The sequence below is a fragment of the Paraburkholderia sp. RAU2J genome (assembly GCF_003634845.1).
GTDB lineage: Bacteria > Pseudomonadota > Gammaproteobacteria > Burkholderiales > Burkholderiaceae > Paraburkholderia > Paraburkholderia fynbosensis.
This window is the reverse complement of the sequence record NZ_RBXG01000002.1, coordinates 1,836,740-1,948,944: the sequence shown is the minus strand read 5'-3', so window position 1 is coordinate 1,948,944 and position 112,205 is coordinate 1,836,740. Positions and strand designations below refer to the sequence as shown.

Annotated in this window: 107 protein-coding genes and 1 pseudogene (1 of these 108 cut by a window edge); 43 read left to right on the top strand and 65 right to left on the bottom strand. The window is 65.5% G+C overall.

All coding sequences use genetic code 11. From position 1 onward, the window contains the following. Positions 1–88, top strand: the final stretch of a protein-coding gene (locus tag B0G69_RS26155; protein WP_121322367.1) for a PaaI family thioesterase. The gene continues 308 nt to the left of window position 1, outside the view; 88 of the gene's 396 nt are visible here — the last part of the coding sequence; the start codon falls outside the window, past its left edge; the stop codon is at positions 86–88. A 33-nt stretch (positions 89–121) separates the two neighbouring features. On the opposite strand, the pseudogene B0G69_RS26150 reads toward B0G69_RS26155, so the two are convergent. Further along, positions 122–409, bottom strand: a pseudogene (locus tag B0G69_RS26150) (GNAT family N-acetyltransferase); the annotation flags it as partial. A gap of 169 nt (positions 410–578) precedes the next feature. Between B0G69_RS26150 and B0G69_RS26145 the strand changes: the two are divergent. Continuing rightward, complete coding sequence (locus B0G69_RS26145; protein WP_121322365.1) at positions 579–1,271, top strand: YceH family protein; 693 nt, start codon at positions 579–581, stop codon at positions 1,269–1,271. 129 nt (positions 1,272–1,400) lie between these two features. Here B0G69_RS26145 and B0G69_RS26140 read toward each other — a convergent pair whose 3' ends face one another. The 5 genes from B0G69_RS26140 to B0G69_RS26120 form a co-directional block, all read right to left on the bottom strand. Continuing rightward, the gene (locus B0G69_RS26140; RefSeq protein ID WP_121322364.1) at positions 1,401–1,919 is read right to left on the bottom strand and encodes an SLATT domain-containing protein; all 519 of its coding nucleotides are present in this window, start codon (positions 1,917–1,919) and stop codon (positions 1,401–1,403) included. Positions 1,920–2,106: 187 nt separating this feature from the next. Then, positions 2,107–3,012 carry an ABC transporter permease gene (locus tag B0G69_RS26135; protein WP_121322362.1) on the bottom strand — a complete coding sequence of 302 codons (906 nt, stop codon included), beginning with the start codon at positions 3,010–3,012 and terminating at the stop codon, positions 2,107–2,109. Positions 3,013–3,014: 2 nt separating this feature from the next. Beyond that, a complete protein-coding gene (locus B0G69_RS26130) occupies positions 3,015–3,929 on the bottom strand; it encodes an ABC transporter permease (protein WP_121322360.1) in 915 nt (304 codons plus the stop codon). Between the two features lie 144 nt (positions 3,930–4,073). Continuing rightward, positions 4,074–5,378, bottom strand: a complete 1,305-nt coding sequence (locus B0G69_RS26125) for an extracellular solute-binding protein (protein WP_121322358.1) — start codon at positions 5,376–5,378, stop codon at positions 4,074–4,076. Between the two features lie 79 nt (positions 5,379–5,457). Further along, positions 5,458–6,516 (bottom strand): ABC transporter ATP-binding protein, encoded by a 1,059-nt coding sequence (locus B0G69_RS26120; protein ID WP_121322356.1) that lies wholly within the window; start codon positions 6,514–6,516, stop codon positions 5,458–5,460. Between the two features lie 317 nt (positions 6,517–6,833). Here B0G69_RS26120 and B0G69_RS26115 point away from each other — a divergent pair, with 317 nt between their 5' ends. From B0G69_RS26115 to B0G69_RS26105, 3 genes are read left to right on the top strand one after another with little or no spacing between them, the layout of a single operon-like run. Then, a complete protein-coding gene (locus B0G69_RS26115) occupies positions 6,834–7,799 on the top strand; it encodes a polysaccharide deacetylase family protein (RefSeq protein WP_121322354.1) in 966 nt (321 codons plus the stop codon). Beyond that, positions 7,796–8,551, top strand: coding sequence for a GntR family transcriptional regulator (locus tag B0G69_RS26110; RefSeq protein WP_121322352.1), 756 nt, complete (start codon positions 7,796–7,798; stop codon positions 8,549–8,551). Before B0G69_RS26115 ends, B0G69_RS26110 begins: the two co-directional genes overlap by 4 nt. Then, on the top strand, positions 8,541–9,131 hold the full coding sequence (locus B0G69_RS26105) for a flavin reductase family protein (protein WP_121322350.1): 591 nt from the start codon (positions 8,541–8,543) through the stop codon (positions 9,129–9,131). The genes B0G69_RS26110 and B0G69_RS26105 overlap by 11 nt, the downstream gene beginning before the upstream one ends. 43 nt (positions 9,132–9,174) lie before the next feature. Here B0G69_RS26105 and B0G69_RS26100 read toward each other — a convergent pair whose 3' ends face one another. The 13 genes from B0G69_RS26100 to B0G69_RS26045 all read right to left on the bottom strand — a co-directional run bounded on the left by B0G69_RS26100 (position 9,175) and on the right by B0G69_RS26045 (position 22,589). Next, positions 9,175–10,761, bottom strand: coding sequence for a gamma-glutamyltransferase family protein (locus B0G69_RS26100; RefSeq protein ID WP_121323889.1), 1,587 nt, complete (start codon positions 10,759–10,761; stop codon positions 9,175–9,177). Positions 10,762–10,940: 179 nt separating this feature from the next. Continuing rightward, a complete protein-coding gene (locus tag B0G69_RS26095; protein ID WP_121322348.1) occupies positions 10,941–11,984 on the bottom strand; it encodes a rod shape-determining protein in 1,044 nt (347 codons plus the stop codon). 150 nt (positions 11,985–12,134) lie between these two features. Then, complete coding sequence (locus tag B0G69_RS26090) at positions 12,135–12,392, bottom strand: hypothetical protein (RefSeq protein WP_147440773.1); 258 nt, start codon at positions 12,390–12,392, stop codon at positions 12,135–12,137. Between the two features lie 51 nt (positions 12,393–12,443). Then, the gene (locus B0G69_RS26085) at positions 12,444–13,241 is read right to left on the bottom strand and encodes a hypothetical protein (RefSeq protein ID WP_121322344.1); all 798 of its coding nucleotides are present in this window, start codon (positions 13,239–13,241) and stop codon (positions 12,444–12,446) included. A 73-nt stretch (positions 13,242–13,314) separates the two neighbouring features. Beyond that, a complete protein-coding gene (locus B0G69_RS26080) occupies positions 13,315–15,774 on the bottom strand; it encodes a TonB-dependent receptor (RefSeq protein ID WP_121322343.1) in 2,460 nt (819 codons plus the stop codon). Positions 15,775–15,919: 145 nt separating this feature from the next. Then, complete coding sequence (locus tag B0G69_RS26075) at positions 15,920–16,873, bottom strand: FecR domain-containing protein (protein ID WP_121323888.1); 954 nt, start codon at positions 16,871–16,873, stop codon at positions 15,920–15,922. 53 nt (positions 16,874–16,926) lie between these two features. Further along, positions 16,927–17,439 (bottom strand): sigma-70 family RNA polymerase sigma factor, encoded by a 513-nt coding sequence (locus tag B0G69_RS26070; RefSeq protein ID WP_121322341.1) that lies wholly within the window; start codon positions 17,437–17,439, stop codon positions 16,927–16,929. 316 nt (positions 17,440–17,755) lie between these two features. Beyond that, positions 17,756–17,926, bottom strand: coding sequence for a hypothetical protein (locus B0G69_RS41480; protein ID WP_199731337.1), 171 nt, complete (start codon positions 17,924–17,926; stop codon positions 17,756–17,758). A gap of 329 nt (positions 17,927–18,255) precedes the next feature. Beyond that, positions 18,256–19,113: an IclR family transcriptional regulator gene (locus B0G69_RS26065; RefSeq protein WP_121322339.1), complete on the bottom strand. Its 858-nt coding sequence runs from the start codon at positions 19,111–19,113 to the stop codon at positions 18,256–18,258. Positions 19,114–19,190: 77 nt separating this feature from the next. Further along, complete coding sequence (locus B0G69_RS26060) at positions 19,191–19,919, bottom strand: SDR family oxidoreductase (protein ID WP_121322338.1); 729 nt, start codon at positions 19,917–19,919, stop codon at positions 19,191–19,193. A gap of 19 nt (positions 19,920–19,938) precedes the next feature. Next, positions 19,939–21,240: an MFS transporter gene (locus tag B0G69_RS26055; RefSeq protein ID WP_121322335.1), complete on the bottom strand. Its 1,302-nt coding sequence runs from the start codon at positions 21,238–21,240 to the stop codon at positions 19,939–19,941. 81 nt (positions 21,241–21,321) lie between these two features. After that, positions 21,322–22,071 carry an SDR family NAD(P)-dependent oxidoreductase gene (locus B0G69_RS26050; RefSeq protein WP_121322333.1) on the bottom strand — a complete coding sequence of 250 codons (750 nt, stop codon included), beginning with the start codon at positions 22,069–22,071 and terminating at the stop codon, positions 21,322–21,324. After that, entirely contained in the window at positions 22,068–22,589 is a 522-nt protein-coding gene (locus B0G69_RS26045; protein WP_121322331.1) for a 2,4'-dihydroxyacetophenone dioxygenase family protein, read from the bottom strand. The genes B0G69_RS26050 and B0G69_RS26045 overlap by 4 nt, the downstream gene beginning before the upstream one ends. 332 nt (positions 22,590–22,921) lie before the next feature. On the opposite strand from B0G69_RS26045, the gene B0G69_RS26040 reads away from it, so the two are divergent. Continuing rightward, on the top strand, positions 22,922–24,343 hold the full coding sequence (locus tag B0G69_RS26040; RefSeq protein ID WP_121322329.1) for a trypsin-like peptidase domain-containing protein: 1,422 nt from the start codon (positions 22,922–22,924) through the stop codon (positions 24,341–24,343). An 87-nt stretch (positions 24,344–24,430) separates the two neighbouring features. Here the strand turns inward: B0G69_RS26040 and B0G69_RS26035 are convergent, their stop codons facing one another. The 8 genes from B0G69_RS26035 to B0G69_RS42820 form a co-directional block, all read right to left on the bottom strand. Next, positions 24,431–25,897: an efflux transporter outer membrane subunit gene (locus tag B0G69_RS26035; protein WP_121322328.1), complete on the bottom strand. Its 1,467-nt coding sequence runs from the start codon at positions 25,895–25,897 to the stop codon at positions 24,431–24,433. Next, positions 25,890–29,093, bottom strand: coding sequence for a multidrug efflux RND transporter permease subunit (locus tag B0G69_RS26030; RefSeq protein ID WP_121322326.1), 3,204 nt, complete (start codon positions 29,091–29,093; stop codon positions 25,890–25,892). Before B0G69_RS26030 ends, B0G69_RS26035 begins: the two co-directional genes overlap by 8 nt. A gap of 10 nt (positions 29,094–29,103) precedes the next feature. Further along, positions 29,104–30,294: an efflux RND transporter periplasmic adaptor subunit gene (locus B0G69_RS26025; protein WP_121322324.1), complete on the bottom strand. Its 1,191-nt coding sequence runs from the start codon at positions 30,292–30,294 to the stop codon at positions 29,104–29,106. A gap of 654 nt (positions 30,295–30,948) precedes the next feature. Then, a complete protein-coding gene (locus tag B0G69_RS26020) occupies positions 30,949–33,441 on the bottom strand; it encodes a penicillin acylase family protein (RefSeq protein WP_121322322.1) in 2,493 nt (830 codons plus the stop codon). A gap of 66 nt (positions 33,442–33,507) precedes the next feature. Further along, complete coding sequence (locus B0G69_RS42825; protein ID WP_199731333.1) at positions 33,508–33,648, bottom strand: hypothetical protein; 141 nt, start codon at positions 33,646–33,648, stop codon at positions 33,508–33,510. A 14-nt stretch (positions 33,649–33,662) separates the two neighbouring features. After that, positions 33,663–33,995, bottom strand: a complete 333-nt coding sequence (locus B0G69_RS26010; protein ID WP_121322320.1) for an ABC transporter permease subunit — start codon at positions 33,993–33,995, stop codon at positions 33,663–33,665. 230 nt (positions 33,996–34,225) lie between these two features. Further along, positions 34,226–35,686, bottom strand: coding sequence for an amino acid permease (locus B0G69_RS26000; protein WP_121322316.1), 1,461 nt, complete (start codon positions 35,684–35,686; stop codon positions 34,226–34,228). Positions 35,687–36,219: 533 nt separating this feature from the next. Further along, positions 36,220–36,345: a hypothetical protein gene (locus B0G69_RS42820; protein WP_277873563.1), complete on the bottom strand. Its 126-nt coding sequence runs from the start codon at positions 36,343–36,345 to the stop codon at positions 36,220–36,222. A 747-nt stretch (positions 36,346–37,092) separates the two neighbouring features. Between B0G69_RS42820 and B0G69_RS25990 the strand changes: the two genes are divergently transcribed. Both B0G69_RS25990 and B0G69_RS25985 read left to right on the top strand, forming a co-directional pair. Beyond that, complete coding sequence (locus tag B0G69_RS25990) at positions 37,093–38,499, top strand: selenium-binding protein SBP56-related protein (RefSeq protein WP_121322314.1); 1,407 nt, start codon at positions 37,093–37,095, stop codon at positions 38,497–38,499. After that, entirely contained in the window at positions 38,496–39,164 is a 669-nt protein-coding gene (locus B0G69_RS25985; protein ID WP_121322312.1) for a hypothetical protein, read from the top strand. The genes B0G69_RS25990 and B0G69_RS25985 overlap by 4 nt, the downstream gene beginning before the upstream one ends. 49 nt (positions 39,165–39,213) lie before the next feature. Here the strand turns inward: B0G69_RS25985 and B0G69_RS25980 are convergent, their stop codons facing one another. Then, positions 39,214–40,089: an endonuclease/exonuclease/phosphatase family protein gene (locus tag B0G69_RS25980; RefSeq protein WP_121322310.1), complete on the bottom strand. Its 876-nt coding sequence runs from the start codon at positions 40,087–40,089 to the stop codon at positions 39,214–39,216. A 458-nt stretch (positions 40,090–40,547) separates the two neighbouring features. Here B0G69_RS25980 and B0G69_RS25975 point away from each other — a divergent pair, with 458 nt between their 5' ends. The 3 genes from B0G69_RS25975 to B0G69_RS25965 are packed head-to-tail and all read left to right on the top strand — an operon-like array spanning position 40,548 to position 43,576. Continuing rightward, positions 40,548–42,281, top strand: a complete 1,734-nt coding sequence (locus tag B0G69_RS25975) for a PQQ-dependent dehydrogenase, methanol/ethanol family (protein ID WP_121322308.1) — start codon at positions 40,548–40,550, stop codon at positions 42,279–42,281. A gap of 8 nt (positions 42,282–42,289) precedes the next feature. Then, positions 42,290–42,898 carry a c-type cytochrome gene (locus B0G69_RS25970; RefSeq protein ID WP_241991470.1) on the top strand — a complete coding sequence of 203 codons (609 nt, stop codon included), beginning with the start codon at positions 42,290–42,292 and terminating at the stop codon, positions 42,896–42,898. Positions 42,899–42,913: 15 nt separating this feature from the next. Beyond that, a complete protein-coding gene (locus B0G69_RS25965; protein WP_121322304.1) occupies positions 42,914–43,576 on the top strand; it encodes an ankyrin repeat domain-containing protein in 663 nt (220 codons plus the stop codon). Between the two features lie 54 nt (positions 43,577–43,630). On the opposite strand, the gene gph is transcribed toward B0G69_RS25965, so the two are convergent. The 5 genes from gph to B0G69_RS25940 form a co-directional block, all read right to left on the bottom strand. Beyond that, positions 43,631–44,323, bottom strand: a complete 693-nt coding sequence (gph, locus tag B0G69_RS25960; RefSeq protein ID WP_121323887.1) for a phosphoglycolate phosphatase — start codon at positions 44,321–44,323, stop codon at positions 43,631–43,633. Then, positions 44,320–45,132, bottom strand: coding sequence for an HAD family hydrolase (locus B0G69_RS25955; RefSeq protein ID WP_121323886.1), 813 nt, complete (start codon positions 45,130–45,132; stop codon positions 44,320–44,322). Before B0G69_RS25955 ends, gph begins: the two co-directional genes overlap by 4 nt. Before the next feature lie 143 nt (positions 45,133–45,275). Beyond that, entirely contained in the window at positions 45,276–45,698 is a 423-nt protein-coding gene (locus B0G69_RS25950) for a biopolymer transporter ExbD (protein ID WP_121322302.1), read from the bottom strand. After that, the gene (locus B0G69_RS25945) at positions 45,689–46,450 is read right to left on the bottom strand and encodes a MotA/TolQ/ExbB proton channel family protein (RefSeq protein WP_121322300.1); all 762 of its coding nucleotides are present in this window, start codon (positions 46,448–46,450) and stop codon (positions 45,689–45,691) included. Before B0G69_RS25945 ends, B0G69_RS25950 begins: the two co-directional genes overlap by 10 nt. Before the next feature lie 60 nt (positions 46,451–46,510). After that, the gene (locus B0G69_RS25940; RefSeq protein ID WP_241991469.1) at positions 46,511–47,242 is read right to left on the bottom strand and encodes an energy transducer TonB; all 732 of its coding nucleotides are present in this window, start codon (positions 47,240–47,242) and stop codon (positions 46,511–46,513) included. 306 nt (positions 47,243–47,548) lie between these two features. Between B0G69_RS25940 and B0G69_RS25935 the strand changes: the two genes are divergently transcribed. Then, on the top strand, positions 47,549–48,655 hold the full coding sequence (locus B0G69_RS25935) for a beta-propeller fold lactonase family protein (RefSeq protein WP_121322298.1): 1,107 nt from the start codon (positions 47,549–47,551) through the stop codon (positions 48,653–48,655). Positions 48,656–48,937: 282 nt separating this feature from the next. Next, positions 48,938–49,999, top strand: a complete 1,062-nt coding sequence (locus B0G69_RS25930) for an ATP-binding protein (RefSeq protein ID WP_121322296.1) — start codon at positions 48,938–48,940, stop codon at positions 49,997–49,999. Here B0G69_RS25930 and B0G69_RS25925 read toward each other — a convergent pair. The 12 genes from B0G69_RS25925 to B0G69_RS25870 all read right to left on the bottom strand — a co-directional run bounded on the left by B0G69_RS25925 (position 49,969) and on the right by B0G69_RS25870 (position 61,598). Further along, on the bottom strand, positions 49,969–50,631 hold the full coding sequence (locus tag B0G69_RS25925) for a response regulator transcription factor (protein ID WP_121322294.1): 663 nt from the start codon (positions 50,629–50,631) through the stop codon (positions 49,969–49,971). The two genes, B0G69_RS25930 and B0G69_RS25925, sit on opposite strands and share 31 nt — an antisense overlap. Further along, positions 50,628–51,872, bottom strand: a complete 1,245-nt coding sequence (pqqE, locus tag B0G69_RS25920; RefSeq protein ID WP_121322292.1) for a pyrroloquinoline quinone biosynthesis protein PqqE — start codon at positions 51,870–51,872, stop codon at positions 50,628–50,630. The genes B0G69_RS25925 and pqqE overlap by 4 nt, the downstream gene beginning before the upstream one ends. 4 nt (positions 51,873–51,876) lie before the next feature. Next, positions 51,877–52,167, bottom strand: coding sequence for a pyrroloquinoline quinone biosynthesis peptide chaperone PqqD (pqqD, locus tag B0G69_RS25915; RefSeq protein ID WP_121323884.1), 291 nt, complete (start codon positions 52,165–52,167; stop codon positions 51,877–51,879). Between the two features lie 5 nt (positions 52,168–52,172). Next, on the bottom strand, positions 52,173–52,943 hold the full coding sequence (gene pqqC, locus B0G69_RS25910; protein WP_121322290.1) for a pyrroloquinoline-quinone synthase PqqC: 771 nt from the start codon (positions 52,941–52,943) through the stop codon (positions 52,173–52,175). Positions 52,944–53,007: 64 nt separating this feature from the next. After that, positions 53,008–53,946 (bottom strand): pyrroloquinoline quinone biosynthesis protein PqqB, encoded by a 939-nt coding sequence (gene pqqB, locus B0G69_RS25905; protein ID WP_121322288.1) that lies wholly within the window; start codon positions 53,944–53,946, stop codon positions 53,008–53,010. Further along, positions 53,943–54,959, bottom strand: a complete 1,017-nt coding sequence (locus tag B0G69_RS25900; protein WP_121322286.1) for an alpha/beta fold hydrolase — start codon at positions 54,957–54,959, stop codon at positions 53,943–53,945. The genes pqqB and B0G69_RS25900 overlap by 4 nt, the downstream gene beginning before the upstream one ends. After that, positions 54,956–55,534 carry a cytochrome b gene (locus B0G69_RS25895; protein ID WP_121322284.1) on the bottom strand — a complete coding sequence of 193 codons (579 nt, stop codon included), beginning with the start codon at positions 55,532–55,534 and terminating at the stop codon, positions 54,956–54,958. The genes B0G69_RS25900 and B0G69_RS25895 overlap by 4 nt, the downstream gene beginning before the upstream one ends. A gap of 76 nt (positions 55,535–55,610) precedes the next feature. After that, positions 55,611–56,435: a formylmethanofuran dehydrogenase subunit C gene (locus B0G69_RS25890; protein ID WP_121322282.1), complete on the bottom strand. Its 825-nt coding sequence runs from the start codon at positions 56,433–56,435 to the stop codon at positions 55,611–55,613. Next, complete coding sequence (fhcD, locus tag B0G69_RS25885; RefSeq protein WP_121322280.1) at positions 56,432–57,391, bottom strand: formylmethanofuran--tetrahydromethanopterin N-formyltransferase; 960 nt, start codon at positions 57,389–57,391, stop codon at positions 56,432–56,434. The genes B0G69_RS25890 and fhcD overlap by 4 nt, the downstream gene beginning before the upstream one ends. Positions 57,392–57,432: 41 nt before the next feature. Further along, positions 57,433–59,130, bottom strand: a complete 1,698-nt coding sequence (locus tag B0G69_RS25880; protein ID WP_121322278.1) for a formylmethanofuran dehydrogenase subunit A — start codon at positions 59,128–59,130, stop codon at positions 57,433–57,435. Next, positions 59,127–60,539, bottom strand: a complete 1,413-nt coding sequence (locus B0G69_RS25875) for a formylmethanofuran dehydrogenase (protein ID WP_121322276.1) — start codon at positions 60,537–60,539, stop codon at positions 59,127–59,129. The genes B0G69_RS25880 and B0G69_RS25875 overlap by 4 nt, the downstream gene beginning before the upstream one ends. Before the next feature lie 309 nt (positions 60,540–60,848). Beyond that, a complete protein-coding gene (locus B0G69_RS25870; protein ID WP_121322274.1) occupies positions 60,849–61,598 on the bottom strand; it encodes a HisA/HisF-related TIM barrel protein in 750 nt (249 codons plus the stop codon). 14 nt (positions 61,599–61,612) lie between these two features. On the opposite strand from B0G69_RS25870, the gene B0G69_RS25865 reads away from it, so the two are divergent. The 3 genes from B0G69_RS25865 (at position 61,613) to B0G69_RS25855 (ending at position 64,483) form a co-directional block, all read left to right on the top strand. After that, positions 61,613–62,662 carry an ATP-grasp domain-containing protein gene (locus B0G69_RS25865; RefSeq protein WP_121322272.1) on the top strand — a complete coding sequence of 350 codons (1,050 nt, stop codon included), beginning with the start codon at positions 61,613–61,615 and terminating at the stop codon, positions 62,660–62,662. Further along, positions 62,659–63,768 (top strand): hydantoinase/oxoprolinase family protein, encoded by a 1,110-nt coding sequence (locus tag B0G69_RS25860; protein WP_241991468.1) that lies wholly within the window; start codon positions 62,659–62,661, stop codon positions 63,766–63,768. Before B0G69_RS25865 ends, B0G69_RS25860 begins: the two co-directional genes overlap by 4 nt. 124 nt (positions 63,769–63,892) lie before the next feature. Further along, the gene (locus tag B0G69_RS25855) at positions 63,893–64,483 is read left to right on the top strand and encodes an aspartate kinase (protein ID WP_121322268.1); all 591 of its coding nucleotides are present in this window, start codon (positions 63,893–63,895) and stop codon (positions 64,481–64,483) included. A 126-nt stretch (positions 64,484–64,609) separates the two neighbouring features. On the opposite strand, the gene B0G69_RS25850 is transcribed toward B0G69_RS25855, so the two are convergent. The 3 genes from B0G69_RS25850 to pqqA all read right to left on the bottom strand — a co-directional run bounded on the left by B0G69_RS25850 (position 64,610) and on the right by pqqA (position 66,146). After that, the gene (locus B0G69_RS25850; protein ID WP_121322266.1) at positions 64,610–65,350 is read right to left on the bottom strand and encodes a (5-formylfuran-3-yl)methyl phosphate synthase; all 741 of its coding nucleotides are present in this window, start codon (positions 65,348–65,350) and stop codon (positions 64,610–64,612) included. 18 nt (positions 65,351–65,368) lie between these two features. After that, positions 65,369–65,971 carry a DUF447 domain-containing protein gene (locus B0G69_RS25845; RefSeq protein WP_121322264.1) on the bottom strand — a complete coding sequence of 201 codons (603 nt, stop codon included), beginning with the start codon at positions 65,969–65,971 and terminating at the stop codon, positions 65,369–65,371. A 100-nt stretch (positions 65,972–66,071) separates the two neighbouring features. Beyond that, entirely contained in the window at positions 66,072–66,146 is a 75-nt protein-coding gene (gene pqqA, locus B0G69_RS25840; protein ID WP_113062024.1) for a pyrroloquinoline quinone precursor peptide PqqA, read from the bottom strand. 469 nt (positions 66,147–66,615) lie between these two features. Here pqqA and B0G69_RS25835 point away from each other — a divergent pair, with 469 nt between their 5' ends. The 8 genes from B0G69_RS25835 to rpe all read left to right on the top strand — a co-directional run bounded on the left by B0G69_RS25835 (position 66,616) and on the right by rpe (position 75,788). After that, positions 66,616–68,109 (top strand): ribulose-bisphosphate carboxylase large subunit, encoded by a 1,494-nt coding sequence (locus B0G69_RS25835; protein WP_121322262.1) that lies wholly within the window; start codon positions 66,616–66,618, stop codon positions 68,107–68,109. Positions 68,110–68,256: 147 nt separating this feature from the next. Beyond that, complete coding sequence (locus B0G69_RS25830; RefSeq protein WP_121322260.1) at positions 68,257–68,691, top strand: ribulose bisphosphate carboxylase small subunit; 435 nt, start codon at positions 68,257–68,259, stop codon at positions 68,689–68,691. A 69-nt stretch (positions 68,692–68,760) separates the two neighbouring features. Further along, entirely contained in the window at positions 68,761–69,801 is a 1,041-nt protein-coding gene (gene cbbX, locus B0G69_RS25825; RefSeq protein ID WP_241991467.1) for a CbbX protein, read from the top strand. Between the two features lie 27 nt (positions 69,802–69,828). Continuing rightward, on the top strand, positions 69,829–70,932 hold the full coding sequence (locus tag B0G69_RS25820) for a class 1 fructose-bisphosphatase (RefSeq protein WP_121322258.1): 1,104 nt from the start codon (positions 69,829–69,831) through the stop codon (positions 70,930–70,932). A gap of 78 nt (positions 70,933–71,010) precedes the next feature. Then, positions 71,011–71,883, top strand: coding sequence for a phosphoribulokinase (locus B0G69_RS25815; RefSeq protein WP_121322256.1), 873 nt, complete (start codon positions 71,011–71,013; stop codon positions 71,881–71,883). A gap of 55 nt (positions 71,884–71,938) precedes the next feature. After that, positions 71,939–73,990, top strand: a complete 2,052-nt coding sequence (tkt, locus tag B0G69_RS25810; RefSeq protein WP_121322254.1) for a transketolase — start codon at positions 71,939–71,941, stop codon at positions 73,988–73,990. Between the two features lie 32 nt (positions 73,991–74,022). Further along, the gene (gene fba, locus B0G69_RS25805) at positions 74,023–75,060 is read left to right on the top strand and encodes a class II fructose-bisphosphate aldolase (protein WP_121322251.1); all 1,038 of its coding nucleotides are present in this window, start codon (positions 74,023–74,025) and stop codon (positions 75,058–75,060) included. A gap of 20 nt (positions 75,061–75,080) precedes the next feature. After that, a complete protein-coding gene (gene rpe / locus B0G69_RS25800) occupies positions 75,081–75,788 on the top strand; it encodes a ribulose-phosphate 3-epimerase (protein ID WP_121322249.1) in 708 nt (235 codons plus the stop codon). Between the two features lie 7 nt (positions 75,789–75,795). Here the strand turns inward: rpe and B0G69_RS25795 are convergent, their stop codons facing one another. Genes B0G69_RS25795 through B0G69_RS25785 form a run of 3 tightly spaced genes read right to left on the bottom strand, consistent with a single transcriptional unit; the run spans position 75,796 to position 79,801 of the window. Then, positions 75,796–77,178 carry a DUF6513 domain-containing protein gene (locus B0G69_RS25795; RefSeq protein WP_121322247.1) on the bottom strand — a complete coding sequence of 461 codons (1,383 nt, stop codon included), beginning with the start codon at positions 77,176–77,178 and terminating at the stop codon, positions 75,796–75,798. After that, entirely contained in the window at positions 77,157–77,753 is a 597-nt protein-coding gene (locus B0G69_RS25790; protein WP_121322245.1) for a flavoprotein, read from the bottom strand. The genes B0G69_RS25795 and B0G69_RS25790 overlap by 22 nt, the downstream gene beginning before the upstream one ends. Continuing rightward, a complete protein-coding gene (locus B0G69_RS25785) occupies positions 77,750–79,801 on the bottom strand; it encodes a sigma-54-dependent Fis family transcriptional regulator (protein ID WP_121322243.1) in 2,052 nt (683 codons plus the stop codon). Before B0G69_RS25785 ends, B0G69_RS25790 begins: the two co-directional genes overlap by 4 nt. A gap of 349 nt (positions 79,802–80,150) precedes the next feature. On the opposite strand from B0G69_RS25785, the gene B0G69_RS25780 reads away from it, so the two are divergent. Next, positions 80,151–80,642 (top strand): dihydroneopterin aldolase, encoded by a 492-nt coding sequence (locus B0G69_RS25780; RefSeq protein ID WP_121322241.1) that lies wholly within the window; start codon positions 80,151–80,153, stop codon positions 80,640–80,642. A gap of 79 nt (positions 80,643–80,721) precedes the next feature. Here B0G69_RS25780 and B0G69_RS25775 read toward each other — a convergent pair whose 3' ends face one another. The 9 genes from B0G69_RS25775 to B0G69_RS25735 form a co-directional block, all read right to left on the bottom strand. Further along, positions 80,722–81,132: a hypothetical protein gene (locus B0G69_RS25775; protein WP_121322239.1), complete on the bottom strand. Its 411-nt coding sequence runs from the start codon at positions 81,130–81,132 to the stop codon at positions 80,722–80,724. A 122-nt stretch (positions 81,133–81,254) separates the two neighbouring features. Next, entirely contained in the window at positions 81,255–81,764 is a 510-nt protein-coding gene (fae, locus tag B0G69_RS25770; protein ID WP_121322237.1) for a formaldehyde-activating enzyme, read from the bottom strand. A 153-nt stretch (positions 81,765–81,917) separates the two neighbouring features. Beyond that, complete coding sequence (locus B0G69_RS25765) at positions 81,918–82,790, bottom strand: triphosphoribosyl-dephospho-CoA synthase (protein WP_121322235.1); 873 nt, start codon at positions 82,788–82,790, stop codon at positions 81,918–81,920. Beyond that, positions 82,783–83,835, bottom strand: a complete 1,053-nt coding sequence (locus B0G69_RS25760; RefSeq protein WP_121322233.1) for a RimK family alpha-L-glutamate ligase — start codon at positions 83,833–83,835, stop codon at positions 82,783–82,785. The genes B0G69_RS25765 and B0G69_RS25760 overlap by 8 nt, the downstream gene beginning before the upstream one ends. Beyond that, positions 83,832–84,860 carry a methenyltetrahydromethanopterin cyclohydrolase gene (mch, locus tag B0G69_RS25755; protein ID WP_121323882.1) on the bottom strand — a complete coding sequence of 343 codons (1,029 nt, stop codon included), beginning with the start codon at positions 84,858–84,860 and terminating at the stop codon, positions 83,832–83,834. Before mch ends, B0G69_RS25760 begins: the two co-directional genes overlap by 4 nt. Further along, entirely contained in the window at positions 84,835–86,058 is a 1,224-nt protein-coding gene (locus B0G69_RS25750; RefSeq protein WP_121322231.1) for an ATP-grasp domain-containing protein, read from the bottom strand. The genes mch and B0G69_RS25750 overlap by 26 nt, the downstream gene beginning before the upstream one ends. A gap of 7 nt (positions 86,059–86,065) precedes the next feature. Continuing rightward, complete coding sequence (locus B0G69_RS25745) at positions 86,066–86,992, bottom strand: NAD(P)-dependent methylenetetrahydromethanopterin dehydrogenase (protein ID WP_121322229.1); 927 nt, start codon at positions 86,990–86,992, stop codon at positions 86,066–86,068. Positions 86,993–87,127: 135 nt separating this feature from the next. Continuing rightward, complete coding sequence (locus B0G69_RS25740) at positions 87,128–88,153, bottom strand: beta-ribofuranosylaminobenzene 5'-phosphate synthase family protein (protein WP_121322227.1); 1,026 nt, start codon at positions 88,151–88,153, stop codon at positions 87,128–87,130. A 354-nt stretch (positions 88,154–88,507) separates the two neighbouring features. After that, on the bottom strand, positions 88,508–88,906 hold the full coding sequence (locus tag B0G69_RS25735) for a 4a-hydroxytetrahydrobiopterin dehydratase (protein WP_121322225.1): 399 nt from the start codon (positions 88,904–88,906) through the stop codon (positions 88,508–88,510). 451 nt (positions 88,907–89,357) lie between these two features. Here B0G69_RS25735 and B0G69_RS25730 point away from each other — a divergent pair, with 451 nt between their 5' ends. The 14 genes from B0G69_RS25730 (at position 89,358) to B0G69_RS40725 (ending at position 101,550) form a co-directional block, all read left to right on the top strand. After that, positions 89,358–91,175, top strand: coding sequence for a methanol/ethanol family PQQ-dependent dehydrogenase (locus B0G69_RS25730; RefSeq protein ID WP_121322223.1), 1,818 nt, complete (start codon positions 89,358–89,360; stop codon positions 91,173–91,175). A gap of 168 nt (positions 91,176–91,343) precedes the next feature. Next, positions 91,344–91,763 (top strand): c-type cytochrome, encoded by a 420-nt coding sequence (locus B0G69_RS25725; RefSeq protein ID WP_042325673.1) that lies wholly within the window; start codon positions 91,344–91,346, stop codon positions 91,761–91,763. A 29-nt stretch (positions 91,764–91,792) separates the two neighbouring features. Continuing rightward, entirely contained in the window at positions 91,793–92,707 is a 915-nt protein-coding gene (locus tag B0G69_RS25720; protein WP_199731332.1) for a substrate-binding domain-containing protein, read from the top strand. Positions 92,708–92,763: 56 nt separating this feature from the next. After that, positions 92,764–93,459, top strand: a complete 696-nt coding sequence (locus B0G69_RS25715; protein ID WP_241991553.1) for a hypothetical protein — start codon at positions 92,764–92,766, stop codon at positions 93,457–93,459. Between the two features lie 111 nt (positions 93,460–93,570). Continuing rightward, positions 93,571–93,909 (top strand): carboxymuconolactone decarboxylase family protein, encoded by a 339-nt coding sequence (locus B0G69_RS25710; RefSeq protein WP_121323881.1) that lies wholly within the window; start codon positions 93,571–93,573, stop codon positions 93,907–93,909. Between the two features lie 5 nt (positions 93,910–93,914). Beyond that, the gene (locus B0G69_RS25705) at positions 93,915–94,931 is read left to right on the top strand and encodes a LysR family transcriptional regulator (protein ID WP_121322217.1); all 1,017 of its coding nucleotides are present in this window, start codon (positions 93,915–93,917) and stop codon (positions 94,929–94,931) included. A 128-nt stretch (positions 94,932–95,059) separates the two neighbouring features. Further along, positions 95,060–95,515: a DUF3280 domain-containing protein gene (locus tag B0G69_RS25700; RefSeq protein ID WP_241991466.1), complete on the top strand. Its 456-nt coding sequence runs from the start codon at positions 95,060–95,062 to the stop codon at positions 95,513–95,515. Between the two features lie 279 nt (positions 95,516–95,794). Beyond that, on the top strand, positions 95,795–96,814 hold the full coding sequence (locus B0G69_RS25695) for a MoxR family ATPase (RefSeq protein WP_121322213.1): 1,020 nt from the start codon (positions 95,795–95,797) through the stop codon (positions 96,812–96,814). Between the two features lie 13 nt (positions 96,815–96,827). Further along, positions 96,828–97,691 carry a VWA domain-containing protein gene (locus B0G69_RS25690; protein ID WP_121322211.1) on the top strand — a complete coding sequence of 288 codons (864 nt, stop codon included), beginning with the start codon at positions 96,828–96,830 and terminating at the stop codon, positions 97,689–97,691. A 50-nt stretch (positions 97,692–97,741) separates the two neighbouring features. Then, on the top strand, positions 97,742–98,626 hold the full coding sequence (locus B0G69_RS25685; RefSeq protein WP_121322209.1) for a calcium incorporation protein MxaA: 885 nt from the start codon (positions 97,742–97,744) through the stop codon (positions 98,624–98,626). Further along, positions 98,623–99,609: a vWA domain-containing protein gene (locus B0G69_RS25680; RefSeq protein WP_121322207.1), complete on the top strand. Its 987-nt coding sequence runs from the start codon at positions 98,623–98,625 to the stop codon at positions 99,607–99,609. The genes B0G69_RS25685 and B0G69_RS25680 overlap by 4 nt, the downstream gene beginning before the upstream one ends. Then, positions 99,606–100,175, top strand: coding sequence for a tetratricopeptide repeat protein (locus B0G69_RS25675; RefSeq protein ID WP_121322205.1), 570 nt, complete (start codon positions 99,606–99,608; stop codon positions 100,173–100,175). The genes B0G69_RS25680 and B0G69_RS25675 overlap by 4 nt, the downstream gene beginning before the upstream one ends. Continuing rightward, complete coding sequence (locus B0G69_RS25670; protein ID WP_241991465.1) at positions 100,172–101,218, top strand: MxaL protein; 1,047 nt, start codon at positions 100,172–100,174, stop codon at positions 101,216–101,218. The genes B0G69_RS25675 and B0G69_RS25670 overlap by 4 nt, the downstream gene beginning before the upstream one ends. Before the next feature lie 116 nt (positions 101,219–101,334). Then, positions 101,335–101,550 carry a hypothetical protein gene (locus B0G69_RS40725; RefSeq protein WP_147440772.1) on the top strand — a complete coding sequence of 72 codons (216 nt, stop codon included), beginning with the start codon at positions 101,335–101,337 and terminating at the stop codon, positions 101,548–101,550. Positions 101,551–101,652: 102 nt separating this feature from the next. Here the strand turns inward: B0G69_RS40725 and B0G69_RS25665 are convergent, their stop codons facing one another. Beyond that, the gene (locus B0G69_RS25665) at positions 101,653–102,036 is read right to left on the bottom strand and encodes a hypothetical protein (RefSeq protein WP_121322202.1); all 384 of its coding nucleotides are present in this window, start codon (positions 102,034–102,036) and stop codon (positions 101,653–101,655) included. A 254-nt stretch (positions 102,037–102,290) separates the two neighbouring features. Here B0G69_RS25665 and B0G69_RS25660 point away from each other — a divergent pair, with 254 nt between their 5' ends. Next, positions 102,291–102,494 (top strand): hypothetical protein, encoded by a 204-nt coding sequence (locus B0G69_RS25660; RefSeq protein WP_121323880.1) that lies wholly within the window; start codon positions 102,291–102,293, stop codon positions 102,492–102,494. 22 nt (positions 102,495–102,516) lie between these two features. Here B0G69_RS25660 and B0G69_RS25655 read toward each other — a convergent pair whose 3' ends face one another. After that, entirely contained in the window at positions 102,517–103,368 is an 852-nt protein-coding gene (locus B0G69_RS25655; RefSeq protein ID WP_121322200.1) for an alpha/beta hydrolase, read from the bottom strand. A gap of 100 nt (positions 103,369–103,468) precedes the next feature. Here B0G69_RS25655 and B0G69_RS25650 point away from each other — a divergent pair, with 100 nt between their 5' ends. Further along, a complete protein-coding gene (locus tag B0G69_RS25650) occupies positions 103,469–104,320 on the top strand; it encodes a LysR substrate-binding domain-containing protein (protein WP_199731330.1) in 852 nt (283 codons plus the stop codon). Positions 104,321–104,493: 173 nt separating this feature from the next. Here the strand turns inward: B0G69_RS25650 and B0G69_RS25645 are convergent, their stop codons facing one another. The 3 genes from B0G69_RS25645 to B0G69_RS25635 all read right to left on the bottom strand — a co-directional run bounded on the left by B0G69_RS25645 (position 104,494) and on the right by B0G69_RS25635 (position 108,372). Beyond that, a complete protein-coding gene (locus B0G69_RS25645) occupies positions 104,494–105,639 on the bottom strand; it encodes a substrate-binding domain-containing protein (RefSeq protein ID WP_121322198.1) in 1,146 nt (381 codons plus the stop codon). A 97-nt stretch (positions 105,640–105,736) separates the two neighbouring features. Further along, entirely contained in the window at positions 105,737–106,738 is a 1,002-nt protein-coding gene (locus B0G69_RS25640) for an ABC transporter permease (protein WP_121322196.1), read from the bottom strand. Next, on the bottom strand, positions 106,735–108,372 hold the full coding sequence (locus B0G69_RS25635) for a sugar ABC transporter ATP-binding protein (protein WP_121322194.1): 1,638 nt from the start codon (positions 108,370–108,372) through the stop codon (positions 106,735–106,737). Before B0G69_RS25635 ends, B0G69_RS25640 begins: the two co-directional genes overlap by 4 nt. Before the next feature lie 250 nt (positions 108,373–108,622). Here B0G69_RS25635 and deoC point away from each other — a divergent pair, with 250 nt between their 5' ends. Next, positions 108,623–109,633: a deoxyribose-phosphate aldolase gene (deoC, locus tag B0G69_RS25630; RefSeq protein WP_121322192.1), complete on the top strand. Its 1,011-nt coding sequence runs from the start codon at positions 108,623–108,625 to the stop codon at positions 109,631–109,633. 16 nt (positions 109,634–109,649) lie between these two features. Beyond that, on the top strand, positions 109,650–112,058 hold the full coding sequence (locus tag B0G69_RS25625) for an aldehyde dehydrogenase family protein (protein WP_121322190.1): 2,409 nt from the start codon (positions 109,650–109,652) through the stop codon (positions 112,056–112,058). Positions 112,059–112,205: the final 147 nt, after the last annotated feature.

Below are 112,205 nucleotides of genomic sequence, written 5' to 3'. Positions count from 1 at the left end.
TTTCTTTTCGCGCGGCGAAGCGTGGGTAGACGGCAAGCTGCTGATCGCGAGCGCGCAGGGCACCTTCAAATATTCGAAGACGGCCTGATGGCGATGCCTGCCGCAAGCGGCACGCACGCATTCACAGCGCCTTGTACATGACGGTGGTGGTGTCGAGCCGCCCTTCGTCGTGCGGGGCTTGGGCATAGCCTGGAATCACGCCGGCGGTTTGATAGCCAAGCGTGGCATAGAGCGGTTCGGCATGGTCGCCGGTGCGGGTGTCCAGCGTCAGCAGGCTACGCCGCAAGTGCCGCGCATGGCGCTCCAGCTCCGTCATCAACGCCCGTGCGATGCCCCGGCGGCGAAACGCGGGATGGACCAGCAGCTTGCGCACCTCCGCGCGGTGACGCTGATTCGGCATCGTGTCAAAATGGCTCGCGGGCGGCGCCGGGCGGCGCATCCGTCATCACGGAGATTGGTGCGCCTTCGCGATCGTGGGCGTTTATCATAGTGGCCACCAACCAGAACGCGCCGCCTCGCTACGCAACGGTAACGCGCATCATCCACGAGACCCGGCGACTCATGCCGCAACATCATCTATGAACACCACTCCCGACGCTTCCTCCCGCCCCCCGATTCGTGAACTGACGCTGCTCGAGGGGCGCGTGCTCGGCGTGCTCGTCGAAAAGCAGCACACTGTGCCGGACAGTTATCCGCTTTCGCTGAACGCGCTGACGCTGGGCTGCAACCAGAAAACCGGCCGCGCGCCGGTGATGAACGCGACCGAGGCCGAGGTGCTGACCGCCGTCGATGGCCTGAAACGCTTGAGCCTCGTGATGGAAGGCAGCAGCAGCCGCGTGCCGCGCTTCGAGCACAACATGAATCGCGTGCTCGGTTTGCCGAGCCAGTCGGCGGCCTTGCTGACCACCTTGCTGCTGCGCGGCCCGCAGACGGCAGCCGAATTGCGCCTGAACAGCGCGCGTTTCCATGGCTTTGCCGACATCTCGTCGGTCGAGGCGTTTCTCGATGAGCTGGCCGGCAACGAGCCGCCGCGCGTCGTGAAGCTGGCCCGCACGCCGGGAGAGCGCGAGCATCGCTGGATGCATCTGCTGTGCGGCGAGGTGAGCGCAAGCGAGATCGCGCAACCGGGCGGCGAGGACGACACGGTGCCGTTGTCCGCGTTCGAAGCGATCAAGGCCGAGCAGAAGCGCCTCGCCGATGAAGTGGGGCGGCTTCAGTCAGTTGTGCGCCGGATGGCGGCGGAGTTGGGGATCGGCGTCGACGATCTTTGAGCGAGTATTGGAGCGTGGCCGCGTGGTGGTCTTTCTGGAAAACCACCATCGCGCAGTAGGCCGTTCGACGCAAGCGATCGTCAGTACGGCATGCAGGCGCCGCAGTGGCGATGGCTGAAGACCGATGGCTCACGCATCACGGCTGCGCTGGGTGTTTGTCGACAGCATGCGTTGCGTGCGATAAAAGATGCGCGGCGGCACGTTCGGCGAATCCTGGGCAAGCCGGTCGAGCTCGTCGCGAATCGCGGTGAGGTAGTGGCCGTCGCGGGCGTCGGCGTCGCCGGCGAATACGGCTTCGAGCCTGCGACGCACGGCGCCATAGCGCGCGCCGGCCGCGCGGTGTTTCTCCGCGCGCTCCGCGTAACGCAGGAACAGTTTCAACGCGGCGGAGACGGCGGCCGCGACGCTCACGAGCCCAACGAAGAGCCGCTGTTCAATCGACACCGCCGTCAGCGTGAACGACGCGAACACGGCGGTCCCCACGAACGCGGTCAGGGCTGTCACCAGCCAGCCGACCTGGCGGTCGCGCGCCGATAGCAGATCGGCCATGTCGTAGTGGCTCATCTGGGATTCGCGCGCGCGGCGAATCCATTTCAGCAGAAGCTGGTTTTCGTCGACCGGGGGCTCGTAGGCGGGCAGTGTCGTCATGGTGCTTGTCGGGGCGGTTCGGCTGCGCAAGCACTACGCGTGCGCCAGACGATACTGTGCCACATCGAAGCATCAAGCCGGACATCGCGCGTAACCGTAGCGGCAGGTCAGCCGTTCAGCGAGTGAGGCGCCGCACGCGCGGCACTACTTCTTCCGCAAAGCGATCTCGCATGCACGGCCGCGCTGCTTATTTGAGCGCCGCCACCGTACGCCGGCGTGCCAGCAGCTTCACCGCAAGCAGACAGGTGCCCATCACCGTGAACGACAACACGGTCGTCATCGTGCCGAGCGCGTAGATGACCGGCGTCGTCACCGACGTCGTGAGCCCCTGCAGTTCGAGCGGCAGCGTGTTCTGGTCGCCGATTGCCTGCGAGGTGCGGGCGATCTCGTCCCATGACAGCGTGAAGCCGAACATCGCCACGCCGACCACCGAAGGCCCGATGATCGGCAGCACGACATGCCGGAAGCTCTGCCACGGTGTCGCGCCCAGATCGCGCGACGCTTCCTCGTAAGCCGGATTGAAGCGGTTGAACACCGCGAACATCACGAGCAAGCCGAACGGCAGCGTCCACGTCAGATGCGCGCCGAGCGCGGACGTGAAGAGGCCCATCGAGGTCGTATAGCCATCGGCAAACGACTGATAGCCCCATGCCGACGCGAGGTACTTCACGCCGTTATCCAGCAGCCGGAACGTCAGGCCGATACCGAGCGACACGATGATCGACGGCATGATCAGACTTGCCACCGATACATAGAACACCGCCGTATCGCCGCGAAATTTTCGACGGAACGCGAGGCCCGCGGCCACCGAGAACACCACCGTCAGCACCGTGACCACCAAAGCGAGTCGCACGGACCGGCCGAATGCGGCCCAGATGTCGATATCGGCGACGCCGTTGCGCAGCACCGCGAACCAGTGCAGCGAAACACCACGCATCGGGAACGTCAGGCCGCCCTCGGGGCCCTGGAATGACAGAATGAAAATCGTGATCACCGGTCCGTACAGGAACAGCACGAACAGGCCGAACAGCAGCGCAAGCCAGTAGAAACTGGCCGGACGGCGTTCACGATGTCTGACGCGAATGGTCTGCATTTTCACAGCTCCTTGCGAATATCGACGACGCGCGTCAAACCCCACACGATCATCAGCACGACGGCGAGCAGAATGATCGCGTTGGCCGCCGCGGCGGGAAATTGCAGGTAGCCGGTCTGCACCTGAATGATCTTGCCGACCGACGCGATCTGCTGCCCGCCCATCACGCCGACGGTCAGGAAGTCGCCCATCACGATCGTGATCACGAAGATCGAGCCGATCACGATGCCGGTCTTGGACAACGGCAGGACCACGTCGCGCACCACCTGCCAGCCGCTCGCGCCGGCATCGCGCGCGGCTTCGAGCAGCGACCGGTCGATACGCATCATCGCGTTGAAGATCGGCACGATCATGAAGAACGTGTACAGATGCACGAACGCGAGCACCACCGAAAAGTTCGAATACAGCAGCCATTCGAGCGGCTGATCGATCAGATGCGCGCCGAGCAGCGCCTGATTCACGAGGCCGTTGCGGCCGAGCAGCGGCATCCACGAAATCATCCGGATCACGTTGGAAGTCCAGAACGGAATCGTGCAGACGAGGAACAGTACCGTCTGCATGCTCGTCGTGCGGACATGGAACGCGAGAAAGTACGCGATCGAAAACCCCAGCAGCAAGGTCACGGCCCACACGATCGCGCAGAACTTGAGCGTCGACCAGTAGGTCTTGAAGGTCACGCAGACGTCGGTCATCGACGAACAGCCGTCGAAAATCGCCGCGTAGTTCTTCAGCGTGAACGCCGGAATGATCTGGTATTCGTTGAAGTCCCAGAAGCTGACGATCAGCGTGATCACCAGCGGCACGATGAAAAATAGCAGGAACGTCAGCGACAGCGGCGTCGCCTGCAACCACGCCGGTGCGCGGCGATGTTTGACGGGCGCGTCCTGCGTGAGCGAGGGAAGGTCGATCGTTGCCATGGGCGGATGTGTCTATCGATTGACGTGCGCGGCTGTAGTGCCTCGCGCGGGGAAATCTCTACGCGGCGAACCGGCGCCGTGTTTGCCGATGTGTTTGCCGGCGCGTCATGCACCGGCAAACACAACGCACGGCGTGACGCTCGATCACGCTGCGATGAACTCGTTCCACTTCTGCACCATGTAGATGTTCTCGTCCATCACCGCGTTCCAGCACGCAATCGCGCTCATGCGCTGCGTGTAAGAGCCGCCGTCGCGCACCGCGCCGGCCTTTTCGAGCAACTGGCCGTCCGGCGCCTTGATGTCCTGCGCGGCGGGCTTGCCCTCGATCCAGTAGTCCCATTCGTACGGCTGCATGTGCGTCTTCGCGGTTTCGATCACGCCGGGGTAATAGCCCTGGCGCATCAGGTAGGCGCCGGCCCAGCCGTCCTGGAACCAGTTGACGAACTCATAGGCGGCGTCGAGCTTCTTGCCTTGCAGCGAGCGCGGAAAGCCGAAGCCCGAGGCCCACGAACGATAGCCTTCCTTGAGCGGCTGGAACTTGCACGGGATGCCCATCGTGCGCACCTTCGTCACTGCGGGCGACCACATCGACTGGATCACGACTTCGCCCGACGCCATCAAATTCACGCTCTCGTTGAAGTCCTTCCAGAACGCGCGGAACTGGCCGGCATGCTTGGCCTCGATCAGGATCTTGATGGTCTGGTCGATCTCGGCCTTCGTCATGTTGCCTTTGTCGCCGTACTTCACGTGGCCCATCGCCTCGATCGCCATCGCCGAATCCATGATGCCGATCGCGGGAATGTTCAGCAGCGCGGCCTTGCCCTTGAATTGCGGATTGAGCAGTTCGGCCCAGCTGTCCACCGGCCGCTTGATCAGATCGGGACGAATGCCGAGCGTGTCCGCGTTGTAGGTGGTGGGAATCAGCGTCATCCATTCGGTCGGCGTCGCCGAGAACTGGGTCGAGCGCGGGCCCGTGAGGAACATCACCTTTTTCGGCGCGGTGCCCTGGTCGCCGATCTTTTTGCCGTTGACTTCGCCGCGCGTGAGCACCGGCGTGATCTTGTCGGCGAGCTTGATGCGTTTGGCGTCCATGCCCGCGAGCGTGCCGGCCGGAATCAGTTTCTTCAGCGCGAAATATTCGGTGTCGACGATATCGAACGAGTTGGGCTGCGTGATGATGCGCTTGGCGACGTCGTCGGTGGTCACCGGCACGTATTGAATCTCGATGCCGGTGTCTTCCTTGAATTTCTTCGCGATGTCGGCGCTCTGATTGACCGCCGTGCCGAGGTAGCGCAACGTGATCTTTTCCTGCGCATGCACATACGGAAAACCGGCAATGCCGGCCGCCGCCACCGCACCCTTGATGAACGTGCGGCGCGACAGGCCTTTTTCCTTGACATCCGTTGCATCCACTGCTGCCGCTGCCGGACTCCCGTTCGTTTCGTTCATTGCTTTCTCCTCAGTTGACGTTCGATTGACGCTCATTCGATGTTTTGTTCACGGCGCCGCGCTGGCCGCGTTCAAACGCTCAGGCCGCGAGCGGATGCGCGTCCTGCTCGTTCCACCAGACCACCACGCGCGCCTCGGGGCCGAGCCGCGTCGCGTCGTAATCGCCGTCGCTCACGAGCGAGATCAGTTCGGGCGAGCCGTCGAGCGGATCGAGCGTCATGCGCAAATGCGTGCCCTGATACTCGGCTTCACGGACCTTGCAGGGCACGCCGCCGATACGGGGCAGGCCGCTCTCGCCGCCCGCGTTGTGCACGGGCGTGACGCCATGCGGCACCACGCGCAGATGATCGGCGCGCACGGTAAACGAGCGGCCGTTCGTGTTGAAGACGTTATGACCGCCGAGAAAGCGCGCGACGAACTCGGTACGTGGCCGGTTGAAGACTTCATGCGGCGTGCCGCTCTGTTCGATACGGCCGTGACTCATCACCACGACGAGATCGGCGAGCGCCATCGCTTCTTCCTGCGAGTGCGTGACGTGGACGAAGGTGATGCCGAGTTCTTTTTGCCAGCGCTTGAGTTCGGCGCGCATCTGCACGCGCAGGAACGGGTCGAGCGCGGAGAGCGGTTCGTCGAGCAGCAGGCAGCCCGGCTGATTCAGCAAGGCGCGCGCGAGCGCGACGCGTTGCTGCTGGCCGCCGGAGAGTTGTGCCGGCTTGCGCGCGGCATACGCGGACATGGCGACGAGTTCGAGCAGTTCGGCGGCGCGCTTGCGCCGTATGTCCTTCGCGACGCCGCGCATCTTCAGGCTGAACGCGACGTTGTCGAGTGCGCTCAGGTGCGGGAATAGCGCATAGTTCTGAAACACCATCGCGGTGCCGCGCGCGGCGGGTTCGGCGCGCGTGACGTTACGGCCCGCGATCAGAATGTCACCTTCGGTGACGGATTCATGACCGGCGATCATGCGCAAGGTGGAGGTCTTGCCGCAGCCCGATGGTCCGAGCAGGCAGCAGTATTGACCACCGGCAATGCGCAGGTCGATCGCGTCGACGGCCAGCGAATCGCCGTATTGCTTCGAGACGTGGACCAGTTCGATATCGGCGGCTTGAGTGTCGAGCACCGTTGAAGCAGGCTGAATCATGAAGGAAGTGTCCTCGTGAACGGCGAACAGTGGGGCACGCGCCAAATCAGCTACGCCACCTATGCGAGGCGATGCAAATGCAAGACATGTGCCATCCATCGCATCACGGCGCTCGCGCAATGCCGGCGTACCGTTGGGCCTAACGTCTACGAGTTGGCGCACATATTGCAACCGATCCGCAGCGACGATCGTTAGCGATCAGCAGGATGGATTTGCGCGATCACGGTGCGTCAGCGGTCCGTCTCGGGGCGTGAACCGGCCAATCCGGTTCATCCATGACGTGACGCGGCGTTTTTCGTCATCCACGGTTTCTTCTCATGAACGACACACGGCACACGCCCGCAATAGAGAACCGCGCGCGTCAATCGCTCGCCACGCACGGACGTTTTGCATACAGGCCGATCACGGATAGCGACGCGTTCCGCTGGCCAGGCGGAGCGGGACTCGCGGTCTATCTCGGCTTCAACATCGAGCACTTTGCGTTCGGTGAAGGACTCGGTGCGGCGCTCGGGCCGCTTTCACCGCAGCCGGACGTGCTGAACCATAGCTGGCGCGAGTACGGCAATCGCGTCGGGGCGTGGCGCTGCATCGAACTGTTCGATCAACTCGCGTTGCCCGCCGGCACGCTGATCAACACCGCGCTCTACGATCACTGTCCGGAACTGATCGCGGCTTGCGTCGCGCGTGGCGATGAACTGATTGGCCATGGCCACACGAATGCGCACCGGCAGAGTGACCTCGACGAAATCGGTGAGCGCGACCTGCTTCTGCATTGCCGCGAACGGATCGCTGAAGAGTCCGGTACACCGCCGCAAGGCTGGCTGTCGCCGTGGATTTCGGAATCGCATCTGACGCCCGATCTGCTGGCCGAGACGGGTTATCGCTACACGCTGAACTGGTGTCACGACGACCGCCCCGTGCGCATGGCCACGCGCGCCGCGCCGCTCTGGTCGATTCCGTATCCGCAGGAACTCAATGATCTGCCGATGATGGTGGGGCGGCACATGGACGGCCGCGCGTTCGCCGACATGATCGTCGACCAGTTCGACGAGATGCTCGATCAGGCCAATCGCGGTTCGCAACCGCAGGCCCTGGTGATGGGCATGGCGCTGCATCCCTATCTGGTCGGGCAGCCGTACAGGTTGCGGCATCTGCGCCGCGCGCTCGAACATATCGCCGCGGCGCGCGCGCGAGGCGACGTATGGATCACCACACCGGGCGCGATCGCGAATCATATGGACGATCTGGAGCGGGACGGCATCGTGCGCCCGGCTACGGTATGAGCGCGCGAGACGGCGCGGCCAGCGCGAAAAAGGCTTGTGGCGAGGAGGCCGACATCGATGCGCGCATCTACCAGTCGATTTTCGATGGCGTGCTCAATTATCGTTTGACGCCCGGTACGAAGCTGCCCGAACCCGAGCTGTGCCAGCTGTTCGGCGTGGGCCGCGCGGTCGTGCGTCGCGTGCTGGAAAAACTCGCTTATGACGGCATCGTCGTATTGCGGCCGAACAAGGGCGCAGTGATCGCCGAGCCGACGCCCGAGGAAACCCGCGAGATCTTCGAAGCGCGGCGCTCGGTCGAACGGATGCTCGTCGAGCTTGCCGTGCAGCGCGCGAGCGCGCGGGATATCAAGGCGCTGCGCCAGCAACTCGCGAGCGAGCACGACGCGATGCATCGCTTCGACCAGCCGTCGTGGGCGACGCTCGCGAGCGGCTTTCATATGCGCATCGCCGCGCTGGCGGGCAACTCGATCCTGCAAAACTATCTGAAGGAACTGGTGTCGCGTTGTTCGCTGATTGTCGGTGTGTACGAACCGCCGGGGCATGCGCCGTGCGAGCATGCCGAGCATGCGGCCATCGTCGACTGCATCGAGGCGCGCGACGCGGCAGGCGCGATCGCGCATATGGAAGCGCATCTGCGCGATCTCGAAGAGCGCATTGAAACCTCGCGGATGCGTGGCGAGAAGAGTCTCGGCCAATTACTCGGCATCATTGGACAAGCGACCACGAACCAGGCGGACCGACATGGAAATTGATTTCGCGGCGATCACCGAATACCAGCGCTACAAGCTGATGGCGAGCCTGATCGTGCCGCGTCCGATCGCGCTCGTCACGACGCTCGGGCCCGACGGCACGATCAACGCCGCGCCGTTTTCGATGTTCAACATGCTCGGCGAAGAGCCGCCTATCGTCATGATCAGCGTGAACCGCGGGTCGGACGGCACGCTCAAGGACACGGCGGTCAATATCGTTCGGACCGGCGAATTCGTCGTGCATCTCGCCGACGAGGCTATCGCCGAAAAAATGCATCGCTGCGGCGAAAGATTGCCGCCTCATGTGAGCGAACTCGCCGAGGTCGGCTTGACAGCGGTGCCGAGCTCGCACGTCGCGCCGCCGCGCATCGCGGAAGCGCCGGTCGCGTTCGAATGCACGATCTGGGAGACGCTGGAGACGAACAGCCGGCAGATTTTTATCGGCCGCGTGCATCGGCTGCATGCGCGCGACGAATTGATCGACATCGAGACGTGGCGCGTGCGCTTGCAGCACTACTTTCCGGTGGGCCGATTCGGTGCGAGCGACTATGTGACGACACGTGACCGGTTTACGCTCGGGTGACGGCGTTTAGCCGTTCGATCGCGCGGCTCCAGCACCACCCCGATCACACGCCCAGCGCGCGCCCGTCGCTGCGCGGATCGTGCGCGCCTGAAACCGTGCCGTCGGCATCGATGCGAATCACGCCCGGGTGACCCGCGAGCGGACTCTGCGCCGCGATCGTGCTGACCTCGTGGCCGCGCGCAGCCAGCGCCGCGAACACGTCGGCACCCGCGTCCTCTTCGAGCTTCAGCGCATCGCGCGTGTCGGAGAACGTCTTGCCGAGCAGAAAGCGCGGGCGGGCGAGGGCGGTGAGCGGGTCCATCCCGTAGTCGATCAGCCGCGTGAGAATCGCGGCGAGCGTTTGCGGCTGACCGTCGGCGCCTTGCGTGCCGAACAGCAACTGCGGGCGGCCGTCTTTCAGATACATGCCGGGGTTTAGCGTATGAAAGGGGCGCTTGCCCGGCTGCACGACGTTGTGATGCGCGGGGTGCGTGCTGAACGACGCGCCGCGGTTGTGCCACAGAATGCCGGTGTCGCCCGCGACCACGCCGCTGCCCCAATCGAAGTAGACCGTTTGCAGCACGCTGACACTGCGGCCCTCGCGATCCGTCGCGCCGATGAACACCGTGTCGCCGGGGCGGAACACGTGCGGCCACGCGCGTGCCTGCTGCAAGTCGATCGAAGCGGCATGCCCGTCGAGTGTCGCGCGCGAGAGCATCTGCCCGAGCGGCACGTCGTTGAACTCGGGATCCGAAACGAAACGGTCGCGATCGACGAACGCGCATTTCACCGCTTCCACCAGCAGGTGGTAGTAATCGGCGCTGCCTTCGCGAATCGAGGCGACGTCGAAGCGATCCAGCGTACCCATGATCTGCAGCGTCGTCACCCCTTGCGTGGGCGGACGCAGACTCACCAGTTCGCCGCCGCGATACGCGACCCGCAACGGCGCTTCGTCGCGCGCGCGGGTTCTGGCGAGATCGCTCGCGGTGAGCGGCGAGCCGGCCTGCTGCAAACCGCGTGCGATCCGCTCGGCCAGCTCGCCTTCATAAAACTCGCGCGCGCCGAAACGGGCAATCCGTTCGATGCTTTTTGCCAACGCCGGTTGCGCGAAGCGCTCGTCGATCGCGGGAATCCTGCCGTGCGGCGCGAAGGCCGCCGCGAAGCCGGGTAATGCGCTCAGTTCGCCGGCGCGCAGGCTTTGCCAGAAATGTTGGGACGGCGTGACCGAAAAACCGTTGCTCGCATAGTCGAGCGCACGCTCGAACAGCGACGCCCACGACTGCGTGCCGCCCCATATGCTTTGACTAATCGCGTATGCCTGATGCCAGGTATCGACGGTGGCGGCAGTCGTGAGCGCGGACGCCGCGCCGCGTACGGGAATCGCGGCATCGAACGCGGGCAGTTCAGCCGCCGCCTGGCCGATGCCCGAGAGCGTGCGCAATGTCCCTGTGCGGTCGCCGATCACCCAGAAGGCGTCGCCGCCGAGTCCGGTGAAATGCGGATACGTCACGCACAGCGCCGCGCCGATCGCGATGGCCGCTTCGATCGCGTTGCCGCCGGCACGCAATACGTCGCGGCCGGCCTCGCTCGCCGACGCATGAGGGCTGGTGACCATGCCGTCGATGGCACAGGCGAGTCGAGAGTCGTGCATTCTTGCTCCGCTACGGGGATGAGTTGCGCATGAGCGCGCCGGAGTCGGAAGTATAAGTTCGCGCGCGGCGCCGAAAATAATCAGTGCGACGCCGCAATATGCATGAGGCCGCGCGGACAGGTAGCGCGTGATCAGCTCGCCATCAAACACGCGGCGGCATTCCTTGCCGCCGCACGCGCTCATTCATAAGAGAAGAAGCCGCCGAACTTCTCGATCCGTTCGAGCGCCATGCCCGAGCCGCGTACCACGCACGTCAACGGCGCTTCGGCGACGAACACCGGCAGCCCCGTTTCTTCCGCCAACAGGCGGTCGAGGTCGCGCAGCAGCGCACCGCCGCCCGCCAGCATGATGCCGCGCTCGGCGATATCGGCGCCGAGTTCGGGCGGCGTCTGTTCCAGGGCGATCTTGACGGCCGACACGATCTGGTTCAGCGGATCAGTCAGCGCTTCGAGAATTTCGTTGCTGGACACGGTGAAACTGCGTGGTATCCCTTCGGACATATTGCGGCCCTTGACTTCCATCTCCTTGACTTCGGAGCCGGGAAACGCGGAGCCGATTTCCTTCTTGATCGCTTCGGCCGTCTGTTCGCCGATCAGCATGCCGTAGTTGCGGCGGATGTAATTGACGATCGCGTCGTCGAACTTGTCGCCGCCCACGCGCACCGAGCCCTTGTACACGATGCCGCCGAGCGAGATCACGCCTACTTCGGTCGTGCCGCCGCCGATGTCGACCACCATCGAGCCGGTCGCGTCCGAGACCGGCAGGCCCGCGCCGGTTGCCGCGGCCATCGGTTCCTCGATCAGATAGACCTGCGACGCGCCTGCGCTATGGGCGGCTTCCTTGATCGCGCGCCGCTCGACCTGGGTCGAACCGCACGGCACGCAGATGATGATGCGTGGCGACGGCGCGAACATCCGCGATTCGTGCGCCATCTGGATGAAGCGCTTGATCATCTGCTGGGTGATGTTGAAGTCGGCGATCACGCCGTCTTTCATCGGGCGGATCGCCTCGATGTTGCCCGGCACCTTGCCGAGCATCTGTTTCGCTTCCTTGCCGACGGCCAGAATGATCTTCTTGCCATTCGGGCCGCCTTCCTGGCGAATCGAGACCACCGAGGGTTCGTCGAGCACGATGCCTTTGCCACGCATGTAGATCAGCGTGTTCGACGTGCCGAGGTCGATGGCCAGGTCGTTGGAAAAATAGCCGCGCAGAAAACCGAACATGCAAATTCCTGTCTCTGTGAGGTCGGGCGTGTGAGCGCCGCTGGGGGAGTGCCGCGCCGTGGCGCCAGGCGACCGGTTGACGGTCGGGAGAGAGGGAAGAATAACAGTTTCGGATGCGGCGGCAATGCCTACGGCTGAGCTGGCGGAAAATCAGTCTTGATCGGCCTTACCCGTGCGTTCGGCACGCGGGTCCACCAGCAGCCTCGGGCTTCGCAGGAAGTGGACGAGGCTGACGAGGCTTGCCGTATGGAGGCCCAATCGGGCGAACAGGCCGAACCTGTGCGGGCTGCTCAAGGCAGTGCAGCGGCGCGACGCGCAACGCTGCGGGCGGCCGAAGCCGCCCGCCGGCGCGAGCTGATCAACGCGGGCGATCTGGAAATGGACGTGAATCGCCGGCGCGATAAGCACGGCGGGCGCACCTGCCACGCAATCGCGCACGGCGTCGAATTGAGAAAGGCTTCAGGCCGGATTGCTGGCGGGCGCGGCGGCCCAATCCACCGCCGCATCGAACAGGCTCGCGCCTGCCGCCGACAGATTGCCGAATGTGTCGTTGTTCAGAAAGAACATCACGCGTCGCGCGGGTGCCAGCGATTCATAGTCCATGGTCGCGCCTTTCTCGTACGCGAAGATCGCCGCTTTCTCCGGTTGACCGTACAGCGTCGCGATGATCGTCGCGCCAAGGCCGGGCTTGCCCCAACTCATCGCGGCCTGCCTCGCGTAGACGTTCGTCACGCCCGCCGGCAAACCGGCGGCCATTGGGTGCGGCGCGTTGACGAGCCACAGGTAGCGCTCTTTCTCCGCTTCGCCGAAGTCGACGTCGTGGCGTTTGCCGGTCATCGCGAAGTCGTCGAGCAGATCGTTTTCCCATGTCAGCAGCGGCTTCGCCAGATAGCGCCAGCCGCCCGCCATCTGTTTCGACGACACTGTCGACGAGATCAGCACCAGATCGGCGTCGCTCGCCGCTTCGGGCGGCTGTGCCTGGTCGAGCATGCGTACGCTGTAGCCGCGCGCGATGAGGTGCGCGGCGATCTTCTGATCGGCGCTCTGGCCCGGGCCGTTTTCTTTCTCGCCGGTTTGCCCGCTTGCCTGCACGACCATCACCACCTTCCTGCCCGTGCCGGCGGCGTTCGATATCGCGTAGGCTGCGGGCGCGCCAAACGCCAACCCTGCGCCGAGGCTCGCTGCCGCAGCGAGAAAAGTTCTGCGCTTCCCACTCGGCGCGAGGGCGGGGTCAGTGCGCTGCTTGCGAATGTTCATGGACCTTCCAGTCTCGTTCAGTTCTCGTTCAGTTGGATCGTGCGAACCGTGGCGCGTGCCACGACTGTGCGGTTCAAAACTCGAGTGTCGAGAGCAGCGACACCTGGCGCGCGTCGCCAATCGACACGAAGTACTTGTTCACGCTCGACGGGTAATACGTCCTGTTGAACAGGTTCTTCACGTTGAGCTGGAAAGACAGATGACGGTTGCCGATTTTCGTGTCGTAGGTGGCGAACGCATCGGCGACCGTGTAGGACGGCAGCGTGAAGCTATTCGCCGAATCGCCCGGCCGCGCGCCGACGTAATGCGCGCCGGCGCCCACGCGCAACTGGTCGCCGCCGAGGACCGCGCCGAAGTCGTACACCGCCGCGAACGACGCCGTGTTCTGCGGCGCGTTCCACAAGCGGTTGCCGGCGTAGAGCGGGTCTTCGGTGGTCTTCGCATCGAGATAGGCGTAACTCGCGATCACGCTCCAGTGCTCGCCGATCTGACCGGCGACGTCGAGTTCGACGCCGCGCGAGCGCGCCTTGCCGGCGGTGCGCCAGTCGGTCTGTTTGGTCGCATCGTTGTACTGCTGCACCAGCACGTTTTTCTTGTCGATGTTAAAGAGCGCGAGCGTGCCGGTCAGCCCGGCGGGCAACGCCATTTTTGCGCCGAGCTCCCATGAGGTGGCCTGCTCGGGCTGCACCGACGAATCGATCACCACGCCGCTCGAGAGCGGTGCGATCGTCGAGGTCGGCTTCAGCGACTGCGTGTAGCTGCCGTACAACGACACCGTGTCGGTCCATTTGTAGACCACGCCCGCACGCGGCAGCCATTTCGTGCCGTTGATGTTGGTGTTGGCGACGAACGGCCGGCCCTTGCCCGCGACCTGGTTGTAGCTCAGAAAACGTGCGCCGCCGATCAGTATCCACTTGTCGGTCAGATGCAGACTGTCCTGGAAGAACAGCGAGCGCTCGTGCAGCGTGTCGGTCTGATCGCTGTCGCTCGCGGAGACCGTGGTGGACGGACTCTCCAGGCCGTAGACCGGAGCGAAATAGTTGAACGGATATTTCGTCGCCTGGCGCAGCAGGTCGCGGCGATAAATGCGGCGGTACTCGGCGTCGACGCCCATCTGCAGATCGTTGCGCAATCCGGCGACGTTGAAATGGCCGTCCACATAGGCGATCGCGTAGCTATCCGTGCCCAGCGCGCCGTGGGTCGCGTCGTTGCTGCGCGACACGGCGCCTGTGGTGCTGTTGATGCCCTGCACGCGCAACTGGTTCGCGTCGTAGGTTTCGCGGTTGTAGCTGTAGCCGGCATGCGCCTTCCAGTCGGCGTTGATCTGATGATCGACGCTGATTTGCGCGAGGTGCGATTCGCCGTCCATCTCGTTGAATGGCTCGTCGAGACGCCGGCGGCTCGGAATCGCGAGTGGCTCGTTGGTTTTCGGGTCGAGCGCGGTACCACGGTCGAACGGATAGAGAAAGTTCCGGTATTCGTACGAGAGCACCACTTGCGTATCGCGTCCATACCACGCGAGCGACGGCGCGACGAGCGTCTCGCGATGCTCGCCGAAATTGCGCCAGTACTGTTCATTGGTTTGATCGACGACGAGCCGGTACGCGAGGCCCGAGTCGCCGATGGGCCCGGTCGTATCGAGCGTCGTCTGCGCGCCGTTACGGCCGTGCCCGTATGTCGAGCCGAGCACGGAAATCGCGTGATAAGGCGTGAGCAACGGCTGCTTGCTCACCACGTTGACGACGCCGCCGGGGTCCATGATCCCGTACAGCAGCGATGTCGGGCCCTTGAGCACTTCGACGCTATCGGCGGCCGCGTTCAGGCCGCGCCCCTGCACGAGCGGCATGCCGTTGTGCATGATCGAGCCGTCGCGATTGCCGCCGAAGCCGCGCTTGAGCAGCGTGTCCTGCGTGCCGGCGAGCGTATTGCCCTGCACGATGCCGCTCACGTTCGCGAGCGCGTCGTCCAGATTTCGCGGACGCTGGTCGCGCAGCACCTGTGACGGCACCACGGCGACGGCTTGTGCGATGTCGAGTAGCGGCGTGTCGGAGCGGGTCACGCCCGCTTCGGCGGGCGGGCGATAGCTGCCGGCTTTCACGAGCCGCGACGTCACGGCGACGGTGGGCAAGATGGTGCCGCTCGCGCCGTCCGCGATAGGCCGTTCCTGCTCGATGAGCGTGTAGCTGCCGTTCGACTGCTGACGCGCGGCGAGCCCGGTGCCATGCAGAAGGTGGTCGATCGCCTGTTGCACGCCGTACTCGCCGTGCAGGCCTTCGCTGTTGCGACCGGCTGCCAGCTCAGCCGGAAACGACAGCAGCAGCCCGGCTTCGCGGCCGAAGCGATTGAGCGCGCCCTCGAGCGGGCCGGCCGGAATGTCGTAGCGCTTGCGCGTCGGCGCTTCGGCGGCGAGCGCCGCGTTGGACGGCAGCCCCGCCGAGATCAGCGCGGCCGTTGCGATATGCCGCGCGAAGTGCGCCGCCGGCCGTGCGCGCAACGCGCCACGGCCGACGCCGGTCTTTCGATACTGTCCCATGTTCAAGGCTCGCAGGAAGATAGACGATGTGTTGCTCTCATCTCCCTTGTCACGCGAGATTCGAAAACAGCTCACGACCGGCAGGAAACACAATTGGCAGGAAAATATGTCGGCGAGCCCTGCGACGGTCGCTCGCGGGACGCCCTTACGAATGCGTCGCGCGCACGGTGGCCCAGTAACGGGTGATGAACACGACCTCGACCGGCAGGATGCGGGTCACGGTATCGAGCACGCGGTCGGTATTCGCGAGCGGGTAGGTGCCCGACAGACGCAAACCGGCCACCGCCGGATCGCAGCTCAGGTGCCCGGCGCGATAGCGCCCGAGTTCGTCGATGAAATCGCCGAGCCGCATGCCGCCGGCCACGATCAGACCGTCTGTCCATGCGGCCTCGTTCTCGCTGATGGATTCCATCGCGCTGACGGCGTCGCGCGTGAAGCGGGCGCGCTGCCCGGCGCGCACGACCGGTGCAAGGTGCGGCGCGTCGCGCGGACTGATCCGCACGGCGCCCTCGAATACGTCGAGGCGGCATAACCCGCTTTGCTGTCTGACCGCGAAGCGCGTACCCAGCGGCTGCAGGCCGCCTTGTGCGGTTTCCACGATGAAGGGCCGTCGTTCGCCATCGCGATGCGCGGTCGCGACCATGATTTCTCCTTCGATCAGGCGTACGCGCCGCTCGGTGTCGTCCAAGCGGACATCGATCGCGCTATCGGTGTTCAGCATGACGCGCGTGCCGTCAGCGAGGGCGAGGCTGCGGCGCTCGCCGAGCGCGGTGCGCACGTCGGCATTCCATGCGCGCCACGGCAGATGTTCGCTGGCCATCCAGCTCGCACCACCGGCGAATAGCAGCGTCGCCAGTACTTTGACGCTGGCGCGCCGCCGGGCCGAACCGGTGCGGGTCAGCGCGGCGCGTGCGGCAGCTGCGCCGCCTGTCTCGCCGGCTGCGTCGGCGAGACTCCGCAAGCGGCCGCTGACGTTGCAGATGTGCCGCCATGCGAGCTCGTGATCCGGATGCTCGGCACGCCAGCGAGCCAGCGCAAATTGCTGCGCGTGCGTGTCCTTGCCGGATTGCAGTTCCATCCACCATTCGACCGCGCGCATCGCGACATGCCGCGGCACATCGGGTCTCGTATGTGCGTTCAATCGGGCATCCGTTACGCGGGGCTCAACGCGAAGAAGCACTGCGCCGCGGCGCGCACCAGATGACGTTTCACCGTGGCAATCGAGATCTTCAGTTGCGCGGCGATTTCGGCGTGGGTCAGGCCGTCGAGCTGGGCCAGCAGGAAGGCGCGTTTGACGGCGACCGGCAGACTGTCCAGCAGACTGTCGATCTCGGCCAGCGCTTCGAGCAGCAGCGCACGCTCTTCGGGCGACGGTGCGAATGCCTCGGGCACGAGCGCGAGCGCGTCGAGGTACGCGCGTTCGATCTGCTCGCGGCGCCAGTGATTAGCCATCACGCGTTGCGCGACCGTCGTCAGGAACGCGCGCGGTTCGTCGAGGCGCAGCGGCTCGTCGCGGGCGAGCAGGCGCATAAACGTGTCGTGCGCGAGGTCGGCGGCGCGATGCGCGCAGCCGAGCTTCTTGCGCAGCCACGCGTGAAGCCAGCCGTGATGATCGCTGTAGAGCGTCTGCATCTGCCGGTGCAGCGTCGGATTGTTTGCCGCCATGGCCCGCTGTGGACACTGGATCGACCGATCCAGCATCTTAATGAACGAGAATTATTCGCATCATAGCATGGAGAAATGGGCGACGAAAACGCTGAGTGGGTAGCCAGGGGGCCGAATTTGGCGGGGTCGCTCGCGAAGGTTGGATCCTGATGGGGACGGCTTTGCGCGGCGATTGCTGTCCCCGGCGGGGGGGCAGGTCGTTGCGGGCAGCCGCAGGTTGATTGCTGGCGGCGGTGGCAACAGTGGCCGCAGAGGCGGGCGGGCAATGTGCCGTGCGCCCGTCCGAAGGGTGTCAGGCTCGGACGGGCGTGCATTGCTAGGTCTTGTCGCGGCTGCGTGCCCGCGTGGCGCCGGTAATCACCGCCACGCCCAGCAGGATGACCGCCACGATTTCGACTGTGTGTTGAGCGACGTGCAGCGTAATTAGTCCCCATGACACGCCTGCAATCAGAATGATCCAGCCGGCCAGGTAAATGAGCAGGGTCATCGTGGTTCTCCTCGTTCGATTCGACGGATGGCCCCCGGTTGCTTCTCTTGATGCTCATGAAAAGCGCGACCGGATGCCCCGATTCTTCGTTGAAATCGCGTCGCCTCGGCAGTGGGCCGTTGGGTGGCACATCGGGCAAGCGATCGACGGGTTAATCGAGTAGCAGATTCCGCGCCCGCTTTGGTCCGTGAACAGTCATGCGTGGCGGACCTCGAGTGCTGCTTCTGCTGCCCCTTCGGCCGACCCGTGCGATGCGACGCGAGCCGCCCTGGAGATTGACAAACAGCGCACCGTGCGCGCGTGCGCCGACCCGCTTCGAGCCCAGCCGTTCAGCGCTCCGAAGCCGGCCCGAGACGCGCCGCGATAGTCCGGCAAGCCGCCAGCAATGGCTCGATATAGCGCGTTTGCGCGTCGCGCTCGAGCCGGAAGGTCGGCATGCTGATGCTCACACACCCGAGTGCGCGGCCGTCAGCGCCGCGAATCGCCGCGCCGTAGCAGGAGATCGCGATTTCATTCTCTTCGCGGTCCTCGGCGTAGCCGCGTTGCTGCGTGGCGATCAGCTCCCTACGGACTTCGTCGAGCGTAGTGAGCGTGTGCTCGGTGAAGCGGCGCAGCGGCGCGTCTTTCAGCAACGCTTCGCGTTCGGCCACGCCGAGCGTCGCGAGATAGGCCTTACCCACCGAGCTCGACGTAAGCGATACCCGCGTGCCGATGCGCGACGCCATGCGCACCGCATGCGGACTTTCCAGTTTCTCGATGTACACCATCTCGCCCTGACTCGGCACGGCGAGATGGATCGTTTCCGACGTGAGATTGCGCAGTTCCATCAGCGCATCGACCGCCGCGAGGCGCAAGTCCGAGCGCTCCCAGCTACGGCTCGCCAGATTGACGAGGCGTGGCCCAAGACCGAACGTGGTGCCGCTCCCCGCGCCGACAATCAACCCTTCGGCCTGCAACGCGGCCACGATACGGTGGACAGTAGGGCGCGGATAGCCGCTCGCCGCGCTCAACTTGGCGACGTTGGGCGGCGTCTGCGCATCGGCGACCAGTTGCAGCACGGCAATGAACTTCGAGAACGCGGCGGCGCCGGCAACGGTCTTCGCATCGGCGGCACTGGCCGTGCCGGTGACAGCGCTTTCGCCGGGCTGGCCGGCGTGGGAGGAAGGCTTGGAATCGGAGGTGGACATCAGGCTACGGTCGGACACAGTGGAGTAATTATGCCCTTGTTTCCCGGGCAGAATGCCATCGACACCAAGCCGGTTCGTCACGCGACCAGATAGCCGCCGTCGACCGGCACGATCGCACCCGTCATGAATGACGCGGCCGGCGTGCACAGAAACGCCGCGACCTGCGCGACTTCATCCGGTGTGCCCCAGCGGCGCATCGGCGTGCGATCCAGAATGGCCTGCGAGCGGCCGTCGTCGTCCTGTAACGCCTGGGTCAGCGGCGTGGCGATCCAGCCCGGCGCGATCGCGTTGACGCGAATGCCGTCGACTGCATAGGCGAGTGCGAGCGACTTGGTCAGTTGCGCGACCGCGCCTTTGCTCGCGCTATAGGCCGGCACCAGGCCGCCGCCGAAGAAACTCAGCATCGACGCCGTATTCACGATGCAGCCCGACGACGCCTTCAGCAATTCACGCGCGGCCGAGCACACGCGCATCGTGCCGTTCAGATTGATGTCCATCACCCGTTCGAACACCTCGATGCGGTGTTCCTCGATGCGGCTGATCACGCCCGCGCAATTGACCACGATGTCGAGCCGCTCGAACGCCTGCAACGCGGCGGCGACGTCGTCGCTCGAACGCACGTCGAGCGTGACGCGCCGGATTTCGCGATCGAGGGTATCCGGCGCGCCTTCGGGCAGCGGCAAACCGGCCGCGACCGTTTGCGCGCCGAGCTTCGCGAGCCCGTTCGCAATGGCCGCGCCGATTCCGGAGAGGCCACCCGTGACGAGTGCGACCTTGCCTTCAAGCAGATTGTTCTGGAATGTCATGTGAGTCGGCAACGAGTGCTCAGGTGGGTTGTGTTTTGACGGCGTTCGGCAGCGGTGCGGGCGCCACTTCCTTCACGACGAACAGGTAGACGAAGGCGGCGGCGAACGCGACCCCCGCGCTGATCAGCAGCGCGTTGACGAACGAATGCGTCTGATCGACGACGATGCCCGTGATCACCGGCGCGAACGAGCCGCCCAGGTAACCGCCGAAGTTCTGCATGCTGCCGAGCGATGCCACCAGGTGGCGCGGCGCCGCGACGCTGACGAGCGCCCACGCGGTGCCGCTCGACATATTCACGAAGAACATCGCACACGACACGTAGACGATCGCGAGCGTGGTGCTCGGCGTGTACGCGGCAGGCACCGTGAATGCCGCCGCGCCGATCAGGCCGATGCACAGCGGCCACTTGCGGCTGCGGATCGGCGCCATGCCGCGTTTGAGCAGGTAGTCGGCGATCACGCCGCTGCTCAGCATGCCGATGGTGCCGAAGATGTACGGAATCGACACCAGCCAGCCGGTATGCGCGATGCTCAGGTGGCGCTCTTTCTCCAGATAGCCGGGCAGCCACGTGAGGTACAGCCAGACCATGTAGATCACGCCCATGAAGCCGAAAATCATCCCCCACGTGTTGCGCAGCTTGAAGAGCGCACCCCATTCGGACCAGCTCAGGCCTTTCGGACCTTCGGTGTTCAGCGAGCCTTCTTCGAGGTGCGCCGTTTCGGCTTCGGTGAGCACGAGTTCATCGCGGTTGCGATAGAACATGTACCAGCCCAGCGCCACCAGAATGCCGAGCACGCCCATGATGATGAACATGGTTCGCCATCCGAACGAAAGCATCAGCACCGTGAGCAGCGGCGGGGCGATCATCGGCGCGATGGTCGACGACGAGATGAACATGCCGGTCGGCCGGCCGCGCTCGCGCACCGCGAACCATTCGTTGACGACCTTCGCGCCCGCCGGGAACAGCGGCGCCTCGGCCACGCCGAGCACGACCCGCGCGAACAGAAAATGATTGAGCGACTGGATGAAGCCGCCCATCACCTGCGCGATCGACCACACCAGCATGCCGAGCCCGAGCATCACGCGCGAGCCGAAACGGTCGAGCAACGCGCCCACCGGCAATTGCGCAAACGCATAGGACAGCGAGAACGCCGATAGCAGCAGCCCCATCTGCGAAGCGGACAGATGAAGTTCCTCGCTCACCAGGTGATTCGCGATCGACAGCGTGCTGCGATCGAGGTAATTGATGATGCCCGCAACCGTCAGAAAGGCGATCGCGACCACTTGAATACGTTTCAGACGCTGTGACTTCTGAAGCATGTTTGTCTCCTGCACAAGAGGCCTTGCGGATGTTTGGAATAGTACGGATGCAACGGTTAAAACACGATCTGCAACGAAGACTCAATAAGTCGCCCGTCCGCCGGACAGATCGAAAATCGCGCCGGTGCTGAACGAGCAGGAATCCGAACAAAGCCACAATGCGAGCTGCGCGACTTCATCCGTGGTGCCGAGCCGTCGCAGCGGACTCTTGTCGATCATCGTCTGCACGTGGGCCGGCGACATCTGCGCGAGCAGCCTGGTTTCCACCGCGGCGGGCGCGATGCCGTTCACGAGGATGCCGGTTTGCGCGAGCTCCTTGCCGAGCGACTTCGTCATCGCGATCACGCCGGCTTTCGCCGCGCTGTACGCGGACGCGTTCGGCGTGCCTTCCTTACCCGCCAGCGACGCGACATTGACGATGCGCCCGGCGTTCGCGCGGCGCATCACCGGCACGACGAAGCGGCTTACGTGATATGTGCCGAGCAGGTTCACGTCGATTACGCGCTGCCATTCGAGTGGATCGTATTCGTCGAGCGGCAGCGTGGGTCCTGCGAAACCCGCGTTGTTCACCAGATAGTCGATGCGGCCGTATGCGTCGAGCGTTGCCGCGAGCGCGGCCTCGATCGACGCCGGGCGCGTGATGTCCGCCTGGAAGTGGCGCGGCGCGCGAGACGTGTCCTCCTCACCCGGCACACGGTCCCAGTTGACCGCCGATGCGCCATTGCGCGCGAATGCCTCGCAGATCGCGCGGCCGATGCCGCTGGCGGCGCCCGTCACGACCGCGACACGCCCGGAGAAATCGTAGTGGGCGAGGCTGACGGGCGCGCTCATCGGATGAACTGGTCCACGTAGTCTTCACCGAGGCCCACGGCCGTGTAGTGCTTGCGGCACATGTCGATCTTGGTGAACACGTCCTCGTAGCCGGTGTAGTTGCCGTACGGGTCGCAGTAGAACATCACCCCGTTGACCTGGAAGTACGTGATCATTTCCTCGACGTCGTCGGGCACGTAGAGCGTATGCGTTTCGCCGGGCGGCTCGTAGACGTAGCTGCCTTCGGTGGCTTCCCAGTCGTGTTCCAGATAGCGCCAGCGGCCCTTGAGCACCATGCCGTGCACGCTTTGCGGATGACGATGGCGGCTCAGTACGCCCGACTTGCGAACCCGCAACAGGTTCATCCAGTAGCCCTGCGACGCGTTCAGGCACAACGGGCGGAACGACACGTTTTCGGCCTGCGGGACCCAGACGCGCTCATCGGTCGGAATCGCGAAGGGAACGACGATCTCCTGCTGCGCTTCCTTGGGGAAAGGCAACTGGTACGGCGTCATCGGGGAGTGGTTAGCCTCGGGCATGAGAATCCTTTTTGAAATGTCCGCATTGTGGACATATAGTCCACGATATGGCTATTATCGGAAGGGCATTAGCCGGGGTCAATCCTGGGGAAATCACTTACCGGCGCCGAGACGGAAGACGCGGCGGGTGCTTCCAGGCGGACCGGGTGTCAGGCCGCAAACGCGTCCGGCGACGCGCGCGAACAGATCGACGAATGCCCATGCGCGCCTGTGTGTGGCCGCGAGCCAAGGCGTGCACGTGTCTCGTGATCGCTCACCATCTTTAAGCCTCCTTTAAGAGGAGGTCCCTACAGTACGCCACCTCCACGTAACCCACCGCACACTTTCAGACTATGACCACCAGGAAATATTGGCGCGGCAGCGCTGCCGCATGCGTTGTGCTTGCGATCGCCGGTACCTATGCGATCAGCCACCGCGAAGCAGACGCATCCGTCAGCAATGCGCACGGCGAAGTCTCCGCCGCGGGCGCTTCGGCAGGCATCACCGGCACGCGTTCGTCGGCGCCGGACTTCTCCGGCATCGTTTCGCGCTACGGCCCGGCGGTCGTGCATATCGGCGCCAAGCAGGCCGCTACCGGTGATGAAGACGGTGAAGGCGGGCATGGTGGGGAAGCCCTCGGGTCGGGTTTCATCATCAGCCAGGACGGTTACGTTCTGACGAACAATCACGTGGTCGAAGGTGCCGAAAAGGTCACCGTGAAGCTGACCGACGGCCGCGAATTCCGCGCTCGCGTGGTGGGTACGGACAAGACGTCCGACGTCGCCGTCCTGAAGATCGACGCATCGAACCTGCCGACCGTGAAGATCGGCGATCCGGCCAACAGCAAGGTCGGCGAATGGGTAGTGGCGATCGGTTCGCCCTATGGCTTCGACAGCACGGTGACCTCCGGCATCATCAGCGCGAAAGCGCGCCAGTTCTCCGACGACAGCCCGATCCCTTTCATTCAGACCGACGTCCCGGTCAATCCGGGCAACTCGGGTGGTCCGCTGTTCAATCTGAACGGTGAAGTGATCGGCATCAACTCGATGATCTATTCGCGCACGGGTGGCTTCCAGGGCCTGTCGTTCGCGATTCCGATCGACGCGGCGATGCACGTGAAAGACCAGCTCATCAGCACCGGCCATGTGAGCCGCGGCCGCATCGGCGTGGGTGTGCAGCCGGTCAGCGCGGAGCAGGCGAAGTCGCTGGGTCTGGCCTCGACGCATGGCGCGCTGGTCGGCTCGGTCGATCCGAGCGGCCCGGCTCAAGCGGCTGGTTTGCGCCAGGGCGATGTGATCGTCAGCGTGAACGGCACGCGCATCGAGGGCACGCGCGAACTGGTGGGCCAGGTCTCGCAACTGACGCCGGGCAGCACGGCGACGCTCAGCGTCTGGCGTAATGGCGCCGAGCGCAAGCTGTCGGTGACGGTCGGCGCGCAGTCGTCGCAAGTTGCATCCGAGTCGCCGCGTGCGCGGCAACCGCAACAACAGCCGCAGCCGGAGCAGTCCCGGCCGCGTCTCGGTGTGGCGGTTCGCCCGCTTACTGCGGACGAGCAGCAGGAAGCCTCGCTGCCCGGCGGCGTGCTCGTGCAACAGGCCGGTGGTCCGGCCGCCGCTGCGGGCATTCAGGCCGGCGACATCATCGTCGCGGTGGATGGCAAGCTGATTCGCGGCGTCCAGCAACTCAAGCAGATGATCGCGCAGGCCGACGACAGCGTTTCGCTGACGGTGGTGCGCGATGGTGAAGAAGCGTCGGTGACCGTGAACCTCGGCTAACCCGCCGGCGTTACATCGAGGAACCACACGTCGACGAACCACACGTCGACGAAAACGGCACTGCGCGCAGCAAGTTGCGCCAGTGCCTCAGTTGGGCTGGTTGTTCCCGACCGCTTGCACGTGTTGCATTGGCGGCGCGTCGGGACCGCCGCCCAGCGCGACGTAAAGCGACACGCCGTTCTGCAACGCGGTGGCGCGAAGCTGAATCAGCTGCTGCTCGGCAGAAAAAAGATTGCGCCGCGCATCCACCGCCTCGAGATAGATCGAGATCCCATTCTCATAGCGAAGCTCGGCCGTTTCGGCGAGTTGCCGCTGCGCTTCGACCGCCTGTTCCTGCGCGGTAATCTGCTCCTTATAGCGTTGCCGTCCGACCAATGCATCGGATACCTCACGAAAAGCCGTCTGCACGGTGCGCTGATAATCGGCAACCAGTTCGTCGCGTCGTGCGCGCGTCTGCGCGAGTTGCGCCTGACGCTGGCCGGCATCGAAGATCGGCATCGCGACCAGCGCGCCCACCGACCACGCCTGTTTTCCCGGCACGAAGAGGTCGCTCAATTCCGCCGACACATAACCGAAACTTCCCGTCAGTGCGATGCGCGGGAAGAAGTCCGCGCGCGCCGCGCCGATGTCCGCGTCGGCTGCGCGAAGCTGCTGTTCGGCCTGCACGATGTCGGGCCGATTGACGAGCAACTCGGACGGCAGACCAGGGTCCAGCGCGCCGAACTGTTTCGCGTCGGCGATCGGCGCCGCCGGGGGTAGCGTGTCCTGCAGCGGTCCGCCGATCACCACTTCCAGTTGATTGCGCTGCTGCGCGGTGGTCCTTTGCAATTCCGCCAACTGGGTCTGAGCCTGCGTGACGAGAATCGCGGCCTGCTCGTAGTCGACCATCGACGTGACGCCGGCATCCAGCCGCAGCTTCGCGACTTCCAGCGCATAGCGGCGGCTAGCCAATGTCCGTTCGGCAAGCTCGATGCCTTCCTCGCCCGAGCGGATCGCGTAGTAGTTCGCCGCGACATTGCCGATCAATGACAAACGGAACGCGCGCTGAGCTTCGACGGTTGCGAGATAGCGCAGGCGCGCGGCGTCGCTGAGATTGCGCACACGGCCCCAGAAGTCGAGTTCGAACGACGTCACCGCCGCCTGCACGTTGTACTGGTTGAACTGGATCGACGTGTTGTTGTCGGGGAGTTCCGGTTCGATTGAACTGAGCGGCGTTTTGGTACGCGTCGCGCCCGCGTTCACGTTGACTTGCGGGAAGCGCTGCGCGTTCTGGATGCGATAGAACGCGCGTGCCTGTTCGATGCGCGCGACCGACGCCGCCAGATCGCGGTTGCGTTGCAGCGCCGCGGCGATCAGCAGTTTCAGGTGCGGATCGGCGAAAAACGTTTCCCAGTCGACCTCGGTTGCGAGGTGGGTGCCTTCGGCATGGGGCGTTGCCGAAGTGTCGAAGCGCTCCGCAATCGGCAGTTCGGGCTGGCGATAAGTTGGCGCGAAATTGCACGCGGCCAGCGAGCAGACGAGCGGCAGCAATGGGATGAGCAGGCGCTTACGCATCTTGCTTGCCTCCCGCCGGTTCGCCGCCGTTGGAGGCGGGCGCGGACAGGTCATCGTCGTCGAGATCGACCTTGCGTTTCTTGCGGCTCAGCCAGCGACGCGCGGCCACATAGAACAGCGGCGTGAAGAAGATGCCGAACAGCGTCGCCGTCAACATGCTGCCCATCACGCCGGTGCCGACCGCGCGCCGGCTCGCGGCGCCCGCGCCGGTCGCGAGCACGAGCGGCATCATGCCGAGCACGAAAGTGACGCTGGTCATCAGGATCGGGCGCAGACGCTGCTGCGCGCCGTTCTTCGCGGCGGCAATCGCGTTTTTTCCTTCGGATTCCTCCTTGATTGCGAACTCGACGATCAGGATCGCGTTCTTCGCCGCGAGCCCGATGATGGTCACGAGCCCGATGTTGAAGTAGACGTCCGCCGAGAGGCCGCGCAGCATCGTCAGCACCACCGCGCCGATCACGCCGAACGGAATGATCAGCAGCACCGAGGCCGGAATCGCCCAGCTTTCGTACAGCGCGGCGAGCAGCAGGAACACGACCACCAGCGACAGGCCGAGCAGCAGGCCAATCTGGCCGCCGGCCTGTTTCTCCTCGAACGCGGTGCCGGTCCATTCGTACGTGAGGTTGCCGGTCAGCACATGCGAAGCGATGCGTTCCATTTCAGTGAGCGCCGCGCCGCTCGAGCGGCCCGCTGCCGCCTGGCCCGACACGGTGGCCGACGGAAAGCCGTTATAGCGTTCGAGCTGCTGCGGGCCGGAAATCCAGCGCACGCGGCTGAACGCCGAGAACGGCACCATCTCGTTGCGGTTGTTGCGCAAACGCAGCGCGCTCACGTCTTCCGCTCTCATCCGATGCTCGGCATCCGCTTGCAGAAAGACCCGCAGCACATTGCCCTCGAACACGAAGTCGTTCACGTAGTTCGAGCCGAACGACAGCGCCAGCGCCTGATTCACCTGGCCGATCTGCAGGCCCAGCGCGCGCGCCTTGACGCGGTCGATCTCGACGTACAGCTGCGGCGCCTCGGGCATGCCCTCGGAGCGTACGCCCGCGAGAATCGGGCTTTGCGCCGCCTCGATCATGATGCGCCGCGCGGCCTGTTGCAACGCATCGCCGCCGACGCCGCTGCGGTCCTGGATCTTCATCGTGAAGCCGGTCGCGTTGCCGAGCGAGGGGATGGCGGGCGGATCGAGCGCGAAAATCATCGCTTCGGGAATTTGCCGGAACGCGCCGTTGGCGCGGCGCACCAGCGCGCTCGCGGAGTTCGCCTCGCCTGGCCGCTCGTCCCACGGCTTCAGATCGACGAAGGAGAGCGCCGCCGATTGTCCCTGGCCGAAGAAGCTGAAGCCGGTGACCGACGCCACGTTGCGCACCTGCGGCTGTTGCCGCAAAAACGCTTCGACCTGGTTGATCGCCTGCTGGGTGCGCTGCTCGGTGGAGCCCGGCGCGCCGGTGTAGGTGATGAACAGATGCCCCTGGTCCTCGGTCGGCAGAAAGCCGCCCGGCAGCCGCATGAAAAGCCAGGCGGTCATCACGCAGGCCATCACGAACAGCAGCAGCCAGCGCAGCGGCGAGCGCAGCATCGCATCGACGCCGCGAATATAACGGTCGGTGCCCGCGCCGAGCCCGCGGTTGAAGCCGTCGAACACCCGCTGCAACAGTTTGCCGGCCGCGCTTGTCGGCGCGGCCCCGCTATAGGTTTCGTTGCGTAGCAACGCGGCACACAACGCCGCGCCGAGCGTGAGCGCGAGCAGGGTCGAGAGGATGATCGACACCGCGAGCGTCACCGAGAACTGCCGGTAGATGCCGCCGGTCGAGCCGGGGAAGAACGCCATCGGAATGAACACCGCGACCAGCACCAGCGTACTCGCGATCACCGCGCCGGAAATCTGCCCGACCGCCTTGACGGTGGCGCGCGGCGCGCTGAGCCCTTCTTCGCGCATGATGCGCGCGACGTTTTCGACGACCACGATCGCGTCGTCGTTGAGGATACCGATCGCCACCACCATCCCGAACAGCGACAGAATGTTGATCGACAGCCCGAACAGATACAGCCCCGCACAGGTGCCGATCAGCGCGACCGGCACGACCAGCGTCGGAATGAGCGTGGCGCGCCAGTCCTGCAGGAACAGGAAGACCACGACGGTGACGAGCAGCAGCGCCTCGATCATCGTGCGTATCACGCCGTGCACCGACGTCGTGATGAACGGCGTCGTATCGAACGGCACCGCCCACGTCACGCCGCGCGGGAACGTCGGCTGCAATTCGGCCATGCGCTGGCGCACGTGATTGGCGACCGCGAGCGCGTTGGCGCCGCTCGCGAGCTGGATCGCGATGCCGGCCGACTCCTTGCCGTTGACGCTCAACCGGTTGCCGTAGCTGTCGTTGCCGAGTTCGACGCGCGCGACGTCGCCGAGACGCACGGTCGAGCCGTCCGGATTGGCGCGCACAATGATTTCGCGGAACTGCTCAGGCGTCGAAAAACGGCTTTGCGTGACGATCTGCGCGGTGAATTCCGAGCCGCCCGCGTTGGGCTGGTCGCCGAGTCCGCCGCCTGCCGTCTGGCTGTTCTGCTCCTGCACGGCCTGCAACACCTCGCTCGCCGACAAACCGAAGCCCGCCAGCCGGGTCGGGTCGAGCCAGATGCGCATCGCGTACGACGAGCCGAACAGCTGCACGTCGCCGACCCCGTCGATCCGGCGCAACTCGTTGACGATGTTGTTGGACGCGAAGTTGCCCATCGCCGTCGCGTTGGTGGAGCCGTCGGCGTTCTGCAGCGCGAGCAGCATCAGAAAGCCCGACGACGCCTTGGTCACGCTGATGCCGCGTTGCCGCACTTCCAGCGGCAGGCGCGGCTCGACCCGGCTCAGGCGGTCCTGCACCTGAGTGCGCGCGATGTCGAGATTGGTGCCCGGCTTGAGCACCACGGTGATTTGCGCGGTGCCGTTGGAGCGGCTGACCGATGACATGTAGAGAAAATTCTCGATGCCGTTCATCTCGTCTTCGATGATCGAGGTCACGGTGCGCTCGAGCGTGCGCGCGTCGGCGCCGCTGAAGATCGCCGAGATGCTGAGCGAGGGCGGCGCGACGTCCGGATATTGTTCGACCGGCAGAAGCGCGACGGCCAACGTGCCGAACAGCACCGTGAACAGTGCGATGACCCAGGCGAAGACCGGGCGGGAAACGAAGAAACGATTCATCGGGCTCCCGTCAGCGCGTGGCCGAAGCCGGTGTCGGCGCCGCTGTTGCCGCTGCGGGGGCAGGCCGCGCATCGACCCGCTGGCCGGGCTGGACCTTCTGCCATCCGTCGACTATCACGCGCTCGCCGGGCTTCAACCCGTCGCGCACGGTCCAGCGTCCTTTGCCTTGCTCGCCGAGATCGATGTTGCGGTGAACCACGGTGCCGTCGTCCGCGACGAGCGCGACGCTGGCGATGCCGTTGTCCAGTTGCACCGCGCGTTCGGGAATCCGGATGCCTTGCCGGTTGCCCGCCGTGATGATGCGCCCGCGCACGAACTGCCCGGGCAACAGCGTGCGCGACGGATTGGCGAACTGGGCGCGCACCGTTTGCGTGCCGGTCGACGGATCGACGACCAGATCGGCGAAGTCGATGAAGCCGCGCTCGTCGTAGACCTGGCCGTTGGCGAGCAGCAGTTCGACCTCGACGTGTTTCATATCGATCGCCTTGCGCGTGCCCGACTGGATCTGTTGCTCGACGTCGAGTATCGCCGTGTTCGATTGCGTGAACACCGCGTTGATCGGCGAGAGCTGATTGACCTGCGCCATCAGCGTGGCCGCGCCGGCGCTGACGAGCGCGCCTTCGGTGACTTGCGCGCGGCCCACGCGTCCGGCGATCGGCGTGCGGACCACAGAGCGTTCGAGCCGCAGATTGGCGAGCGTCACGGCGGCCTGCGCATCGGCGACGCTGGCCTGGGCCTGCTGCATCGTCGCGACTGCGGCGTCGTTTTCCTGGGCGCTGACCGCGTGCCGCTCGAGCAGCGGCCTGAAGCGATCGACCACCGAAGCCGCGTTTTTATACACGGCGCTCGCGCGCATCAATGCAGCCTGCGCCTGCTGCAACTGTGCGCGGTAGTCTCGGTCGTCGATCTGGAAGAGCGGCGCGTTGGCCTTCAGGTCCGTGCCTTCCTGATAAAGCGTGCGCTCGACGATGCCGTCGACCCGCGCGCGGATCTCCGCGGTGCGGACCGCCTCGATCCGGCCAGGCAATTCGACGACATCCGGCACGTTCGACGCGGCCACCGTTTCGACCACCACGGGCACCGGCGGCATGGCCGCGGCGGGCGCACCCTGCCTGTCGCCGCAGGCGGCGAGCACGAACGGCAAACCGGTAACTACAACGAATACGGCACGACTACATAAGCTGGACGCGGAGCAGGGCAAGAGAAACTCCTCGGTGAAGGCACTCTTTTTCGCTTTGAATCGCTTGCAGTCTGACGGTCTTGCAGTGTGATGGCAGTGGTTATTTATGGCTTCCGAGCGGCCGTTGCAGCCGGCGTATTACACGCTTGCGTCCAATTGCAAGTTGCCTGAACCCACGTTGTAATCGAAGAGAGGTGTTTCATGCGTATTCTCACTGAAGGCCAGCATTTTGATCCGGTGTTTCAGCAATGCGCTTTCATGCGGACAACGAGCTTGATACTTTTTGATGCCCACGGCAAAACCTTCCGTCGATATTACAAGGTTTGATCTGCTTGTCAAATAACCGCGCTAACGCAATTGAAAGCGACGCGATGCCGGCGGCGGGCGCACAAAGTCTAATACGGATAAACCGCATGAGGGGCGTGGCCGGAAAGAATGGGCGAATCGTCGATTATGTTTTCAACCTGGCATATCGCAATGGCGATTTGAACGGCACGCAACCGGTATGAATGAAAAGCCGGGTATAAAGCCGGAGCCGCCGGTCGAGCATGAATGAGCGGCGGTGCGTTGATCACGCGCGGATATCACGAAGAATGGTCATTGCGAATCCGCCGCTCTGCCTTTCAGGCGATTACCGCCGCGCCGGTTCTTCGGCCAGCCGAACGCCTGAAGCGGTTAGCGCGCTTGCGCATCCGACGAACTCAAGGTGTGCACGCGCAACGCGGGATCGCGCGCGATCGACGCTTCGGAGAACGGAATGCTCAGCCAGCGCCGCGCGGCATAGTCGCGCGTCGCATCGGCGTAGTGGGGCGAGGCTGGGTCGCCGGATTCGGACGACGCGAGCAAGGTCCGCGCAAGCACCTGATCGCCGTCGAACGAAACGAGCTGCAGGTAGGTGTCGCCGTTCGGGTTGACGTCCATCGAATAGCCGCGCGTATCGAATGGATGGGCCGCGCACGCGGCCGTGAAGTAGCCGCCCGCGTCGCAGCCGCCGAACAGCGGGATGCGTTCGCCATTGCGCTGCACGTAGAGCGCGGCGCTGCGCGGCGCATCGAGCGCGATGCCGGCGTGACGCAAGGCGGCGATGGCGTCGTGCAGCGCGGCGGCGAGTTTCGCCGGGTCCGCGGCGATGCCCGCGGGTGTCGTCAGCGGTTGTGCGGGATCGAACTGCACCGCGTACAACTGCGGCGGCGGGATCGTCCTCAGTCGACGCCACAGTTCGTCCCACAGCGTCGCGCCGACGGCATTGGCACTAGCGGTGTCGTCCCAGGTGGCGAGTACTTTGCAGGCTTGACGGAGGTCGTCGTTCTTATCGGCATCATTCGCGGCGTCATTCGCACCGGCCGTTGCGCCGCCACACAAGCGATCGAGCACCGGCTGCCTGAACAGCAGCGCCGACATCGAGCGGCTGTCGAGCGCGGCGCGGCCGAGCGCATCGGCGGACACGCCCGCCGGGTCGCTTTGCAGCTGCGTCGCGATGCTGTGACCGAGGCGCGTGCGCAGCGTTTGCGGCGTATGCGTCGCGCCGATGATCTGCGCGTAGCCGCTCAACGGCTCGGCCGGATTGCTGAGCCAGTAGCTGCCATTGAAATTGCCGACGTAATCGCGCCGCAAGAGGCTCGGCATCTGCGCGACCGGCAGTGCGTGCGGCTGCACCGAGCCGGCCTGATTGCGCCAGTCGCAATCGCTGCGCGAACCGTCGAGGAACGGCACGCCCGGCATCGACTGCGCGAGTGCGCGGCCGACCGGCGGCGTGCAACGCTGCGCGAGTTCATCAGGCACGTCCGGCACCGCGCCGATATCCGCGTACCACACGCGCGGATCGCCCCGGCCGATCGCCAGCGTATTCACCCATGGCATCGCCGCGTTCTTCTTCTGGATTTGGATGAAATCGTCGAGCGAACTCGCCTGGTTCCATTCGAGGAAGTTTTCGAACACGCGGAAGTTGTCGGCGTTGATGTCACGCAGCGCGAAAGCCTGCTGCCGATTCCACGCGAGCGCGGGCGACATCGCGCCGAGATTGACGAGCGGGCCGAAACGCGAGCGATACAGCGTGCGCGACACGCTATGGATCGAACCGTCGTCCGCGCGCACGTCCACCTTCACTTGCGTCGGCGTCATCGCTTCGCTCCTGCCGTCGACCACGTAGCGCGTCGGCGAGCCCGGCACGAGCGTCAGCTTGAAAAGACCAAAGCGCTTCGCGGTGGAGACCGTATGCGTCCACGCGACGTTTTCGTTGAAGCCGATCACGATCAGCGGCACGCCGAGAAAGGACACGCCGCTCACGTTGAGCTTGCCGGGGATCGTCAGTTGCGCCTGGTAGAAGCGGTCCGGGCCGCTCCAGAACCAATGCGGATTGCCGAGCAGCAGCGCGCTGCCGTTATGCGTCGCGTCCGCGCCGAATGCCAGTGCGTTGCTGCCGATTCCAGAATGGCCGCCGAGGTGGGCGAGCGGTGCGGTGGCGGCAAGTCCGGTTTGGTCCGTTGTGCTCACGTCTTCCGGCTGCTGCTCACGCGAAGCGGCCGGTTGTGCGACGTCCGCAACCGGCGGCTTTGCCGTTGCGATCGCGCCGGCAAAGCGTGCCGCGCTGCCCGCCAGATTCGCCGCGTAAAGACGCCGGTAAATATCCGCGCTGCTGATCTCGCCCCCCCACGGCGCCGCACGGCAAGCCGCATGCGCGCCGGGCGACCCGCCTCGCGCAAGCTCGCCGACATAGCGGTTGTAGCCCGCCACGAAGCCGTCGATCAGCGCATGCATGTCGGCGGTCTGACTTTGTCGATAGCGCGCCACGGCGGCATCGTCGGCGATGAAACGGAAGAAGAAATCGGCGTCGAGATTGTCGGGCTGGCCGAAGGTTGCTTCGGCAGTGGGGTGCGCGCTCGCGCCGAAGTAGCGCGAGCGTTCGCCGCGATAGGTGACGAAGGCGTCGGCCATCGTGCACAGGTTGTCCTGCGCCTGCACGTAGCCGTAGCCATAGCCCAGGCTGCCCCAGTCTGCGGCTTTCACATGCGGAATGCCCAGCCCGGTGCGACGGATTTCGACCCGATACGGTCCCGTGTGCGCGTCGAGGTCGGCGTTCGGCACGGCGCAGCTTTGCAGTCCCCATGCGAGCAAGGGCAGCGTGGCAAGCAGAGGGACCCGGCGGCGCAGAAAAACGTTCAAAGGCATAGGCAATCCACGAGCAGGCTGCAGACGGTGAAGGACGTGACGCAGACCAGGAACGGGCGCGCCGCCTTACGAGGTACTGGCGGCAACCGCCGCGCCGCGCGGCACGCGCAGCGGCCGGACTTCTTCGACGATACGACCGTCTTCGAGCCGGATGTAGCGCTCGGCCGCGCTGAAGTAGCGGTCGTCGTGCGAGATCACGATCAGCATCTTGCCCTGACACTTCAGATCCGGAAAGATTTCAGTGTAGAAGATGCGGCGGAACGTCGGGTCCTGGTCGGCGGCCCGTTTGCCGCCTGCGATGGCCGCATGCCGAGCGCGAGCGCGGCTTCACGCTGTCCGCGCGGCAGCGACAGGATACCCGCGCGCACGACTTCGGCCGTCAGCGCCGAGTGGTGCAGCGCCATCGCGAACACGAGCAAGCCGAGCGCCGGCCAGTCGAAGCCGAGCGAGGGCAGTTCAATCACCATGAAGAGGATCAGCAGCAGCAACGGAATCGCGCGGAAAAACTCGATGTACGCGCCGGCCAGCCTGCTGATCCACGCGCGCTTCGACAGCCGTCAGAGGGCGAGCAGAAACGCCATCGCAAACGCGACCAGCGCGGAACACCCCGCGGCGAAGATCGTCGAGAGGAGGCCGTCGGCCGGCTTGGGCGGCCGACGTTTGACGCGAGGTGGTAAAACGCTCTCAGACCGGCAGTCACGCGCGCCGCGCACGCATTGCAACGCGCGGCAGCAAGCCGCCCGTCGCGTGTGCGGATGAGGAGCGGGTCTTCAGACTCCGCCGCTCAATGACGCTCCGGAAAGCGCAGCTTCGAATGATTCCGGCCGTACGTGAGATAGATCGCCATGCCGACCACCAGCCACACGACGAGCCGCCCCCATGTCACGAGCGGCAACCCGACCATCAGCAATAGGCAGAACAGGATGCCCAGCACCGGCACGACCGGCACGCCCGGTACCCGGAACGGCCGCAACGCGTTGGAATCGCTGCGGCGCAGATACATGACCGCACCGCACACGAGGACGAATGCGAACAGCGTGCCTATGCTGACCATCTCCCCGAGCACGCCGATCGGCGTGAGCGCCGCCACGATCGCGACGATCGTGCCGATCAGGATCTGGCTCAAATGCGGCGTCTGCAGACGCGGATGCACCCGCGCGAACAGCGGTGGCAGCAAACCGTCCTGCGACATCGTGAAGAAAATACGGCTCTGCCCGTACAGCAGCACGAGGATCACGGTGGTGAGCCCTGTCAATGCGCCGATCTTGATCAGGATCGAGAACCAGTTCAGACCGATCGCGTCGACGCCCTTGGCGATCGGATCGGGGACGTTCAGATCCGCGTAAGGCACGAGCCCGGTGAGCACGCCCGCGACCAGGATGTAAAGCACCGTGCAGACGATCAGCGAGCCGAGAATGCCGATCGGCATATCCCGCTGTGGCTTCTTCGCTTCCTGCGCGGCAGTGGACACCGCATCGAAACCGATGAAGGCGAAGAACACCACCGCCGAGCCGCGCAGAATCCCGCTCATTCCGAAGTGGCCGAACTCGCCGGTGTTCGCCGGGATGAACGGATGCCAGTTCTCCGGTTTGATGAAAAACACGCCGATCGCGATGAAGGCGACCACCACGACGAGCTTGACCGCCACCATGATGTTGTTCAGCCGCGCCGATTCTTTCGTGCCGAGCACCAGCATGGTCGTGAGAATCGCGATGATCACGATGGCCGGCAGATTGACGACGCCGGTCGCCGTGGTGCCGTCGGCGAGCTTGATCACGGTGCCCGGCGCGGCGGCCAGCGTGGGTGGGATATGGATGCCTACGTTATGCAGCAGGCTCACGATGTAGCCCGACCAGCCGACCGCGACGGTCGCCGCGCCCATCGCGTATTCGAGGATCAGATCCCAGCCGATGATCCACGCGAAGATTTCGCCGAGCGTCGCGTAGGTGTACGTATAACTGCTGCCGCATACCGGCAGCATCGCCGCCAGTTCCGAATAGCACAGGCCGACGAACGCGCACGCAATGCCGCCGAGCACGAACGACAGCGTGATGCTGGGGCCCGCGAATTGCGCCGCGGCCGTGCCGGTCAACACGAAGATGCCGGCGCCGATAATCGCGCCGATGCCCATTGCGGTGATGCTGGCCGCGCCGAGCGTTTTCGATAATGAGTGGCTGCCGTGCGCTTCGGCGCTATTCACGATATCGGCGACGGATTTCCGTGCCATGTAACTCGTATCAGCCATGATGAGTCGTCCCGTTCAATGGTGTTTGGGCACGAACCGACACGGCTTGTCCCGGCTCGCGGAGCACGACAAAAGCATCTGTCAGCAAAGACTGGCGGGGGAGGAGAGAGGAAATCCTGAATTCAGTGTATTCCGAATCAGATCAAAACGTGAGGTTTTTTGGACCCGGCTTGTCGCGGACAATATCCGCTCGAGCCGATCGCGCGAAGGTTCGGGATAAAGCCATTCGATTGGACGAGTTGGAAGAGTTGGACCGGGAGCGGTCCGGGCCGAACTGACCAGCGAGCCCTTCGCGTTTTGCGTGCGATCCGGCTAAGCGCCATCTATCAATTGAATCATCGTCGATCCATGACGACGGTGCCCGCTCAAGTCTGCGTGTCACCTGACAGATAGCCGTCAGCGTGTGCGTGTGCGCCCACGACGCAGCAGCTCGCTCAGACCCAGCGAGTGGCCCGGATCGTAATAGTGGATCAGCCGTGTGCGGCGTTGACCTTTCTGCACATCGAGGTTGGCGCGTTCGCGCAGATGGTCTGCTAGGGTTCCCGGAATACGTCGCCGCGACGTATCAGTTCCGCCGCGACGGGACCCGTGCGCGAACGCAGCGGTACGTTGTCGAACGAACGATCGATGACCTCGTTGATCTCGGCGATCGTTTCCATGGGAAACACACCATGAAAAGACTTTAAAGCGACGCTTTTGTCGATTCGAATACGCCTCGCCATGATATGACCTCGCGCGTCTGACACCGAATCAATATGAACAGGATCTCGCTATGTCTGAGGTGAGATCAAAGCGAAGTTATGCGTCAGCAAGCTTTCGCTATATGCGCCAGCGAACACAATTTATGAAGCATATTAAACATGACCGACGCAGGTCGGTTGGCGGTTTTTCGCTGTCGGTCGGCATCCGCGCCAACGCTTGATTCTGGGTAGTGGCCAACGCGCCCGTCAGTGCCCGGTCACGGCACGTCGGCATCCCAAAAATCGCCTATGACCGCGCGTCACGGCCGTATTGGAGGATGCCTCGGGCACTTCGTGAGGCGGTGCGCAAGGCCGTAGTCGTGACTCGTGGCGCGCGTCTGCATGCCAGTTCAGATACGCCGGCCAGCCGCGCCGAACGTTACGAAACTTTCAGTTGATCTCGCCGCGGCCGTGAACTACAAATTTAGACTGAGCGCCGCTATGGGCGCGACGACTCCACCGCCGCAGATGTCGCGTCGACCATTTTCGATACCCGCGGCCACCGGAAGATCGTGACGCCCGTCCGCTGAGCACGGTCCGTGATGCGCGCCGTCTAACCGCGCATTTCGCCGACCCGCACCGTTCGCAAGCAGCCGAGCGGCGACTTACAGATCGATCAATATCCGCACGCTTGCGACCGGAACCAGACAACAGGAGACCCGCGCCATGGGTATGCGCCCAGATGCCACGTTCCACGCATCGCCGAAACTCGCGATGGATGCGCCGCCGGAACAATACGCGTACACGCTGCTGCTCAGCCCTGATTTTTCGCAGCCCGATGCGCTCGCCGTAATCGACGTGAAACCCGGCTCGCCGACCTATAGCAAGGTCGTTCACACGGTGACAATGCCGAACAAGGGCGACGAGTTCCATCATTTCGGCTGGAACGCGTGCTCATCGGCGCTGTCGCCGCTGACCGGCCACGCGTTCCTCGAACGGCGCTACCTGATCATTCCAGGCATGCGTTCGTCGCGCATCTATATTGTCGACACCCAACCCGATCCGACTCAGGCGAGCATTCACAAGATCATCGAACCCGAGGAGATCTTCCGCAAGACCGGCTATTCGCGTCCGCATACGGTTCACTGCGGGCCCGAAGGCATTTACATCAGTACGCTCGGCGGCGGCGGCCAGGACGGCACCGATGGCCCGCCCGGTATTTTCATCATGGACTGCGAGACCTTCGACGTGCTCGGCCGCTGGGAGATCGACCGCGGCATGCAGGAGAAGCACTACGATTTCTGGTGGAACCTGCCGCGCGATTACATGGTGTCGAGCGAGTGGGCATTGCCGCCGCAGTTCGAGAACGGCATCGTGCCCGAGGACCTGCTGGCCAACAGGTATGGACATCGCGTCCACTTCTGGGATCTGCGGGCAAGACGCAACGTGCAGACCATCGACCTCGGCGCGAATCACCAGATGGCGCTCGAAGTGCGGCCCGCGCACGATCCGAGCCGCGAGTACGGGTTCATCGGCGTGGTGGTGGACACGACGAACCTCGAAGGGTCGATCTGGACCTGGTGGCGCGAGGACGGACAGTTCCACATCGAGAAGACGGCGACCATCCCGCCCGAACCGGCGACCGCCGAACAGTTGCCGCCGTTGTTGCAGGGTTTCGGTGCGGTGCCGCCACTCGTCACGGACATCGATCTCTCGCTCGACGATAAATTCCTCTACGTCGCCTGCTGGGGCACCGGCGAGATGCGTCAATACGACGTGACGGAGCCGCGCAAGCCGAAACTGGCGGGCACGGTGCAGATCGGCGGGATCGTGCGGCGCGCGCCGCATCCGAACGGAGAAGCATTCGCCGGCGGCCCGCAGATGGTCGAGATCAGCCGCGACGGCAAGCGGGTGTACTGGACCAACTCGCTCTATTCGACCTGGGACGACCAGTTCTACCCGGCCGGCGTGCCCGCGGCGCAGGTGATGGCGCGGGCGCAACCGGGCGGCGGCCTCGCGCTGGCCGAGGATTTCTGGGTGAGCTTTCCCGATGGCTATCGGGCTCACCAGATCCGGCTCGAAGGGGGAGACTGCTCGACCGATTCGTTCTGTTACCCGTCGGTGGGCCTTTGACCGCGGAAGGTTGGCCGCGTCTCGGCCTTTGGTTAGCCATCCTTGCGAGCGGTCTCTATCACGGGCTCAACCCGGCGATGGGCTGGCCGCTCGCCGTGTCGAACGGACTGATCCAGCGGCGCGCGCGGGCGCTGTTTGCCGCGCTGTTCTATCTCGCCGCCGGGCACGTGCTCGCGATGTTCGTGGTGATGCTGCCGTTCGCGATGCTGGCGGTGCTGCTCGAATGGCAGCGCGCGATACAGGTCGGCGCGAGCGTGCTCGTGATCGCCTTCGGCGCCTGTCTTCTGATCCGCCGCTGCCACCCGCGCATGCTCGCGCGGATTCCGCCGTCGAGGCTCGCGCTCTGGTCGTTCGCGATTGCGATTGCGCACGGCGCAGGGTTGATGCTCGTGCCGATCTATCTCGGACTGTGCCGCTCTTACGGCATGGATCACGCGCACCGGGCCGCCCAGGCATTGATCGGCGACAGCCTTCGCATGGCGCTGTGGGTCTCCGCCGTGCACGGTGCGGCGATGCTCGCGGCGGGCGGGCTGCTGGCCTGGCTCGTCTATCGCTATCTGGGGCTGAAGTTCGTGTCGCGCAGCTGGTTCAATCTGGATGCGATATGGGCGTCGAGCCTGATTGTGGTGGGGGCGATCGCGTTGACGAATGCCGGCATCGGCTGATGCGCCGTTGCGTGTTCGCTGCAATCCACGTGCTGAACGCCGCTTCGTCTCAGCGCAACGTCAGCCACATCGGTTGATGATCCGACGCGCGGCTGTGCTGATTCACGTCGCACGCCTTGACTCGCGGCGCGAGGTCGTCCGTGACAAAAATGAAATCGCACGCGAAGGGTCCATCGGGCCATTGCTCGTGATCGTACAGGCCGACCGTCGCGGCGCGCGGCTCGCCTGGATGCGCGCAGGACCAGGCGTCGGCAAAGGCGGGCGCATCGGCGACCGGTTCGAGCATCCGGCAATACGCCGCTTCTTCGAACGCGCTGTTGAAGTCGCCGCACAGAATGGCGCTCATCGGGCGAGCGGTGTCGGCGAACGGGCTGTCCGGCTTTTCCGCTTTCGCGGGATGACGCGCGTGATCGCATGCTTCGCGATGCAACTCACGCAGTCTTGCGACTTGCGCGAGCCGCTGCTTGTCCGAATAGAACTCCAGGTGCGTGCTGATGACGCGTAGCGGGCCAACATCGGTGTCGAGCACCGCTTCGAGCGCGATGCGCAACATCGACGGTTTGGCGGGATCGGCGGGCCATGGCAGCGAATGCCGAAGCACTTGACGCACCGGCAGGCGGGTCGCAATGGCGTTGCCGAACTGCCGACGAGGCGCCCGGCCATCGCGCAGCGATGGCAGATCGGAGCCGATCGCGTCGATCACCGTCATCTCGGGCAGCAATGTCGCCAGCTCGGCGAATTGATCGGGCGATGGATGGCCCTTCAATCCGCCGGCCTGCGGCTCATCATTGAATCCGCGCGTGACTTCCTGCAAGCACAGGACATCGAAGTCGCACAACGCGCGCGCTTCCCGCACGATCCGGCCAAGGTCGACACGGCCGTCCACGCCGAGACCCCACTGAATGTTCCAGTCGACGAGTTTCATGGCGCTCTCCCTGACAGGCAGACTGTCAGTTTACCGCTGTATCGGGGATGTGATGCGGGCGAAGCGCCGACATATCGGTGCGTCGAATGCTGCGCTCGGTCCTTCGAGCGCCATCGACGCCAACGCAGGCGTTTTGCGACCTTAAGCGGCAAACCCGCTGCCCGACAAAATGATCATACGTATCGAGCGGCACCTGATAAAAACGCATCGACGTTCTAGAAAAACCGAAGCGCATAGCCTACCCTTAAGCGAGCCGGCCTTTTAGGGGACGAGCACTTCGCCTCGTTTTCCCTCTGCGCAGCCGACCCGTCCGCACAAAGCAATCAACGGTTCAAAATCGTACGCTTTTGTTGTTTGAGAGGGCTGCGCCATCCTGCTTTTCCACGCTGTCCGCCTGTGGATGAATGCCGCACTCCGTCGTCGAGAAGCTCGAACGATAACAATCCAAGGAGACGCTCATGCCATTCACACTCACCCGGGGTGTCGTCGGCCTGCCCCTGCTCGCCATCGCACTCGGCTTGCCTGCCGCTCACGCCGCCGACGAAGTCCAGAACACGTCGACCACCACCGGCGCGCCGGTGCCCTCGACGCTTCAGCCCGTCAGCCAGGAACAGCTCGACCGCGCGGCCACGGCGACGGCCGACTGGCTCCATTCGAACGGTTCCTACGCGCAGACGCGTTACTACCAGGGCGCGCAAATCAATCGGACCAACGTAGCGAAGCTCAGACCCGCGTTCATCTTCCAGACCGCCGTCAACGAGTCGATGGAAACGGCGCCGATCGTCTCGAATGGCGTGATGTTCATCACCACGTCGTTCAATCACGTGTACGCGGTCGATGCGGCGACGGGCAAGGAGTTCTGGCATTACAAGCACAAGATGGGGCCGGTGACGACGTTTTGCTGCGGGCCTAACAATCGCGGCGTGGCGATCTCGGGCGACCGCCTTTTCATGGGCACGCTCGACGCGAAACTCGTCGCGCTCGACGCGAAGACCGGCAAGGTGCTGTGGCAAACCGACATCGCCGATCCCGATCAGGGCTACTCGGAAACAATGGCGCCCGCGGTCGTCGACGGCAAGGTGCTGATCGGCACGAACGGCGGCGAGTACGGCATTCGCGGCTTCGTCAAGGCGTTCGATGCGAATTCCGGCCAGTTGCTGTGGACCTTCTACACGATTCCGGAAACCGGCCAGGAAGGCGTGTGGGCCACCAAGGACGCGACCGGCCGCGACGAGAAGCGCGACATCGCCGCGGAGAAGCAGCAGCTCGCCGCGAAGGGCGGCGACTTCTACAAGACGCTCGGCGGCGGCGTGTGGATGACGCCCGCCATCGACCGGCAAACGAAAACAGTGTTCTTCGTCGTGGGCAATCCGTCGCCGGACCTGTATGGCGCGATCAGGCCGGGCGACAACCTCTATACCGACTCGCTCGTCGCGATCGATCTCGACACCGGCAAATACAAATGGCACTACCAGTACGTGCCGCACGACGTGTGGGACCTCGACGCGGTCAGCCCACCGATGCTGATCGACGTGCGCGACAACGACGGCAAAATGATTCCGGGCGTCGTGCATGCCGGCAAGACCGGCCACGTGTACGTTCACGACCGCGCCACCGGACGTCTGATCCGCTATTCGCAAGCGATGATCCCGCAAGAAAACATGTGGACGCTGCCCACGGCAGCCGGCGCGCGCATGCTGCCGGGTGCGAACGGCGGGGTCGAGTGGTCGCCGATGGCCTTCGATCCGAAAACGCGGCTCGTCTATGCGGCCAATCTGCATCAGCCCATGACGTATCAGGTCGAGGAGGCGGCTTATCCGGGCGGCAGCAAGCTGTGGCTCGGCGGCGCGTTCAAGGTGATTGCGAACGAGCAGCAATGGGGCAAGCTGTCCGCGGTGAACGTCGACACGGGCAAGGTCGCGTGGGACTACAAGACCGAACAGCCGCTGATCGGCGGGGTGCTCGCGACGGCGGGCGGCCTCGTCTTCAACGGCGAAGGCAACGGGCTGTTCCGCGCGTTCGACTCCGCCACGGGCAAGAAGCTCTGGGAGTTCCAGTGCGGCGCCGGCGTCAATGCACCCGCCGTGTCGTACACGGTGCATGGCAAGCAGTACGTCGCGGTCGCGGCGGGCGGCAATACGCAGATCGATTTCAAGCGCGGCAACACCGTGCTTGTCTTCGCGCTGCCATGACGGGGCCGATGCTGCGTTCAAGGTCCCATGCGACACGCCGTGCGTGGCCGGCATTGCTATGCGGCTGGTTCGCCGCCGCATGGCTGCCGCTGAACGCACGCGCCGATGCCGAAGCGGGCAAGGCGAAAGCGCAGGTGTGCGTGGCCTGTCATGGACCGATGGGCAACTCGACCACGCCGGACTATCCGATTCTCGCCGGACAAACCGCGCGCTATATCTATCTGCAACTGCGGGACTTCAAGGAAGGGCGGCGCAGCGACCCGCGCATGTCGCCGATGGCGGCCAATCTGTCGCGCGAGGATATGCAGGACCTCGCCGACTACTTCGCCGCGCAAAAGCTCGTGCCCGTGCCGTTCAAATCGGATAGCGCCAGCGTCGAAGCGGGCCGCAAGAAGTGCGCGGAAGTGTTGTGCACGATGTGTCATCTCGGCGGCTTTGGCGGACAGAACGAGATTCCGCGCGTGTCCGGTCAGCTGTATCCATACATCGTCAAGCAATTGCACGATTTCCGCTCGCACACGCGGACCAACGATGCGGGCAACATGGCCAGCGTGTCGCGCAATCTGAGCGACGAGGACATCCGCAATCTGGCCGCGTATGTGAACAATCTCCAATAGCACGAAACCGACACCATGAAAAAGACGCTCACCCGCTTCATCGCGACCGCGATGCTGCTTGCCGCCGCGTTCGGCGCGTGCCTGCCCGCGAGAGCGCAAGGCGATGGCGAAACCAACCGGCAACTGCTCGCCGCCGCCAAGGACGACGACCAGCAGGCGCTTCTCGCGGCGCTTCAGCGCGGCGCCGCCGTGGATGCGATGAACCGCATCGGCGATACGGCGTTGATCACCGCTTGCAAGCAAGGCGATACGGCCATGGCGCGCACGCTGATCGAGCACGGCGCGAACGTCGGGCACGCGAGCGCGCCCGGCGTCACGCCGTTGATGGCCGCGGCCTATGGCGGTTTCGATGAAATCGTCGCGCTGCTGCTCGCGCATGGCGCGGACATGTTCACGACGGATCGCGTCGGCAAGACCGCGATGGAGTACGCGGCCGGGCAGGGACAAACGAAAGTGGTGAGCCGCTTGCTCGATGCCGGGGTCGACGTGAATCGCCTCTACAAGAACGATCTCACGGCGCTGATGTGGGCCGCGGGATACGATCGCGCGGAGACCGTTCAATTGCTGCTCGCGCGCGGCGCGAACCCAGCGCTGAAGGACAATCGCGGCATGACGGCGAAGGATATCGCGGTGCAGACGAAGTCGGCGAGAGCGAGTGGCGTGCTGTCCGCCGGCTAGTCGCGAACACGTTCGCACGCCTGGCAGTGCGCAGAGTCGGCAGATGCCTGCCTGTTACTCCGAATCGGCCAGAAGCCACCTCTGCGCGAGCATCGCCGGCAGTGCTTCGAACGAATCGATCAATGCGTCGCAGCGCAATGCATGCGCACCGCTCTCGCCCGCGTAGCCATAGCTGACGATGAACACAGGCAAAGCGGCCGCGCGTGCCGCAGCGACATCGACCGGCGAATCACCGACTACGACGCAATGTGCCGGCTCGCTGTCGAGCAGCCGGCAGGCGTGCCAGTAAGGCTGCGGCGAAGGCTTCATGGTCGCCAGCGTGTCGCCCGCGATCAGTACATCCAGATACCGGGCGAGGCCGGTGCGCGTCAGCAGCGCTGCCGCCAGTGACTGTGGCTTGTTGGTCACGCAGGCGCAGCGATAGCCGCTTTCGCGCAATGCGCGCAGGCCCGCCGCGACGCCGGGAAAGACCCGGCCGAACTGTCCGTTCGTATCGGCATAGTGCCGTTCGAATACCCGCTGCGCCCCTTCGATGTCGCACCGCTCGCTCATGCCCGCCGCTTCCAGCGAACGCCGTACGAGGTTCGCCACACCATTGCCGATGAATCCGGTCACCGTGTCCAACGGCAACGGCGCTGCGCCGAGGTCATCCAGCATGCGGCCAACGGCGGCGGCAATGTCCGGCGCGGTGTCGACCATCGTGCCGTCCAGATCGATCAGCACGGCCGGGCACGAGGCCTGTGTCATGGCGAACTCGCCGCAAATGCGCGCGCGCCCGGCGCCGCGCACCAAGCCGGTCCGGCGTGCGGTAGCGTACTCCGATGCCAGCGCCGTAGCGTCGCCAGGTCAACCCAGCGATGCGGTTCGCCAGGCATAGGCTGAACGAGCGGCATCTGCGGATCACCGAGGTGCGGCAGAACGGCCAGCGCGCCATCGAAGCTGTCCTGCGCCGTGTAGCCGGTCGGTGTGACGATGGTTGGAATACCCGCCGCGCGGGCCGCGAGCAGACCGTTGCCGGAGTCCTCGAAGGCGAGACACGCGGTCGCGGGCAGATCGAGTTGTTCGAGCACGTGATGATAGACGTCGGGCGCGGGCTTCTTCGCGTGCGTGGTGTCGGCGTCGCCGATCGCCGCGAAGCGCGTGCGCCAGGCCGCGCCGAAGTGGACCTGCAACAGGGCGTCGAGATTCGCGGGCGTGGTGGTCGTCGCGATGGCGAGTCGGATGCCGTGCGCCTGCGCCTCGTCCATCAGACGCGCAATGCCGGGGCGCAGCGGCAGGCCGCCGCGTATGCGCCCGGTGTAACGGCGGGTCTTGAGCGCGTGGAGCGCCTCGACGGTCTCCCACGCTTTCGCGCCATCCGCTTCCTCGCGTTCGAGCGTGCGCCAGTAATGCAGCAGCCGTTCTTTGCCGCCCGCCACCTTGAGAAGGCGCGTGTAGAGCGGCTCGTCCCAGAACCAGTCGAGCCCGGCCTCCGCAAAAGCCGCATTGAAGGCCTGCAGATGAGCGGTCTCGGTGTCGGCGAGCGTGCCGTCGACGTCGAAAATAAGGGCTTGCATCATCCGGTCCTCGTCATGGTGGTTGCCGTTCAGACACGCATCACGATAGCGGAGCCCCGGGCCGATTCAAATTCAGAGATTCTTTCGCGTTAGATAAGCGACGCTTTGGTGTCGACGCGGCGGCGCGTACCTGAGGCGCCGCGCTAAGGCTTCGGCTTGGGCGTGGTGACGAAGCCCATCTTCGTCAAACCGCCCGCCTGAACGGCCGACATCACATCGGCGACCCGTTCATAGGGCACCTTGCGGTCGGCGCGCAAATGCAGTTCCGGTTGCGGCGTCGCGTGAGCGGCCTCGGCGATCCGCGCGCGCAAGCCGTCTTCGGTGACGGCATGGCCGTCCCACAAGATCGCGCCGTCCGCATCCACCGCGACGTCGATGTGCGTGGCTTTGACCACTTCGGGCTGGCTGCTTGCGTGAGGCAGATCGATCCTCACCGCATGCTGCATCGCCGGAATGGTGACGAGAAAAATGATCAGCAGGACCAGCATGACGTCCACCAGCGGCGTCATGTTGATCTCGTTCATGAGGCCTTGATCGTCATCGTCGGAGAAGGGGTTCATTGCCATCTGAAGTCTCCGTCCCGGGGCGGGTTGTTGTCGCGCGGCACCGCGTGCATCTGCGCGCCGACGCTCGAGCGCAATTGGGAGCCGGTCACGAAGTACGCGTGCAGGCCGTGCGCGAAACGTTTCAGGCGTGCGACGATGGTGCGGTTCGCGCGATTCAGGCCGTTGTAGCCGAGCACGGCGGGGATTGCCACGAAGAGCCCGAACGCCGTCATGATCAGCGATTCGCCGACCGGTCCCGCCACGTGTTCGATCGAGGTCTGGCCGGTTTCGCCGATCACGATCAGCGCGTGATAGATGCCCCACACGGTGCCGAAAAGCCCGACGAAGGGCGCCGTGCTGCCGATCGACGCGAGGACCGCAAGGCCGCTCTGCAAGCGCGCGACCGTCTCGTCCATCGTGTCCTGCAGACGCCGCGTGATCCAGTCGGAGACGTCGATACGGTCCTGCAGATGCTGTTGCGTCTGGCGATGGTGTGTCGCCGCTTCGTGGCCCGAGAGCGCGAGCGCCAGCATCGGATTCCCGGACGACGCCGGCCCGGGGTGGCCGAGGGTGCTCAAGCCGTCCTCGAAGCGGTCGGCGTTCCAGAACCGCGCGTCGTTCTGCCCGGTCACGCGCCTGAGCCGCAGCACCTGCCACAGCTTGACGATGATCACCGTCCACGACAGCACCGACATGATCACCAGCACGCTCAGAATGGAGCGTGTGACGACATCGCCGCTTTGCCAGACATTCGCGAGTCCGTAATGTTGCATGGCTGTTTTCCTTTGTCCTGTGATCGGGTGGCGCAGTCAATCAGTGAGCCGGTGAGCCGGTCATTCGGTCAGTCCGAAGACGAACGATTGCGAGTACGCCGCGCGAACCGCGGCGCCGTTTTCTCTGTACGGCTGGCAGACGCTCGCATGGACGGCGGCGAGTGCCGCCTCGTCGAGCCGCGGATAGCCGCTGCTCCTTTGCAACTGCGTCGTCTCGATACGGCCGGAGAGCCCCACGACGAATCGCACGATCGCGGTGCCGTTCTCGCCACGCCGCATCGAAATGTCAGGATAGTCGGGCTTCGGGATTGCGCAGTCGATATGCGCGACGTTTCTTGGCGTGGCCGGCTCGGCGAGTATGGGGGCGGTGGCGGGCGCGCTCTCGTTTGCGGGCGCTGTCGTGGGTAAGGGTGTCGGCACAGCGGGGGCCGGCTGGGCGGTGGCGGACGGCGCGGCGTTTTCGGTTGGCGCGAGCGGCGCACGAGGCGCGACAGGTGCGGGCGTTGCCGCTGCGCTGTGTGAGACGCGCGATCGCGCTTGCGGCTGCACCTGCGGTGAGGGTTTGGCACGAACGGCAGGGCGCGCGGGAGACGGCGTCGCCGGCGGTTCAACAGCAGCCGGTGCGGCAGGCGTCACAGGCTCAGCCTGTGGACTCAACAGCATGGCGGTGATCGTTACCGGTTCGATCGGCCGCTCGACCATTCTGTCGCGCGTCGACACCGCGAGATACAGCAACAGCACATGCGCGCCGATTACCGCACCCAGCACGATCATCCCGCGACGAAATCGCATCGCCGGGATCGTGGGTTTTGCAGGGTTCGCCATGACAACTTGCAGCATCGCTCGCGGCCAGACAGGGGTTTCTTCGTTCGCGCAAATCGCAGCGTGTTCGTCCGCGTCGGCACGGCTCGAACTGCAGGCCACCTCCACGTTCATTGTCCTCCCGCACCTGGGGTTTTAGAACCGGCGCCCGTCGCCGCGCGTCAATTCGGGAAATTCTCCCGTCCGATGCGCGTTGTCAAACAATCGCCCGGTGAGATACTTTGAATGGATGACGCGAGCTTTCGCGGCGCAGCGATCTCAACACGGAGCACAACAATGCTGGAGACACGGATTCTTACCCGAACACCTCGCCGTTGCGTCGCGCTGGCCGTCGTGTGCATGCTGGCCATGAGCGCCGCGCATGCAGCCGCGCCGCTTGCCTATGTGACGAGCGAGAAGGCCGGCGTCGGCGTGATCGACCTCGACCAGATGACGCTGGCCAAAACGATTCCGGTGGGCGCGGACGGGCCGCGTGGCCTGAGCCTGAACGCGGACGGCTCGCGTCTGATGGTCGCCAACAAGAACACCGGCGATCTGTCGGTGATCGACACGGCGTCGGGCAAGGTCGTCAGGCGCGTGAAGATCGGCAAGAATCCGGAGTATGTGCGGGTCCACAACGGCTATGTCTATGTGACGTATGAGCCCGGCGAGTCGGGCGGGCCGCCGCCGGCGCAGGCGGCGGCCAAACCTGATGGCCCGCCGCCCGGCAAGGCCGGCAAGCCCGGCGCGGACGACGATGACGACAAGCTTCCCGCCGAAATTGCGATCGTCGATATGAAAACGTGGCGCGTGATCCGCTCGGTGACGAGCGGTCACGAAACCGAAGGCATCGAATTCTCGCGCGACGGCCAGACGATGCTCGTCACCAATGAAGGCGACGACACCGTATCGGTCTATCACGTGCGCACGGGCGCGCCGGTGAAGACCGTGAAGCTGGCGGCGGGCGGCCGCCCGCGCGGCATCCGTCTGTCGCCCGACGGCGAGCACTATGTGGTCACGCTGGAGTCGCTCAGCAAGTTCGTCGTGATCGACGCGCACAGTTTCGAAGTGCTCAAGACCGTCGACACCAAACTGGGACCGTACGGCGTGGCGTTCGGCCCGGACGGCCAGCGGCTTTTCGTGGCTGCTTCGCGCGACAAGGCGGTGCAGGTTTTCGACGGCCACACTTACGAACACGTCGCCGACGTGCCGGTCGGGCAGCGCTGCTGGCACTTCAGCTTTACGCCCGACGGCTCGAAACTGATGGTCGCGTGCGGACGCTCCGATGCGGTCTATGTGCTCGATGCGAAGAGCTATCGGCCGATCAAGCAGATCGGCGAGTTGCCGCTCGCCTGGGGCATCGTCACCTATCCGCATAGCGACGGCTCGATCGAGTCGCACTGAGCGATCCGCTCGCGCGCGGTGTCATTGCCGCGCTCCTTTTCCAGGCATAGCGCAGGCCCACCCGGGAACCCCGCGGCGGCGCACCCGCCCCGACGAATTGCTCGTTGACCGGGTGCCGGTACGCCCGTCGCGCTGCTCGCGCTTCTGTCGGCGTGCGTTGAAAGCCGCGCATACGAGGCCTTCAAATTGCGCGGGAGCTTTTCCCGATCTGTCAGGCAAACGCGCCGAAAAGGCTCGCAAAAGTCCGCTGCGCACGAGCGCGCTGGGTAGAATGCAGACGTCATGTCAAGCGAACCGACCCACTCATCCTCCGCCGGCAGCCCGTCGCCAGTCTCGACAATCTGGCGCGATCTCGCATGCGTGCTCGCCGTGACCGCGCTCGCCGGGATCTTAGCCGCCGAATTCGACCTCAGCGAACGGGCCTACCGCTTCACCCGTGGCATGGAGCGCTTCCAGCTCGACGAATTGCCGACCACGTTGTGCGTCCTCTCCATCGGCCTTGCATGGTTTGCGTGGCGGCGCTACCGAGAGGCGCGCCGCGAACTGAACCGCCGCCGCGTGCTGGAAGAACAGGCCGAACGGCTGCTCGCCGACAACCGGCGGCTCGCCAGTCAGGCGCTGCAGGCACAGGAGTTCGAGCGCCGTCATCTGGCGCGCGAACTGCACGATGAACTGGGCCAGTACCTGAACGCGATCGCACTCGACGCCGCACGTATCCGCGATCTGTCCAGCGGCCAGGACAACAGGCAAACCCGCGCACAATCCCCCGCATCCCCCCGCGCCCACGACCCGGAGATCCATCGCATCGCGCTCGGTCTGATCCAGAGTGCGAGCCACGTGTACCGGCAGATCGGCGACATGATCCGCCGCCTGCGGCCCATCGGTCTGGACGAGTTCGGCTTGCCGAGTGCGCTCGAACATTGCATCGACGGCTGGCGCGAGCGGCTGCCCGATGCCTCGTTTTCACTGACGGTCGAAGGGGATTACAGCGGCCTGAGCGACGCGTTGACCATCACGCTCTACCGCCTCGTGCAGGAGGGGCTGACGAACGTGTCGAAGTTCGCGCGCGGTTCACGCGTGGAGGTGTTCATGGTGCGCGCGCCGCGAGAGACGCACAGCGCGGATGGGACCGGCCCGCCGACCGACGAGATCGTCGTGACCATGGCCGACGACGGCCCCGGTACGGACCTCACGAAGCCGCGCGCCGGCCTCGGGCTGATCGGCATGCGCGAGCGCGTCGAAGCGCTCGGCGGCGAATTCCACGTGGCAAGCGAGCCGCAAGGCGGCTTTCTGTTTTGCGCGCGCGTGCCCACTCATGCCGGGCTGGCCGAACCCGTGAACTGAAGTCCGAGCCGGCTCGCCATCTGCGCAAGCTGCACGCCGTTGTCGGCGCCGAACTTCTGCCGGATCACGGATTGATGATTGGCCACCGTCTTCTGGCTCAACCCCAGCTTCTCGGCGATGCTCGGCAGCGTATAGCCCTGCACGAGCAGACGCAGCACCTCGAACTCGCGCGCCGACAACTGACGCCCGGGCGGCCCTTCGCTGAAGGCGGTGCGCATCGCGAGCGCCTGCGAGATATCCGGGCTCAGATAGCCCGTGCGCCGCGCGATGGCGCGCACCGCTTCCACCAGCACGTCGGGCGCGCTGGCTTTCGTCACGTAGCCGAGCGCGCCGGCATCGAGCGCGCGGCGCACGAAGATCGACTCTTCATGCACGCTGAAGATCAGCACGCGCGCATCCGGCTCACGCGCGAGCATGCGCCGCATCGCCTCGACGCCGCTCGCGCCGGGCAGCGACACGTCCATCACGACCACGTCGGGCTCCAATGCGCAAAAGCGCTGGTAAGCCTGGGCGGCGTCGGCGGCCTCGCCGCACACCTGCACGTCGGAGTTCAGTTCGAGCAGACGCCGGTAGCCTTCGCGCACGACCGCATGGTCGTCGACGAGCAGGACGGAGATGGTTCCCGCAGTCATGGTTTTGCTCCGCTGCCGCTGCCGCCGCTGACGTCGGGCTCGCGGGCGGCGCTCGCGAGCTTGCGCGAATTGGCATCGTTACGGAACAGGATCGGTTGCTCGCGTGGCGCGGCCGTTCCTGCAGAAGCGCAAGCCGAGGCCGAGGCCGCGCGTTGCACGACCTTCACCACGGTCTCGTGAAACGGCGACTTGTCGCACACGGGATCGGCGTTGGCCGCGTCGCCGGTCAGCATATAGGCCTGGCAGCGGCAGCCACCGAGGTCGCGTTCCTTTTCTTCGCAACTGCGGCACGGCTCCTTGAGCCACTTCAAGCCGCGGAATCGGTTGAACGCATCGCTTTCGTACCAGATTTCACGCAACGGCGTTTCTTTCACGTTCGGCAGCACGAGGCCGGGCAGCCCGCGCGCTGCGTGACAGGGCAGTGCCGCGCCGTCCGGCGCGATGCCGAGAAAGACCGCGCCCCAGCCGTTCATGCAGCGTTTGGGGCGGTTCTCGAAGTAGTCGGGCACGACGAAGAAAATCTTGCAGCGCTCGCCATGCGTGCGGCGATAGCGCGCGACCACCGCCTCCGCTTCGTCGAGCTGCTCGCGCGTCGGCATCAACTGCGCCTCGTTCGCGTGTGCCCAGCCGTAGTACTGCGTGTTCGCGAGCTCCAGGTATTCGGCGCCCATCGCCAGCGCCATCTCGATGATCTTGTCGACGTGCGGCAGGTTATAGCGATGCAGCACGCAGTTGAGCACCATCGGAAAGCCATGCTGTTTGATCGACGTGGCGACGCGCTGCTTCAGATCGAAGGTGCGTGTGCTGCTCAGGAAGTCGTTCAACTGTTGCGTCGAATCCTGAAACGACAACTGGATGTGGTCGAGCCCGGCCGCCTTCAGATCGTCGAGCCGTTTGTCGGTGAGGCCGACACCCGAGGTGATCAGATTCGTGTAGAAGCCGAGTCTGTGCGCTTCCTCCACCAGCACTTCGACGTCGTCGCGCACCAGCGGCTCGCCGCCGGAAAAGCCGAGCTGCACCGCGCCGAGCGCGCGCGCGTCGCGCAGCACGTCGATCCATTGCGCGGTGCTGAGTTCGCGGCTGTGGTCCGTATAGTCGAGCGGGTTGTAGCAGAACGCGCAGTGCAGCGGGCAGCGATAGGTCAGCTCCGCGAGCAGCCAGAGCGGCGGCGGCACGGCGTCGGGGTCGTCGGGCTGTATGCCGACGACGGGTTGAGCAACCGGTTGCGATAGATCGGTCATCGCGCTACTCCAGCCAGCCGCGCGTATGCGCGTCGGCAATGAAGGCCCGCACCTCGGCGCCGAGCCCGGTGGTGTTGAACGCCCGCTCCAGTTCGGCAATCAGCGCGGCCATGTCCCGGGTGCCGTCGCAGCGCTTGAGGATTTCCCCGGCGCTTTGATTGAGCTTCACCATGCCCTCGGGATAGAGCAGCACGTGCGCGTTCTGCGCGGGTTCCCACTGCAGGCGGAAGGGCCTCGCGATCGTCAGCGGAAGGGCGGCTTCGGTAGCGTCGCCGGCGCGTGCGGGGTCGTTCATGGCGTTCATTGTGGGAAGGCCTTTTCGATCGAGTCGAGCATGGTCCACAGAATGTCGAGCTTGAACTGCAGGATCTCGAGCGCCCGTTCCTGCTGATCGCGCCGCGTGAAATGCGTGAGCGTGACTTCGAGCCCGTGTTCGACGTCGCGCTGCGCGAGCGAAATGCGCGAGCGGAAATACGCGAGGCCCTCGGGCTCGATCCACGGATAGTGTTCCGGCCAGCTCGCGAGCCGGTCGCGATGAACCTGCGGCGCGAACATCTCCGTGAGCGACGAGCAGACCGATTCCTGCCACGGCGCACGGCGCGCGAAATTCACGTAGGCGTCGACGGCGAAGCGCACGCCGGGCGTGACGTGTTCGAGCGACCAGAGTTCGTCACGCGACAGGCCCACGGCATCCGCGAGACGCGCCCAGGTTTCGATGCCGCCCTCCGCGCCGTCATAGCCGTCGTGGTCGAGAATGCGCAACACCCAGCGGCGGCGCGTCTCGCGATCCGGACAGTTCGAGAGCACCGCCGCGTCCTTCAGCGGAATGTTGATCTGATAGTAGAAGCGGTTCGCGACCCAGCCGCGAATCTGCTCGCGCGAGCAGCCGCCGCTATTCATCTTCACGTTGAACGGGTGGTGAATGTGATACGCCGTGCCTTTCGCGCGCAATTGCGCCTCGAATTCCTCGCGGCTCCACGCGGGGGCGTCGGCGCCCGAGATCCGCTGCGTACCCGTACTTGCACTCGCGTCGCGCATCGGCGGCGTCTCATGAGTATCTTTCGCGTTCATACCGTCTCCGTGTTTTTATCGATTACAGCCGCGCCTCGTCAGTGCTCCTTCATACATTCATGCTTCAAAGTTCGAACGCCATGCCGTCGTAAGCGACCTCGATGCCGTGCTCGGCGAGCACGCGCCGCTCGCGGCCGTCTTCGACCAGAATCGGGTTGGTATTGTTGATATGGATGAGCACCTTGCGGACCTTGCGCCCATTGCCCAGGGGGGCTGCCTCGAGCGAATCCAGCGTGTCGATCATGCCGCCCGCGCCGGTCTGCGGCAGATGCCCCATGTCGGCGGCCGTCTTCTTCGACAGGCCGAGGCGGATCATTTCGTCGCCCGTCCACAGCGTGCCGTCCACCAGCAGCAGGTCCGCCTCGCGCATCGCGGCGAGCACGTGGTCTTCGATCGCGCCGAGTCCCGGTGCGTAGAACACGCGCTTGCCCGATTCCAGATTGGTCAGCATGAGCCCGATGTTGTCGCCCCGTTCGGGCGCGTCGCGATGCGGCGAGTAGGGCGGCGCCTTGCTCGACAGCGGCAGCGCGTCGATGCGCACGCCCTTCAACGCGTCGACGGCGAGCGGCGCGCCGTCGAGCGCAATGCGCCGATGCTCGACGCCGCAATAGTGCGAGAGGATCGGCGCGACCGGAAAGCCGGAGCGCAGGTCTTGCCACACGGCGTCGGTCGCGTAGAGCGGCAGCGGCGTGTCGCGCTCGCGCAGCATCAGCAGGCCGGTGACATGGTCGATCTGCGCGTCGATCACGAGCACGGCGGCAATGCCGCTGTCGCGCGCCCGGCGAGCGGGCTGAAGCTCGGGGTGCGCGGCGATCTGCGCGAGCAGATCGGGCGACGCATTGACGAGCAGCCAGTCCTCGCCGTTCGCGCTCACCGCAATCGACGACTGCGTGCGGCGCGTGGCCTTCAGCGTGCCGCGGCGCAAGCCGTCGCAATTGCGGCAGTTGCAGTTCCACTGCGGAAAACCGCCCCCCGCCGATGAGCCGAGCACCTTGATTTTCATGCCACGTGGCGCAGGCTGCGCCCCTCCTGAACAGTTGGGATGAACATCGCGGCGAGCGTCTGCGCGACGCGTTCGTGGAGCGCCGGATCGCTCGCCAGATGACCCGCGTCGACGCACTCGACCTGCGCGGCGGGAACTGCACGCGCGAGGCGCCGCAGATTCGTCGCCGGACAGACCGGGTCGCGCGAGCCGTGCACGGCGGCGAGCGGCACACCGGCCGACGCGGCGTGCCGCGCGAGCGACAGCAAGCGCGTTTCGCCGAGCCAGCAGCGATGCGCGAGATAGTGGCTCTGAATCCGGTATTTGCCGATCAGCTTGCGGGCGAGCCGTGGCGAGTGCCGCGTGCGAGGCTCCATTGCGCGGCGCGTGGCGGCGCTCGCCAGCACCTCGTTTTCATAGCCGCGCCATGCGAGCGCGAGCGCGCGTTGCCGCGTTCCGTTCGCACCGTATTGCAGGCCGGCCCCGCAGCGGGCCGCCAGATCCACAGGCCGCTCGCACCCGGCCGCCGCCCGCAACCGGGACCACGCGCGCGGCGCGCGTCGGCGGGACGTGACGAACAGCGCGCGAACTTCGCGTGCAGAAGTGAGAAAGAGGCCGCGCAGCACGACGCCCGTGACCGACCGCGGACGCTGCCCGGCATACGCGAGCGCGAGCGCCGCGCCCCACGATCCACCGAGCACGCCCCAGCGTTCGAAGCCGAGCCGCTCGCGGATCGCTTCGAGATCGTCGATCAGATAATCGGTGCGGTTGTGGCGCACGCTGCCATGCGGCGTCGATGCGCCGGTGCCGCGCTGATCGATCAGCACGACGCGAAAACGGTTCAGATCGAAGAGCCGCAGGGAACCCGGCTGACTGCCGCTGCCGGGGCCGCCATGCAATACCGCGACCGGCACGCCGTCGGCCGCGCCGGCCACCGCGAACCACACGCGATGACTGTCGCGCGTGCGCAGCGTACCGGTTTCGAGCGGCGGCGACGCTTGCCGCGCGGCGGGCTCCCTGTGGCGTATCGTCATGGCAGCATCCTCGCGAGCAGGTTGTCGCGATCGATCCATTGATGCTTGAGCGCACCCGCCACGTGCAGCACGATCAAAGCGATCAGCACATAGGCCGTGACTTTGTGAATGCCGAAGAAAAGCTCACGCAGATGCGGATCTTCCCAGCCCCACTTCGGCAGCGGGAGGCCCCAGAAGCGCGTCCCGAAACGGTTGAACGACGAGCCGAGATAGCCGGCCAGCGGCATCACGATCATGCCGACGTATAAAAGACCCTGCGTAATGCGCGCGGCGGCGCGTTGCCACGCTCGCATCGGCGGCAGAGGCGGCCGGTTGAAGGCCGCCAGCGCCACGATGCGCAGAAGCACCAGCAGGAAAACAGTCAGCCCGAGCGACTTGTGCAGGTTGATCAACGTCGCTTTGACCGGCAAACCCTTCGGCAATCCGACCATATAGAAGCCGACTGCCAGCAGGCCGAGGATGCCGAGCGCGATCAGCCAATGCAGCGCGATCATCTCGCCCGCATAGCGCGGCCCGCGAGCGCCGGCCTCGATGCCGGAAGCTGGCTTCGCATCTGGCGATTGCGCTGTCCTCATGCCTGTCTCCATCTTTGTCTGGCTGTTTCTTGCCAACACCGTTTCAGTCCAACCGGGGCTCGCGCGGCCTGGCCGGTCAGCCGGCGATCAGTATTTCCCCTCTGCCGTCGACCGCCAGGTCACCTGTGTAGCGAGCCGGCAGGCGCTCGGCGCGCCACTGCGAAAACGGCGCGATTTCGTTGGCGAGACTGCGCACGAGCAATGACCAGAATACGTCGAAACCGTAGCCGCCGCCGGTGAATGTCACCGGCAGATGCGCGGGGCGCTGCGCGAGCAGCAGCGTGCCGCGCCTCATCCCATAGGCATAATGCGGGCCCAGGCGGCCCGCCACGCCCACCGTCCCTGCGACCAGCCGCGAGAGCGCGAATTCGCCCGCGTCGCCGCCGACCAGCACGAGGCCGCGGCGCATCCGGTCGGCGAGGCGCGCGCCTGCGTTGCCGTGAATCGTCAGCGTGCCGCCGCTCATGCCTTCCATGTCGCCCGGCAGCGCGCCGGCGATGAAATCGCCGGCGTCGCCGTTGACCGTCAACCGGCCGCCACGCATCTCGCAGCCGGTGAAATGCCCGGCGTCGCCGTCGATCTCCAGCACGCCGCCGGTCATTCGGAAACCGCTGTAGTCGCCGGCCGCACCGTGCACGGCGAGGCGCCCGCCGTCCATCTGCGCGCCGAGCCGGTCGAGCCACGGGGCGGCGTCTTCGATGATCAACGCGGCCGTGCCGTCGGCCGTCTCATCGCGCGACACCTGGAACACGTCGCCGACCGTGCAGCACTCGTTGCCGGACGGCAGCACGATGCGCTCGATGTCGGCCACGCTTAGCGCCGCCAGCGCCGTGGGCCGCAGCTCGGCGGCGTCGACGCGAAAACCGGGTGCGCACGTCAGGCGCAAAGTCGTCGTGCTCATGCGCGGCCTCCGTCGAGACCCGCCGCCAGTGCATGTAGATGGAAGTGGTACGGCCCGAGCTTGCCGCCATAGTTGCCTGCTGAAATGCGCAGCACGCCGCGCGCCCGACCCAGCTCCGAGGCCGCGGCGATGCCGGCCGTCATCGCCGCGCCGACATCGGCATCGGTGAGGCCGTCGATCACGATCTCCAGCACGCAGCCCACCTCCGCGCTGAGTTCGCTGTGCGCCGACAGGCCGATCAGGCTCGGACAGAACGCGTCGTTGGTCGAGGCGCTCGCGCCTTGGTAGCGCGAACCGACCTTCGAGCCCGAGCGCACGATGCCGCCGGGAAACGGCATGATCACGTTCGGCAGCCGGCGCATCGCCGCAACGGCGGCTTCGGCGGCGGCGAGCGCCGCGTCGGTGTCGCGGGCGAGAAACAGCAGGTTGCCGCCGCCGACCGCCTTGACGGTCGCCGCCGTATCCTCGCAGACGAACTCGCCGTCCATCACCGGCACGCGCCAGTAACGGGTGTCGCCGATCATCTTCGAAATCTGCCAGCCGTCGCCGAAAAAGCGCAGGCCGCTGCCGAGCGCCGCGCGATCCGACAGCGGCGCGCGGCTCGCGGCCGGGTCGATGCCGCCGAACACGGCGGTCGTGGGGCAGGTGAGCACGGATTGTCCGACGCGCCGCCCGATCTGCTTCGCCAGTTCCTTCGACGACACCGCGAACAGCAGCACCGCGACGCCGGGCCGGCCGTCCGGCGTCTCGCCGGGCGAGAGCGCGCGCTCGACGCCCGCCTCGCAGCCGCAGCCGATCACCGACGTCGCGAAGCCCGTCAGCGAGTTCGCCGCGTGCATCGCCCAGACGGGCGTATGCGCGGTGATGATGAGCCGGGTCGCCTTCATCGGAAAGGCCTCCGCGAAGGTAGCGTCGATCGCGGTGCCGTTGATCTCGAGGGTGGCCGGGGCGTTCATTGGGGGCGCTTGGATTGCCTTGATGAGTTCGCGTGGATCAATCAGTTAGCCAGACAGTCGACGGGCAACAGACGCCCGCCGCGGCAACAGAGGCAGACTTCGTCATCGCTGATCGCCGCATGCGCGAAGTTGCTCGCGAGGTTCGCGTCGCTATAGGCGCGCAGTCTTTTCTCGATGCCGCGGTCGAATTCCGGCGCGACGAAATGGATGCCGCCGGTCGGCGTCGCGACGAGTGTGCCGTCGCGCGCGACCAGCTCGCCGTCCTTGAACACATACGCGGGCGACGTGAACATCCGCTCGCGGTCCGGCTCGTCGCGATAGACGGCGATGTCCGCCGCCGCGCCCGCACCCAGATGGCCACGGTCGCGCAGACCCAGCAGCCGCGCGGGACCGGCGCGCGTGATGATCGCGATTTCGTAGAGCGAGAACTCGCGCTTCAGCTCCGGCAATGCGCTCGCCACCGGCGCGTCGGGATGCAGCTTCGCAAGCTGCTCGTCGCGAAAGGACTTGTCCATCAGCAAGCGAATCAGATGCGGATAACTCGTGAACGGGCCGCCGTTCGGATGATCGGTGGTCATCGCGACGCGCCACGGGTCGTCGACCAGCAGGAAAATCTCGAGGCCGATGATCCACTGCAACGCGTTCACGTAGCTTTGCTCACGATAACGGAACGGCACCACGCCGCAGCCCGCATCGCATTCGATGTCGCCGGCCACCCACTTGTGCGGCCGCGCGAGCGGTGTGTTGCGGAACTGCATCATCGTGTCACCCGAGGCCGTGACGGTCTGTCCAAAGATGATCTGGCCGACGTCGATCGATACGTTCGGCCGCGCGTTCACTGCATCGGCGATCTGCCGCGCGCCCGACGAAAACTTTTGCGGGCCTTCCACACCGTAGCTGTGAAACTGGATGTGCGTCAGATGGATCGGCAGGCCATCGGCGGCGTCCATGGTCGCGATCGTCGAATCGAGATTGCCGGGCACGCCGAGATTGCTCGCATGCACATGCAGCGGATGCGGCACGCGCAATTCGGTCAGCGCGCGCGACAGCGTGTGCAGCACCTCGCGCGGCGTGATGCCGTAATGCACGTGCGGTTCGTCGACGTCGAGCGAACGCTGGTTGAACTTGAACGCGGAGATACCGCCCGGGTTGACCACTTTCACACCGAGCGCCTTGCTCGCATGAATCGCCCAGCCGACGTAATCGCGCAGGCGCTCGAAGTCGTCGCGCGCCGCGAGCATCTGCAGGAACAGTTCGTCGTTGCCGAGCATCACGTAGGCGCCGTGATCGATGATCGGCGTGTCGCCCATTTCGAGGTGCGTGTGGCGCGCGTTGGACGGCATCATCGCTGGTTCGAACGCGGCCGTGTAGCCCATTTCGGCGTAGCGGTAGCCGGTGGCGAGCGTGCCAGGCGTGCAGACGCCGCACGACGGCAGACGCAGATAGCGGCCCGCATCGTCCTGCACCGATTCGTAGGCGGCGTCGCGCAGCGGATCGGCGCGATGGTCTTCCGGCAGCAGTAGTCGCGACAGATTGGTCTTGCCGCCGCCGATATGCGAATGCAGGTCGATGCCGCCCGCCATCACGATCATGCCGGTGGCGTCGTACTCACGATCGGCCGGCGTGTTCGCCGGTACGTCGACAATGCGTCCGTCGCGCAAGGTCAGGTCGCGGCGCTCGCCGTTCACGCCATTGGCCGGGTCGAAGATCGTGCCGCCTTTCAGTCGGACCAGCGTCATGGGTGCTCCTGCGCGGTGCGCTGTGCATCGGGGCGTGTGGTGCGCAACGCCGTCAACTGCCCGGTCAATTGAGCGGCAAGCGACGCCACAGTGTCCAGCGCGGCGCCACGCGCGGCGGTAAGCGGCAGCACGACCGAACTGTCGACGCGAAACAGATGACCGGTGCTGTCGATGCCCGGCGTCGCGACCGGAATGAACACGGTGTTCGCGCCGCGCGCCTTCGTTGCTGCTGCGAGCGCCGGATGACCGAGCACGATCAGCGCAATGGCAGGATCGAGCGAGGCCGGCCATGCCTGCGGTGCGAAGCTCGCGACCCACAGCAGCGCATCCACTTCGCCGTCGGCGAGCAGCCGGGCGGTGCGATAGCGGTACGGATCGTGGTCGAGCGGCGCGGTGCCGGCGAGCCGCGCGGGCGTCGACACGCGCGTGCGCAGCGGCATGCCGGAGAGCCACGTCACCGTCTGGTTGACCGTCAATGCGCCGTCGTCGCCGCCGAGCGCAAGGCAGGCCGCACGCGTCGTGCGGTTCGCCGCCTTGACGATCCGATTCAGGGCTTCGATGAGCAGCGCCGCATGCGGGCCGGGCAAGGCGGCCGGCTCGTAGATGAGCACCGTGTAGCGCGCTGCGGCGATGCGCGCCTGCAGTGCGGCGAGCGTCGCCGCTGCGCCGGGGTCGGCGTTCGTGCTGTCGTTGTGCAGCGCCTCGGGGGCGCGTCCCTCGGCAAGCGCGGACCACAGCGCGAGCGTGTCGTAGGGATCGGCGTGCGGCAGCAGCGTTTGCGCGCGCGCATGAGTGAGGCTGGCCGCCGCCGGGTCCACCGCGCTGCCGACGAAGATCAGCTCACGCTCGTTCTCCATGCCTATCAGCGTCCGCGTGAAAAACCGCGGATAACGCCGCGATGGCTGACATCCGAAGAACACCAGCAAGTCGGCCCGCGAGCGCACTTCCGAGAGCGTCGTGAAGAACGAACCACGGTCCTGCAACGCGAGCGTTGCGGCGCTCAGCGCGTCGCCGTGCAGATGGTCGAGCATCGCGCCGCATCCGGCCGCGAGTGTGTAGAGCGCACGAGCCCCGGCGACGTCGGTGGCGAGTCCGCCGAATAGCGGACGCCGCGCGTCCGCCAGAATCTGCGCGGCACGCGCCAATGCGCTATCGCGATCCGCCTCGTTGCCGTCGACGACCGCGCCGCCTTGCGTGTGCGCCGCACCGAACTGCGCGAGCGCCTGCGACAGCCGCGGGCATTCGGTGTCCGGCACCGTGAGCGTGCCGTCATCGTGCGAACCGACGACGAGGTCGTCGCAGAGCAATGGGCAGAACGGGCAGGTCCAGTCGCGTGTGATCGCCGGTGCGCCGGCGGCGCCCGATGCGCTCGTGCGGGAAGTCGATGGATCGGTGGGCGAAAGGTGCATGGCGCACTTTTAGCAAGCTCCATGCCGATCGATGCAACGGTGCGCCGGCGCGGTCATATCGCGGCTGACATGCACGGTCGAGCTGCTTTATGCACAGCGGGATTCGGACGAGCGGCGCGCATCGGCAGGCAACATCTGAGCAACAGCCGGTCTCGATGCAATCAAATGGTTCAGCGCGTCTGCGCCGTACAGGTTGTGTGCGCGGCTGGAGCAGAGTGTCACGCGCAGCCCGTCTGGCTTGCCATTAGCTTGTCGTTCGTTTACATGCACAGCCCGCGCGCCGCGTGGCATGGAAATTGTATGCCAAGCCTACAGCGATTCGAGTTGCGCGGCGTTGATCTGCCCGTCGTGCAACGCGGAGGCGACGAGCCAAGCCGTTGCACCGGTGCCGGCCGCGGCGTCGATATCGGCGCGATAGCGGATGCCGCCCGCGCCGATCACCGTGGTGTGCGACGCGGCGCTGGCGCGGATGCGTTCGAAGGTGTCGAGGTCGGGGCCGGCGTAACTGCCGACCTGATCGAGTGTCATCGCAATCACACGCGACGGCCACCACGCCGATGAAGGGTCGAGCGCCGTGACCGAGAGCAGGCGGCCCGCCCGATGATCGAGCGAGAGGATCGGCGCGAGGCCGGCGGCTTGCGCGGTAGGCAGTGCGTGGATATCACGCAGCGTCTCCGTGCCGAACACGGGCACGAGAGTCGCGAGCGGTGGGCGGTGAGCAGCACCGTCGGCGCGTTGGCCGATGGCGTCGATGTGGTCGAACAGCGTGCGCATCGACGCATAGTCCGCATAGCCCGCGTCGAGCCAGAGCTCGATACCGGGTAGCGCGGCACGCAACGCGGCGAGCTCGGCGGCATGCGCGCCTTGTTGCAGGATCGCGCCGAGATCGGCGATATACAGCGTGCGCGCGCCACTCGCGGCGAGCAGCGCGCGGGCGAGGGGGAGCGGCTCGCTGGCGGCGGCGAGGCGGGACTGGATGGGCCGATAAGCTGTCCGCTCGCCGCGCACGGCGCGCACCACATGGCCGTCGAGCAGATCGAGAACCGGTATCACCTGCATAGGGGCGCTTTCCTTTGACCAAGATCTTTGTCTACGAGTATCTCACCGGCGGGGGCATCGATCCCGCACTGGCCGGAGCAGGCAGTCTCGCCGACCTGAGCGCGCTGATCGTCGAAGGACGCGTGATGCGCGACGCACTGGTCGCCGATCTGCGCGAACTCGACGGCGTGCAGGTCACCTTCGCGATCTCGCGTTTCGAAACGCCCGAGCCGGGGCAGCGTCATTGTATGGCCGCGCCCGGCGAATCGATGACGGCCTTCGTCGCGCGTGCCGCGCGCGAACACGATTACGCGTGGATCATCGCGCCCGAATGCGACGGCTTGCTGCTGCGCTTTTACGATGCGGTCGGCGCGGCCCGCTGGCTTGGCTGTGCGAAGGAGGCGATCCGCGTGGCGTCGAGCAAGAGCGCGACTGCGGCGTGTCTCGCCGCGCACGGCATTGCCGCGACGCGCGCGCTTGAACCCGGGCAAGCGGGAGAACAGGCGCAAGGCCGTTGGGTCGTGAAACCGGATGACGGCGCGGGCGGCCTCGATACCTTCGTCTTCGACCGCTTCGCCGATGCCTGCGCCGAGTACGACGCGCGCGCGGCCGCGGCGCGCAATCCGGTGCTGCAGGAATGGGTCGACGGCGAGCCGCTGAGTTTGTCGCTGATCTGCCGCGAGCGGCATGCCGAAGTCGTCAGCATCAACCGGCAGCAGATCGGGTTGAGCGCCGGTGGCGGGTCCTCCCGGCAACCGCAGATCGTCGAATTCGACGGCGTGCTGGTCGATCAGTTCGATCGGTTCAGCGACGAGGGCCGCACGCTGAGCGCGCTCGCGCTGCGCGTCGCGATGGCGCTCTCGGGCTTGCGTGGTTTCGTCGGCATCGACGTGGTGTGGCATCCGCAGCGCGGACCGGTCGTAATCGAGGTGAATCCGCGTCTCACGGTGGCTTATGCGGGGCTCGCGGCGACACGCGGCGGCAAGCTCGCGCGCGCATTGCTGGAGGCGCATGGGGTGCACATCGAGCGATGCGCCGCGACGTGCGCGGGTCCGTCGCGGCCGACCCTCGGGGCGCAGCCTTGAGCGCCGCGCATCCCGCCGGTGCGGGGCCGGACGCCACGGCGTTCGGCTGGGACGTCGGCGGCGCGCATGTGAAGGTGTCGATGGCCGATCGCAGCGGCGCCGTGCTCGATGTCGCGCAATGGGCCTGCCCGCTGTGGCAGGGACTCGACCATCTGGAGCGCACCGTCGAGCTCGTGTTCGAGCGCTGGCCGCAGGCTCAAGAGGCCGATGCGCGGCACGCGGTGACCATGACCGGCGAGATGGTCGACCTGTTCGCGGACCGCGCCGAAGGCGTGCGCGCGATCGTCGCCACGCTCGCTCACCGGCTCGGCGCGCGGCTCAGGTTTTACGGCGGCGATGCCGGCTGGCTCGCCGCCGACGCTTGCGCGGCCAACTGGCGCCACGTCGCGTCGGCAAACTGGCTCGCGACCGCGCGCTGGGTCGCCGCCGGTGTGCCGAACGCGGTGCTCGTCGATATCGGCAGCACGACCACCGACATCATTCCGATCGTCGGCGGCCGCGTCGTCGCGCGCGCCGCGACCGACGCCGGCCGGCTCGCTACCGGCGAACTCGTGTACCAAGGGGTCGTGCGCACGCCGTTGTGCGGCATCGCGCATCGCATCGACTTTCGCGGCGTCACGGTCAACGTGATGAACGAATGGTTCGCGACCAGCGCCGACATCTACCGGCTGACCGGCGAGCTGAACCCGCTGCACGACGTGCATCCGAGCGCCGACCAGGGACCGAAGACGCAGGTCGCGAGCAGTGCGCGGCTCGCCCGCATGATCGGGCGCGATGCGCATGAAGCCGATGCGATCGAGTGGCGCCGCTTCGCGCAGCGCTGGCGCGCGCTGCAGTTGCGCGAAATCGGCATGAACCTCGCGCGGGTGGCCGCGGCGCGTCCCGGATTGAGCACCGCGCCGCTGGTGGGCGCGGGCTGCGGCCGCTTCCTTGTCGCCGCGCTGGCGCGAGAGGAGGCGCGCGGCTATGTCGACTTCGGCACGCTGGCGGGCGTGCCGGACAGTTGCGCGCCGTGGGCGGCGACCTGCGCGCCGAGCGTGGCGGTCGCGCTGCTCGCGCTCGGCGAACACCACACCGGTGAGCAAGGCGCGCGCCGCGTGGCGTGAGATGAAAACGGCGGCGCGCAGCGCCGTCCAACGATAGGCGCGCAAGCAGCCACGCGCTCCGATGAACGCGGTTGGCAGCATGACGGAACAGACGGGCACTCAACCGGAAGCGAGGACAACAGTCATGTGGGTGGTCAAGATCGGAGGCAGTCTCAGTCACGAGCCGACGCTGCGCCACTGGCTCGCCGAGCTATGCGAGATCGGGGGCGGGCGCGTCGTCATCGTGCCGGGCGGCGGCGATTTCGCGGACAGGGTGCGGCAATACCAGAACGAGTGGCGCTTCGACGATCTCGCCGCGCACAACATGTCGCTGCTCGCGATGACCCAGTACGCGCTGCTGATGAAGGGCGTGTTCCCCGAACTCGTGCTGGCGTCGAGCGAGGCCAAGATTCGCCGCACATTGCGCGACGGGCATGTCGCGGTGTGGGTGCCGACCGCGCTGATGCGCGACACGCCCGATGCGATGAGCAACTGGGACACGACCTCGGACAGCCTCGCGGCCTGGCTGTCGACGATGCTCAACGCGGAGCGGCTGATCGTGGTGAAGTCCTGTCCGATCGCCGCCGACGACGCGCTCGAAACGCTGGCCGCGGCGGGAGTGGTCGATCGCCGTTTTGTCGACTACGTGAGGGATGCGAACTATGTGGTCGAACTGTTCGACAAGAACAGCGTGGCGTTGATGCGTGACCGGCTGCTTAACAGCCCGGTCACGTGATGGATGGACTTACCCGTTCTGTCGGCTCGATTGATTCCATGGGCCGTTCTTGTCGTTTCATCCATGCTTCGCAGGGTGAACAAAACGTCAGGAGCGCCAGGCTCACCGACGTCCCCCACGCGTTCGTTATAGCTGCGCCGCGTTCGCATCGCCTTGTGCCGATGCACCGCCGCCTACACCCCACTCGCCGGGCCGATGCAAGGCGCTGGCCCATTGCGCGACGCGCTGCGGATCGAGCCGCGAGCGCCGCCCGTCCGCGCATAACGCGGTGCGAAAGCCCGCCACGTCGGGCGCGAGCGCGCGGATCTGCGCCAGTTGTGCCCACCCGAGCGCACCGGCGATGCCGCCCATCCCGCCGCGCGCACGCGTGAGCCGCAGCCAGCGCGCGAGCGTATCGACATCTACGTGATCGAACAGCGTGCTGCCGTCCTTGGCGGCGGTATCGAACATCACGCCGACAAAGCCGAGCGAGGCCGTGTGCGTAACGAGATCGTCGGCCACGCCGCCGTCGCAAAGGAGCACGGGCACCACCGCCGCCGGCAGATTCGCCAATTGCTCGATGCAGCGCCGCGCGGACGGTCCACGCGCCACGCCGACCTTCACATAGTCGACGCCCGCATCGCTGACTTCGATCACACGCGAGGCGATCTCGTCGAACGCGTCGGCGGGCACGTCGCCGATCGTCGCGCTGATCGGCTTGACCGGGTAGCGCGCGCGCAGTTGCCGGGCGATGTTCGTAATCTCACCGATCGCGAGACCGCCGAGCGCGCCCGCATTCGGCTCCTTCAGGTCGATCAGTTCGGCGCCGGCGCGAGCGGCGTCGAATGCTTCGTCATCCGAGCGGACGCTCGCAAGCAATGCGGTCATCGGTCATCTCCGGAAAAACTAGTGGTGAACGGCAGCGGTGGCGGTGTGGCCGCCGGACGATTCGAGGCTTGCACGATGCCGCGCGACCGCGGCGACGAGCCAGCCCCATGCCGTGCGCTCGTTGTCGCCGGCGGTTTTGTCGATCGCGATCTGCAGGTAGGCCATCTCGCGATCGACCTTGTCGGCCGGCAGCATGAAGAGCCGGCTCACGAGAATGGCGCCTTCGACCACGGCCGATTGCGCGCGGTTGAAGCCGGTGAAAGGCGCGTGATTTTCGCGGTACACGCATTTCATGCGCAGCACCGGGCGTTCGGCATCGTCGCGCAATTCGTCGAGTTCGAGTTCGGCGTGCGCAAGCGATTCGGCGAGCCGCACACTGGCGACGCAGCTTGCGGCCAGCGTGGGCCAGTCGGTCATGCAATGCGTGACGCAGCCTGCAAAGACCCGCACGTCGGTGGTGAAATTCAGAACCGCCGCCCGCGACGCCACGATATTGTCGAGCGTGGTGGACGGGCGAAAAGGGGAAAGGATGACATGGTCACCCTCATAGCGCGCGCCCATCGGGGCGATGTGAGGACGGCCATCGCACGCTGCCGTGGTGACGATCGTTTCGTGGATCATGGGTGAGAACGCGTGTCCTGACAGCGCCGAAAGGCCGGCCGGTTAGCTAACGACAATAACGGACCACAGAGGGGCCGCGGCAAGCGGCCCTTCTGCGGGTTTAACGCGTAGCGACATACATCACGATTTCAAAACCGAGACGCACATCGGTGTAGCTCGGAGTGGTCCATTGCATACGTGCTTCCTCCATGGATTGAAACAGCGTTGCGCCCCCGGCCCGGCCTGGTGGCGGACTTCGGCGGCATCCGGCATTACGCAAGCTTTATGCCTATGCGTGCTGCCGAGGGGATGCGCCGGCGCGCGTCGGGACCGCAATACAGCGTCTGCCGAATTACACCGGCGCCACGGCCACACAGCCTGCCCCGCAGGGCTGCCGCGCGGTGTGGCGAAAACGAAGCAAAGTGTTCCATTGCAATCGGGTGACGCTTATTGCGTTGTCACGTGATCCTCGCATCGCCTCCAACACATTCTGCACCGAAACCACGAACGCTGCCGGCAATCCGCTTCGCAATACGCAATCGATAACGGATCGGTTAAGTCTGCCAAATAAAATCGTGAATTCCCCTTGGCGTCGTCCGTGCCTACAGTGCAACTCAAGCGCTTCGTTCTTCCGGCAACGCGCTTGCCATATTCGAGGACACGTCATGAACGATTTCAGTCAACCGGTGGTGATCGAGCCCGAACGCAATCCGCGCAATCCACGCGAACGGTATGCAGCAGGTGTCATGAAATATCGCGAGATGGGTTACTGGCAACCCGACTACGAGCCGAAGGAAACCGACGTCATCGCGCTGTTTCGCATCACGCCGCAGCCCGGCGTGGACCCGGAGGAAGCGGCGGCCGCGGTGGCCGGCGAATCGTCGACGGCGACGTGGACGGTCGTGTGGACCGACCGGCTGACCGCGTGCGACATGTATCGCGCCAAAGCCTATCGCGTCGAGCCGGTGCCGGCCTCGCGCGCCGACGAGCCGCAGTTCTTCGCCTATATCGCTTACGACCTCGATCTGTTCGAAGAGGGCTCGGTCGCGAACCTGACCGCCTCGATCATCGGCAACGTGTTCGGTTTCAAGCCGCTCAAGGCGCTGCGTCTCGAAGACATGCGCATACCCGTTGCTTATCTGAAGACTTTCCAGGGACCGCCGACGGGCATCGTCGTCGAGCGCGAACGGCTCGACAAGTATGGGCGGCCGCTGCTCGGCGCAACGGTCAAGCCGAAGCTGGGTCTCTCGGGCAAGAACTATGGGCGGGTCGTCTATGAAGGCTTGCGCGGCGGGCTCGATTTCCTCAAGGACGACGAGAACATCAACTCGCAGGCCTTCATGCATTGGCGCGACCGCTTCCTGTTTTCGATGGACGCGGTGAACCGCGCGCAAGCGGAGACCGGCGAAGTCAAAGGTCATTATCTGAACGTCACGGCCGGCACGATGGAGGACATGTACGAGCGCGCCGAATTCGCGAAGGAGCTCGGCTCGTGCATCGTCATGATCGACCTCGTGATCGGCTGGACCGCGATCCAGTCGATGTCGCGCTGGGCCCGCCGCAACGACATGATCCTGCATCTGCATCGCGCAGGACATGGCACGTACACGCGGCAACGCAATCACGGCATTTCGTTTCGCGTGATCGCGAAGTGGCTGCGCATGGCGGGCGTCGATCATGCGCACGCGGGCACGGCGGTCGGCAAGCTCGAAGGCGATCCGTTGTCGGTGCAGGGTTACTACAACGTCTGCCGCGACGCGCGCAACGCGGTCGATCTGTCGCGCGGGATTTTCTTCGATCAGCCGTGGGCCGGCTTGCGCAAGGTGATGCCGGTGGCGTCGGGCGGGATTCACGCGGGGCAGATGCATCAACTGCTCGACCTGTTCGGCGACGACGCGATCCTGCAGTTCGGCGGCGGCACGATCGGCCATCCGGGCGGTATTCAGGCGGGCGCGGTCGCGAACCGCGTCGCGCTCGAAGCGATGGTCAAGGCGCGCAACGAAGGCCGCGACATTGTCAACGAGGGGCCGGAGGTGCTCGAGGCCGCCGCTCGCTGGTGCACGCCGCTCAAACAGGCGCTCGACACGTGGCGAGATGTGACCTTCAACTACGCGTCCACCGATACGCCGGATTTCGCCGCGACACCAACGGCAGCCTAAGCGATGTAAGCGAGGTCGGCAACGCGAGGCATCGGGTCAGCGCCCGTTGCCGATTCACACGCGGCTCCATACGGCGGTGCCACCGCACCGCGCGAGGGACTGCTGGCGCCGTTCATCCGAACGTGACATCAATCAACGAGGTTCGTCATGCGCATTACACAAGGAACGTTCTCTTTTTTGCCCGAGCTGACCGACGAAGAGATCGGCTTGCAGATCGACTACGCGCTGCGCCAGGGCTGGGCATGTTCGGTCGAATTCACCGACGACCCGCATCCACGCAACACCTATTGGGAAATGTGGGGCTTGCCGATGTTCGATCTGCACGACGCGGCCGGCGTGTTGCAGGAAGTGAAGGCCTGCCGCGCGGCACGGCCGCAGCACTACATCAAGGTCAATGCGTTCGATTCGGTGCGCAGCTTCGAGACGATGCGGCTGTCGTTCATCGTCAACCGGCCAGACGAGGAGCCGGGCTTCCGTCTCACGCGTCAGGACGCGCAAGGGCGCGTGCAGCGCTACGGTCTCGCGGGCTATGCGAGTGACCGGCCGTCGGGCGAGCGTTATGGGCCAGCGCCAGGGCGCTGAATGCACGCGAGGCATGCAACGTGAAGCGATCTTCGACGAAGCGTAGACGAATCGCCGCAAGGAGGAGCAATGAGAGACGACGCTGCCATAGCGGACGCGATTCTGTCATCAATGCCGCAAAGCGCCGATGCGCCGGACACGCGGTCTGCCGCGCCGCAAGCCGACGCGCCGCGCCTGCGCAACGAGGCGCCGCAGGTCGATCTCGCGGCGCTGTATCGCGACTCCGGCATCGGCGACGTGCTCGGCGAACTCGATCGCGATCTGGTCGGGCTCGCGCCGGTAAAGACCCGCATCCGCGAGGTGGCCGCTCATCTGCTGGTCGAGCGAGCGCGCGATTCGCTTGGCCTCGCGGGCGCGGCGCCGACCCTGCACATGTGCTTCTCCGGCAATCCCGGCACCGGCAAAACGACGGTCGCGCTGCGCATGGCCGAGGTGCTGCACCGGCTCGGCTACATTCGCCGCAATCATCTGGTCTCCGTCACGCGCGACGATCTGGTCGGGCAGTACATTGGCCATACCGCGCCGAAAACGCGTGATGTACTGAAGCGCGCGATGGGCGGCGTGCTGTTCATCGACGAAGCTTATTACCTGTATCGCCCGGAAAACGAGCGCGACTATGGCCAGGAGGCGATCGAAATCCTGCTCCAAACCATGGAGAACCAGCGCGGCGATCTTGTGGTGATTCTGGCGGGCTACGCTGCCCGCATGGAAGTGTTCTTCGAGAGCAATCCGGGTTTCCGCTCACGCATCGCCCATCACATCACGTTTCCCGATTACGCCGAAGCCGAACTGCTCGATATCGCCGAGCGGATGCTCTGCACCATGCACTACCGCTTCGACGCCGCGTCGCGGCACGCGTTCGCCGACTATCTCGCGCGGCGCATCCGTCAGCCGAATTTCGCCAACGCCCGTTCGGTGCGCAATGCGCTCGACCGCGCGCGGCTGCGCCAGGCCAACCGGCTGTTTGCGAGCGCGCTCGATGGCGGCGCGCCGATCGACGCCGCCGCGCTCACGCTGATCGACGCAACCGACGTGCGCGCGAGCCGCGTCTTCGACGAGCCGCTGCCGTCCCTACCGACATCGCGCGCCCATACGGCGCCGTCAGGCTGAGTCATGACACCCTCCAGGAGAAACGCCATGCAGGACGGACGCACGACACTCTCGAAGTTCCTGATCGACACGCTCGACCGGCAGCCGTCGCCCGGGAACGGTGTGGAGACGGCCGGGCTCTCGGCGCTGCTGATCGACGTGGCCGCCGCGATCAAGTCGATCTCGGCGATGCTCACGAAAGGCTCGCTAGGCGGCCACTACGGATCCGCGCAGACCGTCAACACGCATGGCGAGGAGCAGAAGAAGCTCGACGTCGCGACCAACGAGATCTTCGTGCAGCAATGCGAATGGGACGGCCTGCTGGCGGCGATGGTATCGGAGGAAATGGAGGACGTGTACGCGATTCCGCCGCACTATCCGCGCGGCGATTATCTGCTTGCGTTCGATCCGCTCGACGGCTCGTCGAATATCGACATCAACGGCGTGGTGGGTTCGATTTTCTCGGTGCTGCGCGTGAACGGCAGCGACAGGAACGCAGTGGGCGACGCCGCCTTCCTGCGCCCGGGCTGCGAGCAGGTCGCGGCCGGCTACGCGGTGTATGGGCCGTCGACGATGCTCGTGCTGTCGGTCGGCAACGGCACGCATGGCTTCACGCTCGAGCGTGACATCGGCAATTTCGTGCTCACGCATTCGAACATCCGGATTCCTGAAGATACCGTCGAGTTCGCGATCAACGCCTCAAACGAACGTTTCTGGGAACCGCCCGTACGCCGCTATGTGCAGGAGTGCAAGGACGGCCGCAGCGGTTGCCGGGCGAGCGACTTCAACATGCGCTGGATCGCGTCGATGGTCGCGGAGGTGCATCGCATCCTGATGCGCGGCGGCGTCTTCATGTATCCGCGCGATTCGAAAACGCCGGCGAAGGAAGGGCGCCTGCGGCTGCTCTACGAAGCGAACCCGATGAGCTTTCTGGTCGAGCAGGCGGGCGGCCTGTCGATCACCGGGCGCGAACGCATTCTCGACGTCCGTCCACATGCGCTGCACGCACGCGTGCCGGTGATTCTCGGCTCGAAGAACGAAGTCGAACGCATCGCGCGCTATCACGGCGAATACGACCGTGGCGAGGACAAGCCGTTCACGTCGCCGCTGTTCAGCCCGCGCTCGCTGTTTCTGCCGGATTTCACCGCGTGACGCGCCGCAGGCAGCGACAGCAGGTCGCGCACCGCCCGGCACGAAGGCGGCCAGAACATTGCCATCCGGAGACAACCTATGTCAGTCAAACATCCGATCATCGCCGTGACCGGTTCGAGCGGCGCCGGCACCACGACCGTCATGAAGAGCTTCACCCATATCTTCAGACGCGAGCACATCAACGCGCAGATCGTCGAGGGCGACGCGTTCCATCGCTATGACCGCAACGGCATGCGCGCGGCGATGAAGGAGCATGAACACGACGGCGCGCCGAACTTCAGCCATTTTGGCCCGGAGGCGAATCTGCTCGAAGAGCTGGAGACGCTTTTCACGCGCTACGGCGAAAGCGGCACCGGCCAGTTGCGCCACTACGTACACGACGCCGCCGAATCGCAGCTGTACAAACAGGATGGCGGCACCTTCACGCCGTGGGAGGATGTCGCGCCCGGCACCGACCTGATGTTCTACGAAGGGCTGCACGGCGCGGCCGTGACCGACCAGGTGGACATTGCGCGGCATGCGGATCTGCTGATCGGCGTGGTGCCGATCATCAACCTCGAATGGATCCAGAAGCTGCACCGCGATCAGACAATGCGCGGCTACTCGCATGAAGCGGTGGTCGACACGATCCTGCGCCGCATGCCCGATTACGTGAACTACATCTGCCCGCAGTTCTCGCGCACCCATGTCAACTTTCAGCGTGTGCCGACCGTGGACACCTCGAATCCGTTCACCGCCCGCGAGATTCCGCAGCCGGACGAGAGCTTCGTGGTGATCCGCTTCGCGCGGCCGAAGGGGATCGACTTCCAGTATCTGCTGACGATGCTGCACGACTCGTTCATGTCGCGCCCGAACGTGATCGTCGTGCCGGGCGGCAAGATGGGGCTCGCCATGCAGCTGATCTTCACGCCGATGATTCTGCAACTGATCGACCGGCGCGCGCGTGCCTGATACGTGGCGTGTGCCGGCAGACGCAGAGCGTGTTCATTTCGCAAGGAGAGATTCGATGAGTGCTGTCGCAGACCCGGTGGTCGTACCCGCCACCCGCTTGATGGCCGACGCGTTGCGCATGCTCGCGATCGATGCGGTGGAGGCGGCCAGATCAGGGCATCCCGGCATGCCGCTCGGCATGGCCGAGATTGCGGTTGCGTTGTGGGACCGCCATCTGAAGCACAATCCGCGCAATCCGGCGTGGCCCGACCGCGACCGCTTCGTGCTGTCCAACGGGCACGGCTCGATGCTGCTGTATGGCCTTTTGCATCTGAGCGGCTACGACCTGCCGATCGACGAGTTGAAGCGCTTTCGCCAGTTGCATAGCAAAACGCCGGGGCATCCCGAAGTGGGCGTCACACCGGGTGTCGAAACGACCACCGGCCCGCTCGGCCAGGGGCTCGCGAACGGTGTCGGCATGGCGCTGGCCGAGGCGCTGCTCGCGCGCGAATTCAACCGGCCGGCACATCGGATCGTCGATCATCGCACGTACGTATTCGCCGGCGACGGCTGCCTGATGGAAGGCATCTCGCACGAAGCGGCGTCGCTCGCAGGCACGTTGAAGCTCGACAGGCTGACCGTGCTCTACGACGACAACGGCATCTCGATCGACGGTCATGTGCAGCAATGGTTCGCCGACGATACGCCGGCGCGCTTCGCCGCCTATGGCTGGCACGTGGTGCGCGATGTGGACGGACACGACGTCGACGCGGTCGATCGCGCGTTGCAATCCGCTCACGCCGCGGACCGCCCCACGCTGATCTGCTGCAGGACGGTGATCGGCCAGGGCTCGCCGTCGAAGGCCGGGACGCACGACGTGCACGGCGCGCCGCTTGGCGCCGACGAGGTCGCGCGAACCCGCCAGGCGCTCGGCTGGGCGCATGCGCCGTTCGAGATGCCCGGCGAAGTCCGTGCAAGCTGGGACGCGAGCGCGCGTGGTGAGGCCGCCGAAGCCGACTGGCGCGCGCGTTTCGAGGCTTACCGCCAGCACTATGCGCACGAGGCGGCCGAGTTCGAGCGGCGCATGCAGGGCGCGCTGCCCGCGCATTGGCCCGACGCGGTTCGCGCGCTGGTGCGCGACGCCGATTGCGCGGCCGAATCGATTGCGACGCGCAAGGCCTCGCAACAGGCGATCGCCGTGCTCGCTCGCAGCTTGCCGGAAATGCTCGGCGGCTCGGCCGATCTGACCGGCTCGAACCTGACCGACTGGAAAGGCGCGACCGACGTCTGCACCGACGACGGCGGCCTGCAAGGCGGCAACTATCTGCACTACGGCGTGCGCGAATTCGGCATGAGCGCGGTGATGAACGGCATCGCGCTGCATCGCGGGCATCTGCCGTTCGGCGGCACGTTCCTCACGTTCTCCGACTATTCGCGCAATGCACTGCGTATGGCCGCGCTGATGAAAACGCGCACGATCTTTGTCTTCACGCACGATTCGATCGGGCTTGGCGAGGACGGCCCGACGCACCAGGCGGTCGAACATGCGGCGAGCCTCAGACTGATTCCGGGCCTGGACGTCTGGCGTCCGTGCGACACGGTCGAAACCGCGCAGGCGTGGGTTGCCGCGGTCGAACGGGACGGGCCTTCTTGTCTGCTGCTGAGCCGGCAGAACCTGCCGTTCGTCACCCGCGCTGCCGAGCAGATCGCGGCCATCGCGCGGGGCGCTTACGTGCTGCGCGACTGGCCGGACGACCCGGTGCTTGCGTCCCACGCACGCGTCGTGCTCATTGCAACCGGCTCCGAAGTCGCGCTCGCGCTCGATGCCGTGGCGCCACTCGCAGCCGCGGGCATCGCCGCGCGCGTCGTGTCGATGCCGTCCACCACAGCATTCGACCGGCAAACGCCCGCATGGCGCGAGGCGGTGCTGCCGCCGGGCGTGCCGCGCGTCGCGATTGAGGCGGGCGTCAGCGCGTTCTGGCGGCAATACGTCGGGCTGGACGGCGGCGTCGTAGGCATCGATTCGTTCGGTGAATCGGCCCCGGCCGCCGCGCTGTTCAAACATTTCAATCTGAGCATGCAGGCGGTGGTGGACGCCGCGGGCCGCGTCGCGCAACGCGCGCACTGAGCCGAACCGATTTTCATCTCGAGGAGTCAGTCATGGCCTTCATCACCCTGCGGCAGCTGCTGGATCACGCGGCCGAACACGACTACGGCGTGCCCGCGTTCAACGTCAACAACATGGAGCAGATTCACGCGATCATGCGAGCCGCCGAGGCCACCAACAGCCCGGTGATCCTGCAGGCCTCGGCGGGCGCGCGCAAGTATGCGGGCGAGCCCTATCTGCGCCATCTGGTGCTCGCCGCGCTGGAGGCGCACCCGGATATCCCGCTGGTGCTGCATCAGGATCACGGCGCGAGCCCCGCCGTTTGCCAGCAGGCGATCCGCTCGGGCTTCACCTCGGTGATGATGGACGGCTCGCTGCTGCCGGATCAGAAAACGCCCGCCGCTTACGACTACAACGTCGAGGTAAGCCGCCGCGTGGTGGAAGCGGCGCACGCGGTGGGCGTCTCGGTCGAAGGCGAACTGGGTTGCCTCGGCTCGCTCGAAACCGGCACGGCGGGCGAGGAGGATGGCGTCGGCGCCAGCGGCCAGCTCGCGCGTGACGATCTCCTCACCGACCCCGAGGAAGCATGGCGCTTCGTCGAAGCGACCGGCGTCGATGCGCTCGCAATCGCGATCGGCACCTCCCATGGCGCCTACAAGTTCAGCCGCGAGCCGACCGGCGACATTCTCGCGATCGACCGGATCATCGACATTCACGAACGGATTCCGAACGCACATCTCGTGATGCATGGATCGTCGTCGGTGCCGCAGGAATGGCTGGCGGTGATCCGCGAATACGGCGGTGAAATTCCGCAGACGTATGGCGTGCCGGTCGAGGAAATCCGGCGCGGCATCGCGCATGGCGTGCGCAAGGTCAACATCGACACCGACATCCGGCTCGCGATGAGCGGCGCGATGCGCAAGTCGCTCGCCAACGCACGCTCCGAGTTCGATCCGCGCGCGGCGCTCAAGGCGGCGACGGCGGCCGCGAGCGCACTCTGCGCCGAGCGCTTCGAGGCGTTTGGCTGCGCGGGCCAGGCGGCACGGATCAAGCCGCTGCCGCTCGACGCGATGGCGCGCCGCTATCACTGAACCATTGGCCGGAGAACGTGATGCGTAAATTCCTGATTGCCCCGTCGCTGCTGTCGGCGGACTTCGCCCGTCTCGCGGACGAGGTTCGCGACGTGAGCGCAGCCGGCGCGGACTGGCTTCATCTCGATGTGATGGATAACCACTACGCGCCGAACCTGACCGTCGGGCCGCTGGTGTGCTCGGCGATCCGGCCATATACGACGATGCCGTTCGACGTGCATCTGATGACGATGCCGGTCGATCCGCTCGTCGCCGCCTTTGCCGAGGCGGGCGCGAATTCGATCAGTTTTCATCCCGAGGCGTCGCTGCATGTGCATCGGAGCATCGAACTGATCAAGTCGCACGGTGTGCGCGCCGGACTCGCGCTGAACCCGTCCACGCCGCTCGCCGTGCTCGATCACGTGATGGACATGCTCGACGTCGTGCTCGTGATGTCGGTCAATCCGGGCTTCGGCGGCCAGGCGTTCATCGGGCAAACGCTGGACAAGCTTCGGCTGTTGCGCGAGCGTGTCGGCACGACCATGCAGCGTACCGGCCGGCCACTGCTGATCGAAGTCGATGGCGGCGTGAATGTGTCGAACATCGCGCGAACCGCCGCGGCCGGCGCCGATGTGTTCGTGGCCGGTTCGGCCGTGTTCGGCGCGCCCGATCGCAAGCAGGCAATCGGCCGCTTGCGCGACGAACTCGATACGGTGGCGCAAAGCGCGGGCGTGGCCGCGCTGGGATGACTGGACGTCAGCCTTTCTTCATCGTCTCGCCGGGGGCGCGCCAGACGAGCAGATCTTCGTCGGGACGATCGACCGCGCAGCCCCAGTCGAGCGGCTGGTCCTGATCGAAACGCTTGCCGAGCCGCCACGCGATTTCCGCGCGCGCGAGTTGCACGCCCATATAGAACGCGTGGCCGCCGTCGGTGTCGAGATTCAGTTGCGGATAGAGTGCGAAGGGGTCTTCCGCGCGCAGATGGCCGTCGCGGTTGTAGACGTGAATGCCGTCGGCGCCGATCTGCACGCGGAAATTCGGGTCGCGCACGCCACGCGCCAATTCGTCGATTTCGTCGGCGCTATAGGGAAACGGGCGTTTCGCATGGACGGTCGCGAGATCGCTGTTGATGCCTTTCGGCAGCACTTGCGCCTCGCGCGCGGCATGCATCACGCGGCGCGCGACATCGGCTTCGCGTAGCGCACGCTGCGCATGCAGACTGACCGACGTAGTGAGCACCGCGCCGATCCGCAACTCGGCGGCCATGCCGAGCAGCACCGCGTTGATGCCGCTCGTGTCGGCTTCGGTCAACTCCGTCACGTTGCCGATGCCCATCATGATCGCGATGTCCGGATAGCGTTCGCGCAAGCGCACGTAGCGCGCGACCGACACGGCAAGCCCGAACGGAATCGGGTCGAGGATCGGATCGGCGTAGAAGGCGCGGCCGCGTGCGGACAGTTGTTCGATGGCGGCATCGAGCGAGGCCGGGTCGCCCGGCTCACGAGCGACGAGGATTGGCGTCGACGGCACTTCGTCGGCAATCCAGAGCGTGTCCAGGGTCAGGCTCATCAGGTAGTCGGCGCCCGCGCGGCCGCCGCGCAGCAGTTCGTCGGTGCGCATCGAATCGACGCTCACGCGGTAGCCTTCGGCCTTCAGCTGCCGGACCGCGTCTTCGAGATGGGGAAACGGCGTTTCAGGCAGACAGCCGATGTCGATCACGTCGGCGCCCTGAGCGGCATACTCGCGCGCGCGGCGCGCGATGCCGTCGAGGTCCAGCCGCGGCGCATCGACGATCTCCGCGAAAATCTCGGTCTCGTAACGGCTCAGATCGAAGGGCTTGGCCTTGCGGCCGAAAAATTGCGGCAGATCCTTGACCTCTTCGGGACCGCGTTCGACCGGCACGCCATAGTGAAGGGCGAGCGCATCGAGATCGCCGCGGCAGCGCCCGGGCACGATCATCCGTTGCGCGGCGAGCGGGGCGGGCACGCGGCGCTGGATCATGTCGGCCGTCATCAACGCGGCGACCTGCAGACCGAGTTCGCGGACCTCCCAGCTGAACGGTGTCGGCGCCATGCTGTCGAGCACGCGCAGCAGACTGGGTTCGGCAAGCCGGCCGGTCAGGAAGAGGATGTGGTCCATGCAAGATCGAGGGTCGACAGGCGTTGATCGAGCGCCGCTTTGAGTTCGTCGAGCGAGCGGGCGAGCGTCGTGTATTCGAAGCGCGACAGGCGCTCAACGTTGTCGAGTTCGATCGTCCGCGGCCGCAGTTCGACCCATTCGTCGGGGCTCGCCGTGATCACGGTCGGCTCCGTGTCGCATGCAAAGACGATGCCCGGGATACATTGCTTGCCGGCCTGCGCGTACATGTTGGTTGGCAACGTGTCCGAGATGCCGTATGCGCATTTGGCGACGGTGTTGCTGGTGGCCGGCGCGATCACGACCGTGTGATAGACGCCGTGATAAAGCATCCCGACCGGCACGCCGCTCGCACTGTTGTCGCGCAGCACGCGGAATTTTTCGCGGAGTTTGTCGATCGGCCAACCATACAGCGGCAGCACCTCCTCCGCCGCCGCGGACAGGAAGAGGTCCACGCGCGGCAATTGCAGCGCGAGCGCGATGGACTCTTCGAGCAGATGGCCGGAGCCGGTCACGCACCACGCGAAGCGCGCGTCCGGCTTGAAGTCGGCGAGCTTGCGTGCGGGCGTCGGGGTCATGCGTCGAGATCGAGCGGCATTCCGTCGGACGGCGAGCCTTCATGCGACAGCCGGATGTGCAGCCGGCGCATCTTCCGGTACAGCGTGTTGCGGCTGATGCCGAGCGCCTTCGCGACATTGCTGACGTTCCAGCGGTGCTCGTCGAGCAATGACAACACGGTTTCGCGCTCGTTCAACTGGATCGCGTTGAGCGCCGAGATGTCCGCGTCGTCGGTGAGATGCGCGTCCATGTCCGCGGTGGTGAGGCCGAGCGCCGTCGGCATGTCGCCGCCCGGCGCGCGCTGCGTGATTTCGGGCGGCAGGTCCTCGCAACGGATCGGCTGGCCGTCGGACAGTGCGATCGCCATTTGCAGCACGTGGCGCAGTTGCCGGATGTTGCCCGGCCACGCGTAACTCAGCAGAGCGTGTTCGGCTTCTGGGCTCAGTTCCGGCGGATCGTCGGTCTCGTTCGCGAGCAGATGGTGGATCAGCGGCAGCTTGTCGAGCCGCTCGCGCAGCGGCGGCAGATTCAGTTCGACACCCTTGAGCCGGTAATAGAGATCCTCGCGGAATTGGCCGCTATGCACGAGTTCGAGCAGATTGCGGTGACTCGCGCTGATCAACTGGAAATTGACCTTGACGGTGGTCTCGGCGCCGAGCGGCGTGACCTCGTGTTCCTCGATCACGCGCAACAGACGAGCCTGCAACACGAGCGGCATGTCGCCGATCTCGTCGAGAAAGAGGGTGCCGCCGTTGGCCTGCACGATCTTGCCGCGCCGTCCTTCGCGCTGCGCGCCGGTGAACGCGCCGGCACGATAGCCGAACAGTTCGCTCTCGATCAGGTTCTCGGGCAACGACGCACAGTTGACCGGCACGAACGGGCCGCCGGCATGCGGGCTGATGCTATGCAGCGCCTGCGCGAACACTTCCTTGCCGGTGCCGGTTTGGCCTCTGAGCACGATCGGAATCTTGCGCTGGATCACGCGCACGGCCAGTTGAATCTGCGATGCCATGCGCGGGTCGCCGAACTCCAGGTGCGCGATCTCGTCGAGCTTCGGCGCGGGCGGCCGCTTCGCGGGCGCACTGTTGCGAGCGGCGGCGGGCGCTGCGCTGCCGAGCACGCGCGCGACACGCCCGCTATTGTTCTGCGAGGTCTGCGCAACGAGAAAGAAGCGGTTCGTCGCGTTCGCGCTATACACGGTGACCGGATGGAACGAGCCGCGGATGCTGCGCGCGATCATGTCTTCGAGCGACGCGTTGAACGCTTCTTCGATACGCCGCCCGCGCAGTTCGCTGAGCGAGCGGAAGCCAAGCTGGAACAGCGCGCTGCGATTCGCGGCGAGCACCGTACTGTCGTCCCCGACGGCGAGCTTGCCGCCGTGCAGCGTGCCGACGAATTCGGGGCGGCTGTGAAAGTGAATCATGTTCGCGTGACGGTAACGCGCGTCCAGCAAACGGTTTTCGATCATCTGCCGCGACATGCCGACGAGCACCAGCGAGTGCTGTTGCAGCAGTTTCGAGCGGCTCGTGACGTCGAGTACGCCCGCGATCTCGCCGCTGTCGTCGAAGATCGGCGCGGCGGAGCAGGTGAGCGAGGTATAGCGCGGATAAAAATGCTCGTGCTGACACACGGCGATGCAGTCGCGTTCGGCAAGGCAGGTGCCCATGCCGTTGGTGCCCGCATCGCGTTCGCTCCATAGGGCGCCGACCCGGAAGCCGTCTTCGGCGACCGCCTCCGCAAACGGCACCGACGACACCTGATGCACGATCGCGCCGCCCGCATCGACCAGCACGACCGCGAGTTCGGGATCGGCCAGTTGCTGATAGAGCGTCGTCATTTCGAGTTTCGAGCAGGCGATCAGATCGCCGAGCGCTTCGCGGCGCGCGCTTAATTCGTACTGCGTGAGGACTGGCGGGGTGATGAAACGCGAGGGGTCGAGCTGAAATTCGTTGATGCAGCGCGCCCACGATTGGGCGACGGATTGACTCGTCGAGCGCGTAGTCAACTGATGATTGACGACGTTAAACACCTCTCGGACGTGCGTATTGCTGTCAGCGAGCAACGACATGGGGTTTGTCTCCGTTGCGGCATTTCGGACCTGCTATCGAGCACGCCACGAATGCCGCTTTATCCATCCTGTATTCCCCTGACGCCGCGATTTCTACGTTCGCATGCGCCTACGCGACCGGCCTCTCTCAGGCGGCTGTTTAAAACTCTACGCCCGATGGCGGTTTGGTTCAACAGGAAGTCGCATTAACACCACCGACTGTGCCCGATATTTGCTCTCCTCTATTCGTTGCGTTGTTGACAGGCCTATTCAACGGCGTTGTGGCAGCTTCGGCACAGAGTGTGCCGCCGCCGTTGCCGCTGTTCCTGATGCAGTATTAACCCGAAGCCGCGTCGCGGCGGAGTACACCATGGATCGTATCGATACCGTTCGCCTTGCCGCTTTTCCCGGCATCTCCGCCACCGCCGCGTTGCCCGAGCGTATGGACATTGTCTTCATCGAAAACTTCGTAGGCCAGACGGTCATCGGTATCGACAGCACCGAGCAGCATGTCCCGCAGCCGGTGCGCATGAACCTCGCGATCGGCGTGCCGGCGATTCGCGCATGCACGACGGACCGGATCGAGGACACGGTCAACTATGCGGCCGTACGCAGTGCATTGCTCGATCTGTTCGCAACACATCGGGTCCGCTTGCTCGAAGCGCTCGCGGAAAATATCGCGCAATTACTGATTGCGGATTTTGGCGCTCACTGGGTGCGGGTGTCGCTTGCGAAGCCGGCGAAATTCGACGACGTGGCGGCGGTGGGTGTGCAGATCGAACGGCGACGCGGTGAACTGTCCGCGACCGGTGCCGGCATCGTCAGTTATGCCTCGCTAGGAGAAGGGCTGGTGCCGAACTGAAACGGAGCAGGTGACGCGGCGCCGCACCGGCGGCGCCATCCACCGCATGCATGCACCGCATTGGCGGTGCATCGCGTCACTACTTCGCGGCGGTGGGCGTCTTCTGCGATCCCAACCCGCACGCCTGATACGCGGTCGTCTGCAACGCGCGGAATTTCTTCGTTTGCGACTTCGCATGGTCGACGCGGAATTCCGAGCCGCCCTCACCGCCGAGCGTCGCGTATTTCGAGAAGGTCGACTGGGCGACGAATTCGTCGTACGGAAGGGCGGCCGCCATCTTGTCGATCACGCACGAGCATTTGTAGACGTTCGCGAAATCGTGGCCGTTGTCGTCCATGCAGGTCAGCACGTATTCCACGCGGCCCTGAGTCGGATAGTTGTAGCCGCCCGCCGGAGCGGGCCCGGTTGGCGCATTGCCCTCCGCCCAGCTGAGCGGTGCTGCCAGCGCGAGGCCGGTGAAGGCGAAAAGCGCGCGACATCTGATGGTCATTGTCATGCCTCTGCGGGAGCATTGAACCTGCTTGTCGAACCTGGGTGCGCTCAGCCGTGCAACGGGATGCGCGAGGAGGCGGCCCGTTGCGAGCGCCGCGTCTCCTCCCGTGCCACGCGTGATCAGTTCGGTGCGAACGGATGCGCGACAGTGCCTTTCTTCGCGACGACTTCCGCCGCGTTCGGTTCGCCGTTGACGGCGCGTTTGATTGCCTCGCGCGTCGCCTGATAGTTGAAGTCCTGGATCTTCTTGTCGTCGTCCGCCTGCCAGTGAATGAACACGCCGACGCACAGGAACAGATCGTCCGCCTCGTCCTGCGGAATCGTGCCGTCTTCGACACTGTCGGCGACCGCGAGGGCAACCGCGTGCTGCGCAGGGCCGAACATCTGCACGGCCTGCTTCGCGCCTTTGATCGTCACCTTGTTGAAGAGGATCGTGTTCGGCTTGGTGAGCAGATTCGGGGCGACGACCGCGAGCAACGATGTGAAGCCATCCTTATTGTTGGTGAGCGCGTGGCAGAACGCGGTTTCCGCAGCGGAACCTCGCGGACCGATCAGCAAGTCGATGTGCGCGACCTCGTTGCCGTCGCCGACTAGCGACTCTCCGATCATGACGCGGTTGATCTTGGCCATTCTGTTCCTCCGATGAGTGGTTACGGACCTGCTGATTGGCCGCCGCCTGCAATCGTCCTGCTCCTGCATCGCACGGCGGCGTATTGATGCACGGCGGTACTAACTAACATGTTCCGTGCCAGTGCGCGGCCCGGGTCGCGTGATGCCCGTTCGTCAGCCACTCTCGAGGCAAGCGGCGACGAACAGCGTGGCGACCGCGAGATCGGCACTGGTTCCGGGGTTGATTGCGCGCGCCTTGAGCTCGGCATCCCATGCGTCGAGCTGCGCGACAGCGTCCGCGCGTGATGCGTGAAGCGCCGTTTGCCGCCAGCGCGCGTGATGGGCGCGTGCCGCAAGCGTGACACTCTGCGCCAGCGCCATGCCGTGCTTGCGCACAATGTGTGAGTCGGGCCAGCCGCCGAGAAACGCGAGGAACACGCCGAGCATCGCCGCTTCGGGCGCGCCCGCCGGCGCCTCGCGATACGCGGCGAGACCCGTTTCGAAGATGTCCTGACAGCCGTTCGCGTATTGACGGGCGATGCTGTCGCGGTCGCTGGCGAGCCGCATCGCGTCGAGCAGGCCGACCGTCGGCGGCGCATGGACCGATTGCTCGGGTGCGTCGCCGAGGCCGCCTGGATTGGCAAGGGCGATCGCGCGGTAGGCGAGGCGCGCATCGTCGACGTCGAGCGCCGCCAACGTGCGCGAGGTCGCCGCGCGCCACGCGTGCGCCGACGGTGCTTGCGCACAGTCTTCCAGCGCCGCCGCGAGCGGTGCGACGAGCAGCACGATGCCGAGGTTCGTGTTGCAGCCGACCGCATCGCGCGTGCGCGTGACTGCATCGAGAATGCGCCGGCCGACGGGCGCGCCGTGCGCGAGCAATGCGTCCGCCGCGGCGTTTGCGCTGGCGAGGAACTGCGCGGCGCTCATGCCGTGGCCGGGGCTTTGCATGCTGACGTTGCCGGGTTTGGGCGTGGCAACGTCGAGCGCGCAGGCTTGCAGGAACGCCGCGCGAACCTGGTCCGGTGTGAGTGCGCCGGTCTCAGGCATGACGTGCGGGCAGCGTGGCGACGGCCGGTGTATCGGTCGACTCGTCGGCCTGCGTGAGCAAACGCCGCTGCGCGGCGAGCTTGCGCTCGAGCAGATCATTGGCGAGCGCCGCCGCGAGGTCGAGCGGCGTGACCGACTGCAAGCCGCGCCACGCGGCCACGCCGTTCACTTCGAGCACGAGCGGACGCGTGGCGTCGTCGGGATTGGGGATCAGATCCACGCCGGCATAGTCGAGGCCGAGCGCGGCGGCTGCCTGCACGGCCGTTTGCGCGAGCGGCGCATCGAGTTCGGCCGGCTCGCAGAGCGCGCCTTGCGCGAAGTTGTGTATCCAGTCCTTGCCGCCGACGCGCCGCATCGCCGCCACCGCGCGCCCGCCGATCACCAGCACGCGCCAGTCGAACCCGGGCCGCCCGCCGGCGACATAGCGCTGCAGATAAGCGACCTGCCGGTAAGGCCCCAGCGACGGCAATGGCGCGAGCCCGCCACGGCATGCGCCGAGCCGTTTGAGGCCGTGGCCCTGCGAGCCGAACAACGGTTTGAGCACGACCTGGCGGCCGGCGGCCGCTTCGCGCATCAGTACGCGCTGCGCGAACACCACGGATTCGACCGCCCACGTCGCCGGTGTCGGCACGCCGGCACGGTGCAGCAGGAAGCTGGTCATCGATTTGTCGACGCTGCGCTCGATCGCGCGCGCATCGTTGTAGACCGGCACGCCCGATTCGCGCAGCGCGTGCAGGATGCCGAGCCGCAGCGTCACCTGCTCGAAGGTGCCGCCGGCGATGCCGCGCACGAAGACCGCATCCGGCAGCGTATGACCGAAGCCCGGCACCACCAGCCCGTGAGGTTGCCACGTGGTGTCGATGCGGCAATCCGCGAGGTCGACGCAGCGCGCTTCGGCGCCGCGCGCGCGGAACGCTTTTTTCAGCCGTCCGGTGTGCCAGCCGGTTTCGTCGGTCAGGATCGCGATGCGCACGCCCGCGTGCTTTGCGTCGGACTTCGCGTCGCGGTCGGTGTCCGGCGTGGCGTCGGCTCGCGTGAGCGTCATGGCGCGACGGGCTCGCCGCCCCATTGGTCCTGCAGCAACGCGCTTTCGAGCCGCCCGCCGTGATAGGTCGCGCCGCTTTCGAGGCTGCTCACCCACACTTCGGCGGGGGCGAACAGCGCCGGATCGATCTGGTAGAAGTCGAAGTTGAACGACGTGAAGATGTCCGCGAACGGCCGTCCGTAGTCGCGCGAATTCGCGGCGGGCAAGCTCCCGGCGAGGCGCCGCGCGGTGTCATCTCGCCTGACCGTCAGATGGACGCGGCCACCGTAGAGGATCGCGTCGTTGGTGCGCCCCATCGCCTGGATGCCGTCGGGCGCGGGTGGCGGCAACGGGGCCGAGCCCGCGCCTTCCACGACTTCATCGAGCGGCACGCCGAGCACGTGCGTCTTGTGCAGCGCAACTTCCACCACGCGCGCCACCACCTGTACCGTTCCCGCGACAGAGTGTGTCGGCGTGACGATCAGCGTGAGCCCCCCGGGCGCGAGGCCGCAATCATGCAGCACCTTGTCGATGATGACCTGCGGCGGCATGCGATCGACTTCGAGTACCAGCACGCCGCGCTCATGGCGGTCGCGATAGCCGAGTTCGGCGAACAGCGGCTCCTTGACGGCCAGCGCGCGCGCGGGACCGGAGCCGAGTGAAAAGAACTTCTTGCCGCCGGTCTGCTCCTTGGTGGCCGCGAGGCTCCATCCCGCGTACTGACTGCCGAGGCACGCCAGCACCGGTGACGACGTGCGCGTTTCGATCATCGTTGGCCAGAGCGGCGCCACGTCGAAGTTCGAGCGCACCGCGACGCGGCCGAGCCCGCCCATGCAAATGCGCGCGATCAGCACGCCGGCGTCGATGCTACCGGGGGCGGCGACCCCGGCGTCCACGATCACGGTGCCGCCTGCTGTATGGCTGATTACGACGCCAAGGCGGGCGGCATCGTCGATCAGCCGGGCGACGAGGCGCTCGCTCAGCGCGTTGACGCTGGGTGCGGCGGCTGGCCGGGAAGTGTCAGGCGAGGAAGGAGAGGCGGACATGGTCGGGCTCATCGCAGGTTTCGATTCGTTGCAGGACGAGGGCGCGCTGCGCATCGAGCGCGCGCCGCACCGCGTCCACCGATGCCGCGCGCACGAGCAGTGTGCAGACGGGCTGCCGGGTTTCGACGCGCGTGCCGGGCATCGGCACGTCGCGGCACTGAGGATCGCGCAGACAGGCGTCGGAGAATTCGGCTGACACGGTGAACGGCGCGGGCGCGAACAGCACGCGCTGGCCGGTGCGCCAGCGCGGCTGGCGCGCCAGGGCTGCGCTGCCATTCGACGGCAGCCGGTCGAAACGGCACGCGTCGAGATGGCATTGGAGTAGTCCATGCGGCCACGCATCGGGCGACGCGGTTTCGTAAAGCGTCATCGTGGAGGAGGGCCGCGCGTTGATTTCAAGCAGCTCGAAGGCGTTGCCATCGAGCAGGAAGTCGCAACTGTTGAGGCCGATCAGGCCGGTTCGCGCACAGAGTGCGTCGAGCGCGGACTGCATGCGCGCGGCGACCTGCGGCGGCACATCGATCGGACCGATCGATCCCGCATGGACGAACGCCAGCTCGCCTAGTGCGCACGTAAGCTGCTCCGCGAAACCGATCAGTTGCGCGCGGCCTTGCGCGCCGATAAAGAGCGCCGACAGCGACCGGCCGCGACCGATACGCTGGAAATACCCTTGCGCGGGCACGCTCTGCGTGCCGAGCGCCGCCACCGGTTTGATGTGCGTCCCGCCGCAGCCGTCGGCGCGTTTGAACAGCCAGCCCTGCTGGGCGGTCGCGGGCCGCGCGAACGAGACAGCCGGATGTGGAATACGCAGCTCATCGAGCAGCGCGAAAAAACGCCGTGGCTCGCGCACGGCGGCGCTCGCTTTGGCAGTGTTGCCGATGAAGCGGGGCAAGCCGGGTGCATCGCACAATTGCGCGATCAGCGGCTCCAGTCCGTTGCCGCCGATCCAGCCGAGAAAACGCGGCAGACGCGCGACGCGCCCGAGCGCATGCGTGAGCCGCTCGCGATCGATCGTCAGCGCGCCGCCGCCGATATCGCACCACACTTCGGCGGCCGCGCGCGTATCACGATCGCCGAAGATGTCGAGCGCGGCGACCCGCAGACCCGCGAGCGCCGCGGACTGGGCGAGCAGACGCACGGACAGCCCCGCCACCGCGACGAACGGCGCGTGTGCCAGCGGCTGACGTGGCGTCGTCACGGCGGGCTCAACCGAGGCCCGCCGCGACCTCGCGGGCTTCGTCGAATGCTTGCGGAAAGCCCAAATAGACTGGCTTGCCGCCGGTGCGCATGCGCATGAAGAGCCGATGTTCGACCTGATACTTGACGTTGCCGATCGCCAGCGCGCCGATGCCGACCGCGCCCGCGTCGGCCACGCCGTCGATGGGCTTGCCGTCGTTCATCACGTTGACGCCGGCAATGCCTTCCGGCGGCACGGCGTTGACGTCCGCGGCGATCAGCAGGCGTTTGGCAAACGCGAGGTCGTCGCTGCTGATTACCTGGACGCCCGCCACGGCGGTGGCGAGCACGATCTCCGCGTCGGCCAGCGCGCCGCGCAATTCGTCCGGCGTCGCGACGCTGATGCCGTTGGTGACGATGCCGAAGCGCTGGTTGATTTCGGCCGAGACGCCGAGCGCGCGGGCGCGATCGTGGTGGCTCGCGATCGTCACGTCGGCGCCGCGCGAGGCGGCCATCGCCGCGGCGACGCGTCCGACCGCGCCGGTCCCGCCGAGAATCAGCATGCGCTTGCCGCCCAGCTCCATGCCGTGCTGCTTGCCGAGATGCCGCTCGACGAGGGCGACGGCCGCGGCCGCCGTCGTGTACGAGCCGCTCGGATCGGCGAACACGGAAACTTCGAACGGCGGCACCATCGCCTTGCGCGCGGTGTCGAGCATGTCGGCGGCCTGCATCACGTCGCGTCCGCCGATGAAGATGCCGGTGCGCGACACGCCTTTCGGGCCACGGGAAAAGATTGCATCCTGGGTCAGGTTCGCGACCATGGTCGGCAGGACGTTGCAGTACGGCACGATGACCTGGTAGCCCGCGTCGGCCGCCATGTTGACGTCGAACGGACTCATCTGCGGCGTGGCCGTGAGCATGTGCAGGATATAGGGCCTTTCAATCGTTTCGGACATGGCAGCAGGCTCGTTCCGGTTTCAGTGGCAAGGGGGTGGACTGCGCAAGCGAGGGGCTCGTGGCAGCGCGCCGGCGGTGGCGATGGTGCGCCGCCGCCGGCGGGCGCCCGCCATGGGTGCAGGACCCGAGGGGCGTCATGCGGCGTCGATCCGCTGCGCGTGCGCGCCGGTGCTGCGAATGGCCGCACCGCTGTCTCGTCCGGCGACCACCATGCATTCGATATGCGGCATCGCGCGGGCCGCTTGGCGCGCGGTGGCGAGCGCGCTGTCGGCATCGAGCGCACCCGGGAGAATCGCAAAGCCTGTCGGACCCCACGAGGTCTGGCCGATGCCCGCCGTCCGTTCGGCGGCGACCGCGCGCAGCACGCGCTCGACATCGGGGCTCGCGAACACGCCGCCTTGCGCGCTGGCGAAGTATTCGCCAATGGTCTGCTGCATGTCGGTGAGGCCCTCGGCGAACGGCACGAAGTCGTGCTCGGCCGCGCCCGGCAGAATGCGCATCAGCACCAGATGGCACAGGTGCGCGGCGAGCGCCTGCGGAAACGGCGCGAGCGCGGCGAGGGCGCGGCGTTCCTCCGTCCCGTGCAAACCCTGACGGGCGTGGTCGCTCACGAGGAGCACGCGCCACTCGTGCGGAAACGGCTGGCGCGCGAGCAGCGGCGGCACGCCCTGGTGGAGATCGCCGGGCGGTCCGCCGTCGAGCAGCAAGCCACCCGCATCGAAACCGAGAATGCCGATGCCGGAGCGCGCGCCGCGCCCGAGCAACGCGGCGATCTCGGCGGTGCTTGCCGGATGGCCGAGCAGGCGCACGAACGCCGTGCCGACGGCCAGCGCGAGCTGCGTGCCGGAGCCGAGCCCGGTGTGCGCACGCGGCGCATGCGTGACGTCGATCGCGACCGTCGCCGGTCCATAGGCGGCCTGCAAGCGCGCGAGGCAAAGCGCGATGCGCTCGCGGTCCGCTTCGGTCACCGCGCCGTCGATCTGCTCGCGTTCGGCAAGGCGTGCTTCGAGCCGTGTGCCTCGCGCGTCGATCATCAGTCCGAGGCTGCCGAACGCACGTCCGAGCGATGCGTTCGGGTCGAGAAAACCCAGATGCAGGCGCGCGGGCGCATCGATGGTGATGGCGGTGTGAGGCGGAAGGCGGCGAAACTGAAGCGGCATCGCAAGTATCCTTGTGGGTGCGCTGAACAGGGTCTGGCCGAAGGGCGCCGCGTGAATGCGGCGCGGGACATCGCGGCAGCGCGCCGGGCGAGTTCAAGCAGAAGCCGTACCAGGCGCGCAGCCGTGCTGCCGGCGCGGGAGGCAGCCGTCTCACGCGACGATCAAGCCGCTTGAAAGCCGCTTCAGGGCGCGGCGAAACGCGTCGCCTGCCGGGTTGTCCCGCGTACTGGTGGACGCTGTGTGACGCTGAAGGTGCACTGTGTCACGCGGTGTTTCATCTGGCGTCATCGCGCTGAGGCGATCGCCGCGATGCGCTCGTCCGGTCAGCGGGAATGGGCGGCAGGGGAAAACCCCTTACTCGCCTTGTGCGGGTTTCGCCGCGTCGTACTTGATATAGCGAAAGCGCTGATCGTCGGACGGCGTGCCTTCGAGCGGTCCGTCCTCGAGCCCGGGTTGCCACTGGATCACCGACTCCATTTTCGTGGCGAGCGCGAAATCCTTGTCCGTGATGCCCTTCGCGCTGTGCGTCTTGAGCTTCACCGTCACGAATGCGTAGGACACCGTCAGATCCGGATGATGCCAGGCGGCCTCCGCGAGATGGCCCACCGTATTGACCACCATCAGCGTGCCTTTCCAGCCTTCGGTCCGGTACTTGCGCCGCAGCCAGCCGTCCTCGAGATACCAGTGCTGCAGCGGACCGACGAGGCGTTGCTGGATCTCCTCGTCGGAATAGACCTGCTCTGTCTTTGCCATGACCGTTCTCCTCGGATGCGGGAAACGCCCGCCGAATGACGCAATGCTGCAAGTGCCGGGCCAGTTTGCACGGGTACATGACTCGCAAAGGACACGCTTCGTATCACCGGCGTGACACAGAATGTGTCGCATCGCGTGGCGCAACCGGTTCACGCGTGCCACATGCGTGGCATCGCGCGGCATTGGTCATGAGCCCGCAACGGCCGCCTCGCGACGCGCGACTCGCGCAGCCGGGCTCGCGTGCCGCGCGCCACCCCCATGTGAGCCATGGGCTGTTCATCGGCACCACGGTCGGCATGGAATATGCGTTAGCCGTTAATGCGCCGCGAAGCCCGACGTCGAATCGGGACAGCGCGTAAATCGTTACCTGCACTCGAGAAGGCGCGCACGATGCGTGCGAGGTAGCGTGGGTCATTCGTGAGTTGAACAGCAGGACAATTCTGGAGGAGACATGAACTTACGCACCACGGTTCTTGGGCTCGCGATCCTCGCATCGGCAGCCTTTAGCTCTATCGTCGCACAGGCCGATCCGCAGCTCGACGGCCTGATGAAGAATCCATCCAACTGGGCAACCCAGGCGGGCGATTATGCGAATCACCGCTACAGCCCGCTCAAACAGATCAACGAGAACAACGTCGGCAAGCTGCAGGTTGCCTGGACCATGTCGACTGGCGTGCTGCGTGGCCATGAAGGCTCGCCGCTCGTGATCGGCGACACGATGTATATCCACTCGCCGTTTCCCAACAAGGTCATCGCGATCAATCTGAAGGACCAGACGTTCGCCTGGCAGTATCAACCGAAGCAGGACGAGCAGGTCGTCTCCGTGATGTGCTGCGATACCGTCAACCGCGGTCTCGCTTACGGCGACGGCAAGATCTTCCTGCAGCAGGCCGACACCAAACTCGTGGCGCTCAACGCGAAGACAGGCGATGTGGTCTGGACCGCGCAGAACGGCAACCCGAAAGCGGGTGAAACCAACACCAACGCGCCGCACGTTTTCGGCGACAAGGTGGTGACCGGCATTTCGGGCGGTGAATTCGGTGTGCGCGGTCGGCTCATCGCGTATGACATCAAGACCGGCAAGCCGGTCTGGACGGCGTACAGCACGGGCCCCGACAACGAAATGCTGCTCGACCCGCAAAAGACGATGACCTACACCGACGGCCAGATGGTGCCGGTCGGCGCGGATTCGTCGCTCAAGTCGTGGAAGGGGGATCAGTGGAAGCTGGGCGGCGGCACCACGTGGGGCTGGTATGCGTGGGACCCGAAACTCAACCTGATCTACTACGGCACCGGCAATCCAGGCACATGGAACCCGACGCAACGTCCGGGCGACAACAAATGGTCGATGTCGATCTTCGCGCGCGACCTGAATACCGGCATGGCCCGCTGGGTCTATCAGATGACGCCGCACGACGAATGGGATTATGACGGTGTCAACGAAATGATCCTGTCCGACCTGAACATCGGCGGCAAGAAGGTGCCGGCGATCGTCCACTTCGATCGCAACGGTTTCGGCTACACGCTCAATCGTGAAACCGGCCAGTTGCTCGTCGCGCAGAAGTACGACCCGGCGGTGAACTGGGCCGATCGCGTCGACATGAAGAGCGGTCTGCCGATCCGTAACGCGGCGTACTCGACCCAGGCAGCAGGCTCGGATCACAACGTGAAGAACATCTGCCCGGCGGCGCTCGGTTCGAAAGACCAGCAACCGGCCGCGTTCGATCCGAACACGAACCTGTTCCTCGTGCCGACCAACCACGTCTGCATGGACTACGAGCCGTTCGATGTCGACTACGTGTCGGGACAGCCGTATGTCGGCGCCACGCTGTCGATGTATCCCGGCCCGAACGAGAACAACGCGATGGGCAACTTCATCGCGTGGGATGCGAGCAAGGGCAAGATCGTCTACTCGAAGCCGGAGAAGTTCTCGGTGTGGTCCGGCGTGCTCGCCACGGCCGGCGGCGTGGCCTTCTACGGCACGCTCGAAGGCTACCTGAAGGCAGTGCGCATCAAGGACGGCAAGGAACTGTGGCGCTTCAAGACGCCGTCGGGAATCATCGGCAACGTCTTTACCTATGAGTACGGCGGCAAGCAGTTCGTCGGCGTGTACTCGGGCATCGGCGGCTGGGCCGGCATCGGCATGGCGGCCGGTCTGGAAAAGTCGACCGAAGGTCTGGGCGCGGTCGGCGGCTATCGTGAACTCGCGAAGTACACCGCGCTAGGCGGCACGCTCTTCGTGTTCGCGATCCCGAGCGAAAAGAGCTGAACCACCGGAGCGGATTGATACGCATGGCCGGCGCGTCCGTTGTACGGAGGGCGCACCGGCCGGCGTCCCAGTCCGTCCCGGCACACGAATCACCCCACGCGCGCCCGTTGCGCCGATGCGTCGACCGCACGCATCGGGGGCGCCGTTCATCCTGAAGGAGACATGTGCATGAAAGGCCGATCAATCTTGTTGCTCGCGACACTGCCCGCGGCACTTGTCCTGCTACCCGTCGGGTACGCTCAGAACAACCCCTCGATTGCGCAGGTCGCATACAAGGTGGTCGACGGTAGCAAGGTCGACAGTAATACGCTGCAGGGGTGGAAAACATGGCGCGCGCTCGCTTGCGAACGCTGCCACGGCGCGCAGCAGCAAGGCATGGTGGGGCCGTCGCTGATCGACGCGTTCAAGACGCTCGACAAGACCGAGTTTCATCGCACGGTGTTCGGCGGCCGGGTGGAGAAGGGCATGCCCGATTTCAGCACGAGCCAGATGATGCAGAAGAACTGGGAAAACCTCTATGCCTATCTGAAAGGGCGCTCCGACGGCCAGATCAAGCCGGGCGATCTGCAAGCCATCGATGCTAAATGAGGCCGGCGCAACTCTTTCGGAGGCTCACGATGCGTCATAAAAAAAGAAGCATGTCCGTGCACGCCGCGCTCAGCGCGGCCGCGCTCTGCTGCGCGGCGCTCGCATGCGCGGCGGTCAGGGCGGACGGCCCCGCGCTACCCAACAACGACGGCGCGGACGGCATCCTCAGAGTGTGCGCGGACCCGAACAACATGCCGCTGTCCAACAGTAAGGGCGAGGGCTACGAGAACCGCATCGCCAGCCAGATGGCGAGCGATTTCGGCTACAAGCTCGAGTACACCTACTTCCCGCAGCGCATGGGCTTCGTGCGCCACACGTTGCGCGAGAAGGAGGAGGGCAGCGATCGCTTCAAATGCGACCTGATCATCGGCGTGCCGAAGGGTTACGACATGACCTCGACGACGCAGCCGTATCTGCGTTCGACCTACGCGATGGTGTTCCCTAATCGTCCCGAATTCGCCAGCATCAAGACGCCCGACGACCTGCTCAAGCTGCCGCCCGAACAGTTGCACAAACTGCGCTTCGGCATCTTCTCGCAGACCCCGGCGGTGGACTGGCTGCTCAGCCACAATCTGATCGAGCAGGCGGTCTCGTACCGGGTGCAAAGCGGCGATCCGCAGGAGTACCCCGGCCAGATGATCGAACACGACCTGAGCGCGGGCAACGTCGACGTGGTGTTCTTGTGGGGGCCGATCGCCGGTTACTTCGCGAAGCACGCCGGCGACACGGTCAGACTCGTGCCGTTTCCCGCGGGGCCCGGCATCCGTTTCGACTATGCGATCTCGATGGGCGTGCGTTACGGCGAGAAGGCCTGGAAAGACAAGGTGGATCAATGGATCGGCGCGAATCACGACAAGATCGACAACATCCTCACCAGCTACCAGGTGCCGCTGCTCAAACCGGTCGACGTACCGGCGGCCAAACCCGGCGACGCGTCGCCATGATGGCTGCACGAAGCGCTTTGCTTCGCGCGGCGGCGGCATGGATGACGATGTTGGCGATGTGCGCCGTGCCGCTCGCCGCGCACGCGGCGGACGCGCCGGGCACCGGCGCCATCACGCAGGCGGAACAGCTGATCTTCACGACGGATCATCTGCACGGCGTCGCTGCGCAGACCGAGCTCGACTACGCAATGGTCGACTCCGAAAAGCCGTCGCGCAGCGCCGATCTGGTCAAGGTGCTGGTGCTCAGCGCGGATAACGCGAAAGGCGACGCCGAGGTGTCGGACCATAGCGGCAGCGTGCCGTTGCCAAACGGCGGGCTGCAATGCAACCCCGTGATCATCTATTTTCTGGAGCGTGACATCACGGAGATGCAGGGTCTGACCGGCGGGCAGCGGCGTTATTTTCAGCAGCGCCTGCGCCTCGCGCTCGCGGCCGGACCGCAAATCGAGAGTGTGACGGCCGACGCCGGCGGCAAGTCCGTGCGGGCCCGGCGCGTCGTCGTGCAGCCGTATCTGCACGACCCGAACGCGGAACGTTTCGCTCAGCTCACGGGCAAGCGCTACACCTTCCTGCTCGCCGACGACGTGCCGGGCCAGGTCGTCCTGATTCGCACTGATGTGCCGGGCGCGAACAACGACTTCGCGCATCCGGCGCATTCGGAGACGCTGAGCTTCCAGTCGGTACTGCACAAGTTGCCGACACCGGGCAAAGCGCCGCTGAAGTCGTCGAATGCGCCGAGGGCGGGCCGTTAGCGCGGCTACCCGTGGTTGCAGGCGTGGCTAGCCGCGGGCCGCACATTTGCGCGGCCGTGCCATGTTACGTCCGCGGCGCGCCCTTCAACTTCCACAAGGACTTGACGCATGTTGATCGACACCGACGACTACGCCCCGACACTGAAGCAGGCCATCGGCGAACTCGGCGCTGCCGCGCCGGCCACGCTCGCCGGCTTCCAGGCGCTCGACGGCGCCGCTGCCCGCTCCGGCACGCTGGACGCGAAAACGCGCGAGCTGATCGCGCTGGCGGTCGCCGTCACCACCCGTTGCGACGGCTGCATTGCGCTGCATAGCGCCGCCGCCGCGAAGGCGGGGGCGAGCCGGGACGAGGTGGCGCAGGCGCTGTCGGTGGCGATCGCGCTGAACGCCGGCGCGGCGCTGGTCTATTCCGCGCGCGCACTCGACGCCTTCGGTCAGCAAAGCGGCTAGCTCACATGCAGACCGCGCGCTTCGCGACGAACCGGGTCAAGCTGAACTTCATCCGCTCATTGACCCTGCGGCAGTTGCAGATCTTCGTCGTGGCGAGCCGCTATACGAGCTTTGCCCGCGCGGCCGAGGAACTGCATCTGACGCAGCCGGCCGTCTCGATGCAGATTCATCAACTCGAAGATGCGATCGGGCTGCGGCTGTTCGAGCGCGTCGCGCGCAAGCTCACGCTGACCGAAGCGGGCGAGATGCTGACGCACCACGCGAGCCGCATTCTCGGCGAGATCAAGGACGCCGAAGATGCGATGACCTCGCTCAAGCAGGCCGACAGCGGCTCGATCAACGTGGGGATCGTCAGTTCCGCGACGTACTTCGCGCCGAAACTGCTCGCGCTCTATTCGCATCTGTACCCGAAGGTCGACGTGCACTTTTCGGTCGGCAATCGCGATGCGCTGCTGCGGCTCTTGCAGGACAACGCGATCGATCTCGCGATCATGGGACGCCCGCCCCCCGAACTCGATACGACGACCGAGCCGCTCGCGAGCCATCCCCAAGTGGTGATCGCGCCGCTGAGTCATCCGTTGTGCGGTGCGCGCCGCTTCGATCTGCAGGAGTTGCGCGGCGATACGTTCCTGTTGCGCGAGCCCGGCTCGGGCACGCGCATGGCCGCCGAAGTGATGTTCCGGCAGCATCTGTTCACACCCGCGAAAATCGTCACGCTCGGCAGCAACGAAACCATCAAACAGGCGGTGATGGCGGGCATGGGCGTGAGCCTGATCTCGCTGCATACGCTGCTGCTGGAACTGCGTACCGCCGAGATTGCATTGCTAGACGTGAACGGCACGCCGATCGAGCGCACCTGGCAGATCGTTCATCTTCGGTCCAAGCAGTTGTCACCGACCAGCGTGGTGTTCCGCCAGTTTCTGCTCGATCATGCGGCGACACATCTGGAGCACGAGTACGCGCCGTTTGAAAAATTAGTGGGCGTGGCGGGCTCAGTGGCCGGCGCGGGGCTTGTCAAATGAGGCGGCGGTTTTCGTCGCTTGCGTGGCTTGGGCGTGGTGTGCGCGTGTCGTGCGTCATCGTGGCCGTCGTCGCCGGATCCGGGTGGGGTGTAGCGCCCGCGTGGGCCGGGCCGGTTTCGATTGCGGTGATGAACTGCGTTCTGATCGACGACAACGCCGCCTACAACGACGCCGAGACCAATCGCATCCAGGCGGCGCGCATCGGCATGATCAGCGATGCCGTGCGCGCGCAACTGGACGCGAGCCAACGCTACCGAGTCGCCGACAACAGCCGGGCGGCCGGGCTGATCGCGAAACTCGGCGCGGAGCAGGACCTGTTCACGTGCGACAACTGCGCACGCCAGGTCGGGCGCGAGTTGGGCGCTCAACAGGCGGCAGTCTGCTGGGTCCAGAAAGTCAGCAACCTCATTCTCAATCTGAACCTGCGCGTGGAAGACGTCGCGAGCGGCAAGACCCTGTTCCAGCGCTCGGTCGACATTCGCGGCAACACGGATCTTTCATGGCGCCGCGGCGCGACGGCACTCGTCGGATTACTCGTGGAGGCAGACGCCGCGCATGCGTCAGGCACGCACGCGGCACCGTGACATTGACGCGAATCCGCAGCTGCAGGGGTGCGCCAATGGCACAGTGTGTACCCGAATGTCGTGACAGGATGACAACGATCCGGCTGCGATGCGGCGCTCCATGCGGTTCAGCGTAACCGGCATAAACCGTGCTTGAACGGATGCCGATGCAAGCAGACGCAGCTGGCGTCGACGAGCGCACGGATAGAACAGAACCCGAAAGACAGGCGCGTTTCGCCGGTCCGGCACACAGCGTCCGCCGCACGATAATCAGCAGGGCATACGGAGGAGATCGCATCGATGAGTTCTGGCGAACAGCTTCAGGACTGGCGTCTTCACGCACTGCAAATCGAAAGCGAAGTCGCCAGGGTTGTCATCGGCCAGCAGCAAACGCTGCGGCTCCTCAACGTCGCACTGTTCGCCCGGGGCCATGTGCTGCTCGAAGGCGGTGTCGGCGTCGGCAAGACGACGGTGTTGCGCGCGTTTGCGCGGGTGGTCGGCGGCGAGTTCGAGCGCGTCGAAGGCACCATCGATCTGATGCCGGGCGACCTCGTCTATCACACGTACGTCGACGCCGACGGCAAGCCGCGTATCGATCCCGGCCCGCTCCTGCGTCACGGTGAGCAATTGACCACGTTCTTCTTCAACGAAATCAATCGCGCCCGTCCGCAGGTGCAGTCGCTATTGCTGCGCGCGATGGCCGAGCGTTCGGTCTGGGCGTTCGACCGCGAACACCGCTTCCCGCATATGACCGTGTTCGCCGATCGCAACAAGGTCGAAAAAGAGGAAACCTTCGAGCTCGCCTCGGCCGCGCGCGACCGCTTCCTGTTCGAGCTGAACATGCCCACGCCAGCCGAGCCGGACGTCAGGCGCGCGCTCGTGTTCGACACCATGTTCCATGACGTCGACGTGCTGCTCGCACAGCTGAAGCCCGCCGTCGTCGCTTGGGAACAGTTGAACAGCGTCGGTGCGGCGATCCAGCAAGGCGTACAGGCGAGCGCGACGATCGAACGCTACGCGCTCGACATCTGGCAGGCGACGGAAACGCCGCTGCGCTTCGGCATTACGCTCGACGGCGTCGACATGCAGCAGCTGATTCTCGCCGGTGCGAGTCCACGCGGCATGAGCGCGCTGCTGCGCGCCGCCCGCGTGGTCGCGTGGCTCGCGGGACGCTCGCATCTGGTTCCGGAGGATATCCACGAGGTGCTGATGCCGGCGCTCGGTCATCGGGTCTTCTTCACGCCGATCTACGAACTGCGCCGCCAGGAGCTGGCCGAAGCGCTGATCGCGCAGATCATGGCCAAAGTGGCCGTGCCCTGATGCGTCCCGAACCATGAACGGCACAGCAGAATTCCACTACCGTTTGCCGACCCGCGCCGGCGGCGCGCGGCCGGGCTCGCATCCTGGTTCGAGCTTCGGCTCCGGCCAGCAATTCGCGATGCACGGGCGCCTCTTCGACTACCCCGATCCGCGCCGGCTGGACTTGCGCGCGAGTGTGCGCGCGGCGCGCTCGGAATGGCTCGTGCGGGTTCATCTGCAGCGCGTGGCGGTGCCGGTGGTGGTGATCGTCGATGTGTCGGCGTCCATGCAGTTCGGCTCGCGTCGAACCAAGTTGCAGGTTGCCGCGGACTTTGTCGAGGCGCTGGGTTATAGCGCGTTCCGGGTCGGCGACCGGCTGGGCATGCTGGCCTTCGATGCCGGCGCACGCGACGATCTCTTCATGCCGGAACGCTACGGCCGGGGCACCGGCAATCTGCTCGCGACGATGCTGCGCACATGCGCGACCCAGCCAGCGGGGCGCGGCGGCATCGACGGGCTGCGGCGCTGCGCGGCGCGTCTTGCTGGGCGGCAGGCGCTGGTGTTCGTCGTGTCCGACTTCCACTGGCCGCTCGCGCAGATGCCGGCCGTGCTCGACATGCTGGTTCATGCGTGCGTGGTGCCGATAGTCGTGTGGGACGAGGCGGAAATCTCGCCGCCGCGCAACGGCCCGCTGCTGGCCGTCAATGATGCCGAGTCGGGTGAGGAGCGCAGCGTGTGGCTGCGCGGCAGCATCCGCGAGCGCTGGCGCGAGGGCGTCGTGCGTCGCCGCGCGGAACTCGGCGCGACGTTCGGCTCGCGCGGCATGCGGCCGTTCTATCTCGAAGGGGCGTTCGATCCGGAAGCCATGTCGCGCTATTTCCTCGAGGCGACCGTATGAGATCTGGCGGGATTCGGATCGACATCGCGCGGGGTGGCTGGTCAGCTCACATGCTGCTCGCCGTGCTGATCGTGCTGATCGTGCTGATAAGCGCTACGCACGCGGCCACTGGCAATGCCGCCACGGCGGTGCCCGCCACAGTCGAACAGCCGCGCGCATTCGGCTACGTGCTCGGCGATGTCCTCACGCAACGCGTGCTTCTGCAAGCGGGTGGCCGTGACGTGGGCGCGGTCACGCCGCCGTCGGTTGGTCGCACCGGGGTCTGGCTCGAACGCAGGCCTGCGTCGTTCGAAACCGATACCGACGGGCGCCGCTGGATGGTGATCGGTTATCAGGTCGTCAATGCGCCGCAAACGCTCACCAAAATCGTATTGCCCGCGTTGACGCTGAGCTCGGCAAGCGGCGCGCAACTGCAGGTGGCCGAATGGCCGGCGAGCGTCGCACCGCTGACGCCGCCGGCCGTTTTCGCCGACGGCGACCTGCAGCCGTTGCGCCCCGATCGCGGGGCACCGTTGCTGCCCACCGCCGGCTTGCGTCGCCAGATCGCGTGGGCCTTGGGTCTATTGCTCGCGACGTTGCTGGCGTGGGCGGGATGGTGGGCCTGGCGCAACCGGCGCGAGTCGGACCGCTTGCCCTTTGCGCGCGCATGGCGGCAGATGCGGCGGCTCGAAGGTGGGCAAGCCGCGGCGTCGAAGGACGCGTGGTTCTGCCTGCATCGGGCGCTGAACGAAACCGCGGGACAGGTCGTGCATGCGGGTTCGTTGCCGGGTCTCTTTGCACGTGCGCCGTATTTGCAGCCGCTGCGCACGCAACTCGAACACTTCTATCAGGTGTCGGCCGAGCGCTTTTTCAAGCCCGTTCCGGACGCCGCCGAGTTTCCGTTGCAGACGTTGTGCCGTGCGCTGTATCGGGCCGAACGGCGTCACCGGCGATGACCATGGCCCTCGACTTCGCCGCTCCGTGGATGCTGATCCTGCTGCCGCTCGCCGTGCTGCCGGTGCTGCCGCGGCGCAGCGATACGCTGCCGTTTTCCAGCGTCGCGTGGCTGCCGCCCGATCATGTCGGACGCTGGGTGGGATGGCTCGCGCGCGTCTGCGGCGTGCTGGCGATCGCGGCGATTGTCGTCGGACTCGCCGGGCCGGGGCGCTCGCAACTGCAGGTGCCGCGCACGGGCAGCGGCGCGCAGATTCTGATCCTGATGGATCGCAGCGCCAGCATGGACGAGCCGATGGCGAGTCCCGGCGTCGAGTCGCCGCACGGCGACTCGAAAAACAAAGTGGCGCGCGCGTCGTTGACGAGCTTCGTGAGCCAGCGCCCCAACGACCGGCTCGCGTTCATGATGTTCGGCACCAGTCCCGTGCTGGCGATGCCGTTCACTTACAATCATCGCGCGATCGACGATGCGATCGCCGCCACGGCGATCGGACGCGGCATGCCGGACACGCAACTCGACCGTGGCATGCTGGCCGCGCTCGATCAGTTCGAAGGCCGCCCGTCGTCGGGCCGCCGCGCGATCGTACTCGTCTCCGACGGCGGCGCGCGGCTCGACGAAACGGTGCGGCGGCGCATTCAGGCGAGCCTGCTGCGCAACCAGATCGCGCTGTACTTCATCTACTTGCGCAGCGGCGTCTATAGCCCTGATCTGAACGCCACGCTGCCCGCCGGCGAGGCGTCGGCCGAAGCCGAATTGCATCGCTATTTTCTGTCGCTTCCGACGCCTTACCGGCTTTTCCAGGCGGGCGACGCGAAGGCGATGATGGCGGCCGTCGCCGAAATCAACCGGCAGCAGAATGCGTTGACGTCGTTTGTCGAGCATTTGCCTCGCCAGGACTGGAGTCCGTATTGCTTCGCGGTCGCGCTGTTCTGCGCGGCCATGCTGATGGCAACGCGTCTGTTTCAGGTACGGAGCTGGGCATGAGGCGCACGCTCATTCACGCCGTGTTCGCGACCGTGGCGCTGGCCTGCGCCGGTTTCGCCGTGTATAGCTGGACACGCCTTCAGCACGCCACCGAGCTGAATCAGGCCATTGCGGCCGCGAGCAGCGATGCGCGTGAGACCCGCGCGGCCCATTCGGCCCATCCGGCCCATCCGAACGAAGAGGCGCCACAGGTTCTGCTGGCGCGCGCGACGGCACTCTCGAAAGCGGGCGCCTACGACACGGCGGCGCGGCTCTACGAAAGTTTGATCCACGACCATCCCGACGATCTCGGCCGCACGGCGCTGTTCGATCTCGGCAATATGTATCTGCGCGAGGGAGGCGGCGAGGGCGCGTCGAACGGCATCAGGTCGATCGCAATGGTCGGCGAGGCCAAGGCGCGCTACCGGCTGCTGCTGCGCGCGTCACCCGGCGATTGGGACGCGCGCTATAACCTCGAACGCGCGCTTTGGCTCGCGCCTGAAACGCCAACCGCGCTCGACGAGCCGGATGTGAAAGAGCAGCACAACGTGAAAGTGCGCGACCCTGAGAGCAAGGACTTGCCGTGAGCGCCGGGACCCGCAAGCCCGGCTTCGCGAGGGTGCGTCACTGGTTGACGCCGTTCGCGCTCGTCGCGTTGATCGCGGCGGTCGTGATGCCGGACGTGACGCTGCCGCGCAATACCTTCGACTACATCGTGACGTTCGATATCACGCAAAGCATGGACGTCGAGGACGTCGTGCTGAACGGCGCGCCGGTGAGCCGGCTCAAGTTCGCGCAGGCCGCGATGCGCGACGCGCTCGGGCGGTTGCCGTGCGGCTCGAAGGTAGGCTGGAGCGCATTTACCGGGCAGCGCACCTTGCTGTTGCTGGCGCCCCTCGAGGTGTGCGGCAACTACGACGCACTGCTGGTGTCGCTCGACGGTATCGATGGACGCATGCGCTGGACCAACTGGAGCCGTATCGCCGAGGGCGGGGTTTATTCGGCGGTGCGCGTGGCGCAGGAGGTCGGTCGTGGCGCGGCTGTCGTGTTCATCACCGACGGGCAGGAGGCGCCGCCTTTGCCTGCATCGCGCGCGCTGATGCGGGATCTGAATCCCGCGCGGATCGAAGGGTGGCTGATCGGCGTGGGGGGCGACCAGCCCGCGGCCATTCCGAGGACCGACATCGACGGCAATCGCATCGGTTACTGGCAGGCCGACGACGTGGTACAGGTGCCCGCTTTGCCGGGGGCCGATCCGCGGATCGAGACGCATGAGGAGCTTTCCGAGTTGCGCGGTCAGTATCTCGCGTTCGTGGGTGGGCAGACCGGGCTCGGTTATCGCCGGCTCTGGGCCACGAATGCGTTGGGCGACGCGATGCTCGACGTGCGCCTCGCTCATCGCGAGCCGGTGCCGGTGGATTTGCGCTGGATTCCCGCGCTGTTTGCGTTGTTGCTGCTGGTGGGGCGGTTCGTGCCGGATGTCGTCTGGACGTGGCTGCGCATTGGGCGCGATGCACTGCGGCAGCTGGCGGCGAGGATTTTGTCGGCGCTGGCGGCGCGCTCGCCGGAGCGTGCGGTGGTGGAGCGGCCGCGAGCGGAGAGGTTGCGGGTGACGGAGGCAGACGTTTGAATTTTGCTTGATCTCGGGGAACGAGGTTGGCCGTACAGCTGGTCTGAGTTCGTCAGCCTGAAGCGCCCTGTCGAGGTGACTGTCGTGACGATGCGGCCTGACGGGCGGCGCGACCAATGACCCGGATCGTTGGGGCGATTCAGCGTGTCCGGCATGTTTTCATGCATGGCAATGCATTCAATGAGATCGACTCGCTGCGTGAGCCCATGCCGTTGTCAGGTTCGGGAGATATCGGCTTCGTCGGTGTGGCGCGCTGGCCGATGTTCGATAGCGCCACTGGCACAGCGACCGCCCGCACTGGCGCCAATACCCCCGCCACCGCCATCCACTGAAATCGCAGTTGCGCATGAGTAGGGTCTTTGGGAGAGCGAGAGCTTCCGGTATGGCGAATTGCCCAAACAGCCGGCTCGTGAACGGGCGCCGGCCGCGATCATTCATGTTTTCGGCAACGCGAGTTTGCCGCGACGCTTGCGCGGCTTCGGTTCGACTCCGATACGCTCGTCGCGGGCCATCACCAGGGTCGTCATCTGTTCGACGACGATTTCAAACGCCGGATCGTTCTGCGAGATGTACAGCCATTTTCCAAGCACGGGATGCGGCCGCAAAGCCGGCATCTCGGCGATGAGCGCGGCGTGACGCTCTTTCGATGTGCAGACCAGCAGGCCATTCCAGGGCTCGCGACGGTCGGCGGCGATCAGACACAGCAGGCCGTCGAAATAAGCGGCAGCACAGCCGAACATCTGCTTCTGGACGAAGGTCGAATCGCGCTCAAACGCGTCGAATATCCAGACGAGCGAATTGCGGATCGAAGAAGGCATCTCGGAGAAGTCCCGGTAATAGGAGCGACGACAAGCTTACCCAATATTGTGTCGGTGTTTGTCCCGGCTCCGATGGATCGGAACGGGCCGCGCGCCGGTGGTCGTCGTCCGCAAGCGGGTGCGCCAATCTCAGTTCGCTCCCTCGAATCGTGAAAACCCGCTATCCACCCCCTTTTTTGTCGAGCGGGGGCCGGTGTCCACGGCAATCAGAGCCAAGGCAACGGCGCAGTGCACCGAGAAAGTGAGTGAGCGTGATGAAAAACTGTTTCGACTATCAGCTGATTGAGCGCTTCGGTTATGGCATGGCCGTCTATATCACGGCGAAGGCTTCAGCCATGCAACGCCGCACGGATGCGTGCCATGTCGAGCGCAAAGCGGCCGCTCGCCGTTTGCTTGAGAACGTGAGCATCGACGAGATCGTTTCTGTCTTGCGGGGGAAGGGGCAGATTTGCGTCTGATCGCCGATGCCGACGTCGGGTTTCAGTGCTTCACGAACGCATGCAACAACCGGTTGAAAGCGCCCGCATTCGACACGTTCATTCCGTGCGAAGCGCCTTCGATGGTCTGCCGTTCGGCATAGTCGATCCATGTGGAGAGCTTTTCCACATTGTTGCGGAACATGCGCGGACTCTTTTGCCCATCGATGAGCAGGGTCCGGCACTTCACATCGCGTGCCGTTTCGTGGGAGTAGGCGGGCAAAGGGTCGCGCAGTTGCTTGGGCAGCGTGTCCGCATTGTCGATCGCCATCGCGCGGAATGCAGCCGGGCTCTTGCGCCACGCGCCGGGCATGCTCACCGAGTCGACGAAAAGCTCGAGTCCCTCGTCGATCTGCTGGCTCTCGATCAGTTCGGCGACACGCGCACGCAGTACGTTGGTGGAGGCGGGCAGGGCCGCCGGCGTCATCCCTTCGACGTGCAGCGGACCGCCCGGGTCCGCGAGCGTGAGCGTCTTCACGAGCCGCGGATAGTCACGCGCAACATTGAACGCGACGCAGCCGCCGCGCGAATGGCCGACGAGATGCACGGGGCCGAGATCGATCGCCTCGATGAATTCGGCCAGTTCGGCCACATGCGTCTGCCAGCCGAACTCGCTCTGGATGCAAGCCTCGCTGGCCGGCCAGTAGTGGCTCAGACTCACCGAGATGCAGCGGAAGTGCTGCGACAGCGCAGCGGTCTGCGCGCTCCAGTACCGATAGTCGCAAAGCGAGCCGTGCACGAACAGCAGCGGTTCGCCCTCGCCACACTCGACATACGGTACGCAGATGCCCGATGCGATGGTCGCAAAGGATATTTCCGGTACGGCAAGCACTGCGAGGTTGGTACGGGCGTTCATTGACTGGCTCCTTTGCCCGCACTATGCCCGATTCCTTTGGCTTGGAAAATCGCGTAATATTGATCGAATCCATCAATTTTTCTGATAGTGGCTTGCGCACATGAAGGCTCTCGATCTCGACGTTCTGACCATGATTGTCGCCGTCGCCGATACCGGCAACATCAGCCGGGCGGCGGAGGTCGTGCATCGCTCGCAATCCGCGGTCAGCATGCAGATCAAGACGCTCGAAATCGCGCTGGGCAAACCGCTCTTCGTCCGCAAGCCGAGAAGCGTGAGCCCGACCCAGGACGGCGAAGTACTGCTCACCTACGCGCGCCGCATGCTGGCGTTACGCGACGAAGCCTGGGCTGCCGTGGTTCGGCCGGACGTGACCGGCCGCGTGAGCATCGGGGTGCCGGACGATTACGCGTCGTCGCTGCTGCCGCCGATCCTCAAGAAGTTTTCCGCGACCTACCCGAAGGTGGAAATCCGGGTGGTGGGTTTGCCGAGTGTGGCGCTCGCGCCCATGGTGAAGGACGGTTCCGTCGATCTCGTGTGCGCGACGCGGGTCAAAGGACTGTCGGGCGAGTTCATCCGGCTCGAACCCATGGAGTGGGCCGCGGCGCCGGGCGCCGATGAAATATGGCGCGAGCGGCCGTTGCCAATCGCCGTGTTCCTGCCTGGCAGCGTCGCGCGGGAAAACGCGATTCGCAGCCTCGAACGTGCGAAGATTCCGTACCGGACGTCGTACGAAAGTCCGAGCCTGCTCGGACTGCTGTCGATGGCGGAAGCGGGGCTCGCCATCGTGCCGCTCGCGCAATGCGCGGTGCCGGCCCACTTCGCGCGGCTCGGGCGTACGCACGGATTGCCCGAGATTCCGGCGCTGGAGATGGTGCTTGCGCGAAGTACGGCGTCGAATCGTCCGCCGTGTGATTTTCTGGCGGAGAAGATCGTCGCGGAGTTGAGGCGCTAGCCGCGCGATCGTTCGGCATGGGCGCGAAGCTGTGCATCCACCCGCGCCGGGTGGATGCGAACGAGCGGGGCTTTTTGCCAACCGAAGCGGAGTGCGCGCGGGCGAAGAAGATCGCCGGTCAACTGCAAGCCCATTGGCCGCGCGCAAGCTATCGCAGCGGGTCGATCCCAACCTCACCCACAAGCCGGTTTGGCCTTCTTGCAAGCATCGGCCAACTGCGGCGGCGGATCTTTTTTGAACACGGTCTTATAAGACTCGAGCACGTTCGCCTGAACCACCGGCAGGGACTGCACACCGATCCACGCCGGCGGCGTCTGTCCGATGAGCGCCTTCATCATCGCCGTGGCCTCGGCCACGCCCTGATCATACGGACGTTGCGAACCGGTCGCCTTGAGCGGTCCGCCCTTGGCGATCTCGATCGCGGACTGAAGACCCAGATCGACCGTCGTCATTGGAATATTCACGCCTTGTGCGCGCATCGACGTCAGCGTGTCGAGCGCCGGTTGGTCCCAGACAGCGAACAGCCCCTTCACGTCCGGATTGCCGGTGAGAAAATCGCCCGCGATTTGCCCCACTTTCGACGGGTCTGTAAAGGCAACCTGTTTGATCTTGATGTCCGGACGATTCTTCTTGATCCAGTCGTTGACGGCTTTCGTGCGCTCCGTCGTGCTGAAGTAATCGACGCCGAAATTCACGAGCCCGATCGTCGCGCCCTGCGGCACGCACGACGCGAGCACCTTCGCGGCGATCTGGCCGTTGCCTTCGCTGTCCGCCGAAATCATCGACGCGTATTGCTCCGGATGCTTCAGGCCGGTCGGCACGTTGTCCATGAACACGAGCTTGATGCCGGCGGCGGACACTTTCTTGTACGTGGCGGCCGTCGCCGTGCCGTCGACCGGAATAGAGATGATGCCGTCCGGATGGCGCTGGATCGTGTTCTCGATATCGGCGATCTGTTTGTCGACCTGGTACTCGGCTGAAGCCGTGCCGATCACATCCACGCCGTATTTCTTCAGCGTATCGGTGATGCCTTGCACCTGCAATTGCGACCAGTCGAGGTTCATGGTCTGCATCGAAATGCCCACCTTGAATTTGCCGGCCTTGATCTTCGCGATATCGGCGTCGGTCAGCTTGATGGCATCCACCGAGGCCGCTTTTTCGCCGTTCGGTCCTTGCCCGACGATCGTCTTCGGGCCGATCGACCCTGCGGTCAGGCTGGTCACGCATTGCGCCCAGGCGCCCGGCGAAGCGAGCGCCACGACGGCAGCCGCCGCGAGAACGCCGGTTAGAACATTTATCGAGCCACGACGATGTTTCATGATTCTCCTCCGTTGGTTTTTCCTGTCGGTGTTACGTCTCCAGCCATTCACAAGAACCGGGGGCAGGTGATATCGCGCGTGCTCGGCGTGTCCCGCATTACTTCCGGGTAAACGCAACCGCCGCGACGATGATGACCCCCTTGATCACGAGTTGCAGCGACGAACTGACGCCGAGCAGCACGAGCCCATTGTTGAGCGTGCCGATGATGAGGCTGCCGAGCAGCGTGCCGAGCACGAAGCCGCGCCCGCCAAACAGGCTGCAGCCGCCGAGCGTCACGGAGGCGATCACATCGAGTTCGAGTCCCTGCACGACGTCGGGGCGTGCCGCATGCGAGCGCGCGGAGAGCACGAGCGCGGCGAGCCCGGCCAGCGCGCCGGTGAGAATGAAGGCGAGGGTGGTCACGCGCCGCGTGTTGATGCCGGAATAGAGCGCGGCGGTCGGATTGCCGCCTGCCGCGTAGATCTGCCGGCCGAACACGCTGTAGTGCAGCAGCAGGATGCCGGCGATCACGGCCAGCGCGGTCCAGATGATCGGCACCGGCACGCCCGCAATGTCGCCTTCGCCGAAGATCGCGATGAACGAGTCGTTGGTGATGATGACGGGCTTGGTCGTCGTGACCATCAGGGCCAGTCCGCGCGCGGCGCTCAGGGTGCCGAGCGTCACGAGAAACGACGGAATAGTGAGCCGCGTGGTCACCACGCCGTTGATCGCGCCGACAAGCGCGCCGGTGCCGATGCCCGCGATCGCGCCGATGACCCAGTTGTCGCCGACGTACGTCATGGCGAGTGCCGCGGACATGCCCGATAACGCGAGGCTCGATCCCACCGACAGATCGATCTGCCGCGCAATGATCACGAAGGTCATGCCGATCGCGACGATCGACACGAGCGCGGTCTGCCGGCCGATGTTCAGGAAGTTGTCGATCGATAAAAACCACGGCGAGGCGAAACTGAAGACCACCAGCAGGATCGCGAACGCGCCATAGAGCGCGTAAGGCCGGTCGCCTTGCAGCAGCAGTTGCGCAATGCGCCGCGCGCGGCTTCTCTGCGCTAGCGATGCCTGCCGTTTGGCCGTCAGCGGCGAGACGGAATCGTTCATGTTGCGTGCGCTCCGACGGACGTCCCCTCGGGAGACTCGATGGAAGAACGGGACAGTTGAATCAGGTGATGAAGCGCTTCGGCGTTGGCGAGTTCGGCACGCTCGACGGTCTTGACGATGCAACCGTCCGCGACGATCGAAATGCGGTCGCACAGGCGCAGGAGTTCGTCAAGGTCCGAGGACACGACGAGCACGCCGGTGCCCGCCTGGGCGGCGTCATGGACCACGCCGTAGATTTCCTCGCGCGCGCCGACATCGACGCCGACGGTCGGCTCGTCGAGCAGAAGCAGCTTGGGACGCGGGTGATTCCACTTCGCGAAGACCACCTTCTGCTGGTTGCCGCCGGACAGGAACTTGACCGCGGTCGAGGCGCCGGGCGCCTTGACGGATAGCTCTTTCATGGAGCGCTTCGCCTGTTGCACGGCCGCCTGGCTGCGCAGCCATCCCCAGCGGGAAAAATGCGGCAGGCGCGGCAAGGTGAGGTTGCGCTCGATCGAATGGTCGAGCACGAGTCCTTCGAGATGGCGATCCTCGGGGACGAGCGCGATACCGAGTTGGATCGCTTCGGCGGGCGTGTTGCGCGAGCGGGGTTGACCGTCGATTTCGATCGCGCCCACTTCGATCTTGCGAATCCCGAAGATGGTCTGCAGGATTTCACTGCGGCCACTGCCGATCAGGCCCGCGAGACCGTGAACCTCGCCGCCGCGAACCACGAGGTCAACATCGTGAAGCCGGTCATTGCTCACGTGCGAGAGCCGCAAAACGGGTGCGCTATCCGCACTTCGCGCGGCGCTGGTTGGCGTTGTTGCGGCAACCGGCACCTCGTCGGTCACGCCGACGGCAGTCTCCTCTCTGGCATGCAGAGCCGCATGGCCCGAACCGACGATCGCCGCGACCAGTTGCTTCATGTCGGTGTCGGAGGTCTGGAACACGCCGGCGTTGGCGCCGTCACGGAAAACGGTGACGCGCTGCGAAATCCGGAACACCTCGTTCAGCCGATGCGTCACGTAAATCACGCCCACGCCGCGATCCGTGACCGCGCGAATCGCGTCGAACAGGATCTGTTCCTCGCCGCCCGTCAGCGCCGACGTCGGTTCGTCGAGAATCAGCACCCGCACGTCGCCCATCAACGCTTTGCAGATCTCGGTCATTTGCCGATAAGCGAACGGCAACGCGCCGACCGGCGTGCGCGGATCGAGCGGAATGCCACGCGAGCGCAGAAATTCGCTAACGGTAGCCATCAGCTGGCGGTTCTTCACGAAACCGAGACGCGTGCGGGGCTCGCGCCCCAGCATCAGATTGGCGCCGACCGACAGCGATTCGACGAGGCTCAAATCCTGGTAGACCACCGCGACGCCCGCCGCACGCGATTGCGCGGGCGAGTCGAACGCCACTTTCTGGCCGTCGATCTCGATGGCGCCGTCGTCGTAGGTATGAACGCCGCTGAGGATCTTGATCAGCGTGGACTTGCCCGCGCCGTTTTCGCCGAGCAGCGCGTGAACTTCGCCGGGCAGTACCTCGAGGTCGACGCCGCGCAGCGCCTGCACGCCGCCAAACCGCTTGGTGACGCCCGCAACACGGATCAATGGAACCTGACGAGATGGCGCGGCCGCAACCGCATCCGGCTCATTCATCTGGCTTGTCTCCTTCGTCGATGCGACGAAATTTTTTCTGTGCGCAGCGCGCCGGTCACCGCCGATGTTGTGATCCTCGCATCATGAATTTGGTGCGTCAATCACATTCATCGCGCTTTGACGCCCTTAAGCGTCTGCTTATGTGAAGATTGCGTCGCAATGCTTGTTATGATTCTATCAATCGTTGTAGCATAAGTGCGAACAAATTGTCGGCGGCTGTTGTGCGCTGCGCCAAATTTCCGGATGTCCCATGCCTGAAGCTCCTTCGTTGTCTTCGTCGGTCGTCGCGCTGCGCGGCGGGCCGCTCATCCATCCGGTGCGCAATCCGGGCACGCCGTTCGACGCGTCATGGCTGGACGGATTGCGCGTCAACCAGTCCGCGGTGGAACGGCGCACGGCCACGCTGGCCACGCGCCGCACCGTCAAGAAGGATGCGCAGGCCGCGTGGCTGTTGAAGGCCGTCACCTGCATCGACCTGACGACGCTGAACGGCGACGACACCGAAGGCCGCGTGCGCCGCCTGTGCGCGAAAGCGCGCCAGCCGGTGCGCGCCGATCTGCTCGAAGCGCTCGGCATCGCGCCGCAGGGCATCACCACGGGTGCGGTCTGTGTGTATCACCGCTTTGTCGCGGCGGCGGTCGACGCCTTGCGGGGCAGCGGCATTCCGGTCGCGGCGGTATCGACCGGTTTTCCTGCGGGCCTGATTCCGCACCCGCTGAAGCTCAAGGAGATCGAGGCGTCGGTGGCGGACGGCGCAATGGAAATCGACATCGTCGTGACCCGCGAATATGTGCTGACCGGCAACTGGCAGGCGCTGTATGACGAAGTGCGCGACTTCCGGGCGGCCTGCGGGCCGGCGCATCTGAAGACGATTCTGGCCACCGGCGACATCCGCACGCTGTCCAACGTCGCCCGCGCATCGATGGTCTGCATGATGGCCGGCGCCGATTTCATCAAGACCTCGACCGGCAAGGAAGGCGTCAACGCGACGCTCGACGTCTCGCTCGTGATGGTGCGCATGATCCGCGAATATGAAGCGCGCACCGGCGTGCAGATCGGCTTCAAGCCGGCGGGCGGCGTGTCGAACGCGAAGTCCGTGCTGTCGTACCAGATTTTGATGAAAGAAGAACTGGGCCGTCCGTGGCTCGAACCGGAGCTGTTCCGGATCGGCGCGTCGAGCCTGCTGGCCGATATCGAACGCCAGCTCGAACATCACGTGAGCGGCCGTTACTCCGCTTTCAACCGTCATCCCGTAGCCTGAACCCAAGACCGATCCCATGAGCGTAGCCGAGTATTTTTCATCGATGGAGTACGGTCCCGCACCCGAGGACGATCAAGCCGCGCGCGCGTGGCTCGCGCAGCATGAGGCGAGCTTCGGGCATTTCATCGGCGGCGCGTGGCATGCGCCCGCCGCCGGGGAGCGCTTCGTCTCGCACGCGCCCGCGACGGGCGACCGGCTCGCGGACATCGCCCAGGGCGACGCGGCCGATATCGACGCGGCGGTGGCCGCCGCGCGTGCCGCGCAGCCGGGCTGGCTCGCGCTGGGCGGCGCGGGACGCGCACGGCATCTGTACGCGCTCTCGCGCATGGTTCAGCGTCACAGCCGGCTGTTCGCGGTGCTGGAAGCGCTCGATAACGGCAAGCCGATCCGCGAAACACGCGACATCGATATCCCTCTTGTAGCAAGACACTTTCTGCATCACGCGGGTTGGGCGCAGTTGCAGGAGAGCGAGTTCGCCGACTATGCGCCGCTCGGCGTGGTCGGCCAGATCGTGCCGTGGAATTTCCCGCTGCTGATGCTCGCGTGGAAGATCGCACCGGCGATCGCAACCGGCAATTGCGTCGTCCTGAAGCCTGCCGAATACACGCCGCTGACCGCGCTGCTGTTCGCCGAACTCGCGCATCGGGCCGGCTTGCCGGCGGGCGTGCTCAACGTCGTGACGGGCGATGGCCGCACCGGTGCCGCGCTCGTCGAGCACCCGCAAGTCGACAAGATCGCTTTCACCGGTTCGACGGAAGTCGGGCGCTCGATCCGCGCGGCCACGGCCGGCACGGGCAAATCATTGACGCTCGAACTCGGCGGCAAATCGCCCTTCATCGTGTTCGACGACGCGGACCTGGACGGCGCGGTCGAAGGCGTGGTCGACGCGATCTGGTTCAACCAGGGGCAGGTCTGTTGCGCGGGCTCGCGGCTGCTCGTGCAGGAGGGGATCGAAGCACGCTTCATCGCAAAGCTGAAACGCCGCATGGCGACGCTGCGGGTGGGCACGTCGCTCGACAAGAGCATCGATATCGGTGCGATCGTCGATCCGGTGCAACTGGAGCGTATCCGGTCGCTCGTGGAAAGCGGGCGGCGCGAAGGCTGTGCGGTGTGGCAATCACAGGAAACCTCGCTGCCGTCCGGCGGCTGCTTTTATCCACCGACGCTCGTGACCGGTGTCGCACCGGCTTCCGTCCTCGCGCAGGAAGAAATCTTCGGCCCGGTGCTCGTGACGATGAGCTTTCGCACGCCGGACGAAGCCATTGCACTCGCCAACAACTCGCGCTATGGACTGTCCGCAAGCGTCTGGAGCGAAACGATCGGCCGCGCGCTCGACGTCGCGCCGCGCCTTGCATGCGGTGTCGTGTGGGTCAATGCGACGAACCTGTTCGACGCGGCGGTCGGCTTCGGCGGCTATCGCGAATCGGGCTACGGCCGCGAAGGCGGACGCGAGGGCATATACGAATACCTGAAACCGCGTGCGTGGCGCAATCTTGCGCAGCGTCAGGCGGCGCGGCGCGGCGAGCAATCGGCTGGTGCCGTTATGCGCGCTCCGTTGGCGGATGTCGCATCGATCGTCACATCAATCGACCGGACTGCGAAGCTGTTTATCGGCGGCAAGCAGGTGCGCCCGGATAGCGGCTACTCGTTGCAGGTTCGCGCACCGGATGGCACGCCGGTGGGCGAAGTGGGCGAGGGCAATCGCAAGGACATTCGCAATGCGGTCGAGGCGGCGCGCGCGGCACAGAAGTGGTCGCTGGCGAGCACGCATAACCGCGCGCAGGTGCTCTTCTATCTGGCCGAGAACCTTGCCGTTCGCGCCGATGAGTTCGCGCGGCAACTGGTGGTGCGCAATGGCGCGACCGAAGCGGCGGCGCGGGCGGAAGTGGACGCATCCGTCGCGCGTTTGTTCAGCTACGCCGCGTGGGCCGACAAGTTCGACGGCGCCGTGCATACGCCGCCACTGCGCGGCGTCGCGCTGGCGATGCACGAGCCGCTCGGCGTGATCGGCATCGCCTGTCCGGACGAGGCGCCGTTGCTTGGCTTCGTTTCGCTGGTGGCGCCCGCGCTGGCGATGGGCAATCGCGTGGTCGTGTTGCCGGGCACGGCGTGTCCGCTGACGGTCACTGATTTCTATCAGGTCGTCGAAACGTCGGATGTGCCCGCTGGCGTGCTGAACATCGTCACGGGCGAACGCGCGGCGCTGCTGCCCGCGCTTGCCAGACACGACGATGTCGACGCCGTCTGGTGCTTCGGCGAGGCCGCGGACTCGACGCTGGTCGAGCGCGAGTCGGTCGGCAATCTGAAGCGCACCTTCGTCGATCACGGCCGCCAGTTCGACTGGTTCGACCGGGCAAGCGAAGGCCGGCCGTTTCTGCGTCAGGCCGTGCAGGTAAAGAACATCTGGATACCGTACGGAGACTGACGGGCAACGGTACCGAACGGATCAACAACACGCACGCCAACCAGAAAATGGAGGAGACAACGTGCTGAAGAATCTGGATCTGCAGTTGAATGCCGACGTGCTACGAGCACGCCGGGCATCGAATGAAACCTCCCTGAACGAAGCCGC

Excerpts from the sequence above, each read along its gene's own strand:
- B0G69_RS26145 (WP_121322365.1), top strand. The coding sequence starts at position 579 with ATGAACACCACTCCCGACGCTTCCTCCCGCCCCCCGATTCGTGAACTG.
- B0G69_RS26140 (WP_121322364.1), bottom strand. The coding sequence starts at position 1,919 with ATGACGACACTGCCCGCCTACGAGCCCCCGGTCGACGAAAACCAGCTT.
- B0G69_RS26135 (WP_121322362.1), bottom strand. The coding sequence starts at position 3,012 with ATGCAGACCATTCGCGTCAGACATCGTGAACGCCGTCCGGCCAGTTTC.
- B0G69_RS26130 (WP_121322360.1), bottom strand. The coding sequence starts at position 3,929 with ATGGCAACGATCGACCTTCCCTCGCTCACGCAGGACGCGCCCGTCAAA.
- B0G69_RS26125 (WP_121322358.1), bottom strand. The coding sequence starts at position 5,378 with ATGAACGAAACGAACGGGAGTCCGGCAGCGGCAGCAGTGGATGCAACG.
- B0G69_RS26120 (WP_121322356.1), bottom strand. The coding sequence starts at position 6,516 with ATGATTCAGCCTGCTTCAACGGTGCTCGACACTCAAGCCGCCGATATC.
- B0G69_RS26115 (WP_121322354.1), top strand. The coding sequence starts at position 6,834 with ATGAACGACACACGGCACACGCCCGCAATAGAGAACCGCGCGCGTCAA.
- B0G69_RS26110 (WP_121322352.1), top strand. The coding sequence starts at position 7,796 with ATGAGCGCGCGAGACGGCGCGGCCAGCGCGAAAAAGGCTTGTGGCGAG.
- B0G69_RS26105 (WP_121322350.1), top strand. The coding sequence starts at position 8,541 with ATGGAAATTGATTTCGCGGCGATCACCGAATACCAGCGCTACAAGCTG.
- B0G69_RS26100 (WP_121323889.1), bottom strand. The coding sequence starts at position 10,761 with ATGCACGACTCTCGACTCGCCTGTGCCATCGACGGCATGGTCACCAGC.
- B0G69_RS26095 (WP_121322348.1), bottom strand. The coding sequence starts at position 11,984 with ATGTTCGGTTTTCTGCGCGGCTATTTTTCCAACGACCTGGCCATCGAC.
- B0G69_RS26085 (WP_121322344.1), bottom strand. The coding sequence starts at position 13,241 with ATGAACATTCGCAAGCAGCGCACTGACCCCGCCCTCGCGCCGAGTGGG.
- B0G69_RS26080 (WP_121322343.1), bottom strand. The coding sequence starts at position 15,774 with ATGGGACAGTATCGAAAGACCGGCGTCGGCCGTGGCGCGTTGCGCGCA.
- B0G69_RS26075 (WP_121323888.1), bottom strand. The coding sequence starts at position 16,873 with ATGCGCGCGGTCGAATGGTGGATGGAACTGCAATCCGGCAAGGACACG.
- B0G69_RS26070 (WP_121322341.1), bottom strand. The coding sequence starts at position 17,439 with ATGGCGGCAAACAATCCGACGCTGCACCGGCAGATGCAGACGCTCTAC.
- B0G69_RS41480 (WP_199731337.1), bottom strand. The coding sequence starts at position 17,926 with ATGACCCTGCTCATTTACCTGGCCGGCTGGATCATTCTGATTGCAGGC.
- B0G69_RS26065 (WP_121322339.1), bottom strand. The coding sequence starts at position 19,113 with ATGTCCACCTCCGATTCCAAGCCTTCCTCCCACGCCGGCCAGCCCGGC.
- B0G69_RS26060 (WP_121322338.1), bottom strand. The coding sequence starts at position 19,919 with ATGACATTCCAGAACAATCTGCTTGAAGGCAAGGTCGCACTCGTCACG.
- B0G69_RS26055 (WP_121322335.1), bottom strand. The coding sequence starts at position 21,240 with ATGCTTCAGAAGTCACAGCGTCTGAAACGTATTCAAGTGGTCGCGATC.
- B0G69_RS26050 (WP_121322333.1), bottom strand. The coding sequence starts at position 22,071 with ATGAGCGCGCCCGTCAGCCTCGCCCACTACGATTTCTCCGGGCGTGTC.
- B0G69_RS26045 (WP_121322331.1), bottom strand. The coding sequence starts at position 22,589 with ATGCCCGAGGCTAACCACTCCCCGATGACGCCGTACCAGTTGCCTTTC.
- B0G69_RS26040 (WP_121322329.1), top strand. The coding sequence starts at position 22,922 with ATGACCACCAGGAAATATTGGCGCGGCAGCGCTGCCGCATGCGTTGTG.
- B0G69_RS26035 (WP_121322328.1), bottom strand. The coding sequence starts at position 25,897 with ATGCGTAAGCGCCTGCTCATCCCATTGCTGCCGCTCGTCTGCTCGCTG.
- B0G69_RS26030 (WP_121322326.1), bottom strand. The coding sequence starts at position 29,093 with ATGAATCGTTTCTTCGTTTCCCGCCCGGTCTTCGCCTGGGTCATCGCA.
- B0G69_RS26020 (WP_121322322.1), bottom strand. The coding sequence starts at position 33,441 with ATGCCTTTGAACGTTTTTCTGCGCCGCCGGGTCCCTCTGCTTGCCACG.
- B0G69_RS42825 (WP_199731333.1), bottom strand. The coding sequence starts at position 33,648 with ATGCTGATCGTGATCTCGCACGACGACCGCTACTTCAGCGCGGCCGAG.
- B0G69_RS26000 (WP_121322316.1), bottom strand. The coding sequence starts at position 35,686 with ATGGCTGATACGAGTTACATGGCACGGAAATCCGTCGCCGATATCGTG.
- B0G69_RS42820 (WP_277873563.1), bottom strand. The coding sequence starts at position 36,345 with ATGGAAACGATCGCCGAGATCAACGAGGTCATCGATCGTTCGTTCGAC.
- B0G69_RS25990 (WP_121322314.1), top strand. The coding sequence starts at position 37,093 with ATGGGTATGCGCCCAGATGCCACGTTCCACGCATCGCCGAAACTCGCG.
- B0G69_RS25980 (WP_121322310.1), bottom strand. The coding sequence starts at position 40,089 with ATGAAACTCGTCGACTGGAACATTCAGTGGGGTCTCGGCGTGGACGGC.
- B0G69_RS25975 (WP_121322308.1), top strand. The coding sequence starts at position 40,548 with ATGCCATTCACACTCACCCGGGGTGTCGTCGGCCTGCCCCTGCTCGCC.
- B0G69_RS25970 (WP_241991470.1), top strand. The coding sequence starts at position 42,290 with ATGCTGCGTTCAAGGTCCCATGCGACACGCCGTGCGTGGCCGGCATTG.
- B0G69_RS25965 (WP_121322304.1), top strand. The coding sequence starts at position 42,914 with ATGAAAAAGACGCTCACCCGCTTCATCGCGACCGCGATGCTGCTTGCC.
- gph (WP_121323887.1), bottom strand. The coding sequence starts at position 44,323 with ATGACACAGGCCTCGTGCCCGGCCGTGCTGATCGATCTGGACGGCACG.
- B0G69_RS25955 (WP_121323886.1), bottom strand. The coding sequence starts at position 45,132 with ATGCAAGCCCTTATTTTCGACGTCGACGGCACGCTCGCCGACACCGAG.
- B0G69_RS25950 (WP_121322302.1), bottom strand. The coding sequence starts at position 45,698 with ATGGCAATGAACCCCTTCTCCGACGATGACGATCAAGGCCTCATGAAC.
- B0G69_RS25945 (WP_121322300.1), bottom strand. The coding sequence starts at position 46,450 with ATGCAACATTACGGACTCGCGAATGTCTGGCAAAGCGGCGATGTCGTC.
- B0G69_RS25940 (WP_241991469.1), bottom strand. The coding sequence starts at position 47,242 with ATGCGATTTCGTCGCGGGATGATCGTGCTGGGTGCGGTAATCGGCGCG.
- B0G69_RS25935 (WP_121322298.1), top strand. The coding sequence starts at position 47,549 with ATGCTGGAGACACGGATTCTTACCCGAACACCTCGCCGTTGCGTCGCG.
- B0G69_RS25930 (WP_121322296.1), top strand. The coding sequence starts at position 48,938 with ATGTCAAGCGAACCGACCCACTCATCCTCCGCCGGCAGCCCGTCGCCA.
- B0G69_RS25925 (WP_121322294.1), bottom strand. The coding sequence starts at position 50,631 with ATGACTGCGGGAACCATCTCCGTCCTGCTCGTCGACGACCATGCGGTC.
- pqqE (WP_121322292.1), bottom strand. The coding sequence starts at position 51,872 with ATGACCGATCTATCGCAACCGGTTGCTCAACCCGTCGTCGGCATACAG.
- pqqD (WP_121323884.1), bottom strand. The coding sequence starts at position 52,167 with ATGAACGACCCCGCACGCGCCGGCGACGCTACCGAAGCCGCCCTTCCG.
- pqqC (WP_121322290.1), bottom strand. The coding sequence starts at position 52,943 with ATGAACGCGAAAGATACTCATGAGACGCCGCCGATGCGCGACGCGAGT.
- pqqB (WP_121322288.1), bottom strand. The coding sequence starts at position 53,946 with ATGAAAATCAAGGTGCTCGGCTCATCGGCGGGGGGCGGTTTTCCGCAG.
- B0G69_RS25900 (WP_121322286.1), bottom strand. The coding sequence starts at position 54,959 with ATGACGATACGCCACAGGGAGCCCGCCGCGCGGCAAGCGTCGCCGCCG.
- B0G69_RS25895 (WP_121322284.1), bottom strand. The coding sequence starts at position 55,534 with ATGAGGACAGCGCAATCGCCAGATGCGAAGCCAGCTTCCGGCATCGAG.
- B0G69_RS25890 (WP_121322282.1), bottom strand. The coding sequence starts at position 56,435 with ATGAGCACGACGACTTTGCGCCTGACGTGCGCACCCGGTTTTCGCGTC.
- fhcD (WP_121322280.1), bottom strand. The coding sequence starts at position 57,391 with ATGAACGCCCCGGCCACCCTCGAGATCAACGGCACCGCGATCGACGCT.
- B0G69_RS25880 (WP_121322278.1), bottom strand. The coding sequence starts at position 59,130 with ATGACGCTGGTCCGACTGAAAGGCGGCACGATCTTCGACCCGGCCAAT.
- B0G69_RS25875 (WP_121322276.1), bottom strand. The coding sequence starts at position 60,539 with ATGCACCTTTCGCCCACCGATCCATCGACTTCCCGCACGAGCGCATCG.
- B0G69_RS25870 (WP_121322274.1), bottom strand. The coding sequence starts at position 61,598 with ATGCAGGTGATACCGGTTCTCGATCTGCTCGACGGCCATGTGGTGCGC.
- B0G69_RS25855 (WP_121322268.1), top strand. The coding sequence starts at position 63,893 with ATGTGGGTGGTCAAGATCGGAGGCAGTCTCAGTCACGAGCCGACGCTG.
- B0G69_RS25850 (WP_121322266.1), bottom strand. The coding sequence starts at position 65,350 with ATGACCGCATTGCTTGCGAGCGTCCGCTCGGATGACGAAGCATTCGAC.
- B0G69_RS25845 (WP_121322264.1), bottom strand. The coding sequence starts at position 65,971 with ATGATCCACGAAACGATCGTCACCACGGCAGCGTGCGATGGCCGTCCT.
- B0G69_RS25835 (WP_121322262.1), top strand. The coding sequence starts at position 66,616 with ATGAACGATTTCAGTCAACCGGTGGTGATCGAGCCCGAACGCAATCCG.
- B0G69_RS25830 (WP_121322260.1), top strand. The coding sequence starts at position 68,257 with ATGCGCATTACACAAGGAACGTTCTCTTTTTTGCCCGAGCTGACCGAC.
- cbbX (WP_241991467.1), top strand. The coding sequence starts at position 68,761 with ATGAGAGACGACGCTGCCATAGCGGACGCGATTCTGTCATCAATGCCG.
- B0G69_RS25820 (WP_121322258.1), top strand. The coding sequence starts at position 69,829 with ATGCAGGACGGACGCACGACACTCTCGAAGTTCCTGATCGACACGCTC.
- B0G69_RS25815 (WP_121322256.1), top strand. The coding sequence starts at position 71,011 with ATGTCAGTCAAACATCCGATCATCGCCGTGACCGGTTCGAGCGGCGCC.
- tkt (WP_121322254.1), top strand. The coding sequence starts at position 71,939 with ATGAGTGCTGTCGCAGACCCGGTGGTCGTACCCGCCACCCGCTTGATG.
- fba (WP_121322251.1), top strand. The coding sequence starts at position 74,023 with ATGGCCTTCATCACCCTGCGGCAGCTGCTGGATCACGCGGCCGAACAC.
- rpe (WP_121322249.1), top strand. The coding sequence starts at position 75,081 with ATGCGTAAATTCCTGATTGCCCCGTCGCTGCTGTCGGCGGACTTCGCC.
- B0G69_RS25795 (WP_121322247.1), bottom strand. The coding sequence starts at position 77,178 with ATGGACCACATCCTCTTCCTGACCGGCCGGCTTGCCGAACCCAGTCTG.
- B0G69_RS25790 (WP_121322245.1), bottom strand. The coding sequence starts at position 77,753 with ATGACCCCGACGCCCGCACGCAAGCTCGCCGACTTCAAGCCGGACGCG.
- B0G69_RS25785 (WP_121322243.1), bottom strand. The coding sequence starts at position 79,801 with ATGTCGTTGCTCGCTGACAGCAATACGCACGTCCGAGAGGTGTTTAAC.
- B0G69_RS25780 (WP_121322241.1), top strand. The coding sequence starts at position 80,151 with ATGGATCGTATCGATACCGTTCGCCTTGCCGCTTTTCCCGGCATCTCC.
- B0G69_RS25775 (WP_121322239.1), bottom strand. The coding sequence starts at position 81,132 with ATGACCATCAGATGTCGCGCGCTTTTCGCCTTCACCGGCCTCGCGCTG.
- fae (WP_121322237.1), bottom strand. The coding sequence starts at position 81,764 with ATGGCCAAGATCAACCGCGTCATGATCGGAGAGTCGCTAGTCGGCGAC.
- B0G69_RS25765 (WP_121322235.1), bottom strand. The coding sequence starts at position 82,790 with ATGCCTGAGACCGGCGCACTCACACCGGACCAGGTTCGCGCGGCGTTC.
- B0G69_RS25760 (WP_121322233.1), bottom strand. The coding sequence starts at position 83,835 with ATGACGCTCACGCGAGCCGACGCCACGCCGGACACCGACCGCGACGCG.
- mch (WP_121323882.1), bottom strand. The coding sequence starts at position 84,860 with ATGTCCGCCTCTCCTTCCTCGCCTGACACTTCCCGGCCAGCCGCCGCA.
- B0G69_RS25745 (WP_121322229.1), bottom strand. The coding sequence starts at position 86,992 with ATGTCCGAAACGATTGAAAGGCCCTATATCCTGCACATGCTCACGGCC.
- B0G69_RS25740 (WP_121322227.1), bottom strand. The coding sequence starts at position 88,153 with ATGCCGCTTCAGTTTCGCCGCCTTCCGCCTCACACCGCCATCACCATC.
- B0G69_RS25735 (WP_121322225.1), bottom strand. The coding sequence starts at position 88,906 with ATGGCAAAGACAGAGCAGGTCTATTCCGACGAGGAGATCCAGCAACGC.
- B0G69_RS25730 (WP_121322223.1), top strand. The coding sequence starts at position 89,358 with ATGAACTTACGCACCACGGTTCTTGGGCTCGCGATCCTCGCATCGGCA.
- B0G69_RS25725 (WP_042325673.1), top strand. The coding sequence starts at position 91,344 with ATGAAAGGCCGATCAATCTTGTTGCTCGCGACACTGCCCGCGGCACTT.
- B0G69_RS25720 (WP_199731332.1), top strand. The coding sequence starts at position 91,793 with ATGCGTCATAAAAAAAGAAGCATGTCCGTGCACGCCGCGCTCAGCGCG.
- B0G69_RS25715 (WP_241991553.1), top strand. The coding sequence starts at position 92,764 with ATGTGCGCCGTGCCGCTCGCCGCGCACGCGGCGGACGCGCCGGGCACC.
- B0G69_RS25705 (WP_121322217.1), top strand. The coding sequence starts at position 93,915 with ATGCAGACCGCGCGCTTCGCGACGAACCGGGTCAAGCTGAACTTCATC.
- B0G69_RS25700 (WP_241991466.1), top strand. The coding sequence starts at position 95,060 with ATGAACTGCGTTCTGATCGACGACAACGCCGCCTACAACGACGCCGAG.
- B0G69_RS25695 (WP_121322213.1), top strand. The coding sequence starts at position 95,795 with ATGAGTTCTGGCGAACAGCTTCAGGACTGGCGTCTTCACGCACTGCAA.
- B0G69_RS25690 (WP_121322211.1), top strand. The coding sequence starts at position 96,828 with ATGAACGGCACAGCAGAATTCCACTACCGTTTGCCGACCCGCGCCGGC.
- B0G69_RS25685 (WP_121322209.1), top strand. The coding sequence starts at position 97,742 with ATGCTGCTCGCCGTGCTGATCGTGCTGATCGTGCTGATAAGCGCTACG.
- B0G69_RS25680 (WP_121322207.1), top strand. The coding sequence starts at position 98,623 with ATGACCATGGCCCTCGACTTCGCCGCTCCGTGGATGCTGATCCTGCTG.
- B0G69_RS25675 (WP_121322205.1), top strand. The coding sequence starts at position 99,606 with ATGAGGCGCACGCTCATTCACGCCGTGTTCGCGACCGTGGCGCTGGCC.
- B0G69_RS40725 (WP_147440772.1), top strand. The coding sequence starts at position 101,335 with ATGACCCGGATCGTTGGGGCGATTCAGCGTGTCCGGCATGTTTTCATG.
- B0G69_RS25665 (WP_121322202.1), bottom strand. The coding sequence starts at position 102,036 with ATGCCTTCTTCGATCCGCAATTCGCTCGTCTGGATATTCGACGCGTTT.
- B0G69_RS25660 (WP_121323880.1), top strand. The coding sequence starts at position 102,291 with ATGAAAAACTGTTTCGACTATCAGCTGATTGAGCGCTTCGGTTATGGC.
- B0G69_RS25655 (WP_121322200.1), bottom strand. The coding sequence starts at position 103,368 with ATGAACGCCCGTACCAACCTCGCAGTGCTTGCCGTACCGGAAATATCC.
- B0G69_RS25650 (WP_199731330.1), top strand. The coding sequence starts at position 103,469 with ATGAAGGCTCTCGATCTCGACGTTCTGACCATGATTGTCGCCGTCGCC.
- B0G69_RS25645 (WP_121322198.1), bottom strand. The coding sequence starts at position 105,639 with ATGAAACATCGTCGTGGCTCGATAAATGTTCTAACCGGCGTTCTCGCG.
- B0G69_RS25640 (WP_121322196.1), bottom strand. The coding sequence starts at position 106,738 with ATGAACGATTCCGTCTCGCCGCTGACGGCCAAACGGCAGGCATCGCTA.
- B0G69_RS25635 (WP_121322194.1), bottom strand. The coding sequence starts at position 108,372 with ATGAATGAGCCGGATGCGGTTGCGGCCGCGCCATCTCGTCAGGTTCCA.
- deoC (WP_121322192.1), top strand. The coding sequence starts at position 108,623 with ATGCCTGAAGCTCCTTCGTTGTCTTCGTCGGTCGTCGCGCTGCGCGGC.
- B0G69_RS25625 (WP_121322190.1), top strand. The coding sequence starts at position 109,650 with ATGAGCGTAGCCGAGTATTTTTCATCGATGGAGTACGGTCCCGCACCC.